This window comes from Bacteroides intestinalis DSM 17393, from assembly GCF_000172175.1.
Lineage (GTDB): Bacteria > Bacteroidota > Bacteroidia > Bacteroidales > Bacteroidaceae > Bacteroides > Bacteroides intestinalis.
Map to the genome: position 1 here is coordinate 922742 of NZ_ABJL02000007.1, position 115343 is coordinate 1038084.

At 42.2% G+C, this 115343-nt stretch carries 73 protein-coding genes and 3 tRNA genes (2 of these 76 running past the window's edge); 30 read left to right on the forward strand and 46 right to left on the reverse strand.

Translation table 11 applies throughout. The features are described 5' to 3' along the window. Positions 1–2145: the 5' portion of a DUF5107 domain-containing protein gene (locus BACINT_RS07260; RefSeq protein ID WP_007661860.1), read on the reverse strand. Its footprint begins 1179 nt before the window's first position; the window shows 2145 of its 3324 coding nt (coding positions 1–2145); its start codon is at positions 2143–2145; its stop codon lies beyond the left edge, outside the window. Positions 2146–2243: 98 nt separating this feature from the next. Continuing rightward, on the reverse strand, positions 2244–3629 hold the full coding sequence (locus tag BACINT_RS07265) for a sugar porter family MFS transporter (protein ID WP_007661862.1): 1386 nt from the start codon (positions 3627–3629) through the stop codon (positions 2244–2246). Between the two features lie 183 nt (positions 3630–3812). Here BACINT_RS07265 and BACINT_RS07270 point away from each other — a divergent pair, with 183 nt between their 5' ends. Beyond that, positions 3813–4691, forward strand: coding sequence for an AraC family transcriptional regulator (locus BACINT_RS07270; protein WP_007661863.1), 879 nt, complete (start codon positions 3813–3815; stop codon positions 4689–4691). Positions 4692–4993: 302 nt separating this feature from the next. On the opposite strand, the gene BACINT_RS07275 is transcribed toward BACINT_RS07270, so the two are convergent. Next, positions 4994–7507 (reverse strand): YfhO family protein, encoded by a 2514-nt coding sequence (locus BACINT_RS07275; protein WP_007661864.1) that lies wholly within the window; start codon positions 7505–7507, stop codon positions 4994–4996. 102 nt (positions 7508–7609) lie between these two features. Continuing rightward, positions 7610–9028, reverse strand: coding sequence for an adenosylhomocysteinase (gene ahcY, locus BACINT_RS07280; RefSeq protein WP_007661865.1), 1419 nt, complete (start codon positions 9026–9028; stop codon positions 7610–7612). Between the two features lie 171 nt (positions 9029–9199). Between ahcY and BACINT_RS07285 the strand changes: the two genes are divergently transcribed. Continuing rightward, a complete protein-coding gene (locus BACINT_RS07285; protein WP_007661867.1) occupies positions 9200–10372 on the forward strand; it encodes a PAS domain-containing sensor histidine kinase in 1173 nt (390 codons plus the stop codon). A gap of 75 nt (positions 10373–10447) precedes the next feature. On the opposite strand, the gene BACINT_RS07290 is transcribed toward BACINT_RS07285, so the two are convergent. The 15 genes from BACINT_RS07290 to rpsO form a co-directional block, all read right to left on the reverse strand. Then, a complete protein-coding gene (locus BACINT_RS07290) occupies positions 10448–12094 on the reverse strand; it encodes an AMP-binding protein (RefSeq protein ID WP_007661868.1) in 1647 nt (548 codons plus the stop codon). Between the two features lie 104 nt (positions 12095–12198). Then, complete coding sequence (locus tag BACINT_RS07295) at positions 12199–12774, reverse strand: helix-turn-helix domain-containing protein (protein ID WP_007661869.1); 576 nt, start codon at positions 12772–12774, stop codon at positions 12199–12201. Between the two features lie 411 nt (positions 12775–13185). Then, the gene (locus BACINT_RS07300) at positions 13186–14481 is read right to left on the reverse strand and encodes an acetylxylan esterase (RefSeq protein WP_007661870.1); all 1296 of its coding nucleotides are present in this window, start codon (positions 14479–14481) and stop codon (positions 13186–13188) included. A gap of 23 nt (positions 14482–14504) precedes the next feature. Further along, positions 14505–15413 (reverse strand): glycerophosphodiester phosphodiesterase family protein, encoded by a 909-nt coding sequence (locus BACINT_RS07305; RefSeq protein WP_007661871.1) that lies wholly within the window; start codon positions 15411–15413, stop codon positions 14505–14507. Between the two features lie 85 nt (positions 15414–15498). Next, the gene (locus BACINT_RS07310) at positions 15499–17979 is read right to left on the reverse strand and encodes a glycoside hydrolase family 95 protein (protein WP_007661872.1); all 2481 of its coding nucleotides are present in this window, start codon (positions 17977–17979) and stop codon (positions 15499–15501) included. Positions 17980–17993: 14 nt separating this feature from the next. Further along, positions 17994–20246, reverse strand: a complete 2253-nt coding sequence (locus BACINT_RS07315) for a glycoside hydrolase family 97 catalytic domain-containing protein (RefSeq protein ID WP_007661873.1) — start codon at positions 20244–20246, stop codon at positions 17994–17996. 19 nt (positions 20247–20265) lie between these two features. Further along, on the reverse strand, positions 20266–22437 hold the full coding sequence (locus BACINT_RS07320) for a glycoside hydrolase family 31 protein (protein WP_232288751.1): 2172 nt from the start codon (positions 22435–22437) through the stop codon (positions 20266–20268). A 52-nt stretch (positions 22438–22489) separates the two neighbouring features. Beyond that, a complete protein-coding gene (locus BACINT_RS07325; RefSeq protein ID WP_157448649.1) occupies positions 22490–23185 on the reverse strand; it encodes a DUF4998 domain-containing protein in 696 nt (231 codons plus the stop codon). Between the two features lie 5 nt (positions 23186–23190). Next, on the reverse strand, positions 23191–24411 hold the full coding sequence (locus tag BACINT_RS07330) for a DUF5000 domain-containing lipoprotein (RefSeq protein WP_007661883.1): 1221 nt from the start codon (positions 24409–24411) through the stop codon (positions 23191–23193). 24 nt (positions 24412–24435) lie between these two features. Beyond that, positions 24436–26331 carry a RagB/SusD family nutrient uptake outer membrane protein gene (locus BACINT_RS07335; protein WP_007661884.1) on the reverse strand — a complete coding sequence of 632 codons (1896 nt, stop codon included), beginning with the start codon at positions 26329–26331 and terminating at the stop codon, positions 24436–24438. 15 nt (positions 26332–26346) lie between these two features. Then, positions 26347–29802 (reverse strand): TonB-dependent receptor, encoded by a 3456-nt coding sequence (locus tag BACINT_RS07340; RefSeq protein WP_007661890.1) that lies wholly within the window; start codon positions 29800–29802, stop codon positions 26347–26349. Between the two features lie 184 nt (positions 29803–29986). Then, positions 29987–31201, reverse strand: coding sequence for a FecR family protein (locus tag BACINT_RS07345; RefSeq protein ID WP_007661892.1), 1215 nt, complete (start codon positions 31199–31201; stop codon positions 29987–29989). An 80-nt stretch (positions 31202–31281) separates the two neighbouring features. After that, on the reverse strand, positions 31282–31887 hold the full coding sequence (locus BACINT_RS07350; RefSeq protein ID WP_007661895.1) for an RNA polymerase sigma factor: 606 nt from the start codon (positions 31885–31887) through the stop codon (positions 31282–31284). 708 nt (positions 31888–32595) lie between these two features. Further along, positions 32596–33846, reverse strand: coding sequence for an ATP-binding protein (locus BACINT_RS07355; RefSeq protein ID WP_007661898.1), 1251 nt, complete (start codon positions 33844–33846; stop codon positions 32596–32598). A 215-nt stretch (positions 33847–34061) separates the two neighbouring features. Then, on the reverse strand, positions 34062–34331 hold the full coding sequence (gene rpsO / locus BACINT_RS07360; protein ID WP_007661900.1) for a 30S ribosomal protein S15: 270 nt from the start codon (positions 34329–34331) through the stop codon (positions 34062–34064). Between the two features lie 158 nt (positions 34332–34489). On the opposite strand from rpsO, the gene typA reads away from it, so the two are divergent. Beyond that, entirely contained in the window at positions 34490–36289 is a 1800-nt protein-coding gene (typA, locus tag BACINT_RS07365) for a translational GTPase TypA (RefSeq protein ID WP_007661902.1), read from the forward strand. 84 nt (positions 36290–36373) lie between these two features. On the opposite strand, the gene BACINT_RS07370 is transcribed toward typA, so the two are convergent. From BACINT_RS07370 to pckA, 3 genes are all read right to left on the reverse strand, one after another. Beyond that, complete coding sequence (locus BACINT_RS07370; RefSeq protein ID WP_007661903.1) at positions 36374–37021, reverse strand: nitroreductase family protein; 648 nt, start codon at positions 37019–37021, stop codon at positions 36374–36376. An 83-nt stretch (positions 37022–37104) separates the two neighbouring features. After that, the gene (locus BACINT_RS07375; protein ID WP_044154936.1) at positions 37105–38412 is read right to left on the reverse strand and encodes a MutS-related protein; all 1308 of its coding nucleotides are present in this window, start codon (positions 38410–38412) and stop codon (positions 37105–37107) included. A gap of 136 nt (positions 38413–38548) precedes the next feature. After that, a complete protein-coding gene (pckA, locus tag BACINT_RS07380; RefSeq protein WP_007661905.1) occupies positions 38549–40156 on the reverse strand; it encodes a phosphoenolpyruvate carboxykinase (ATP) in 1608 nt (535 codons plus the stop codon). A gap of 283 nt (positions 40157–40439) precedes the next feature. On the opposite strand from pckA, the gene upp reads away from it, so the two are divergent. Then, a complete protein-coding gene (gene upp / locus BACINT_RS07385; RefSeq protein WP_044154937.1) occupies positions 40440–41093 on the forward strand; it encodes a uracil phosphoribosyltransferase in 654 nt (217 codons plus the stop codon). A gap of 66 nt (positions 41094–41159) precedes the next feature. On the opposite strand, the gene BACINT_RS07390 is transcribed toward upp, so the two are convergent. Beyond that, on the reverse strand, positions 41160–42902 hold the full coding sequence (locus BACINT_RS07390; RefSeq protein WP_007661909.1) for a tetratricopeptide repeat protein: 1743 nt from the start codon (positions 42900–42902) through the stop codon (positions 41160–41162). A 144-nt stretch (positions 42903–43046) separates the two neighbouring features. On the opposite strand from BACINT_RS07390, the gene BACINT_RS07395 reads away from it, so the two are divergent. Continuing rightward, positions 43047–46535 carry a hypothetical protein gene (locus BACINT_RS07395; protein WP_007661911.1) on the forward strand — a complete coding sequence of 1163 codons (3489 nt, stop codon included), beginning with the start codon at positions 43047–43049 and terminating at the stop codon, positions 46533–46535. A 116-nt stretch (positions 46536–46651) separates the two neighbouring features. Here the strand turns inward: BACINT_RS07395 and BACINT_RS07400 are convergent, their stop codons facing one another. Beyond that, the gene (locus BACINT_RS07400; protein WP_007661912.1) at positions 46652–47260 is read right to left on the reverse strand and encodes a hypothetical protein; all 609 of its coding nucleotides are present in this window, start codon (positions 47258–47260) and stop codon (positions 46652–46654) included. A 134-nt stretch (positions 47261–47394) separates the two neighbouring features. Between BACINT_RS07400 and BACINT_RS07405 the strand changes: the two genes are divergently transcribed. Further along, positions 47395–48597, forward strand: coding sequence for a sensor histidine kinase (locus BACINT_RS07405; RefSeq protein ID WP_007661913.1), 1203 nt, complete (start codon positions 47395–47397; stop codon positions 48595–48597). A 56-nt stretch (positions 48598–48653) separates the two neighbouring features. On the opposite strand, the gene BACINT_RS07410 is transcribed toward BACINT_RS07405, so the two are convergent. The 4 genes from BACINT_RS07410 to BACINT_RS07425 form a co-directional block, all read right to left on the reverse strand. After that, a complete protein-coding gene (locus tag BACINT_RS07410; protein ID WP_007661914.1) occupies positions 48654–52088 on the reverse strand; it encodes a bifunctional proline dehydrogenase/L-glutamate gamma-semialdehyde dehydrogenase in 3435 nt (1144 codons plus the stop codon). 251 nt (positions 52089–52339) lie between these two features. Next, positions 52340–52771 carry a hypothetical protein gene (locus tag BACINT_RS07415; protein WP_007661915.1) on the reverse strand — a complete coding sequence of 144 codons (432 nt, stop codon included), beginning with the start codon at positions 52769–52771 and terminating at the stop codon, positions 52340–52342. 582 nt (positions 52772–53353) lie between these two features. Then, a complete protein-coding gene (locus BACINT_RS07420; protein WP_007661920.1) occupies positions 53354–54358 on the reverse strand; it encodes a 2-oxoacid:ferredoxin oxidoreductase subunit beta in 1005 nt (334 codons plus the stop codon). A gap of 24 nt (positions 54359–54382) precedes the next feature. Beyond that, positions 54383–56230, reverse strand: coding sequence for a 2-oxoacid:acceptor oxidoreductase subunit alpha (locus BACINT_RS07425; RefSeq protein ID WP_007661922.1), 1848 nt, complete (start codon positions 56228–56230; stop codon positions 54383–54385). Between the two features lie 449 nt (positions 56231–56679). Here BACINT_RS07425 and BACINT_RS07430 point away from each other — a divergent pair. Further along, positions 56680–56751, forward strand: a tRNA-Arg gene (locus BACINT_RS07430). 62 nt (positions 56752–56813) lie between these two features. On the opposite strand, the gene secDF is transcribed toward BACINT_RS07430, so the two are convergent. The 5 genes from secDF to BACINT_RS07455 all read right to left on the reverse strand — a co-directional run bounded on the left by secDF (position 56814) and on the right by BACINT_RS07455 (position 64751). Next, complete coding sequence (secDF, locus tag BACINT_RS07435) at positions 56814–59813, reverse strand: protein translocase subunit SecDF (RefSeq protein WP_007661924.1); 3000 nt, start codon at positions 59811–59813, stop codon at positions 56814–56816. Between the two features lie 149 nt (positions 59814–59962). After that, a complete protein-coding gene (locus BACINT_RS07440) occupies positions 59963–62047 on the reverse strand; it encodes a M3 family metallopeptidase (protein WP_007661926.1) in 2085 nt (694 codons plus the stop codon). Positions 62048–62080: 33 nt separating this feature from the next. Beyond that, complete coding sequence (locus tag BACINT_RS07445) at positions 62081–63181, reverse strand: endonuclease/exonuclease/phosphatase family protein (RefSeq protein ID WP_044154941.1); 1101 nt, start codon at positions 63179–63181, stop codon at positions 62081–62083. A 15-nt stretch (positions 63182–63196) separates the two neighbouring features. Then, the gene (locus BACINT_RS07450) at positions 63197–64087 is read right to left on the reverse strand and encodes a rhomboid family protein (protein WP_007661930.1); all 891 of its coding nucleotides are present in this window, start codon (positions 64085–64087) and stop codon (positions 63197–63199) included. Beyond that, positions 64068–64751: a rhomboid family intramembrane serine protease gene (locus BACINT_RS07455; protein ID WP_007661932.1), complete on the reverse strand. Its 684-nt coding sequence runs from the start codon at positions 64749–64751 to the stop codon at positions 64068–64070. The genes BACINT_RS07450 and BACINT_RS07455 overlap by 20 nt, the downstream gene beginning before the upstream one ends. A 215-nt stretch (positions 64752–64966) precedes the next feature. Here BACINT_RS07455 and BACINT_RS07460 point away from each other — a divergent pair, with 215 nt between their 5' ends. Together BACINT_RS07460 and argS are read left to right on the forward strand one after the other, a co-directional pair. Next, positions 64967–65239 (forward strand): HU family DNA-binding protein, encoded by a 273-nt coding sequence (locus BACINT_RS07460; RefSeq protein ID WP_007661934.1) that lies wholly within the window; start codon positions 64967–64969, stop codon positions 65237–65239. Between the two features lie 125 nt (positions 65240–65364). Beyond that, a complete protein-coding gene (argS, locus tag BACINT_RS07465; protein WP_007661936.1) occupies positions 65365–67182 on the forward strand; it encodes an arginine--tRNA ligase in 1818 nt (605 codons plus the stop codon). A gap of 76 nt (positions 67183–67258) precedes the next feature. Here the strand turns inward: argS and topA are convergent, their stop codons facing one another. The 4 genes from topA to BACINT_RS07485 all read right to left on the reverse strand — a co-directional run bounded on the left by topA (position 67259) and on the right by BACINT_RS07485 (position 75132). Further along, positions 67259–69616, reverse strand: coding sequence for a type I DNA topoisomerase (gene topA, locus BACINT_RS07470; protein ID WP_044154826.1), 2358 nt, complete (start codon positions 69614–69616; stop codon positions 67259–67261). A 134-nt stretch (positions 69617–69750) separates the two neighbouring features. Further along, a complete protein-coding gene (locus BACINT_RS07475; RefSeq protein WP_007661940.1) occupies positions 69751–71406 on the reverse strand; it encodes a TonB-dependent receptor in 1656 nt (551 codons plus the stop codon). Positions 71407–71479: 73 nt separating this feature from the next. Then, positions 71480–74512, reverse strand: coding sequence for a tetratricopeptide repeat protein (locus tag BACINT_RS07480; protein ID WP_007661941.1), 3033 nt, complete (start codon positions 74510–74512; stop codon positions 71480–71482). A 92-nt stretch (positions 74513–74604) separates the two neighbouring features. Beyond that, on the reverse strand, positions 74605–75132 hold the full coding sequence (locus BACINT_RS07485) for an NUDIX hydrolase (protein WP_007661942.1): 528 nt from the start codon (positions 75130–75132) through the stop codon (positions 74605–74607). Between the two features lie 252 nt (positions 75133–75384). Here BACINT_RS07485 and BACINT_RS07490 point away from each other — a divergent pair, with 252 nt between their 5' ends. The 5 genes from BACINT_RS07490 to BACINT_RS07510 all read left to right on the forward strand — a co-directional run bounded on the left by BACINT_RS07490 (position 75385) and on the right by BACINT_RS07510 (position 81342). Continuing rightward, the gene (locus BACINT_RS07490; RefSeq protein WP_021967577.1) at positions 75385–78021 is read left to right on the forward strand and encodes a hypothetical protein; all 2637 of its coding nucleotides are present in this window, start codon (positions 75385–75387) and stop codon (positions 78019–78021) included. An 823-nt stretch (positions 78022–78844) separates the two neighbouring features. Then, positions 78845–79291 carry a hypothetical protein gene (locus BACINT_RS07495; protein ID WP_081450312.1) on the forward strand — a complete coding sequence of 149 codons (447 nt, stop codon included), beginning with the start codon at positions 78845–78847 and terminating at the stop codon, positions 79289–79291. Positions 79292–79305: 14 nt separating this feature from the next. Continuing rightward, positions 79306–79800 carry a 3'-5' exonuclease gene (locus BACINT_RS07500; protein ID WP_007661946.1) on the forward strand — a complete coding sequence of 165 codons (495 nt, stop codon included), beginning with the start codon at positions 79306–79308 and terminating at the stop codon, positions 79798–79800. A 19-nt stretch (positions 79801–79819) separates the two neighbouring features. Beyond that, entirely contained in the window at positions 79820–80620 is an 801-nt protein-coding gene (locus tag BACINT_RS07505; RefSeq protein WP_007661949.1) for an inositol monophosphatase family protein, read from the forward strand. 17 nt (positions 80621–80637) lie between these two features. Beyond that, positions 80638–81342: a ComF family protein gene (locus BACINT_RS07510; protein ID WP_007661951.1), complete on the forward strand. Its 705-nt coding sequence runs from the start codon at positions 80638–80640 to the stop codon at positions 81340–81342. A 116-nt stretch (positions 81343–81458) separates the two neighbouring features. Here the strand turns inward: BACINT_RS07510 and BACINT_RS07515 are convergent. Together BACINT_RS07515 and BACINT_RS07520 are read right to left on the reverse strand one after the other, a co-directional pair. Further along, positions 81459–81532, reverse strand: a tRNA-Asn gene (locus tag BACINT_RS07515). 24 nt (positions 81533–81556) lie between these two features. Next, a tRNA-Asn gene (locus BACINT_RS07520) sits at positions 81557–81630 on the reverse strand. Positions 81631–81710: 80 nt separating this feature from the next. On the opposite strand from BACINT_RS07520, the gene BACINT_RS07525 reads away from it, so the two are divergent. The 13 genes from BACINT_RS07525 (at position 81711) to BACINT_RS07585 (ending at position 103464) form a co-directional block, all read left to right on the forward strand. Beyond that, positions 81711–82691 carry an adenosine kinase gene (locus BACINT_RS07525; protein ID WP_021967584.1) on the forward strand — a complete coding sequence of 327 codons (981 nt, stop codon included), beginning with the start codon at positions 81711–81713 and terminating at the stop codon, positions 82689–82691. A gap of 10 nt (positions 82692–82701) precedes the next feature. After that, entirely contained in the window at positions 82702–84459 is a 1758-nt protein-coding gene (locus tag BACINT_RS07530; RefSeq protein ID WP_021967585.1) for a S41 family peptidase, read from the forward strand. Between the two features lie 147 nt (positions 84460–84606). Next, positions 84607–87444: a triple tyrosine motif-containing protein gene (locus tag BACINT_RS07535; RefSeq protein ID WP_182424760.1), complete on the forward strand. Its 2838-nt coding sequence runs from the start codon at positions 84607–84609 to the stop codon at positions 87442–87444. Positions 87445–87614: 170 nt separating this feature from the next. Beyond that, positions 87615–89906 carry a beta-glucosidase BglX gene (bglX, locus tag BACINT_RS07540; RefSeq protein ID WP_044154827.1) on the forward strand — a complete coding sequence of 764 codons (2292 nt, stop codon included), beginning with the start codon at positions 87615–87617 and terminating at the stop codon, positions 89904–89906. Positions 89907–90108: 202 nt separating this feature from the next. Further along, positions 90109–93114: a SusC/RagA family TonB-linked outer membrane protein gene (locus BACINT_RS07545; RefSeq protein WP_007661974.1), complete on the forward strand. Its 3006-nt coding sequence runs from the start codon at positions 90109–90111 to the stop codon at positions 93112–93114. Between the two features lie 32 nt (positions 93115–93146). Then, a complete protein-coding gene (locus BACINT_RS07550; protein ID WP_044154828.1) occupies positions 93147–94664 on the forward strand; it encodes a RagB/SusD family nutrient uptake outer membrane protein in 1518 nt (505 codons plus the stop codon). Between the two features lie 17 nt (positions 94665–94681). Further along, positions 94682–95515, forward strand: a complete 834-nt coding sequence (locus BACINT_RS07555; protein ID WP_044154943.1) for a LamG domain-containing protein — start codon at positions 94682–94684, stop codon at positions 95513–95515. Next, positions 95512–97179: a glucoamylase family protein gene (locus BACINT_RS07560; RefSeq protein WP_007661977.1), complete on the forward strand. Its 1668-nt coding sequence runs from the start codon at positions 95512–95514 to the stop codon at positions 97177–97179. Before BACINT_RS07555 ends, BACINT_RS07560 begins: the two co-directional genes overlap by 4 nt. Positions 97180–97191: 12 nt before the next feature. Continuing rightward, positions 97192–98505 carry a glucoamylase family protein gene (locus BACINT_RS07565; RefSeq protein ID WP_007661978.1) on the forward strand — a complete coding sequence of 438 codons (1314 nt, stop codon included), beginning with the start codon at positions 97192–97194 and terminating at the stop codon, positions 98503–98505. 15 nt (positions 98506–98520) lie between these two features. Beyond that, entirely contained in the window at positions 98521–99375 is an 855-nt protein-coding gene (locus BACINT_RS07570; RefSeq protein WP_007661979.1) for an endonuclease/exonuclease/phosphatase family protein, read from the forward strand. A gap of 4 nt (positions 99376–99379) precedes the next feature. Beyond that, positions 99380–100948, forward strand: coding sequence for a sulfatase family protein (locus tag BACINT_RS07575; RefSeq protein ID WP_007661980.1), 1569 nt, complete (start codon positions 99380–99382; stop codon positions 100946–100948). A gap of 16 nt (positions 100949–100964) precedes the next feature. Next, on the forward strand, positions 100965–102689 hold the full coding sequence (locus BACINT_RS07580) for a family 43 glycosylhydrolase (protein WP_044154944.1): 1725 nt from the start codon (positions 100965–100967) through the stop codon (positions 102687–102689). Between the two features lie 7 nt (positions 102690–102696). Further along, entirely contained in the window at positions 102697–103464 is a 768-nt protein-coding gene (locus tag BACINT_RS07585) for a carboxylesterase family protein (protein WP_007661982.1), read from the forward strand. 56 nt (positions 103465–103520) lie between these two features. Here BACINT_RS07585 and BACINT_RS07590 read toward each other — a convergent pair whose 3' ends face one another. The 5 genes from BACINT_RS07590 to rpoN all read right to left on the reverse strand — a co-directional run bounded on the left by BACINT_RS07590 (position 103521) and on the right by rpoN (position 108646). Continuing rightward, positions 103521–105362, reverse strand: coding sequence for a 4-hydroxy-3-methylbut-2-en-1-yl diphosphate synthase (locus BACINT_RS07590; protein WP_044154829.1), 1842 nt, complete (start codon positions 105360–105362; stop codon positions 103521–103523). 1 nt (position 105363) lies between these two features. Beyond that, positions 105364–105873, reverse strand: coding sequence for a 5-(carboxyamino)imidazole ribonucleotide mutase (purE, locus tag BACINT_RS07595; RefSeq protein WP_044154830.1), 510 nt, complete (start codon positions 105871–105873; stop codon positions 105364–105366). An 81-nt stretch (positions 105874–105954) separates the two neighbouring features. Beyond that, on the reverse strand, positions 105955–106335 hold the full coding sequence (gene gcvH, locus BACINT_RS07600; protein ID WP_044154945.1) for a glycine cleavage system protein GcvH: 381 nt from the start codon (positions 106333–106335) through the stop codon (positions 105955–105957). Positions 106336–106427: 92 nt separating this feature from the next. After that, on the reverse strand, positions 106428–107096 hold the full coding sequence (locus tag BACINT_RS07605) for a membrane protein (RefSeq protein ID WP_007661986.1): 669 nt from the start codon (positions 107094–107096) through the stop codon (positions 106428–106430). A 59-nt stretch (positions 107097–107155) separates the two neighbouring features. Beyond that, positions 107156–108646: an RNA polymerase factor sigma-54 gene (gene rpoN / locus BACINT_RS07610; RefSeq protein WP_007661987.1), complete on the reverse strand. Its 1491-nt coding sequence runs from the start codon at positions 108644–108646 to the stop codon at positions 107156–107158. Between the two features lie 312 nt (positions 108647–108958). Here rpoN and BACINT_RS07615 point away from each other — a divergent pair, with 312 nt between their 5' ends. Together BACINT_RS07615 and BACINT_RS07620 are read left to right on the forward strand one after the other, a co-directional pair. After that, a complete protein-coding gene (locus BACINT_RS07615) occupies positions 108959–110332 on the forward strand; it encodes an aminopeptidase P family protein (protein ID WP_007661988.1) in 1374 nt (457 codons plus the stop codon). 22 nt (positions 110333–110354) lie between these two features. Continuing rightward, positions 110355–112433 carry a TlpA family protein disulfide reductase gene (locus BACINT_RS07620; RefSeq protein ID WP_232288752.1) on the forward strand — a complete coding sequence of 693 codons (2079 nt, stop codon included), beginning with the start codon at positions 110355–110357 and terminating at the stop codon, positions 112431–112433. 69 nt (positions 112434–112502) lie between these two features. Here BACINT_RS07620 and BACINT_RS07625 read toward each other — a convergent pair whose 3' ends face one another. Further along, positions 112503–113381, reverse strand: a complete 879-nt coding sequence (locus BACINT_RS07625; protein WP_007661990.1) for a PepSY-like domain-containing protein — start codon at positions 113379–113381, stop codon at positions 112503–112505. 163 nt (positions 113382–113544) lie between these two features. Between BACINT_RS07625 and BACINT_RS07630 the strand changes: the two genes are divergently transcribed. Beyond that, entirely contained in the window at positions 113545–114714 is a 1170-nt protein-coding gene (locus tag BACINT_RS07630) for a DUF418 domain-containing protein (RefSeq protein ID WP_007661991.1), read from the forward strand. 8 nt (positions 114715–114722) lie between these two features. Here the strand turns inward: BACINT_RS07630 and BACINT_RS07635 are convergent, their stop codons facing one another. Further along, positions 114723–115343, reverse strand: the final stretch of a protein-coding gene (locus BACINT_RS07635) for an HlyD family secretion protein (protein WP_007661992.1). 678 nt of this gene lie beyond the right edge of the window; the window shows 621 of its 1299 coding nt (coding positions 679–1299); its start codon lies off the right edge, out of view; the stop codon is at positions 114723–114725.

Consider the following 115343-nt stretch of genomic DNA (forward strand, 5'->3'; position numbering starts at 1 on the left):
TGGATAAATATTGGTTTGTTCGTCTATATAAGTATGCATAATCCGGGAAGCTTCTTCATACATTCCTGCAGATGAAAAATCAAATGCATATTCAATATAGTTGTGTACACTACCGTTGAGGATACTTAGCATTTCCTGCAATTCTACCGGATTGCTTTCAATGAAATATTTTTCAAATCGGCATCCCAAATTAAACTTATCGACAATCAATGATTCCTCAATAAATTTCAAGGCTTCTTCAGTCTTTCCTGAATGTCTCAGGATAGAAGCTTTTAACTGGCGTGCTTTATGATTATGCCAGTTGTGGATGAGAGCCAGATCTATATGTTCCAAAGCGGCAGTCCAATTCTCTCTGATACAATCTATCTGTGCCACACCAAAGTAGCCTGCATCTCTCCAAGCCGCATTCCATGTGGCTTTATAATAGGCACTATATGCATCATCATACTTACCCTGCATCTTCAGGCTCCACCCCAGATTATAATAGGGTTCTCCATCATAAGGATTAGGATTACGCTCTGTTAATGTTTTTATGGCTGTACGGAAATACTGTTCAGCTTCTTCAAATTTACCTCGGCGCATATTCAGCAACCCTACGGCATTATTGCAACGTATATCTCCCGGTTCTCTTTCCAATGCTTCCATGTAGTAAGCCATTGGGTCATAGGTCGCATGCCGATATTGCTCCAGATGTAACCCAGTCAGGAATAATTGCTCTATGGAAGCTATCTCCTTGGGTTGTTTGGCTGCCTTAGCAGCATCCGGAGTTGGTTTTATTTCAGGCTTATCAGCTTTATATTTCAAAAGTAGTTTGCCATTGTTATCATACAAGGATAAAATAAGGTTTTCGGGTAACTCTTTTGTTATATTTATCTGACTTTTAAAGATATTTTCTGGCGAAAGTGTGGTTATTTTGTCAAATAACACCTTTCCTGTTATATCTTTTAATTCTATTTTGATGTTTTCTTGCTTACCGGTTGCATATACAATGATGTATGCGGTGTTATCTGCAACATCCAGATTCAAAATGAAATCTTTGGTCGCATTCTTTACATATCCCACTTCACTATATGGCAGGAAATATTGCTTCCATGACTTTTCCTCATAAGGTTGTAACCATGTGAAGTCAGGCTGATTATCTGTATAAACACCTGTCATCAATTCGATGTAAGGACCATCTTCATCAGTAAGGTTTCTGTCCCATGCAATACCAAAATCACCATTTCCCCAAGTCCATTGTTTCTTTCCTGGTGAGAGGTGATGATCGGCTACATGTAATAATCCTGCCTGTATATGTTCTTCATATCCGCCTACAAAGTCATAGCGTGATTTAATGGCCATGTATGAAGTGGGAACAGGGATATTCTTATATTTGGAAATATCGACACCTTCCGAATAGTCCTGTTTGTAATATATGCCTGTAGCTATAGGAAAATTGGATACATCTCTTTTCCCATGATCGAAAACAGCATGTACATCGGGTGGAAAAACCGAGTGATAGTGGTCGTTCACAACAACGGCAGGGTTCGCCCACCAAAGGAAAGTTTGGGGGAACGGAGTTCGGTTATAAACCTTTACATTAATTTCCAGATAAGCTTTGTCCGGATGAAGTGTGAATCCCTGCATCCCTTTCGTATTGAACATACGCTCTACTTCATTGCACCAGACCGTTTTACTACCGTCTGCATTTTCTTCAATCATACAGTCGGTAGGTAAGTATGTACTTGGACGATGATGCTGAGGCCAGTTGAATTCAATTCCGCCTGATATCCAAGGACCGGTCAAACCTACTAAGGCTGGTTTAATGACTTGGTTGTAGTAGACAAAGTGACGTTTCTTCACTTTGTCATAAGCCATTTGTACTCGCCCTCCCAATTCCGGCAAGATCATAATTTTAAGGTATTCGTTTTCGAGGAAGTAGGCCTGATAGTCTTTTTCTTTTTTCTCGTCGCATATCTTTTCTACGACAGGATAAGGGTAAACTACTCCTGAACTTCCTTGATAAACACGCTTTTCCAGAAAGATGGGATTTTTTTCTTCCTCTCCGATTTCATAAGTCGGAAGTTTGATTGTTTCTTTCCAAACTTTCACAATTCCTTTTTCTGAGAGGGTCGGTTTAATTAAATATTCTGTAATTTTCTCCATAAGGTATTTATTGTTTTTTTAGACAATAAGGGTAAGTTAAGCGATGATTTCTTGTCATCGTTTAAGTAAGATGTAATTCAATAAATGATATGTTGTTTTTAACTAGTTAATTCTTTCTCAATGCTTTCCAGTGATTTCCCTTTTGTTTCGGGTAATTTGATTTTGATGAATACAAATCCGAGAATACAGATGATTCCGTACAACCAGAAAGTACCATAGGCACCTAATCCGGAATTTAATAAAGGGAATGTATATGTCAGTACAAAACAAGCTGCCCAAAGAGAGAAGGTGGATACTGCCATTGCCATACCACGGATACGGTTTGGGAAGATCTCAGATAATACGACCCATGTAACGGGAGCAAGTGTCATTGCATAGCATGCTATAGCTAATACAACCATAATTAGTACGGCCATTCCGGTTATATTGAGGTAGTAACATATGCCCATGATGATATAAATGATGGCAAGCCCTGAAGCTCCGAATAACATAAGGGAGCGTCTTCCCAACTTATCTACAGTGTACATACCTACAAAAGTGAATATTACGTTCGTCACTCCTGTTACTACAATATTGAATAGGATATCAGAAACACCGTAACCTGCAGCTGCAAAGATTTCCTGGGCATAATTAAACACTACGTTTAGTCCGCACCATTGCTGGAAGGCTGCAATAACGATGCCTATTAATAATATTCCCGGTATCTTGCCTTGAAAAAGCAGACGGATATTTAACTTCTCTTTGGTGACATTTATAACTGTTTTAATGCTTTCAATTTCTTTTTTGGCATATTCTTTTCCACCTATGTGGCTCAAGATATTTTCAGCTTTACCGTATTGTAATTTTGTAGCCAGCCAACGGGGACTTTCGGGAATGAAGAATATAAGGATAAAAAAGAGTCCCGAAGGTACTACTTCTGCCCAGAACATCCAACGCCATCCCATTTGCCCATTCCATGTTTCCAGAATGTTTTCGCCGGGAACTACCGGGTCAGCGATCAACCAGTTGACGAACTGGGCTGCCAGAATACCTAATACGATTGTCAATTGATTGATCGATACAAACTTCCCTCGTACATGGCTGGGTGATACCTCGGCTATATACATGGGAGATAAGTTGGAAGCAATGCCGATGCCAATACCACCGAATATGCGGTAAAAGATAAACCAATTGAGGTCATTGACAGCTCCTGTACCTATTGCAGAAACGGTAAAAGTGATAGCTGCTATTATCATCAAGGGTTTGCGCCCATATTTATCAGATAAGCTACCTGCAATTGTTACCCCTATTAAACAGCCGAGAATGGCACTGCCCATGACCCATCCCTGCATACCGGGAGAATTCTCAATTGCAAAGAAGATTTCATAGAATGGTTTGGCACCTCCAATGACTACCCAATCGTATCCGAAGAGTAGCCCTCCCATGGCAGATACCAGCGAAATAAGTAATAGGTAAAAATTGTTGCTAAATGGTTTTGTTTTCATGATATACGATTTATTGTATGGCAAATGTATGCCATTAAACTTAATAAAAAAATGCAGATTGTTATCAATTTAATGTATAATCTTATTATATTTATGGCTGTAAATGCTTGAATGCATTGCTTGAATAAGCATTCATGTAAAATACTATGATATATATGTAAAATACTACCAAAATCAGATACTATGGAAAAGGTTGCAGAAGGTTTTAAAGGAGAGAAGGCTATCGTTACACCATATAATATACGTAACCTTCAACGAGAGAATAATATTACAAAACAATTATTCGTCAGTCATATTGGATACTATCCTCATGCAGAAAATCATTTTAGGGAAAGGGAAAAAGGGACTAACGAGAATGTCTTTATATATTGTGAGAGTGGTTGCGGTTGGGTTAGTTATAAAGGTGAGAAGTATATCCTGACTAAAAATCAGGCTTTTATATTACCGGCTAATGAGCAACATGCATATGGAGCGGACGAAGTGAATCCCTGGAGTATCTATTGGCTACATTTCTGTGGCGAGGGCGTGGCTATGTTCTCCTCTATAATAGGTAAGGCTATATCTTTGGAGGAGTCGGATAAGAGCCGTTATGATGATCGCTTTCAACTATTTGAAGAAATGTATCAGAACTTGGAAATGGGATATAGTCCTGAGAACTTGGAATATGTTAGCTTTTGCCTGATGCATTTTCTGGCTTCTTTGAAGTATATTAATCAGTTCAGAGAAATAAAGAAGGTGAGAGAAACGGATTTTATACAGAAGAGCATTTCCTTTATGAAAGAGAATATGGAGAATAAGATTACGCTGGAGGATATAGCTCAGCATGTGGGCTATTCCGCATCTCATTTCAGTGCATTGTTTTCGGAGAGAACTTCTTATGCTCCAATGGAATATTATAACCAATTAAAAATTCAACGTGCTTGTTCGTTCTTGCAATTCTCCGATCTAAAAATCAAAGAGATTGCTTTCCGTCTAGGGTACTACGATCAATTCCATTTCTCGAAAGCTTTTAATAAAGAGATGGAAATTACTCCTAAAGAATATAGGAGGAGATATAAATAACCAGTTGGCGGGATTAGAGGCTGTCAGCATCCTGTCAGAGTCGTATCAGAGAGGAATCAAATCCCTATTTGCTCCGTACCATCTTCGGATAGAGGTACTTCTGACCGAATTTACTACGGAGTTGGTACGGATCGGATACTGCCCAAACCCGGTCCTGGTCTCTATTCGGGCACGGGGAGGAGGCCGTTAATTCCGCCAACGGGTATAAATAACTTCGGATATAATGTGAAATGCGCCCTAAAAGTTTGCTACAGACTTTTAAGGCGCATTTTGTAATAAAGAAAAATTAGTTTTGCTAGGCTTTAGCTTTTGGAAGAGCTTAACCTCTTTTTATATACAATCACCATTATCATAATACCTATCACCATTAGAGCCAGTGCTGCATAAGCAATACCTTCTGTTACATGCAAGCTCTTCGGATCAAAGCGCATTTCAATGGTGTGTTTTCCAGCAGGTACATACATGGAGCGCAGGATATAGTCTGCACGGGCAATGTCGGCAGGTTCTCCGTCGATGGTAGCTATCCAGCCATCCGGATAATAGATTTCGGAGAATACGACTACACCATCCTTTGAATTATTTGTTTCATAAACCAGACGGTTCGGTTCGTAATTCGTCAGGCGTACGCTGGAAAGGCTGTCTTTATGAACGGTGGTAACACCTTTCAGAATATCTTTGAAGCGTGTATCTACTACGGCAGTTTCCGTTGGAAGTATAGTATTCAATGCATCTATTTCCTGATTTGCATTATCCACATATTCCACTTTATTTACGAACCATGCATTACCGTAAGCATACGGGTTTTCGATAGGCACTGTCTGTCCTTGTCCGGCAGGAAAGATGAAATACTTCGTATTCAGCATGTTCAGGATGCGGAATTTGGAAGCATCTACGCTGTCCATTTCTCCGCCTGCGGTGGCAATAACCCGATAGGTGGCTTGCATTTCAGGAGAAATGTGCCGTTCGATCATCTCCTGATAACGACGCAACTTGGCAGCATGATATCCGCCCACACTCTTGTGCCAGTAGGAAGTATTATTCTCGTTGAATGCATCTCCGGAGAAATTCAGTACACGGTAGTTCGGATCAGTGTCCTGCAGGATGATTTCGTCAGCTTTCGTTTTTTTGAAAGTATCAACTTGGGTAGAACGTGGAACGAATTGATCATCGTGCAGATAGCGCTTGTTGACTCCCCACATATCGATCACGCAAAGAATGGCAATGCCTGCAATAATATAGGGTCTCTTTAATTTTCCACTATAGTAAAGCCACAACAGTGCACAACCAATTACGATAATAATAAAGCTACGCAGTGCATCGGCACTAACCATTGCAGCACGCATTTCCGCCATATTAGAGAGGATGCCGGACAACTCGTTTGCAGGAATCATTTGCTGATTGACCGCATTCTGTAGCATTTGTGCTTCCTTTGCAGGGATGAAAGTTGAGCTGAAAGCTCCGGGAATAATGGCTAATATCAAGGCTACGCCGGCAGTAAGTGCCAAGCTGACACCTATAAACTTCATCTTCTTCTTGAGTATCTCTGGTTCATCCAGAATCTTTTTCAGCGCAAAGATAGCTAGTAGTGGAATTGTAAATTCTGCAATAACGAGAATGGACGATACGGCACGGAACTTACTATACATAGGTATATAGTCGATGAAGAAATCAGTCAGTGGCATGAAGTTCTTGCCCCATGAAAGAACAATGGAGAAGAATGTAGCTCCGACTAATGCCCATTTCAATGGACCTTTGACTATAAAACAACCCAAGATAAAGAGGAAGAGTACAAAAGCACCTACATATACAGGACCTGAGGTCATCGGCTGGTCACCAAAGTATTGGGGTAATTGCTGGTATAGTCCGGAATAGGTTGGATTGGCTTTTTCCATGGCTGTCTCATTCAGGATGAGAGGTACGGAGGCACCACCTTTAAAGTTAGGCACTAACAAGGTCCAGGTTTCGCCGATACCATAGCTCCATTGAGTGATGTAGTCACGATCCAGTCCGCTACTGGTTTGTTTGGCTGCATCACCGGTTTCTACAAGCTCGCTTTTACCGCGCATGGTTTCTTTGCTGTACTGGTAAGTGTGATACAGGTTTGATAGATTGACGGATATGCCAATCAATGCAGCTACTACAAGCACACCGCTAGCTTTAAAGAATTGTGGCAAGGTCTTGTTGCGCCATGCATCTTCAAAATAGGCTCCTGCAATGAAGAGGATGACGAACAGGAAGTAATAACTCATCTGTACGTGGTTCGACAGAATTTGCAGGGCAATGAACAATGCTGTAACGATACCTCCTGCCAGATATTTACCCCGGTATGCCAGTACGATACCTGCTATCGTGGGCGGTATATATGCCAGTGTGATAAACTTCCAGATGTGTCCGGCAGATATCAGAATGAAGAAGTAGGACGAGAATGCCCACATTAATCCGCCTAACCCTGCCAGCCATGTAGGTATGCCGAATGCACGCAGCAGGATGAAGAAGCCCAGCATCAGAATAAACGTCAGGTTGACATATGTGGGTAAAAATAGTCGGTACACTTTCTGCACCCATGTCAGCGGTTGAGTTGAATCGTAGCTGGGGGCTATCTGGTAAGTTGGCATACCACCGAATAAGGAGTTAGTCCAGCGCGTATACTCACCGGTTTCCTGACGATACAAGCTTGCTTCTTGTCCGGCACCTGCACCGGCAGCCGTGTCATGTTGGAAAAGAATGCGGTCTTCTATATCCGCCGGAAAGAAGTAGGCGAACGAAAGTACTGCAAACGTAAGAATGACCAGGAGGTCAGGGAGGAGCTTTTTCATAAAAACGGGGTTTTTATGAAATTGACAATTGACAATTGACAATTAAGCTGCGCTGTCATTCTGCATAGCCATTGTCAATTGTCAATTGTCAATTTCGTTATTTTAATAGCGATAGTGTTCGGCTTTATACGGTCCGTCTACAGTTACACCGATATAGGCAGCTTGCTCGGGAGTCAGCTTCGTCAGCTTCACACCGATTTTCTCAAGGTGCAGACGTGCTACCTCTTCATCAAGATGCTTAGGCAAACGGTAAACACCGGTTTCATACTTCTTGTTGAACAACTCAATCTGAGCTAATGTCTGGTTGGTGAATGAGTTACTCATAACGAATGACGGGTGACCGGTAGCACAACCCAGGTTCACCAGACGACCATCGGCTAATAGAATAATGCTGTGTCCGTCGGGGAAATAATAGCGGTCTACCTGTGGCTTGATATTCACACATTTGATGCCGGGGTAATGCTTAAGAGCATCCACTTGGATTTCATTGTCGAAGTGGCCGATATTGCAGACAATTGCCTGGTCTTTCATCTTCTCCATGTGATCGATGCGGATGATGTCGATATTGCCTGTTGTAGTAACAAAGATATTACCTTGTGTACAAGCCTCTTCCATAGTTACTACCTCGAAGCCCTCCATTGCAGCTTGCAGGGCGCAGATCGGGTCTACTTCCGTAACCAGTACACGGGCACCGTATGAACGCATGGAATGTGAACATCCCTTACCTACATCGCCATAACCGCAAACCACTACTACTTTACCGGCAATCATTACATCTGTGGCACGTTTGATACCATCGGCCAAAGATTCACGGCAACCATAAAGATTATCGAATTTAGACTTCGTCACTGAGTCGTTCACATTGAATGCCGGGAACAGCAATTTCCCTTCTTCCTGCATTTGATACAAACGGTGTACACCTGTCGTAGTTTCTTCTGAAACGCCACGCATTTCGGCAGCTACGCGATGCCAACGGGTAGGATCTGCAGCCAATACACACTTCAGGATAGCATTCAGTTCTATTTCATCTTCCGCATGGACTTCTTTATCCAGAATAGAGGCAGTGCTTTCCGCTTCGTACCCTACGTGTATCATCATGGTAGCGTCACCGCCATCGTCAACGATTACCGTAGGACCTTTGCCGCCGGGGAAGTTCAACGCCTGAAGCGTACACCACCAGTAATCAGCCAGTGTTTCACCTTTCCAGGCAAATACGGGAACACCACTTGCAGCGATAGCAGCAGCAGCATGGTCTTGAGTCGAATATATGTTACATGAGCACCAGCGTACTTCGGCGCCCAGTGCCACGAGGGTTTCAATCAGTACCGCTGTCTGGATGGTCATATGCAGGGAACCCATTATACGAGCGCCTTTCAACGGTTTTGTTTCTCCATACTTTTCGCGAAGAGCCATAAGGCCGGGCATTTCTTGTTCTGCCAGATCGATTTCCTTGCGACCGAAGTCGGCAAGCGTAATGTCTGCCACCTTGTAGGGCAGAGTAGAGAATAATTCTTTAGACATATTAATCAATGATTTAAAATAAAAAGTGATGCAAAGATAGAACATTCTGATTAGTAGGGCAAAAGCTATTGGTTTTTTTTAAATAAAAGCTCGCAATATATGTTGATATAATTGAAAAGAATAGTATATTTGTTGCCCGAATGTAACACTCAACAACATATCGGCCTTGAAATGAAGGACTATAAAGATAAAACAAAAGAAGAACTACTGGAGATTATCCGGAAATTAGAGGAGCAATTGGAAAATCGTACTCTTCCGGATTCTTCATGCCAGGATGAAGACTTGGAGCGCTTCCGTAAGCAATACGGTAAAGAAATTCTGGACGCTATCCCGGATATGTTGACTGTTTTTGATTATAATCTGGATTATATAGAACTACTGTCCTCTCCTGATACCAATCATGTAGAGGGATTATCCGGTGAGGATAAGTCACATCCTAATCTGAAAGATATAGTACCGGAATCAGAATACCGCAAAATCCGGGCGAATATGGAGAAAGTGATGCGTACCGGTTGTACCAGCATAGGAGAACATTCATTGTGGTTTGAAGGAGAGATGCATCATTATGAAAATCTGGTATGTCCTTTGGGAGATAAATATTTATTATGTATGTGTCGGGATGTGACGAGCCGGGTGAATGCGCTACGTGAACTGGCTGCTGCCCGTGTAAAGGCAGAAGAGTCCGATCGATTAAAATCTGCGTTCCTTTCAAATATGAGTCATGAAATCCGTACTCCATTGAATGCGATTGTTGGATTCTCAAGGTTGGTTATCGATCCGGGGCACGAAGGAGACAAGGAGGATTATTGCAATATTATCGAGAAAAATTCGGAATTGTTGTTGTGTTTGTTTAATGATATTCTGGACTTGTCTGAAATGGAATCAGGGACTTTGGAATTTGTTCGTGAGAAGGTGAACCTTTATCATGCTTGCCTTGAAGAATATGACAGTCATCGGTTGAAAGTAAATAAAGGCGTGATTTTGATACTGGACGATGTGGATGAGGAGTTGTGTGTGATGGGAGATCGAATGCGCATTATGCAGGTATTGATGAATCTGTTGAGTAATGCTGCTAAATTTACTCCTACCGGAGAAATACATTTTGGTTATCAGTTACGCGGCAATATTGTACAGTTCTACGTAAAAGATACGGGTATTGGTATTCCTGCCAACCGGGTGGCGAAGATTTTCGAACGCTTCGGCAAGATTAATAACTTTGCACAAGGCACCGGGCTGGGGCTGACTGTTTCCCGTATGTTGGTGGAACGGATGGGTGGACGCATTTGGGTACGTTCCGGCGAAGGAATAGGAACGACATTCTTCTTTACGCTACCGCTGGGATAATTGAGGATTACGAAATTAAGCATAAAAAACAGGCTGCACTATTAAGTTGCAGCCTGTTTCTTTATGTTGAATTTTTTAGATTATCTCGATTCCTTGTTCCTTGCAAAGTTGTAATCCTACATCTTTCAATTTGAACTTCTGTATCTTACCACTTCCCGTCATCGGGAATTCGTCAATGAAGAATACATATTTCGGTATCTTGTAACGCGAGATCTTGCCTGTGCAGAAGTCGCGTACATCCGATTCGTGTATATCTGCCCCTTCCTTCAGTATGATGAAAGCACCTACTTCTTCACCATATTTTTTTGATGGAATTCCGGCAACTTGTACGTCCTTCACGCCTTCCAGTTTATAAAGGAATTCTTCTATTTCACGTGGGTAGATATTCTCGCCACCACGGATAATCATATCTTTGATGCGTCCCGTGATACGATAGTTACCATCTTCATCTTTTACTCCGAGGTCACCGGAATGGAGGAAGCCGTTCTTATCAATGACTTCGGCCGTGGCTTGCGGATTCTTGTAGTACCCTTTCATATTGTTATAGCCCCGGTTACACATTTCACCTTGTACACCTACCGGGCATTCTTCTCCGGTTTCAGGATCGATAACCATGACTTCGGTATGTTCAAAATCATGTCCTACAGTATTGCAACGCACATCGAATGGGTCGTCAATGCGTGAGGCTGTCATACCCGGCGATGTTTCTGTCAAACCATATACACTCGTAACTTTCATATACATCTTTTCTTCCACCTGTTTCATCAGTTCCACAGGGCAGAGCGAACCTGCCATGATGCCTGTGCGCAGGCTGGACATATCGAACATATCGAACATGGGATGATGCAACTCGGCAATAAACATGGTGGGCACACCGTATAGAGCTGTGCAGCGTTCTTTATGTATAGAGGCAAGAACTACTAGCGGGTTGAAGCGCTCTACCATGACTTCCGTGCAACCGTGAGTCAGACAGTTCATTGTGGCAAGCACTACACCGAAACAGTGGAACAGAGGTACACAGACACATAGTTTGTCATTGGCTGTGAACTTCATATGCTCTCCCGTCAGATAACCATTATTGGTAATGTTATAGTGGGTGAGCATAACTCCTTTCGGAAAACCGGTGGTACCTGATGTGTATTGCATATTTACCACATCATGGCAGGTTACCTGACTTTTCAGATTATTCAGACATTCGTCTTCCACATTGTTACCCAGTAGGAGAATTTCAGCCGTATTGTACATACCACGATGTTTCTCCTGGCCTACGTAAACAACGTTGCGCATGTGTGGGAAACGTTTGCTTTTCAGGTGTCCGCGTTCGCAGTTTTTCAATTCCGGCAGCATGGTATATGTCATTTGCACGAAGTCGCTGTCCTTTTCACCGTTCACGATGCAGAGGGTATGCATATCTGAATTTTCGCACAAGTATTCCAGTTCGGCTTGTTTGTAATTGGTGTTTACGGTTACATAGACGGCACCGATTTTGGCACAGGCATACAGTAGCGTAAGCCAGTCGGGGACGTTGGCAGCCCATATACCTACATGGGTTCCGCGTTCTACACCAATAGAGATTAGTCCTTTCGCCATGTCGTCTACCCGTCGGTTGAACTGGCTCCAGGTGAAGCGCAGGTTGCGGTCGGAATAAACAATGTATTCTTTATCGGGCGTAGTCTCTGCCCAGTGCTCCAGCCATTGGCCGAGTGTTCTTTCGTAAAGCATAAATGAAGTGATAATATTATAAAAGTGATAGGATGGTAAGATGGTATGGTGATAAGATTAGAATAGTAATCCTATCATTCTACCATCTTACCATCCTACCATCCTTAAATGGGTGTATAGATTACTGCAAGAATTTTTGCTGCTTTGCCTTCGTAAGCATGCACGTGGTGCGGAACGATGGAGTCATAATAGATGCTGTCTCCTTCTTCAAGCAAGTATGTATTTTTGCCATAACTGATTTCCATAATACCTTCCATAACCATAATAAACTCTTCACCTTCGTGTGAGGAGAGTACGAAATCGCTGTCTTCCGTAGCGGCTACGTCGATGATGAAAGGTTCCATGTGGCGGTCTGCTTTCGACTTGGACAGGGAATGATATTCCATGTGCTTGCGGCTCTGGATAGCATTGTTAGAGAAACTAATGGTGTCCTTGGATTCCGTTTTGCGGCAGATAGCAGGACCCGTTTCGTCCTGGTCGTCAAGGAAAGTTCCCAAGCGTACACCTAGTACGCGGGCTATCTTGATGAGTGGAGCCAGTGATGGCAAGTCAATGTTATTTTCAATGCGTTCAATCTGTTCTACGGCTAAACCGGAACGTTCGGCCAACTGCTCAATGCTGATTGACTGGCTTTCACGGAGCGACTTGATTTTTTCTCCGACAATCTTGCTTGTATCCATAATTGATAATGTTTTTCGCCTATTAGGTTATAAATTGTATTGTTAAGGCACAAAAATAAAACAAACTTTTACTTGGTGCAACAATCCGTGCGGAAAAGTTTTCATCTGTGAGAAGAAAGAGAAGGGATTTGTCATTATTGGCTTTTGTTCTTTTTCTCTTTTGATTTTTACCTTCTTCGCGTTTTCTTCGCTTCTATAGTGGAAAGAAAATAGCGAAGTTGGTACGAGGAAGGTACGAAGAGGGTATGACGCAAGTATAGTTTAAGTGTGATGTAGTTTCGATTGGTCTGTTTTTCAGATTGAAAAAATATATTTCCAGTTTAATACGATGTTAGGGCTGACTTATCCAGCCAGCCCTAAAAAGAAAACAGTCTCAAATCCTCGTAAAATTAATACCTATGCATAATTTCTTTATTGATTAACCTGAAGATGAGTATAGATCCAAGCTTTTGCTTTAGGCCATAATTCCGGATAACTAAAATGTCCGGCCTCCTCCATTATTTCTAATACTTTTGGGGCTGTAATCGTGTTATATGCTGAATACATAGAAGTGGGCGGGCATGTCATATCGTTATATCCCAGATAATAGAATCCTGGAACTTTTATTTTACGGGCAAAGTTTACGACATCATAGTAAGGTGTATTTTTGGTTTTTTGTTTCAAGATCTCCGGACTCTCTGTTGAATTCCGGAAGAGGTGAGGCCAACCCCCGGCCCGACCATGTACATAGCCGTTTAAATCACAGAGGGCCGGGTAGAAGGAAACCAAACCTTTTATGCGCGGATCTAAAGCAGCAGTAACAATAGCTAATGCACCGCCTTGACTGCCTCCATACACGATCAGATTTTCTCCATCGAATTCATCCATTGAAAAAATATAGTCTGCTGCACGGACACATCCTATATAAACCCGTTTAAAATAAATTTCATCCCTATTGTCCCAATTCATATATTGATATTGGTTCAATCCTCCATATAGTAAATTATTATAGATGACCGGATCCATCGTGACAGGGACTCCATGAATTCCTATTTCAAGTGTAATCAGGCCGTCTTCTGCTTCTACAATCATCCCATTGTAAGGACGTATCCCTGCGCCCGGTACGCGTAGTACTGCTGGATATTTACCTGGTGCCTTAGGAATGCACAGTATGCCATAAAGCCGGCTTCCTATACGGTAATTCTGTATATTAACTTCATACACATTAACCTTTCCTGTACATCTTTCCGGGAGTAAACGTAGCCGTGAATCGATGGGTATTTTGGAGTTTTCTGATTTCGCTTTCTCCCAAAAAGCTTCAAAGTCAGTAGGCAAAGTAGTGGTGGGCTTTATGTCCTCGGGTGCAAATGCGGCTGTTGCATATCCGCTGTATGTCTTATCTTCGTGTTTAGTCCATACCCGGCAACGCATAAATCCAGGGATATTCATGGTGCTTCCATTAATTGTTAGTTCTCCGTTTTTTAATTTCACACTTTCTTTTTTCAGTGGAGGCATCATGTCATACGAAAGTTCGTAATAGGCATCTGCATTTTGCAACGGAATATTGTTCTTTGTTATCCTGATATTGAACTTTACGGTTTCTCCCGGTTTATACAGCCAGTCTGTATGGTCGGGAGAAACAAATACTTTTATCATCTGCTCTTTTGGCTGAGACCATAAGGTGATTACGATAAAAAGTAAACTGATGGTGGATAGTAATTTTTTCATTTTTTTGATGGGATTATTATGTACTACATATTTTTGTTTTTCAGATATTTAATTAAAAATTCCGGTACATCCGTCTGGATGATACGTGCATTTAATGTATCGATCAGGTATCCGTATTCTTTGTCGGGATCTCTCAAACCCATATCGTCATCATGTCCACCGGACATTGTATCCCACAATGTGTTGTACCAGATAAGACAGTTCCCTTTTAACCGTTTGCCCATTTCTTTGGGTAATGTATTTGTATCGGATACATAGGAGAACTCAAAAGCAAGCGGAGGATATTTTTTCATGTAATCTTCAATCATTTGCTGTGCATTGGCTTTATCCAGATTAATCACAGGCATAAAAATAACTTTGTCCAGGTATTTACCAAATTCTTTTTTTACCTGTTCCACAGGCTGACTACCTTTCATGATGATCTGTTTGGTCGTTCCTGTTTTTTTCAATAACTCATATACTTCATCAAACAAGGGGTAGGCTTTGTCCAGGTTTATCATAATCTTATCTTTTGCCAGGAGTAATGCCTCTTCCAATGTTGGTACGGTATGCCTTGTATGTATGCCTAAACCATTTCTTAGTTTCAGCTTTTTGACATCATCCAAAGTCTGATCGCTTATTTTACCATGTCCCGTAGTTGTTCTGTCCAATGTGTTATCGTGCATAAGTATGAGATGCCCGTCTTTGGTTTTTTGGATGTCGATTTCTACCACATCACATCCCATTTTGATGACGTTCTCAATGGCAGCCAATGAATTCTCCGGTGCATACCGCCAATCTCCCCGATGGGCGACTACCAATACAGAATTATTATTGGGATTCAGTAATTCGTCCCGTATTTCGTCTACTTTGCTTTTGTTCTGAGCTGTAATCTCATATTGAAAGGACAAACAAAACAGACAGATAATAGCGATAATGTGTTTTCTTTTCATAGATTCTTTGTTTTATAATGAAACGATTTTAAATTAAAATAATTGTTCTACAGATTATAATATATTAATTGTAGATGTAGCTACTTTATTGGCAATAGAAAATATATTCTTCTCCAGGTTGAGTCAATAAATCATATTCGATCGTATCGGGTATCTTCGAAGAGGCTAATACGACTTCTGAGGATATGATTGGAGGAGGGGTTTCATATACCTTGTAGTAAGGGTTAGGATTGTCGCCTTGAGCCTTTACTAAATTTGCCTCACCGACAACTTGTAACGGAGTGGAGGTGCGTATCCTCAGGTTACCTCCTAAGTTAGACTTTATTTTTATAGTCTTTACCTGTCCGTTTTTCCATTCAATGTCTGTTAAGAAACCACCCCTTGCTTTTAATCCTTGGATTATACCATTTCTCCAAGCGCTAGGGAGTGCCGGAAGTATGTGGAGAGCTCCATCATGGCTTTGTAACAACATTTCGGCTATACCGGCCGTACACCCGAAATTACCATCAATCTGAAAAGGAGGATGCGCGTCCAGTAGATTAGGATAAGTTCCTCCACCGTCATATTCCGTATTTTTATCTCCGGTTAATCGCAGTTGTTCTGTTATGAGCTTATATGCTCTGTCACCATCCATGAAACGGGCCCATAGACAAACTTTCCATCCCATTGACCATCCTGTAGATGCGTCTCCTCTGTGATTTAAAGAGTTACGTGCAGCATTGAATAAATCAGGTGTCCTGTACGGTGAAATCTGGTTTCCGGGAAATAATCCATATAAGTGTGAGATATGGCGGTGCTTGTCATTAGGATCATCCAAATCATGCATCCATTCCTGTAGCTGACTGTAACGACCTATTTGCATTGGAGGTATCCGTGTACGGATTTGTCTTAAAGTATCAGCGAAATGCTGATCTCTTTCTAATATTTCAGTTGCGGATATGAGATTAGAAAATAGTTCGAACATTAGTTGATTATCCATTGTAACTCCGGCAGTATTTGTAAGTTTATTCTTTTTGTCGAAAGTATTTTCCGGAGAGCTGGATGGGGCAATAACCAGCCAATGGTGTTCCGGTTCTTCAACTGCAAAATCAAGTAAGAAAAGGGCGGCTCCCTTCATAATGGGATAGACCTCTTCCAAATATGTCTTGTCGCCGGAGTAGAGAAAATGTTCCCATAGATGTCTTGACAGCCAGGCGCCACAGGTAGGCCACATTCCTGGGCCGGATCTGTCTACAGCACCGGTAGTTCGCCATAGGTCGGTATTGTGATGTAACATCCAGCCCCGGGCTCCATACATGATTTTGGCAGTATGTCCACCTGTCACAGCCAGTTCTTTGATCATTTGTATTAAAGGTTCATGTAATTCGCTGAGATTGGTGATTTCTGTCGGCCAATAGTTCATTTCCAGATTGATATTGGTGGTGTATTTGCTATCCCAGGCAGGTTTCATCCTCTCATTCCATATTCCTTGTAAGTTTGCCGGTTGTGTTCCGGGTTGTGAACAAGAAATTAACAGATAACGTCCGAATTGGAAATAAAGTGCTGCCAAATTCGGGTCTTTGCCTTGAGCGAATTCGGCGATACGAACATCTGTTGTCTTTTGAATTGCTTCAGTGACATCTAGTTTGAATTTCACCCGATTGAAGTAATCTCTATAGTAGTCCATATGGTCTGTTTTCAGTTTTGCATAATCTTTTTGAGTTGCATGCTGAAGATATGATTTCACCTTTTGATCCGGATTACCACTCAGATTAGCATAATTTACAAAATTTGTTGCTATGGAGACGTAAATTGTTACGGCATCAGCATTGGATACGGTTATTCTGGAGGCTTCCGTTTTCATTTGCCCTTTCTCTGGTACGATTTTTACCAAAGTGCTAAATGATATTTTGCCCTCTAAACCTTCGTGCCCTTCCGTAGAACCTTGTAGCGAAAGGCCGTTTTCTAATGTTATTGTCTGGCTTTTTTGAGGGCTATTCAACTCTGCCGAAAAAACAATTTTACCTTTCCGGGATGCGGTCAGGTGTATTACGATAACTTGATCGGTGAATGACGTAAATATTTCCCGTTGATATTCGACATCATTGACTGTATAGCGTGTTTTGGCTATGGCGGATTCTATATCCAGTTCACGGTAGTAGTTTTTTGCCGTTTCATGTCCCGGGAAGGTGAGGTTGAGGTCTCCTACAGGTTGGTAGATCATTCCGTGGTTCGTTTTTGATATGACTTTCTCATCTACCAGTTTCTGTGCTTCTTTGTATTTACCCTGAAAAATAAGTTTCCTGATATCAGGAATTGCATTTAGAGCATCTGGGTTCGAGTTACTGTTTGGTTCTCCTGTCCAGACCGTTTCTTCATTCAATTGTATCTTTTCTTTCGTGATACCACCGAATACCATAGCACCGATGCGTCCGTTTCCTATAGGTAAGGCTTCTTCCCATTTTTCTGCCGGTTGATCATACCACAGTCGCCAGATTGTTGTATCCGGATTGTTCTGACAGGACAAAAGAGAGGTTATACAATAGGAGAGTAAAATGATGTTGGCTATTCTTTTGTAATTTTTCATTTGAAAATATATTGTTATTTTACGATAAGTAATTTTTCATCAACAAAGCTTTCTGCCCGTGCCTTGAGTATATATGTTCCTGCTTGCAAAGGCATTGCTATGGAAGTGGTTAATCCTGTTGCCTGGGTCTTTTTCAGACTGATTCCACAGAGGTCATAGACCTCTATGGTGGCTTTGTTTAATAACTCTTGTCCGATATCCAGTTTCACGGATATTGTTTCACCGGTATTCGATGGGTTGGGATAAGCATTCATTTTCATGGAACTCTTTTCCGATACTAATTGGTGGGTGTGGACACCTTCGGTGGTTATGACAAAACCTCCATAAGCTTTTACCGGTATAGATAGTTGATTTGTAATATCTTCATCTTTGACGATAAAACGTCCTTTTTCTTTTCCATCTGTTATGATCCTTATTCTTTTATCTTTAGGTAGAAAGGACAAATCCATCTGCATTTCCCGTTCTTTGTTCATACCGTTGATTCCTCCGATATACCAGTTATCAGCTTTTCTTCTGGCTATGATAACATAGTCTCCTGGATAACCATCAACCAATTTGGTTTCATCCCATGCTACCGGTATCTTCTCAAGAAACGTTCGGGCTTCTGCTTGTAATCCTGCATAGACGCTTCGGTTGTCGGCGAAGTTTTGTATGCCGGATTCAAAAATGACGGAGAGCGCCAGTTGATGTCCGTAGGTGGTAATGTTTTGAGATTCTACTCCGTTATATATCTTATTGGAAAAAGTGACAGGGGTATAATCCATTGAACCTACTACATTCCGGGTAAAAGGAATCGTTGCATTATGCTCCGGAGCTTTGTTGCAGGCATTCTGATTCGTGAAACTTTCAGCTCCTTTTACAGCTTCAGTGGTCATTAGGTTAGGATAAGTTCGTTCCAGCCCGCGGGGCAGAGTAGCCCCATGAAAATTTACCATAATTTTTCGTTGCGCTGTCTCTTCCAGGAAAGTTTTATACATCTGTATAATTCCTTGTTTGTCGGTATCGAAGAAGTCAATTTTGACACCTTTTACTCCCCAGGATTGTATTTTATCCAATTCAGCATTTCTGCTTTTCGGATCGGACATCAGATTCCATATGTCGATGGTCTCGGTTGGTTTGCCGGCACCGGAGTGATACCATAACCAGATTCCTATATTCTTATTTTGAGCATATTGCATGATATAGTTCAATTCGTTCTCTGCCATCCGATGCCATCCTGCATCCAGCAATATATATTCCCAGCCCATACTGGCAGCAAAATTGATATATTCTATTTGTTTCAGGTATTCGTAAGTGGAGGGAGCATCCGACCACCAACTCCATGCAGAGCGTCCGGGTTTAATCCAGTCTGTTTCTGTAATGACACATGGAGGATTCAGGTTTTGTATAATGTTTGTTTCTACTATATTCGATAGCTGATCACCTATGATGACTACTCTCCAGGGAGTGGACCATGGTAGTGTCGATATAGGTTCGGGATCATCTTCTATGATGGCTTCATCTTTCTCTGCAAATGCTACCGTATACAAGCCACTTTCGTCATTCTTTATATGTGTGGCGCAATAGGTACCGTCCAGGGTTGCTTCTGTTATCATTATCCAATGCCCGTTGGTGTTAAACAATAAGGGATATGCCCAGCCTTGTTTGTAAGGAGAATAACTTCCGATAGCTATACCACTTCTGCAATACTGCTCATAACTTGGCTTTAACCGAGAATTCCAATCGTACGGATGTATCCAGGCTTTTCCCTCAGTTGGCAGTTTGAAACCTGTACTTTCTTTAATTACTTTATGGGATTTGGAATTGTTTTCAGGGAAATGATAACGAAAAGCAATTCCATCGTTGTAAGCCCTCAGAATGAGTTCGACCACTTTGCCATTAGAATTCCTGAATTGATAGATTTGTTCGTTTGCCAGATTATGGCAGAGCGATCTTTTCCCGGATTTTAATTCATATTCTTCATCGATAAGGCTAACCTCATTTTGGGAACAGAATTGAAGACCCGAAGAAAACTTTTCATCTTCTCTGTCAATACCTAAAGGGGAGGGCAGCAATATTTGTTTGCCATTATTGACTACATAATATAAGAGTTTGCCGAATTCTTTATCTAAGGAAAGCACAAACTCTATTTGGCTGTCGGGAGATAATAGTTTCCATTCGGATGATTTTTCTAATATGGCTTCATGCACGGTATTCTTTGCTATGCCCTTATATTGGAAGATGGAGCATATTAGAATAGTGAAGATAAATATAAATTGCTTTTTCATAAGTTTCTATTTTTTGTAGTTACTTTGTTTCTTCGGAAGACATGAACCGAAACCTATAGTCGCTGAATGACCATACTTTTGAGTTTTCCGGGATGATGACAATACCTCTCTTTCCACCTTTTGTGTCAGTATCTACTTTTAATGATATCCAGGTACATTCTCCTTTTTCATAATTGTATGTTTCCCCATCATCATCGTACAGATTGTAGTTGGACGTTTTCTCTCCATAGTGCCGTATTTCCAATGGATATTGCCTGTTCTCCAATTCCGTAATAGCTGGCCATAAAGGAATGATACCACCATCTTTTACGTATACCGGTATCCTGTCTAACCCGGGGCTTACTGTGATAATTTCTCCTTCACCAGCCAACTTGCCGGTATAGAAATCATACCATTTGCCTTTTGGAAGTATGACACGGCGTTCGGTTTCTCCGGTAAAAAGGGGCGCTACCAATAAATATTCACCGACCATGAATTGGTCTTTGGCCTCTTTCTTCAATGCCATTGCATAGGGATTTGCAGTTGCATCAAGTTTACCTTCTTCCAGCTTACTTTCTTCCTGATAACCTTCTTCCAGGTTCATGGCGCGTACAGGCGGTATTCCCTTAAAAGCATAATTGGCAAAAGTTGTGTATAAATAAGGTATCAGTTGCATCCTTAGTTTGGCAATATCATTAACTTGTTGTGTCACTTCAGGAAAGCTCCAGGGCTTGGTACCATCTGCCCAGGCATCGAGCATGGCAATAGGTGAGAAACAGACGGTCTGCATCCTTCTTAACCATTCTTCTGCGGTTTGGGAGGCTCTGACTTCCGGTGTCCATAAAATACCTATGAAAGAGCTGTTTATTAGGGCAGTGATAAAATCTTTGTGATTGTAATAATCATTATAGATTACATATGGGAAGGAGGAGGTGCCTGCATTACCGGATCTCACCAGCCCATAAGTACGTTTATTTTGTTTATGATACATTCGGACGGTTATATTTTGTAAAAGTGATCCGTATATTTGCCGGATTTGTTCGGCTGCATTTCCGGATGGGAAAGTTGCCACATCAGGCCATAGCCAATAGTCGTAGCCATCATTTTCATCTAGTTTGTAACCACTGACACCTATATCCAGTTGATTTTTCTTGAAATGATTATCAGCGATTTGTTGTGCCTCAGGCAGGGTGTAATCAGGTACGATACCACACCAGACAGAATGAGAGGCTGTATAGGGTTCCATTTTCTCATAAAGTTCTGTTGCGGGCGATATATATGGATTAATCCATACATTGGTTTTAATATGCTTGTCATTTAGATTTTTAACGAAACCAGCCGGATCGGGAAAGCGTGTGGTGTCCCATTCGTAAGAGCAAGGGTAAGCGTGTGACATCCATCCGGGTTCTAAGCCGATAACAGTTAGTGGAAATTCTCTTTTTTTGAATTCTTCTACTTCCGACATTACCTGTTTATCAGAATATAGAGTGGGAGTACGGTGCCAAAAGCCTAATCCCCAACGGGGAGGGAGTGCTCCTCCTCCGTTGTAGAGATTAAACCGTTGTACAGCTTCCAACATAGTCGGTCCTGCAAACAATAAAATTTCGACTCCTTCTGCCGGTATCAGAAATTCCATATTGTCCGAATAAGGACGGCTGCTCCAGCGAGGGTCGGTATTTCTGTCACGGGCAATTGGCGGATTCTTACTGTCTTTACGTACACCTGTTCCAATCCATGCGTCAATGTAACGTGCAGAATTAATCAAGGCTCCGTATCCTTTGGACGATACAAAGAAGGGAACCGGAGCTTGTGTTCTTCCGTCGTCCCGTCCGCTATAGTGGTCGGTATGTAGCCTCATTACGCGTCCCCGTTGTTCAACGGTTTTGAAGTTCAACCCCAAACCGAAAATCTTTTCATCTTTTTCCAGTGGAAAGCGGATGTAGGTTTTCCCATCGATAATTTTGAATTCTATTGCTTCTGCTGCAACAGGAGAAGCAGCTTTTCCTATCTTTCGGATTGCCTCGTCCCGTGGAGTAATATCCAATTCACTCAATAGATTGACTATCTCCGGTTTTCCTGCTGATATTTTCCATATTCCTGCATTTATCTGTTCAATCTTGACTGTTGTATCCGAAGAATTACAGGCTGTGATCGTAAAGAACAGGTAGAATAAAAAACAAGAACTCATTATCATTTTTACTATTCGAGTCATAATATGAATTGAGGTTTGGGGTTGCATATTCAGTTATTCAGTTTCATGTAAATCAGGGGAACTCATATCCTTTAGGCAAGGCATCAATAATATCGAGTCCATTGGCTGGCAGATGAGATGAAACTACTTCCAGAATTTCACCGGAGCGGATACCGGATAATGTGGTTTCCATTTCGGTATTTTCTATTCGCAGCTTTTTCTCTGTCGGGTTGTCGGGATCAGAGAAATCCAGGTACTTTATGGTCGTATATTGGATAGTCTGGTCTTCTATAGGATACCAAGAAACTTTTGTACTGTTACCGGAAATATCGGATATGTCTTCAACACTTCTGTTACGAAGAGTCTGAATAAGTTTATCTCCATATATTTCGACGGATTGCTCTACGTATAGTGATTGGTGACCATCATCGTCTTTTGTTGCGAATTCAAAAATATATGTTCCCTCCGGCAAATTCACTATTGTTTCCATAGGAAGCTTTCCGGCAGTAGTACGGTTCACTTGTACGATGGTGGAATCATTTCTTTCATTCCAGTAAAGGACTACCTTGGTTACGCGTGGATCGGAATTGATCTCCCAAGTAAACCTTACGCGGTTATTTCCGGGATATGTTTTTAATGAATCGATAACCCCGGTATAAATAATTTCCCCTTTTTTAAGGTATTCTTCATGCAGACAATTCATGTCGTCACATGCTATAAGGGAAATAAATGAATAAATTAAGACGGTAATTTTGATTATTGCTTTCATATCTGTCATTCATTTATGTCGTTAATTCTGTCATCTCCATAGAATGTAATCTCGCTAATGTGCAGCGCATTGCTTCCTGACCAATTGCTTTTCATTGCAAAACGTACATACCGTACCCTCTGTTTTTCAATGGGTACCATAAATTCAAATCCTGCTTCGGCGTAGGCTATATCTTCGTTTGTGACAGACGGGTTATCCTCTCCCGAAGGCTTGAATGTTTCATAATCGCCTAAAAGTTCCCAGTCGTTTTTCCATTCTTCAGACCAGTAATTTTCCTGCATCCCTTTTTTATAGTTGCGGCTTCCCCATACTTCGAACGTCTTGATGTTATGATTCTTATAGACGTTGTTACCTAAACGGTGCCATAACTTAAATCGGCTTAGTGTAGCTTCTACTCCCAGGTCGATGGTAAAGTATAGCGGTATTTTCTGGTTAGGGTCGTTTTGCTTCGTATGCCAGCCATTGTTTCCGACAACGCCATCAAATAATTTTGAGAATAGCCAGCCGGAACTATAGTCTGTATTATTATCTACAGGCAATACTTCTCTCTTATGCTTAGATTTGTCTAATTCTTTCTCGAAAAGTGGAGTGAATGCCGCTTTCAGGGTATCGGATATATTTCCCCATTTGTCTGTGATGGTAAAAGCGAATATCCGTTCGGATGAGTCATAACCGCGGAAAGAGTAACTACCATCTTTCTGGTTAGTATAGAACGTTTCTCCTTCTTCAAAGATGCCTTTTTCGTTTGTGGCATAAATAGTGAAGCCTATTTCTACTTTATTCTCATTATTCCAGGTGATATTAATGCCGCCAAAATCGGCTTTGAGCCCCATTGAAGTAAAGATATTGTGGATAGGAGGGATACCCGGTGTGAAAGATGCTTTTACAGGGGTAGATGTGTTCTCACTATGGTCGACGGTATATAAGGTGATATCCACCGGATTGGTGTTGCCAAGTCCTTCTATTATCATGTAATTATTATATACAGAAGCACGGGTGATACGTCTTTCACCTTGAAATAAATATTCTCCTTTTACATAAGAGATATCCGTTTCTTGCGGTAGTTCGTAGCTGATTTTGGCTCCACCGGGAAGACTTTCAACTGACACATTGCTAATGGGTTGAGGCGGAATATTATCTGTTGGAGTCTGCCCGATCTTTTCTTCATCACAAGATGTAATGCTGACTATTAGAAGGGCCATTATTGTAAAAAATATCTTTTTCATACTATTATATTTTAGTTTTTATTGTTACCAGCCAGGGTTTTGTACTAAGTTTGAATTATTGATGAGAGTACTGACTTTTATAGGCCACAGATAATCTTTCATGGTGAAAATACGGGTATTCATATAAGTTGAAACTGTATAATACGTGTCAGTTGTTTCACCCTTATAATCCCATCCCTGTATGGGCTCATTCAGATATTTCAGGGCTTTCTTCCATCTTCTCAGGTCATAAAAACGTTGACCTTCAAAGGCTAATTCGATCAGTCTTTCCTGGTGAATGATCTCACGCATACCTTCTTGCGTAGAGGGCTTGTCGGGTTTTGCCGATTTTTTCCACGATTCTACCACTCCTTTCAGGCCTGCTCTTTCGCGCACTTTGTCAATCCATTTATAAACTTCTTCATCAGGAGTGGATTTTGCTTCATTCAAAGCCTCTGCATATAACAGGTATAAACCGGACATTCGTATGATGGGGAAAGAATAACGTTTGCCCGAATAAGTGGAGGTGGTAGCTGTTCCGGTTACGGTTTCCGCATTAATCAGTTTCTTTATAAAGTAGCCGGTAGGAATGTATTCGCCACTTCCCCTGAAGCCTGCTATCTCCGATTTGCGCACTTGCAGATACCAGAAGTTGAGTTCTTCTGTCTGGCCGGAACCTTCGAAGATGCCGCGGTCGAATCCTAGTGAGGCATAAAAACGGGGCTCCCTATTGAAATTCAGTTTAGCCGTGGTTTCACCTGTTTTTATGTAGAACATGTGGTCGACTCCTGCTTCTTGTGTTTTATATCTATTCTGATAATCCCATGCCGGATCTTCATCGATAGGAATGCCGTTTTGAGTATAGAATTGCTCCGCTATTTTTAGGGAGGCGCAGAGTTCATTTCCCTTATTACCTAAATTGCCCAGTACAAGATGTGGCATGGCAAGCAACTGTAGAGAGGAAACGTCTTGTGTGGAGGGCCATACAATCTCTTTATTGAATTTTTCGGTAACAGCACCTCGTAATTCAAAACTCAATTTAGTTTGATCTGACATAGTACGGGGGGGTATGTATTCGTAGAAGCCGTGTCCGGCAGCTTCGCACGTTTCAATGGCTTCTTTTATTGCTGTAGCGGCACGTTCCCATTTTGTATTGTCTTTCTCTGCCGGAACCAGCTGGACACCTCTTTTATCTTTGAAATTGAGGTAATCGGGATTGCCATTGAATAGAGGACTTGCAGCCCAAACCAGCACTTCTGCTTTTGTAGCCAGGGCAATTGGTCTTGTTATTCGTCCGGCGTCTGTAATCATGCTTTCTATTTTGTCAGGAAGACCTGCTGCGGCTTCATCTATCAATTCAACAATATAATTGACCACATCGTCAATCGGATCTCTATATACGCGTACTTCATCTACCGATGCTGATACGGGTAGATTTTCGCGGATAATGGGTATCGGCCCGTACAACCGCATAAGGAAGAAATGATAGTATGCTTTAAGGAACTTCACTTCGGAGGTCCACAGTTGTTTTTCATACTCTTCCATATCTCTGGGTTTATGAATATTCTCAATAAAAATGTTGCAGTCACGGATTCCTATAAACAGGTTGGTACCGTTGTATCTACCATCCCAGAAATTGAGATATGGGTCATTAGAGTTCTGGTAGCCAAGGGCTATTTTGGTAGCTGCTATGTCTGCAAACAAAGCTTGGTTGGTGTTCCACCAGATTTCATCTCCTCCTACCATGGCCGGGGAAACCCAGGGATGTCCGGGAATAGGAAGATAACTGTAACAGGTAAATAAATACTTTTCGGCTGAGGTTCTGTTCGTGAAAGCATTCTCCATGGTTGCCACATCGTTTGGAACGATGTCTAAATAATCGACACAACTTGTCACAAATGTTATGCAAACAAGTAAAAATATGGATTTAATGTATTTCATAATATGTTGTTATTTTTAGAATTCAATGTTTATACCGAAATTGAATACACGCTGCAAAGGATAGGAGAAACCATTCCCGGCCATTTCAGGATCCCACATCTTGAACTTAGAGAAAACAAGTAAGTTACTCCCGGTTGCGTAGAGTCTGACATTTTGCAGTGATATCGGGCGAATCCACTTTTGTGGCAATGAATAGCCTATTTCGACTGATTTGAGACGTAGGAATGAGCCGTCCCGCATAAACCATGTACTGGTCTGCTGGTTATTTTCATTTGCTACATTAGACAGGCGCGGCCAAAGGGCGAAGATGTCTCTGTTGTCTTCAGACCAATGACTGTCAGCCCAGTATTTTAGCAATGCCCTTTGGTTGTTTCCTCCTAATGAACTATCGCTAACGAACGGTGCTGTAGCTGTAGGATCTATCCAGAAAGAAGAGCGGGCTGAACCTTGGAAGAAGAATGAGAAATCGAAGTTTTTGTATCCGGTTGTTAATCCGAAGCCGTAAATGATTTCAGGGGTTGTAGGATAGCCGATAGGTACTTGGTCATTTTCGTCAATCTTCATATCTCCATTGATATCTTTATATTTGATATCTCCGGCTCCGTATTCTCCGAACATTTGCTTGGGAGAGTTCTTAACTTCTTCGTCATCGAGGAAAAGCCGTTCGGCAACATATCCCCAGCGTTGTGAGAGTTTTTGGTCTATACGTGATCTCCAAGGTGTCTGCACATAATCCGGTTCTTCATAAACCAGATATTTACTGGTTGCGTAAGTGAAGTTGCCGCTGAATATTGCCCAAAAGTTTTTGGTGAAACTTTTGTTATAATCGACGGACAGGTCTATTCCATGTCCTTTGGCTTCACCTATGTTGGCTTGCGGCTGAGCTTGCAGCCCCATAGTAGGCGGAATGTCCTGGCGGATTTGAAGGATGTTTGTTCTTTTCTCCGTGAAGTAATCGAACTGAACTTCCAGGCTGTTCCACAATCCTAATTCAAAACCTAAGTTCATTTTTCTGCTGACTTCCCATGTTATGTTGGAATCCGCATATCTTGAAATGGATATGCCATTCCGCGTATAGTTGAAGTCTTCTCCGAATGTAAATCCTTTACCGGAGTCGTTCATGTTTACTTGTGATAGATAAAAGAAACGGTCACTTTCCTCCCCGATATTATCATTTCCTACCAGACCATATGTTGCTTTCAGTTTGAGTTTACTGATAAACTTCTGATATGGCTCCATGAATTTTTCATTGCTGACTACCCACCCTAACCCGGCAGACGGGAAGAAGCCGAAACGTTCGTTCTTGGCAAACCGTTCAGAACCATTATATCCGAAATTCATTTCAAGAAAATAACGTTTGTCATATCCGTATGTGAAGCGTCCTGCCAATCCGATGTTTCTATACGGTAAAGATAACTGTAGATTATTGGCATTGCCATCCAGGTATTCACGCATTGTATAAACCATCAGTCCGGATACATTGTGTTTATCGGCAAACTCCCTGTTATACTGGATGGCACCTTCAAAGTACATGGTACTGTTTAATGTTTGAGGCTGTTTATTGTAGTCCAGATAATCTGTGCCACCGTCCGGATTAAGCGGAATCAACGTATAGTCATTGAGATTTGTTGTATTGGCTATCTGATAATAGAAAGGTTTGAAAGAGTGATTCACTTTTAATAAAGAATACCGGCTGACGTTAAACAAACCTCTGGCTGATAATCCTTTGGTGATAAAATCGAGATTTTGTTTTAGTTCAAACTGTGCGAACATATTTGAGCGGTCTCTCGTGGTGTATCCTTTTACCATTTCGGCATAGGGATTCAGGTAATCACCGGTATCGTAATTTCCAAAAAGGATGTGTTTGGTATATTCGTTAGCCTGGTCGGCCGGGTAGAAAGGCTGAAACAGCACCGGGTTGGCATGCATAGCTTTCTTGTATAATGCCGAACCGCCGTCTAGGGGGCCTGAGTAATCTTCAAAAGAACCATATAAGCGGACAATAGCTTCGGTCGTTTTAGTCAGGTTTACGTTTACATTGGCACGTAACAGATATTTGTCAATGCTGATATTGTTATTAAAATTGTTTCGTTTGTCCTCTTTAAGGATACCGTTATCTTTTGAGTAAGAGGCAGCGATATAATAGCGGGCTACTTTTCCGCCTCCGCTGATATTCAGGTTATATCTCTGATTGAAGGTATGGTTTTTAAATAACATATCTTGCCAGTCTATTGCCGGGTAACGCAAAGGGTCAAGTCCACGCTCGGTATTCATGATCTTTGCTGTCGAATAGGGCAGGGCAGCCATGGCGTCGCGTGTACGTACAGCTTCGTTGTGCAATCGCATGTAGGTGACGGGATCGGCTAATTTGATATGTTCGGTAGGTGTAGAATAAGAACCTTCCAAACGCAATTGTACGTGCACTTTGCCTTCTTTCCCTTCTTTGGTTGTAACCAGAATTACTCCGTTTGCTCCGCGGGCACCATATAGTGCTGTAGCATTTGCGTCTTTCATGATTGAAAAGCTGGCAATGTCATCAGTGGTCAGCCGGGAGAGTTCATCACTTGTCATTTCTACTCCATCGATTAATATGAGCGGGTTGGCTCTGCTTGACTTTCCGAATGTCGTTACGCCGCGGATGAAGAAGTCTGCATTGTCCTGTCCCGGTTCGCCGGTGCGTTGGTAAGAAATCAAACCGGCAATACGTCCGGCAAAGGAAGTGGTCAGGTTGCTGGAAGGTACTTTCAGGTCTGATGGCTTGATTGTGGAAACAGAGGCGATTACACTTTCTTTTCTCTGTTTCGCAAAGGCGACTACGGTGACTTCGTCCAGCAAGTCGGCTTTTTCTTTCAGTTTAATTGTGATATCATTTTGGTTTCCTACGGTGATGGTTTGCGATTCCATTCCTAAAAACTGAACGATGATTTTATCTGTAGGGGTTACTTCTATGGAAAAAGAGCCGTCTATGTCTGTTGTGACTCCGCGTGTACTGCCTTCGATGGTAATGGTTGCTCCGGGCAAGGGACTTTCAAGGTTATCCACTACCTTCCCTTTCAGCATTTTCTTTGCCGGAACGACAGTTTGCTCTTTATTCTGTTCTGCAACTACTTTTCTTTTTGAAATAACAATCTGCCGTTCATGGATTGAGTAAGTATTATCGGTATGCTCAAATAGCTTATCCAGAATGTTCTCGATTGTTTCATTCTTTACATTGATATTTATTTTCCTTTTCAGGTCGATATTCTTATCGTAATAAAAGAAAATGTATTTGCTTTTATTCTCTAATTCCTTGAGGACATCTTTCAATGTACAGTTAGTCATATTGATTGAAAGATTGGAGGATTGCAGATTGACCTTTTCTGTACCATATGTACCGATCGTTGTGCACAATAACAATGCGAATAGTTTTATAAACAGAGGAAGCCGGATGTTTCTAATCTCTTTTATAAATGTGCTTTCAATGAATGCCATGTATATATTGATTTTAAAGTTAAACTGTTGTTTCTTGTAAATACTTGATTGTATGAAAAGGCAAACACATAGTATAGGTATGCCTGGTTTTATAAGGTATATTTCATAGGCTATATGGATATAAGTGATTAATTAGGGATTACTTAAATCGCGATCTATATTTCTCAAGTAGTACTTCTTTGTATTATTCTTGCCTGTAAGAAACCGAATAGACATTTTTGTCCGTTGCATAGCGGATAGGGGCGGTATTTATCAATGCATCGAGAACTTTGTTCAGATCATCTTTTAAATCTAGCTTTCCGCTGCACCGTATCATTTCGATTTCTTTTTTATGGTATTTGATCTCTTTTCCATAATACCGACTCAATCTGTCTAAAATGGATGGAAGCTGTTCGCTTTCGAAGATGTACCATCCTTCTACCCAGGAAATGTACTGTGTAATGTCAGTCTGTTCGATATTTATTTGCCCATTCTTATATTGGAACAGGTCATTGGGAGTCAGAGCGGCCAATTTCTTTTTGTCCGAGATAATTTCAACACTTCCTTCGACTAAGGCTACGGCCTGCCGGTCGTCCTCTTCGTAGGCGGTTATATTGAAAGTAGTTCCCAATACTTTAATATCTATTTTGTTTGTTTTCACAATGAAAGGACGGCTTTTGTCCGGACTGACTTGCAGGTATGCTTCTCCGTCTATATATATTTCCCTCTGTTTGGCCTCGAATTGTTCCGGATATACTACACGACTGCCGGAATTTACCCAAAGCACAGTACCGTCGGAGAACGTCAGGGTAGAACGCCTTCCCTTGGGTACAATTAACTGGTTGATTTTATGGAGTAGCGCAACATCTTTCTCCTTTTGCGGGGTTGCACTGTTTTCCTGTTTGAGCTTTTTGTCGTTGATGTGGATATTTCCTTTTTGGTCATATTGTATATCTATCTTTTTATTGTTTATTGAGATGTACTCGTTGTTTGCTAATACTAACTGTACATCGCTGACTACTGAATCAGGCTTTATGGATTGGGCAATCATGAACAACTCGTTATTTTCTTTATTTCTTTCCCAGACATAAAAAATGCTACTGGCTATCAGTAATGCAAACGAGGCGGCAATGATTAACTTATATAATGGTTTTGCCTTATGGGAAATAGACATTCTGTTTGTATTTTCTATCCGTTCCCATACCTCTGAAAGTTCAGATGAGGACATTCTTCTTTTTCTCACTTGCATGCTCCGTAGAAAGTATATGGCTGTCATCATCTCTTCTTTGTCGATGATTCCGTCGGTTACTTGTATTTCCCAGAACAGTTCGGTTTCTTCCGTTGGGTGCAGTATGGAGTTGATAAAGAAATCATCTTCCAATAATTGTTCTGCTTTATAGTTTGTATAATTGGTTTTCATGTAAATATCCTTTATAGATGGTTTGCTGTATTAACGGGCTCGTTTGTAGTTTATACTCAATTTTGAGAGAAAATAATACTCTATAAGATAAGAAAGCTGATGAGAATGAGCTGGATAATAATTGATAAGTAGACTTTTGATTCAGCGAAGGTTTCTCGTAGCTTTTTTATCGATCGTTGAATGAGATTGAGTATAGACTGATAGTTCATTTGCATAATCTCACCAATTTCATCGTAAGTCAGATTTTTCATATATTTGTAGTATAGAACTTCCTTTTGGCGTGGAGTCAGTGATTCTAACATTTGACGGATTTTTCTTGATTGATAGTGCAGTTCTTCCTGGCGGATTATTTTATCTTCAATCGTATACTCCGGTGAGAAAACAGGCTCAATGGTATCGTTGTGGAACAGCTCTTTCTTTTTGTCGAAAACATCGAACAGATAGTTTTTCATGGCCTTGAGGAGATACAGCCTGATATTATCGACTTGTGAGAGTTTCTTCCGGTTACGGTGTATTTTTACAAATACATCGTGCAGGCAGTCTTTTACCAACTCACTGTTAGCAGTGAAGAGCATACCATACGAATACATATCTTGCGCATATAATTTATATATGTACAGATAGGCTTTCTCGTCACCTTCAAGGAACTGATTCCACAAAGCGAAATCTTCTTCTTGTTTCATCATAGAATTAATTAAGATTACCTTATAATGAATATAAGCATTGTATTTCTTTGCGTATATAACGGGACGTTTTTTGAAATATACTCATTTAGAGGAAGAAATGCAAAAAAAAGATCAGGAACTTATAATAAAAGGAGGGATGAACTTGCAGATATCCGATTTGATAATGAAAAGTTTCGCGTCCGGATAAAAAGAGACTGTATCTTCTTCATGTCTCTCTTGTTTCTATAAGAAGGAAGAAGAGAGCGAAGAAGGAGCGATTTATCATTTTGACAATTTGTATTTTCTGTTGGCTGAGAGTGTGTTATATCCGTCCAGCAACCTCTACGCACCAAAGCAAGCAAACGAAAAGCCGCAAATGACAGGCTGATAGTATAATATCGAAATGTTTACATTTTTTTTAGGTTGAAATATCTACGCCAAAGCACACTTATAAGTCTTCGTCATGAAGCAAACAAGTGTTTTGTCTGTAAGTAGTAAGTCTTTTACCCGTAAGTAGTAAGTGTTTTACTTATAAGTAGTAACCCTTTCACCCATAAGTAGTAACCCTTTTTTGCATAAATTGCCCGGAAATGCGGAAGAATATGCGAAAATAGGGTATTCTTATTCTTTATTTATTCGCCGAATACTCTGGAATGCAACTTTATTAAAAGACATGCGTTAGATTAATCGGGCATATAGCGTTAATTTGATACGGAAAGTTGTAAATTACTAATCTGCCAGCCACTTCCACACAGGAATCACTTTTATGCTTATTCCATCCTGCTCAATAGTTTCTTCCTGATCTTTGCTGATAATCAAAGCAGTACTTATGTTCATGAAGCGGGAAAGGCTGACAAGGGCATTGACTTCCCTGTTTCGCGTCTGCTCGTCGCGGAGAGAATAGGAAACTTGAATAGCCAGCCCGGCGTCGGGAACTACGAAATCTACTTCTACATTCTTATTGTAATAAAAGAGTGCTTCTCCATATTGTTTATAGAGATGGATAGCTACAATATTTTCAAGTAGTTTGGTTTCCGGCTGGAAGAGGAATAGGTTGAGGATGCCGTTGTCGTAGAAATAATGTTTCTTTGTTCCTTCTCTCTGTGGGATGGAATCATTGAAATTACAGAGAGAGAAGATGAGATAAGCGTCGTGCAGATAACCTAAATAGCTGGAGATTGTTTCGCGGGTCACTTTGCTTCCATCTCCTTGCAAGATGTTCTGTAGCCTTTTGATGGCTGTTGGTTGAAGCACACTGTCTGCCAGCTTACGTACTAACAGACGCAGGCTTTGTTCATTTCTTACATTGTTTCTTATGACAATGTCCGAATAGAGTATTTTTTGATATAGGGAGGTGAGCCAGGCACGCTTGTCTGTGTAACTGAAACTTTCGGGCAGGCCTCCATTGTAGAAATAACCTTCGAACAGACGCACTACGTCGGTTCTGATGGGAGCCAGATGCCAGTGGGTATCCAGTGTAATATGATTATATTCCAGATATTCCGTGAAACTGAAGGGGTATATTTCCTGCATCAGGTATCGTCCGCCCAGTGTAGAGGCTATTTCACGGCTGAGCATGTGGGCGTTGCTACCCGTGATGAAAACCCGTCTTTTCTCATCTGCCAGTCGGCGTGCGAAGTGTTCCCATCCTTCTACGTTCTGTATTTCGTCCAAAAAGATGATAGGCTCGAAGGCGAACATCTCTTTGTAACATTCTACAATCAGATGAAGTTCTTCCTTTTTAATATCCGTAATGCGTTCGTCCTCAAAGTTAATGAAGAGAATTTCTTGTTTACTATGTCCATCTTTTAGCAGTTGCAGTATATGCTGGTAGAGCATATAGGTTTTGCCGGCACGACGGATACCTACAAATACATAATTACCATTTTCCTCAATGGATATTTTGCGGGGCAATAGCTTCACTTGGCTGATGAACTCTTGCTGGTTCAGAATGATTTGTTTGATGATGTCTTTTTCCATACTTCAGCTTGCTTGATATGCAAAGATAGGAAATAATTCTATAAAATGCATATTTTGCTTGAAATATGTCTTCTATGGAAGTCATAATAGAAAGGAAATATGTCTTGTATAGTCTTTGTACTTATTGGTTGTATAAGGATCAGAGACATTTGAAAACAAAAAAGGGAAGCTTTTTAACGGCTTCCCTTCTTTAATGCTTTGCTGCAAGTAACGGATTACTTACGCAGACCGAGCTCTTTAACGATGGCACGATATCTTGCGATGTCGCGATCCTTCAGGTAGTTCAGCAACGCACGGCGTTTTCCTACCAACATTGTCAAGGCTCTTTCAGTACTATAATCTTTTCTGTTGAGCTTCAGGTGCTCAGTCAGGTGGGAAATACGGTATGAAAACAAAGCTATCTGGGCCTCAGCTGAGCCAGTATCAGTGTTAGACTTTCCGTACTTGCCAAAGATTTCTTGCTTTTTAGCAGCGTCTAAATACATAACTTTTAATTAAATTGATATATTAATATTCTCTTAAAGAGGCTGCAAAGATAGAGATAATCTTTTATACTGCAATGATATTCAGTGAAATTTTTCTCTTGCTGCAACTATATCTAATGCAAAATTCGTACCTTTGCACCCAAATATATAGGTATTGTATGCAAAATATTAGAAACATTGCAATCATTGCCCATGTTGACCATGGGAAAACGACGCTCGTCGATAAGATGCTCTTGGCAGGAAATCTTTTCCGCAGTAATCAGAGCACAGGTGAATTAATGCTGGATAACAACGACTTGGAACGTGAACGAGGGATAACGATCCTTTCTAAAAACGTTTCTATCAATTACAAAGGAACAAAAATCAATATCATTGATACTCCGGGACACAGCGACTTCGGAGGTGAGGTGGAACGTGTGTTGAATATGGCGGACGGATGTATCCTGTTGGTGGATGCTTTCGAAGGTCCGATGCCCCAGACACGTTTCGTGTTGCAGAAAGCTCTGCAGATTGGTCTGAAACCCATTGTTGTAGTGAACAAGGTAGACAAACCAAACTGTCGTCCGGAAGAGGTGTATGAAATGGTGTTCGACCTGATGTTCAGTCTGAATGCTACAGAGGATCAGCTGGATTTCCCCGTTATCTACGGTTCTGCAAAGAACAACTGGATGAGTACGGACTGGAAGACTCCTACTGATAATATCTTCGCATTGCTGGACTGTATTGTAGAGAATATACCAGCTCCCACGCAGTTGGAAGGTACTCCGCAGATGCTTGTAACTTCTCTGGATTATTCTTCTTATACCGGACGTATTGCCGTAGGCCGTGTACATCGTGGTACGCTCAGAGAGGGTATGAATGTATCTTTGGCCAAGCGTGATGGAAGTTTTGTGAAATCCAAAATCAAGGAACTGCATACATTTGAAGGTATGGGACGTGCGAAGGTATCGGAAGTTTCTTCCGGTGACATCTGTGCGTTGGTAGGTATCGAAGGCTTTGAAATCGGTGATACGATCTGCGACTTTGAAAACCCGGAAGCATTGCCACCTATCGCTATTGACGAACCGACTATGAGTATGTTGTTCGCCATTAATGATTCTCCTTTCTTCGGCCGTGATGGTAAGTTTGTGACTTCTCGTCACATTCACGACCGTCTGATGAAGGAACTGGATAAGAACCTTGCTCTGCGTGTGCGTAAGAGTGAGGAAGATGGTAAATGGGTGGTTTCCGGTCGTGGTGTACTCCATCTTTCCGTATTGATTGAGACTATGCGCCGCGAAGGTTATGAACTTCAGGTAGGTCAGCCACAGGTTATCTTCAAGGAGATTGACGGTGTGAAATGTGAGCCGATTGAAGAGCTGACTGTGAATGTGCCCGAAGAATATGCCAGCAAGATTATTGATATGGTAACCCGTCGTAAGGGTGAAATGGTGAAAATGGAGAATGCAGGCGAACGTGTGAACTTGGAATTCAATATGCCGTCACGTGGTATCATTGGTCTGCGTACGAATGTACTGACTGCTTCTGCCGGTGAAGCTATCATGGCACACCGTTTCAAAGAATACCAACCGCATAAGGGAGATATCGAACGTCGTACCAACGGCTCTATGATTGCCATGGAAACAGGAACGGCTTTTGCTTATGCTATTGATAAATTACAGGATCGTGGTAAATTCTTTATCTTCCCGCAAGAAGATGTGTATGCCGGACAGGTGGTAGGTGAACACTCTCACGATAATGACTTGGTAATTAACGTTACGAAATCCAAGAAGTTGACGAATATGCGTGCTTCCGGTTCGGATGATAAAGTTCGTCTGATTCCACCCGTACAGTTCTCACTGGAAGAGGCTTTGGAATATATCAAGGAAGATGAGTACGTAGAGGTTACGCCAAAGGCGATGCGTATGCGTAAAGTGATTCTGGACGAAATAGAACGTAAGCGTGCAAATAAGAACTAAAGTTGTTTGTAAATAGATAGAGAAGGAGTGCTTCACTGTAATGGTGGCACTCCTTTTCATTTATACGTTACTTACAGGAAATGATTAATCTATAAATCTGATCTTTTCTGCATTTCTAGGTTTAGCAGAGGGAGTTTCATCCGGATAACCGAATGCGATGCAATAGAGTAATTGATATCCTTCGGGAATATCCAGCTTCTTCAGATATTCGGCTGCTTCCGGTGTTGATGTCATGAATCGTGTCGGCCCGCCAAGGCAACAGGAGCCTATGCCCATAGACCAGGCTGAAAGAATCATATTTTCGCCCAACAGGCCACAGTCTATTTGCGACAGGTCATAAGACTTGTCATTGGCAATAAACACTACGGTAGAGGCATTGCGGAACATATTCTTGAAATTAGGATCTTCCGCTGCTTTAGGATTCTGCTTTTTGTAAACTTCAGTAATACCGTTGATGAATTCCGGATTATCCACTACCCGTATTTCCCAGGATTGTTTGTTTTGTCCGTTAGGAGCATTGATACCGCAGTTCAGTATAATCTGCATTGTATCGCGGTTTACCGCTTGCGGTTTGTACTTACGAATACTGCGGCGTGACATCATGTTTTCAATCACCGCATTCTCTTTACTTTCATTTGCACATGTGGCTTCATTCTCTTTTTGTACTTGCGTACCGCATCCGCAGAGCAACAACAGGCTGACACCTGCCAACATCAATTTGATACTTTTCATATTGCTTTGTTTAATATTGGTTTTCGCAAAGCTAACAAAAAAAGCGTAGTAATGAAGTAGTTACTTGGAAAAAAGAACCTTTTTTATATTAAGCCTTCCAGCTCTTTTTTCACCAACCAGTATCCGACTTGTGCTTCGGATATACCTTCAAGCAGTTGGTAAGGACATATGAATTGGTCATCCTCAATTCTTGAATCCATATAATAGAAACAGCATGTATTATCTTTTTCGAAATGTTTGGCATATTCTAGAATGTGAGTCGATATAAGGAAGGAACAATGTGGATATTTTCTGAGTAATTCATTTACAGCAATAGAGGCTTCAAAAGCATCCTGTGCATTTGTTCCTCGGAACATTTCATCCAGTATTATCAGGCATCGTTTGCCGGATTTCGCTTTTTGGAGTACTTCTTTTATCCGCAGAATCTCCGCCATAAAATGACTCCTGCCATCGCGCAGGGAGTCTGGAAGATTGATGGAGGTATAGATCCCATCGAATACAGGGCTGGTCATTGAACGGGCGGGAACTGGCAATCCGCAGTGTGCCAGCCATACAGAGATGGTAATAGCTTTGAGGGTAGTTGATTTACCTGCCATGTTAGAACCTGTGAGGATACATATATTATTACCGTTCGTCATCTTCCAATCATTCATCCGTCCTCCTTCGGTAAATGGATGTACAAAGCCCGTGATGGACAAATCCATTGCTTCAGTCATCTCCGGGCGGCAGCAGAAACCTTTGCTGATTGCTATGCGGTGTGCAGTACGGCATACATCCAGTATATAAATATGGGAAAGCAGCCCTCTTATCAATTCTAAGTGGATACAGCGGAACAGATAATCGTACTTATCGATGATATAGCTGGAAGGGGATTTTTCTTTTTTATAGAGTTCGACTACTTCTTTCAACTCGCTACTATATATCGTGTATTGAATGCTCTGTGCCAGTTCTTTTAGAAGTAAAGGGGCATTTTCCGGGAGATTTGTTCGTAATGATTCCAGTTGATTTAACAATCGGATAGTCAAAGTAACACCTCGTTTAATGACATAACGTTGAGCATCGTGTCTTAATAGACGGTCGAAGGCTGATGTTAGCGAAACTAAAATATTAGGTCTTCTGATCTGGTCGCGATATTCCAAATAATATTCGATGAAGTCAAGTTCTTCTTCATCCAGGGGGAGCTCGGGTAGTTCCTGCCAGGCGATTGCCTCTTGCCTTTTCCGTATAACGGATATGTCATTCAGGGGAGAGGTGATCCAATCGAGCATCAGGCGTTTCCCGTTTTTGGTCTCTGTTTTGGAGAATAAAGAGTAGAGGGGATATTCGTCATATATTCCTTCTGTAATGCTCAAGTCGGCTTGCGTTTGCTTGTCCGTATCTAGATAAGTCATATTCTTAGGTATTACGTATAGCGCAAAAGTAGGAAAATAATCATGAAGAACAAGTGAAACGGATAAAAACAAAAAAAGCAGCTCTTGATTACCAAGAGCTGCTTTCGCATATATATCTAAACCGGTTTTATTCAGATTAGAGCTTCGGACCAGCAGCAACCAGTGCTTTACCGGCTTCATTGCCAGTGAACTTAGCGAAGTTCTTGATGAAACGGCCAGCCAAGTCTTTTGCTTTTTCTTCCCACTTGCAAGCACATTCGTAAGTGTCGCGCGGGTCAAGGATCTTCGGATCTACGTTAGGCAATTCAGTCGGAACAACGAAGTCGAAGAAAGGAATAACCTTAGTCGGAGCCTTGTCGATAGAACCGTCAAGGATAGCGTCGATGATACCACGGGTATCTTTGATAGAGATACGCTTGCCGCTACCGTTCCAACCTGTGTTAACCAAGTATGCTTTAGCACCAACTTTATTCATCTTCTTAACCAATTCTTCTGCATATTTAGTCGGGTGCAATGACAAGAAAGCAGCACCGAAGCAAGCAGAGAATGTCGGAGTCGGTTCAGTGATACCACGTTCTGTACCAGCCAACTTAGCAGTGAAACCAGACAGGAAGTAGTACTGAGCTTGTTCCGGGTTCAGGATAGATACCGGAGGCAATACACCGAAAGCGTCAGCAGACAGGAAGATTACCTGATGAGCGTGAGGACCTTTAGAAACCGGCTTAACAATGTTGTTGATGTGATAGATAGGATAAGAAACACGAGTGTTTTCTGTTACGCTCTTGTCTGTAAAGTCGATCTTACCATCAGCGGCAACCGTTACGTTCTCTAATAGAGCGTCACGTTTGATAGCATTGTAAATATCGGGTTCGCTGTCTTTATCCAAGTTGATAACCTTAGCGTAGCAACCACCTTCGTAGTTGAATACACCTTCGTCATCCCATCCGTGTTCGTCATCACCGATCAACAGACGTTTCGGGTCGGTAGACAAAGTTGTCTTACCTGTACCAGACAGACCGAAGAAGATAGCAGAGTCAGTACCTTCCATATTAGTGTTGGCAGAACAGTGCATAGAAGCGATACCACGCAACGGGTTCAGATAGTTCATGATAGAGAACATACCTTTCTTCATTTCACCACCGTACCAAGTATTCAGAATAACTTGTTCGTTAGTCTTCAGGTTGAATACAGTAGCTGTTTCAGAGTTCAGACCCAGTTCCTTGTAGTTGTCAACCTTAGCTTTAGAAGCGTTGAAAGATACGAAGTCAGGTTCACCGTAGTTAGCAAGTTCTTCAGCTGTCGGGCGGATGAACATGTTAGTTACGAAGTGAGCTTGCCAAGCAACTTCCATGATGAAACGTACTTTCAAACGAGTAGCAGGGTTAGCACCGCAGAAAGTATCAACAACGAACAGACGTTTGCCGCTCAATTCTTTTACAGCCTTAGCTTTCAAGTCAGCCCAAGCTTCTTCAGAGCAAGGTTTGTTGTCGTTTTTGTATTCGTCAGAAGTCCACCATACAGTGTTTTCGCTGGCTTCATTCTTAACGAAGAATTTATCTTTAGGAGAACGACCGGTATAAATACCTGTCATAACATTTACAGCACCCAGTTCAGTTACCTGACCTTTTTCAAAACCTTCCAAACCTGGTTTGGTTTCTTCTGCGAACAGTACATCATAAGACGGATTGTGGATGATTTCCTTCACGTCTTTGATACCGTACTTGCTTAAATCTAAATTTGCCATTTCTTTTAATGATTTAAAATTTTGGTATTTGGTTTATTAATCTCTTGCTAATATCTTTTACCTTCTCTTTTCAAGGGGAAATTGGTATGAATTGGGTTATGTTCCAAACAGCCCCTTGTTTTTCGCGTACAAAAGTAGTATTTTCTTTCGAAACAAACACCTGATTAGAGAAATTTTTCTTTAATGAGAAGTCTTTTATAACTCCATAACAATATCTGCAAACTGAATGTTGCAAATTGCACAAGAAATCGTTTACTTTGCGCATATAAATTCAAATTACATCATGAAAATTATCAATTTTGCCGAGACAAACTCCATCCTGAACCAGTATGTTGCCGAGATCCGGGATGTACAAGTACAAAGCGACCGCCTTCGCTTCCGTCGAAACATTGAACGCATCGGGGAAATTATGGCGTATGAAATGAGTAAGGACTTTGCTTATTCTTTGAAGAATATCCAGACTCCGCTGGGGATAGCACCTGTGCAGACCCCGGATAATCAGCTGGTATTAAGTACCATTCTGCGTGCCGGATTACCTTTTCATCAAGGTTTTCTAAGCTACTTTGATGGTGCGGAAAATGCTTTTGTTTCTGCTTACCGAAAGTATAAGGATACGCTGAAGTTTGATATTCATATTGAGTACATCGCTTCACCACGCATCGATGGAAAGACACTGATTATTACCGACCCTATGCTGGCAACGGGTAGTAGTATGGAACTGAGCTATCAGGCTATGCTGACGAAAGGGCACCCGTCGGAGATACATGTCGCTTCCATTATTGCCAGCCGTCAGGCTGTGGAACACATTGCTGAAACATTTCCTGAAGACAAGACTACAATATGGTGTGCTGCCATCGATCCGGAGATAAACGAGCATTCATATATCGTTCCGGGGTTAGGGGATGCAGGAGATTTGGCATTCGGCGAAAAAGAATAGATATTATCAAGCTGCTTACTGCCAATCTTCAGAAATTGGTGGTAAGCAGAATGAATAAAATCTGAGTTAGATATCCCGCAAATAGTTTTCCAGTGTAACATCTTGCCCGAGTTGCATCTTCTTACGAATTCTGTATCGGCCTGTATTTATTGTTTCCGGTAAGACGGAAAGCATTTGTGCTATTTGTTTTGTTTCCATACCGGTGCGTACATATGCACATAAACGTAGTTCATTTTCCGATAAATTGGGATGAATGGAACATAATTTCTTAAAGAAATCGGGGTGTACTTCTTCAAAGTGATGTTTGAAAAACATCCATTCGTCTTCTGTATCCAAGTGTGATTTAATTTGTTGTTTTAGTGTTCTTCCTCCTGGCGTAGACAGTTCTTTACTACCTTCCAGTTCCTCTATTTGCTTTAGTAAACCTTTTAGCACCCGATTCTTTTCGATAGAGATCATGGAGTTTGAAGTCAATTCCCTGTTTTTTAGATCTAACTCCAGATGATATTTTTCATTTTGTAATTGTTGGCGTTGAAGGCGTTCGTTTAGTTCGCGGTTTTCTGCTTCTTTCAGTTGCTTGGCAATCTTTTCCTTCTTTCGTGACAACCAGAATATATAACCAATAATACAGCAAATCATTAAACCTATTAAGAAGCTGGCTATAGTTAATTTTTTATGGAGTTCGATACGCTCGGAAGCTTCATGCAATTCATTCTCATATTGTTCGATTGCCATTTTCATTTCATACTGATTGATTTCATTTGATTTGGCATATCCGGTTGTTTCTTCTTTATATTGCAAATATTGTTTTAGGTACTGATAAGCACTGTCAGGTAAGTTTTTCCTATCGTATATTTCCGCAAGACCATATAGAGTGTGAATGGCTGAAAAGGCATCCTTGTTGGCCTCGGCAGAATGGCGTGCTTTTTGAAAATAAAAAAGAGCAGAATCTTTCTCATTCTTATAAATGTATAATGCTCCCATATTAATGAGAGTATAAGTTTGTGATGTTTTACTTGTGATTTTTTGAGCGGTTTTATATGCTTCGCGCGCGTACTTTTCTTTATCAGGCAGAGTTTGCGAAACAAAATAGAGTGAGGTCAGTACATCGGTTCTGAAAGGAAGGTCTTCTTGCGCTATTCTCTCATCGAGTAAAGCAGTCAATATCTCTATGCCTTTTTGTGGGTGTCCAAGATGATATTGACTGATTCCTATATTGTGTCGATTCTTAATCTTATCATCAATGAATCCACCTTTCTTGAATATTTCGTCGGCTTGCAGATAATATTTATATCCTTCTTGGTATTCTCCGATTCTTCTCATAATCGAACCTATATTGACATATGTATAACCAAGACTATATAAATCATTTATGGATTTAAAGTAATTTTCTTGTCTCTTAAATGTGCGATAAGCTTGTGGGTATTTGTTATGTTTTGCCAAAAGCATTCCCTTAACGAAGAAAATACGGGCGTGATCATAAGTGTAATTAACGGAATCTACTTTTTCTAATGCTTCTTCTATAAGGGTTTCTGTTTCTTCTGTATTTGTTTCAAATTTCAGCCAGGCATCCCAATATAAGGCACGCGCTTGCAGGTCTCTATTGTTTTTTAGATTTGCTATCTGGTACATGCGTGTGACAAGTGGATAAAACTGCATTCGTTCATTATTCTTATAGTCCACCAGTTCGAGTTGCTTTCCTAAAGAGTCAAAAGAAGCATCGATAGGTTTCCATCGATATGAATTACTTCCTAAAACAGATTGTTGTAATAAGAATATACATAAATATATTAAAAATGCATTTTTCATGCTACAAAGATAACAAAAAAGGGTTTTGTACATCATTTGTCTATTCGGTTTTTTTCGATGAAATGGGGTCTTCCATTAATTTTGCCTATTATTGTTTAACGATCTCAAAGGAGTATTCTCTCTTTGGGAATAAAATGATTGCTTATGGGAAATATTACTTTTAAAATGTTTTTTCTGCTGACTGCATTGTTGGGTTACAACTTTGCTATGGCGCAGACGGGGGCTCCTCATACTCTAAGAGGAGAAAGTCAGGTTGCAAGTGTATCATTGAATTGGAAAAGTCCAGCCGAGGCTAAAACAATGCAATGGCATAATGATACACCTTATAACGGTGTGAGCGGAGTAAGCTTGAATGGGGAGATTCCTGTTCTTTATATTGCTAACCGTTTTGATAAGGATGATCTTAAAGAATATAAAGGTTCAGTAATTGATGCCATCTCATTTTGTAATTACAGTGCAGTGCTTGAGGTTAGCCTTTTACTGTATGAGAATGATAAAGTAGTACGTGAACAGAAGGTGAATCTTGAGAATCTGAAACTGAAAGAAATGCAGACTATCAAGTTGGACGAACCTTATACTGTGCGTGACGATGTAGAATTGACTGTAGCTGCTAAATTTGTTCATGGTACGAACCTTACTTTTGTTGGCATTATGGACCGCGTACCAGGTGTTACGGGCAAGGGTGACTTATATTCGTATGATGGAAAGAATTGGAAAAACGTGGTGAAAGGTAATTTCCTGGTATCTGCTCATATTGATATACCTGCTGCAGGAGAACCTGACGGATATAATGTATATCGTGGCGATACTAAAGTAAATACAGCTTTGCTGACGGAAAAAACTGCCTTGTTGAAAGACGAACCTAAGGGCACTTATGATTATTGTGTGTCGGCTGTTTATGGTGATAAGGAAGAAAAGTCATTCCCTTTGTCATTGACCAATATTCCTGTAGAGGATGCCCGCCCAATTGCAGTGGACGTAAGAGCTGCGGTTAATGGTTTGAATGCGACGTTGAGTTGGAAATCTCCGATTCTTGCTGATAAAACATTGACTTGGAGTAATGGGGAAAAAGGTAAGGCCATGGGAGGAACTTCCGGTACAGTGCGTAAAATATGGGCAGTAAATGCATTTTCCAGTGATGAATTGGCTTCTTATGCTGATCATAAAATTACAGCCATTAATGTTATGCTGAATTCCGCAGTAACGGAAATGCGTTTAGTGATTCTTGAGAATAGTAAAATTGTATATTCTCAGCAGGTATCAGCTGAAGAAATTGCTGCACTGGAAGTGCATAAATGGGCTAAAATGGCTTTAACAACTCCGTACGTTATTGATCCGAGTGCAGAATTGTCTTATGGTTATTATGTGGTTCATGCAGCAGATCTTTTCCCTGGGTTGTTGGATAGTGGACCGGCTATTTCCGGTGCATGCTTTATTTCAACTTCTACGGCAAAATCTGATTTTGATACTACAGTGCCCAGTTGGACTAATATTGAGGCAGCAGCTAATGCAAACTGGATGCTAAGTGCTGATGTGGAAGCTCAGAGTGAGATTAAGACTCCGGTAGTGAAAGACTATACCGTATATCGTGATGGCGTGGAAGTCAAATCCGGAATAACAGGTTTAACTTATACGGAGGAATTAGCTCCAGGTACATATACTTATACAGTTGTGGCAAATTATGCAGATGGTCTTTCTTCAAAGGCTTCCGCTTCTGCTACAGCTACAGTTGAATTGCCGGCTGAATATGTACGTCCTACCTTTACCGAAACTGATTTCGATAAAGGAAAGTTGTCTTTGAAATGGGATGTATATACGGATTTGCCTATGGAATTGAAACATTATGGTGAACCCAAGTATAAATGGGGTATGACCAATGATGGAAAAGATGTGGATCTTTATGTCGGAGCACAATTTACCAAAGAAGAGTTGGCTCTTTATGCAGATTATGAGATAACAGGTGTTAATCTGTACTTAACGGATGATGTTAAGGAGCTGAAAGTTGTGCTGTGCTCTGCCAATAAGAAAATCTTAGCTTCTAAGACTGCTACTTCTATCAAAACAGGTGAAATGTTTAGTGTTGCATTCGATGAGCCGGTAGCTGTACCTGTAGGAAGTTCTATTTATGTGGGATACTTTGTTCTGTTTGCTGATGGAAAAGAACCTATTGCTGCTGATGCCGGTCCACGTGTGACTGGAGGTGATATGCTTAGTTTGGATGGAACAACTTGGGTTGCTTACAGCCGGATCGATGCAGAATTTAATAGTAACTTTGTAGTAGGAGCACAGGTACGTTTGAAAGGTTCACAAAAGGCTGCTACGACTACACTTAGAAAGACAGCACCTGTTAATAATCAAATGGTTCCGCTTGAAAGAATGTCAGGCAGATCATTCTCTGACTTGAAATCGGCAACAGCCTTTGGGGTAAATGGTGTTGTTGCGACTCGTGCAACTGATAATAAGCCTACTATAAAGAACTTCCGTGTTTATTGTAACGGTTCATTGGCTACTGAAACAGAAGATCCGGAGTATACTGCAACGTTGAACTACGGTAAGTATGAATATGCTGTATCCGCTGTTTATACAAATGGATGGGAATCCGCTCTTTCTGATACTTATACTGTTGAATACAAGCAACCTAATCTTGCACCTGCTCCTTACGGTTTGAGCGGTACATTAGAGAATAAGAATCTGACTTTGACATGGCAATCGCCTGAAGCTGCTAATGAAATGAACTATCAAGATAAGACATCCGGTAGTAAAGCAATTGGATTGACTAGGAGTAGCGGGGTATATGGATACTTTGTAATTGCTTATGATGCTGATGATTTGGTTGATCAGGTAGGTAAATATATAACTCACATTAAATATAGTTTGAGTGATGTTTATTTGCAGACTTCTGCCATAGCTGTCTTTTATGATCGTAATTTAGTTTATGAACAAGAAGTTGATGTGAAGACTCTGGTAGCAGGAGAAAATGTTGTTCGTTTGGATAAACCGGTAGTAATTCCGGCTGGTCATGAAGTTTGTGTAGGATATTATGTTAGCCACATTAATGGAGTGAAACCCAATATGACAGATGAAGGACCGGCAGTGGATGGAAAAGGTAATCTGATTACTACCGATGGAACTACTTGGAGAACGTTGAAGTCTATGAATAAGGATTTGGATTACAACTGGCGAATTTCCGCAGTTCTGCAGGATGCCGATAAGCAAGCTGTTACTCGTGCAGAAGAACCTGCTACAACTTATAATCTTTACATTGACGGTACACTCTTGAAAGAAGGTATTCAAGCTACCAATTATACAGTTGAAAATGCAGCAGACGGCTCATATACAGTAACTGCGGTAGTTGGCGGTGTAGAAACGGCTGCATCTAATGCTGTTATTGTAGGTGTACCGACAAGTATTGATAAAGTAGAAGATGGCAGTGTGAAAGCATATTATGACAGCCAACTTCAGAAAGTAGTATTACCAGAGGTGGGAACTGCTTATATCTATTCTGTTAGTGGTACTCTGATAAAGCAAGTTATGAATGTTGAGTTTGTAGATATGTCGGACTTGCCGGCTGGAGTATATGTTGTACGAGGTGTACTTGCTAGTGGAGAACAAATGATTAAAGTTCTTAAATAAGAATGTTAATAGATTGACAATGGAGGTTGAATAAGCCTTCCTCTCTAATGATTAAAAGTTCTCTCTGCCCTTTGGGGTATGAGGGGACTTTTTCTGTTATACGTTGGGAGAGAACTTTAGTCATTTTTTCCGTAATTGCGTTTTATAATGGTGGCCTGAAAGGCTTTTTTGCTGGAGAGGAGCAGGTCTTCATCATCAAAGGCACGAAGGCTGTACCAAAAAAGAAAATCTCCCGTACCACCCAGAATGCCAAATAATCCCAAAAAGAATATGTTGGCTTCTCCTGTACAGAATCCATGGATTGCAGGCATCACTCCCAATAGGATGCCTGGTAATAATAAGGATACCCGATAGAACTTCAATGGAATAGGACGAGTCAGAGAAAATCCTACTCCAGTCCAGTCAAAATGCCAGTGTAGGAGCTTTTTATCTTTTCCGCTAAACCAGTAAAGAATCCCTGCCTGGATTAGTATATAAAACACGAGGAGTAAAAATATGTAAAGCATAACTAGGGGACTACTGATTCCTTTTACAGCGGTGCCCAATAAACGACCGGCACTATAGGATGAAGGCTCATCCCATACATAAACAAACAGATAGCTGCCTGTCAGGAACAGAATGAAGAAAAACAGAAATCCTTTTATGTTGATGGACTTTGCCGTGAGTTTCACTTCCACTCCATCCGGGCGGTTGAATGGTTCCTTATTTGCGTCTTTCTTTTCCATTAATTCCTTTTTACTGATTTCTACGCTGCAAAGATAACAAGAGTATGAAATTAATTTAGGTTATCAGAATGTTATCTTTATGTTAAGATGAAAAGAAAAGTTTATCTATATTTGCCTGAAATATAGAATGCTTGATGAAAAAGTCGTATTATATACTCCTTACAATAACTGCAACTGCCGCTGTTCTGTACTTACTTGGAAATTGGGTGGGACGAAGTTTTGGGCTGAACCGGCAGCAAGTGATACGTAATATTCACGAAGCTTACGGCCGTGCGACGGATGCATTTGAAGCCGGACAAACTAAGGATCTGACTGCCTTTTTTCGTCATGAACTGGATGAAGTGAATTTGAAGCAGATCAAGTTCCGTTTGGATACAGTATCTTTACACAGTGATTCCATCGTATTGAAACAGGATTTACGGTATTTTTCTGATTATCGGAAGCTATTGGAACAGCACTATACTTTCGTGTGCCCTGTGAATGATACTCAGGGAGTACATGCTTATATCCAGAATCTTCGTGCGGGGTTCATCGGCAAGCTGCTTTATATGTTCTTCGGAACGATAGTGGCTTTAGGACTTCTATTATTTGCCATACGTAAGCAGGTGGATATTATTCGTCGGCAAGACGAACTGGCACGAATGCGTGAAGATTTCTCTTATGCTATGGTTCACGACATGAAGAATCCGATCAGTTCCATCCTAATTGGCCTCAAAGTGCTTCGTAGTGGAAAAGTAGATGATAAACCTGAGAAGAAAGAAAAACATTTCGACATACTGGAGGCGGAGGCTCAGCATTTGCTTGCACTGGCCAATAAAGTACTGACTATCTCTAAGTTGGAACATGGACAATTATTGCTGGACAAGAACTGGATTCAACTTCATCCTATGGTGGATGAACTGGTACACACGTTCACTGCTAAGGCAGAAAAGCCTACTATATTTCAGGTGGATTTACAGGAAGAGGGAGTCTATGCCGATGAAGAATATCTGAAAGAGGCTTTAAGTAACCTGATAGACAATGCGGTGAAATACTCTAAGGATACGATAGATATACAGATTACTTCCTGCCTTTCCGGACAGTATGCTCAGATCAAGGTGCGGGATAATGGTATCGGTATTCCGCTTGCGGCTCAACGGATTGTATTTGATAAGTTTGAACGCGTAATTACCCGGAATGAGGATGCGAAGAAGAAAGTATCCGGCTTCGGCTTGGGGCTGAACTATGTGATGAATGTGGCTCGTGAACATGGAGGATACGTCAGTGTGGAGAGTGTGGAAGGAAAATATAGCGAATTTACGGTTTCTTTGCCATTGCCGGTGGAGAACGAGGAATGACGTGGCCTGACCTGTCCGCTTTTCGATAGGCAAGCCGGACCACGTTTTTTTAATTGTTATTCTACGGGAGGCACATCCAGAATGCTGCCATATCGATGGAATTCGAAGGAGATGCTTTGCTCTTTAATATAATGTATTAACTCTACACGTCCGTTTTTCACAGGTTTTGCCGTGGCAATGTATTTGTTTCTACGGGCTGCCTCTTCATACATTTCCATCGGAATATCAGCGCCACAAGTGCGGATACGTTCATAGCTCCTCATTGTTTTGAGGAATTCATCCAATGTTTCTTTCTTTAGTGTACAGCCGGTAGATGATAATGCAGTCGTGCGATCATCATTCGGGTCAAAGCTGATAGTCAGTGGTGTGTGGCAGAGCTTTGTGGCAAGTGCAATCATTTCCGCTTCTTCGTTACTATCTCCCGGGAAAAGGCGGAGTACCATATTCTTTAATGGCAGATAACGGAATGCATTCTGTTCGCCATATAACTTATTGATATCCCGTGCATGCGCAAATTCTTCTTCATAAGCATGAGGATAACTTTGCTTATAATCCGTATTACTTTCCGGTTTGTCGGTAATCTTCACAAGGCAGGCACAATAGTTCGGTCCGCCTGCTTTTACACCACCACCGAAAGCAGATAGTTTCATTCCACCGAAAGGTTGGCGGTTGACAATAGCACCTGTGATACCACGATTGATATAAAGATTACCTGCCAGAATGGAGTCCTTCCAGAGTTTTTGTTCGTTTTCATCCAGGCTTTGCAGACCGGAAGTCAAACCGTAGTCCAGGCTGTTCACCAACTCTATTCCCTGTTGAAGATTGTCAATACAAGCCACACTTAACATGGGACCGAACAATTCGGTGCGGAATGAATAACTGCCCGGTTTTACTCCCCACTTCACGGTAGGGGCGAGGATGTATTGCTTCTCGTCAATAAACTTAGGTGGAACCAACCAGGACTCGCCGGGTTCCAGTGTAAGGGCTTGCAATAACTTGTCGTTCCGGTTGGTAATCATGGGGCCTACTACGTTACCGGCTTCCCATACACTGCCTACTTTTATACTGGTGGCGGCATCCTTCAGCTTATCCTGGAAGTTCTTGTCTTCGTATACAGAGCGTTCTACAAGCAGTAGGGAACATGCTGAGCACTTTTGTCCGGCATTTCCGAAAGCAGAAGTAACGATATTCATGATGGCATGATCACGGTCGCCCGAGGCTGTGAGGATAATAGCATTTTTTCCACCGGTTTCGGCAGAAAGTGGGGTAGACGGGTTGATACGTGCAATGCTTTGGGCTGTATCCGTACCTCCTGTCAGGATGATATGCTTGATAGCCGGAGCTGTGGTCAATTCTTTCAGTGCTTCACGGTCGGTTATAATGACTTGCAATGCTTCTTTGGGCACTCCTGCATCCCAGAAAGCCTTGGCAAATAGCCATGCTACGGGAGCAGCTACTGTTGCGGGTTTCAGTATCACGGTATTGCCACCGGCCAATCCGGCTACAATGCCGCCGATAGGAATGGCACATGGGAAGTTCCACGGCGAAATGACGAGGATTGTTCCTTTGGAGGTGATGTCCACATCATGCAGTGCGGCGAATTTTTTCATTGTTGTGGTATAGAAGCGGGCGTAGTCGATACCTTCGGATACCTCTACATCTCCTTCTACCACTGTTTTACCTGTTACAGCACACATGCTGCCTATCAGGTCTCCGCGCATACCACCCAGACGATTGGCTGCTTCGAACATGATTCTATGACGTTCCTCTAAGGTAGTGTTCCGCCAGCCTGCGGGATCTTTCTCTGCAATGCCGATGATTTGCTTTATTTGTTCCGTATTGGCTTGCGACATTTCGCAAATACATACTTCATCATTCTGGCAGCGGTCCATGTACTTATGGCGTTTTTCACAGATGATGTCTTCGGTTCCTATTTGCAGAGGAATGATTTCCGGAGTATCGGCGGAAGACTTTTTCCATTTGGCAAAGATCTTTCGTACCCATTTCTGGTTTTGAGGCAGATCAAAATCCGTATCCGGTTCGTTTTTCATTACGTCGGATGGGGGGACGGGAGAATACGGTAAAAGCCTGTTCTGCGTGCGCGTAGGAATATGAGAAACGCTATCTTTCTTGTGATATGCTTCTTCAAACTGTTTTTGCAGGAAATTCCAGGTGTCAGTTCCCGGTTTCAGATTGAATGAATGAGTGAGGAAGTTATCCGGAGCTGTATTTTCGTCCATGCGGCGTACCAAATAAGAGATTGCATTCAGGAAGTGTTCATCTTTCACTACCGGTGCATATAGTATGATGTGATTACCCAGTTGCGACTGTGCACGCCATACATGGTCGGCCATACCTTCCAACATCTCAAATGTCATATACTCTGAACTGTTGTTTTTCTGGCTTAACAGGTAAGCGTAGGCTATTGTGAACAGGTTATGCGAAGCCACTCCGATGTGCAACGCTTTTGCATTTTCGGGCAGCAGGGCGCGTTCCAGAATATGCAGGTAGTTTGCATCTACTTCCGTTTTTGTGGAAAGTATGGGGTTGGGCCAGCCGCGCAAGGAAGAAATCACGGTTTCCATTTCCAGATTGCAACCTTTTACAAGGCGCATTTTGAGTGGTGCACCTCCCTCAGCCACGCGTGCCTTTGCAAATTCCAACAATTCCGTCTGGAAATCATAGGCATCGGGCAGATAAGCTTGTACAACGATACCGGCTGAATAGTCTCTGAATTCCGGTTTGCTTAGTACAGTTTTAAACAGGCGTAAAGTAAAGTGTGAATCTTTATATTCTTCCATATCCAGATTGACAAACTTCGCATGTTTCACTCCGTTTTCATCTGTATGGGGGAAGTCTATTGCTTTTTGGTAAAGAGCGGACATGCGTTTCACCAGTTCCGGGAAACTCTCTTCATAATTCAAAGCATGCGTCTGGGCATAGATGCCGGATATCTTTACGGAGATATAGTTAATATCCGGAGCTTCCAATGCTTCCAGGTAATGATAGTAACGGTGATCTGCTTCCCCATTGCCTAAAACGACTTCACCCAGTAGGTTCACATTTTGTCCAACCTTTTGCTGTGCACGTTCAGACAGGTGTCGGGTTAACTTGGGACGCGCTTCATCAAGGATAACTTTAGATGTATCCATGCGTAAGCGTTTCTTTATAATAGGTATGGCAATGAAGTCGAAATGATGTCCGAAGGCTTGGTACATTTTAAAGAGGAAAGTATCCCGCTTGTTCAGGAATTCAGGTACTCCATAGCGGTCTATCAGAGTCTTAATGCGGGCGGCAAGTTTTTTGCGATCACGTATCTGCGAAGATTCATCCAGCATTTTCACCAGGAACTTCTTGTCCTGCGGGCGTTGCACCATGACGGCATACTTGTGCTGTTCTTTGCGCTCTTCGTTTGTGATGGTTTGCTCACACGTGTTGTGTAGCTTCAGTACCCATTCTTGTACTTCGGCTATGGTAGGTTTATTATCCATAATCTATTCATGTTTAGTAAATGACTGAAAATAAATATCACTCGCGAACTAAAAACATGAATAAAGGGTGGGACTGAACATTACGGCACGATACCGGTGCAAGGTCTGGAGAGCTTGCTGGGAAAACCGGTCAAAGATTAATCTTCTACCCATAGTACAGTGATGTTAAAGGTTAATGTATGCCTGATGCAAATATACACTAATTCTTTTATTATCAAAGAGAAAGGGCAGAAAAAACTTTGAAGGCGCAGCTATTCTAATACTCCTTCTGGAATTGCCGGAATGGTATTGAATGCCCCGATAATGGGATAGTCGGTATCATCCACTGTCATTGTTAAAAGTGGTTTTATGATAATGTCATTTCTTGTAGAGGCGTCTTTGGGGACAAGTTCTTTCCAATCTACATCCAGGTAGCGTTGTATGAGGCCAAGTATAGCGTAACTCGTGATACCGTTTTCCATTTCAAACTTGAAATTATGCGGTGTGGGCGGAATTGTTGCATCTGTAAAGTTTCCTTTTGTATCGGCCGAATAGTTCAATGTGAGATAAGGTATGGCATCGGTAGAAGATGAAGCTTCCGTGACATGTTCTGTTTTTGACGAAAAGCTGTAGATACCTTTGGCAATGAGGTGATCCGAAACTTTGTGCTTTGAATCAGCGTAAGGGAAGAAATAGCACTCCAATCCGGAACGGTGTTGGAGTGTTGTTCTCTAATTTGTCGTCATCACAACTCGTGAAGCTGATTACGGATATTAACAGGAATATCCAGAATAAGTGTTTTGTTTTCATCTTGCTTTATTTCAGGGCAAATATAGGCTTTTAAAGTTTAAATCCCAAAATTGTATATGATATTTGGGATTATCTGTTGACGGAATTGATTCTTTGCGGAAAAGATGTGAATCAAAGGTTGCTGATGACTTTCTTGTTAGTTTGTTGATAATCAGCTAATAGTATTTACCGTGTGCTTATCATAAGATGTAAAAGCGTTTACCGCCGTATGTAACGGTCTTTACCCCTTATTGTAACGGCCTTTACCTCGGCGTGTAACGGTCTTTACCTCTGCATGTAAATGGAGTTACCGTGTGGAGTGAACAAAGTTACCATTTGGGGTATCCCGCTATCACTTTATCACACTACCACTTTATCACACTTTATTCATAACCCGTCTTCAACTATTGATTTGTATTATTTCTAAAAAGCCTCATTACCGTACTATATAATAGTAGCGGTAATGAGGCTTTTTAGAAAAGGAATAGTGTATTCGCTTACTTTACTTCCCAAATATCATTCGTCATCAACAGTTCCTTGAAGTTGTGATACTTCTTCTTTGCTGATACTTCTTCAATCTGTTCCATTACAGCATCGTCATAAGTCGGAGCTTCCACATCGCGGATTACACCGAGAGCAACCGGGAAGTCAGGACCTTCCATCAAAGCCAATTTCAGTTGCAATGTATTATCCATGCAGTGTGCATCATGAATGAGGATATCCTTTTCTGTGATACCGTTCTCGCCCAACTTTACAACTTTCAGTCCGAAACCTTCCTGCATCAATCCAAACTCTTTGTTCTCACCGAAAAGCATTGGCTTACCGTGTTCCAGGTAGATAGCATTCTTGGCACGTCCGTCTTTGTTGTATACAGAGTCGTAGGTTCCGTCATTGAAGATAACGCAGTGTTGCAAAATCTCACACACAGCGGCTCCTTTATGGTTAGCAGCAGCCTTCAGAACTTCTCCTGTGCCGGGACCATCTGTGGCTACACAGCGTGCAAAGAAACGTCCACGGGCACCGAAGCAGAGTTCAGCTGGGTGGAACGGATCTTCTACTGTACCATAAGGAGAGGATTTGCTGACGAAGCCACGGGGAGACGTCGGGGAATATTGTCCTTTTGTCAGACCGTAGATGCGGTTGTTCAGCAACAGAATGTTGATATCTATATTACGACGGATAGCATGGATAAAGTGGTTACCACCGATAGCCAGACCGTCACCATCACCTGAAACCTGCCAAACGCTCAGGTTAGGATTGGTTACTTTACATCCGGTAGAGATGGCGGCAGCACGTCCGTGGATAGTCTGCATCGCATACGTATTCATATAATAAGGCAGACGGCTGGAGCAACCGATACCCGAGATAACGGCAGTTTCCCAAGGCTTAACACCGATTTCTGCCAACGCTTTGTGCAGTGAATTCAAGAAGAAGTGGTCACCGCAACCCGGACACCAACGAGGCTGTCCTTTTTTGAAATCTTTAGCTGTATATTCGCTCATGTCTTTCGATACTTTACGGGGTTATTATTTATTTAAAATCTCGGTGAAGGCAGCCACTAATTCGCTTACTACGAACGGCTGTCCCTTGACTTCATTGAATTGATACGGAGTGAAATTATCCACCTTCATGCGGAGATAACCGGCAAATTGTCCCAGATTCTGTTCGGCAACTACCACTTTCTTGTATTTCTTCAATACTTCAGCCGTATTTTTAGGCAGAGGATTGATATAAGAGAAGTGAGCTAAGGCTACTTTTTGTCCGGCTTTGTTCATCTCTTCCATAGCAGAATACAAGTGTCCGTAAGTACCGCCAAAACCTACAATCAGCAGGTCTGCATCATCTGCACAGCCTTGTACTTCTACATCGGGTACAGCAATCTTTGCAACTTTTTCTGCACGCAGGTGGCACATTAGATTGTGGTTTTCAGGATCGGTAGAGATCGCACCAGTGTTGCTGTCTTTTTCCAGACCACCGAGGATATGAGTATAGCCTTCTTGTCCCGGAACGGCCCAGTAACGTACTTGGTTCTCAGGATTGCGTTTATAAGGAGTATAGTTATCCTTCATTTCAGGAGTAACATACTGAGGTTTGATTTCAGGATATGTATCCAGGTTCGGCAGCTTCCATGAACCGGAACCGTTGGCCACGAAACCGTCTGTTAACAGAACTACCGGAGTCATGTGTTCCAAAGCCATTTTACAAGCTGCATAGGCTGCATCGAAGCAGTTTGTCGGTGAGGTTGCAGCAATAACCGGCATTGGACTCTCACCGTTACGACCAAACAAAGCCTGTAACAAGTCCGTTTGTTCCGATTTAGTCGGCAAACCTGTGGAAGGACCACCGCGTTGTACGTCCAGAACAACCAAGGGAAGTTCTGTAATCACTGCAAGGTTCATAGCCTCTGATTTCAGGCAGACACCCGGACCGGAAGTGGTAGTTACAGCCAATGCACCAGCAAAAGAAGCACCGATAGCCGTAGCACAGCCGGAAATCTCATCTTCGCATTGAACGGTAATGACACCTAAGGATTTATGTTTGGAGAGTTCATGTAATACGTCCGTAGCCGGAGTGATGGGATAAGAACCCAGGAATAACTTCAGACCTGCTTTTTCAGCAGCAGCAATGAAACCGTAGGCTGTAGCTTTGTTGCCCATGATATCCATATATATTCCGGGCGTCTTTATCTTACTTTCTATCTTATAAGTATGTGCTACGGAAGCGTGTGTATTGTGACCATAGTCGTAACCGGCGTGAATTACCTTGATGTTGGCTTCTGCTATTTCCGGCTTTTTTGCAAACTTCTCTCTAAGGAAATCTTCCGCAATCTTCAGGTCGCGATTGAACAACCAGCATACCAGGCCGAGAGCGAACATGTTGCGGCATTTCAGCATTGCTTTGTTGTCCATACCTGTTTCTGCCAGACAGTCTTTCACCATTTGAGAAATAGGAGCGGCAATAACATCTTGCTTGATACCCATTTCTTCGATAGGATTGTCAGTCTTGAAAGCGGCTTTCTGTAAATCGGAAGCCTGGAAACAGTCTGTGTCGATAATGATGCAAGCAGTAGACTTAGCAAACTTATACTGTGTTTTCAATGCGGCAGCGTTCATAGCTACCAATACATCGCATTTATCACCCGGGGTGAATACTTTGCTGGCGCCGATGTGTACCTGGAAACCTGATACGCCGGTCAGAGAGCCTTGCGGGGCGCGGATATCTGCGGGATAGTCGGGGAAAGTACTGATGTCATTTCCCACCGTAGCCGATACTGTTGAAAAGATGTTGCCGGCGAGCTGCATACCATCGCCGGAGTCTCCGGAAAAGCGGACTACCACTTGATCCAGTTCTTTTACCATCATGTCGTTTGCCATAATTTCGTATTACTATGATTAATTTATAGGATCACTTAAAATCTGTTCTCATGTTGGTTGGGGTACTTACAAAAAGTACTACGCTTTTTATAGGCACGTTTGCAAATGTCGGAAAGTTATGCGACTTGGCAAAATCTTTTTGAGTTAATCTGTGATTGTGTTCTAAAAGAATTGAGAAATGAGTGTTTTTTGATATTTGGAGTGAGCAAAACTTTGACTATGTGTCTGACTTGAACGAATAAAAGTTGCATATTATCATTTGTTCTACTGATGCATGTGTTGACTAAATGTAAGTATAAGCGCTTAAATTAATGCTGTATGAAGCTGTTTTGACTTTACACTTTGATAAAATCTTGTGTTGCTTGTATTTTCTTGACTTCTCGATAAAATCTTCGTTCGGCCTTGTGAAATCGGGAGAATGCCTTATCTTTGCAACCGCAAATGTTGCTGGTCCTGTAGTTCAACGGATAGAATAGAAGTTTCCTAAACTTTAGATAGGGGTTCGATTCCCCTCGGGACTACAAAATAAAAAGGGAAGTCGATTCGTTCGGCTTCCCTTTTTTATCGTTAACTTGTATAGTCCTTATTTAGCTACTTCAGCAGCCGGCTCAGCTATTTTTTTGTTCTTCAACATCATGTATGCGATAGGAGATGCAATGAACAAAGAAGACAATGTACCAATTACAACACCGAGGATCATTGCGAATGCGAAGCTGCGGATAGAGTCACCACCAAGGATGAAGATACACAGCAATACGATTAATGTACTCAATGAAGTATTGATAGTACGTGCCAGAGTAGTGTTCAATGAGTCATTGAACAACTGTTTCTTGTCGCGTTTCGGATACAGGCCGAAGAACTCACGTACACGGTCGAAGATTACCACCTTGTCATTGATAGAGTAACCGATAGCTGTCAGAATAGCACCGATGAATGTCTGGTCAATTTCCAGTGAGAATGGCATCCAGCCCCAGCAGAGAGAATAAGCACCCAAGATCATCAATGTATCACTTGTCAGTGCAGCTACAGAACCCACACTATATGCAATGTTACGGAAACGAATCAAGATGTACAGGCCAATTGCAATCAAAGCAAGTACTACAGACCACATAGCGGAAGTCTTGATATCATCTGCAATGCTCGGACCTACTTTCTGTGAGCTGACGATACTACCACCAGTATGGTTTTCACGATCGATAAATGTTTCCAGAGTAATGTTTTGCGTCAATACGGGCTTCAATGTCTCATAAAGATATGCTTCTATTTCAGAGTCAACATTGTTGCCGTCTTCTTCAATACGATAGTTTGTACTGATACGTACAGTTTTCTTATCTGTACCGATAGCGATTACACTAACGTTAGCGTCACCAAATTTACTGGAGATTAACTCGCGTACTTGTTCTGGTTCTACCGCATTCTCAAATTGTACCTTGAAGTTACGTCCACCTGTGAAGTCGATACTTTGGCTTAGACCGCGTACAAAGAGTGAACCGATACAGATTACAAGAATAACACCTGTAATTGTCAACCACTTCTTGTTGCCACCCATGAAGTCAAAATGTACATTCGCCATCAAGTTCTTGGAGATCTTGGAAGAGAAGGTCAGGTTCAACCATTTATCTTTATTCATGAAGTACTCATAAACCAAACGTGTCATAAACACAGCGGTAAAGAATGAAATCAAGATACCGATAATTAAAGTCGTGGCGAAACCACGGATAGGACCTGTACCGAAGTTGAACAGGATTATACCTGTAATAATAGAAGTTAAGTTAGAGTCGAAGATAGCTGAGAATGCGTTGGAGTAACCATCTGCGAGTGCTTTCTTCACCCCCTTACCTGCACGCAATTCTTCTTTGGTACGTTCGTAAATCAATACATTAGCATCCACAGCCATACCCAATGCCAACACCATACCGGCAATACCGGACATTGTCAAGGCCGCCTGGAAAGACGAAAGGATCCCCAACGTAAAGAACATGTTCAGTACCAATGCACCATTGGCAACCATACCCGGAATGAAGCCATACATGGTACACATATAAACCATCAACAGTACCAATGCCACGATGAATGAGAATACACCGGCGTTGATGGAAGCCTGTCCCAAAGACGGACCTACGATATCCTCCTGAACGATACGTGCAGGAGCCGGCATCTTACCTGACTTCAATACGTTCGCTAAGTCTTTTGCTTGCTCAGGAGTGAAGTGTCCGGTAATTTGTGAGTTACCACCTGTAATTTCAGTATTTACATTCGGTGCGGAATATACATAACCATCCAATACGATAGCAATGCTCTTACCAATGTTTTGCTTAGTCAACTGAGCCCAGCGGCGTGAACCGTCTGTGTTCATAGACATACTTACAGCTGGTTTACCAAATTGGTCGTATTCGTCTTTAGCGCTAACAACAACGTCACCTTCCAATGGCGCACGTCCGTTACGTTCGGTTGAACGGATAGCATAAAGTTCGAAAGTCTGACCCTTCGGATCATATTCATAAGCAGAAACGCCCCATTTCAGACGGAGGTCTTTCGGGAGTTCAGCTTGAATTTCTCTCATAGAAAGATACTTGTTGATCTCAGCAGTATCCTTATAGTTAGCATAAGCTACAACCGGGCCTTGTCCGCTGGAGTTAACCTGCAGAACGGCCAGCAACGGATGTTCTTTCTTGATTTGTGCAAGATCGACAGTTTGTGCTTTGTTTTCACCTTTCAATGCTGCAGCAAGACTATCGGCAGTGCTGGTAGCTTGTGCCATAACTGGAGCAGCAGTGCTGTCAACAGCTGCACTGTCAGCCGGTGCTTCATTAGCTAAAATGCTGCGGAGTTTGTTATCAGCAGCTTGCAGATAAGGTGCAACATCCTTTGCGTTGTATGTTTCCCAAAACTCCAGATTAGCAGAACCTTGTAGTAATTTTCTTACACGCTCTGGCTCTTTGATACCCGGAAGTTCCACCATGATACGTCCCATCTTGTCTTCCAGACTCTGAATGTTGGGCTGAACCACACCAAAGCGGTCGATACGAGTACGGAGTACATTGTATGAGTTATCAACTGCGGCTTTTACTTCCGAACGTAGTACTTTTTCTACTTCAGCGTCAGAAGTCTTTTGGTTAACTTTGTCTTTTAATTGTTGAGTGGCGAAAAGTTCGGAAAGACGTGCATCCGGAGCAATTCTGTGATACTCTCTAACAAACAGGGTAATGACGTCATCCTGGCTGCTAATAGCCTGTTTGGCGGCAGTTGCCAATGCTTGGTTGAATGCTTCGTCGGTTTTGTTGTCCGCCAATGCTTTGATAACATCAGGAACAGAAACTTCAAGGATAACGTTCATACCACCCTTTAAGTCCAAACCTAAACTGATCTCCATCTCACGACACTGTTTCAGTGTCCAATTGCCGAACCACACTTTCTCGTTTGACAGAGAATCCAGGTAGTCCTGCTCTAACTTCAGATCGCCTTTTGCGTACTCTTTTGCCTTATTGTTATAATGGCGAGTCACAAAAGAGAAGGAAAGGTAGAACACACATACCAGTGTGAGCAAAATTGCAAAAACCTTTACAAATCCTTTGTTTTGCATGTTACTTTTAGTTTATTATGATTACTTTATTAATTGATTTCTATAGCGTACAAGGCTGCAAATATAGTTTTTTTTTCACATTCGGAAGTAAAAGGAACTCAAATATTTGCATCTGGCAATGATTTTGCTGCCTTTGTATAGTACTAATTTTACTTCATTCCACGATTTTTTAACATTGGTTCCAGTTGAGGCTCAGCACCACGGAAATTCTTGTAAAGTGTCATCGGGTCTTCGCTGTTACCTTTTTCAAGAACATTATACCGGAAAAGATCTGCTGTCTTTTTGTCGAAGATACCATGCTCTTTAAAAGCTTCAAAAGCATCGTTATCCAATACGTTTGCCCATAAATAGCTGTAGTAGCCTGCAGCATAACCACCGATGATATGATTGAAGTAGGTGGTACGATAACGCGGGGCTATTTCGGGGATAAGATTCAATTGATTCATGGCTTCTTTCTCGTATGCCAATACATCCAGATTCTTGGTGTCAGTCAGGTTGTGCAGATTCATATCCAGAATAGCTGCAGCCAGTAATTCTGTGGTCATGAAGCCTTGATTGAAGGTTTTCTGATTCAGAATCTTTTCGATAAGGCTGTCGGGAATGGTTTCTCCTGTCTGATAATGCTTGGCATACATTTTCAGTACTTCAGGTTCAGTAGCCCAATGTTCATTTATCTGGGAGGGCAATTCAACAAAGTCACGTACGACATTTGTTCCGGAAATGCCTTTATAGTTGCATTTAGTCAATAATCCGTGCAGAGCGTGCCCAAATTCATGGAACAGAGTTTCTACCTCGTCAATTGTCAGCAGTGACGGAGTGTCGCCTACAGGTTTAGTGAAGCTGCATACGTTGCATACCAGTGGACGAATATCGCCTTGTTGTTCACGATAGTTACTCATCCATGCACCACCGCTCTTGCCCGGGCGTGGGAAGTAGTCTACATAGAAGATACCCATATGAGAGCCATCTGCGTCTTTTACTTCGAATACTTCTACGTCAGGATGATATACGGGAATACCTTCCAGCTTCGTTAATGTAATGCCATAGAGCTTGTTGGCAACTGCGAAAGCTCCTTCACGTACGTTTTCCAGTTTAAAGTAAGGCTTGATTTCATCTTCTTCAAGATTATATTTCTCTTTGCGAAGCTTTTCAGTATAATACCACCAGTCCCATGCTTCCAGTTTTTCTCCTTTGCCTTCTTTATCCATGATCTTTTGCAAATCAGCAGCTTCGGCTTTTGCTTTCGGTAAGGAGTAGCTCCACAGGTTATTCAGGAAATTCATTACAGTAGTGGAGTTCTTAGCCATTGTGTTATCCAGAACGAAATTGGAATAACAGTCAAAGCCCAGTAATTGTGCTTTCTCAAGGCGAAGACTTACAATGTCCGTAATGATTTTCTTGTTATCGTTCTTATCATTGTTGTTACCGCGATTAATATAAGCCTTGTATATCTGTTCACGCAACGGGCGGTTTTCTGAGTATTGCAGGAATGGGAGTCGGCTGGCATTTCCTAAAGTGAACAGCCATTTTCCTTCCTGACCGTCTGCCTTTGCTTCTTCTGCTGCACTTTGGCGGAACCATTCGGGCAGTCCGGCAAGATCTTTTTCTTTGTCGATGTATAGTTTGAAAGCATTATTTTCATTCAGAATATTATCGCTGAATGTAAGACCTAATGTGGATAACTGTTTGTTGATCTCACGCAGACGTGCCTGCTTTTCGGAAGAAAGGTTTGCACCGGAGCGAACAAAGTCTTTATAAGTCTCTTCCAACAGACGCTCTTGTTCAGTGGTCAGTTTCAAAGATTCTTTTTGTTGGTATACGGCATTTACTTTTTTAAAGAGCTCTTGGTTCAATGAGATATTATCGCTGTGCTCTGATAATGTCGGAGCTATTTTTATGGACAGTTCATTCAGGCCGGGTGTTTTTTCGGCATCCGTCATATTATAGAAAATAGCACTAACCCTGTCCAGTATCGGGGCGCTATTGTCGAGAGCAACGATTACATTTTCAAAAGTAGGTGTTTCAGAATTATTCACTATTGCATCGATATTCGCGTTTTGTTCTTCGATCCCTTTCAAAAAGGCGGGTTCGTAATGTTCCAGTTTAATTTTATCGAAGGGCGGTACGCCATGTTCGGTTTGGAACTCAGACAAAAACGGATTCGTTTCCGTTTGTGTGGTACAGGAGTACATCATACAAGTTGTAGCTAAAATAAAAATACACTTCTTAAACATAGTTTTAAGTATTAGATATTAATCATTTTTTCTTTATTCTTTTTTCTTCAGATAACACCAGATTGGATAATGGTCAGACTCTTTTATAGATCGGTCTACCGTACAGTTATAAGATTTTAGATTTTTACTTGCTAGGATATTGTCAATCCTGAAGTAGAATTTGTTTTGATTGTAAGAGATACCCAGTCCGCGACCTGATTGTGTGAAAGTATCATTCAGTCCCTGGCCGATAACTCTGTGAGCGTAGGAGATGGGTGTATCGTTAAAGTCACCGCATACGATAATGTAAGGGTGCTGTGACGCTGCAATTTTTTGTGCGATGCTGTCGGCTTGCGAACCACGGATGGCAGAAGCTTCTGCCAGTTTGCGGATAAGCAGGCGGGCACCGCTTTTTACCTTTTTCGTTTCGGGAGATTTGAGCATACTTTCATAGACAACTTTATCTTCTTTCGTCAGTTTATTAGATTCCAGATGGTTGTTGATAAGCATTACAGTATCTTCTCCTATTTTTAGCTCATAAACCGCAGAGCCATTGTATTCGCTGACATAATCTAATCTGCGGGACGAAAGTATGGGGTATTTGGAATAACAGGCTATCCGGTTGGTATGGCCTTTTCCGCTTCCTACAGTTTGAATCTTATGATAAGGATAATCTTTCAGAGCTTTCTCGACATCTTTCTGGCTGAGATAATGAGAAGATTCAATGGTCTGGTACTCTTGTAGGCATAGGATGTCTGCTCCACTGTTTTTCAGATAATTTAGAATAGGGTTCTCTCCGTCTTTCTTAACGGCTCCATCGAATCCCATTATATTGTACGATAAAACTTTGAAGCTGTTTTCCGGTAACTTGTTCGTATGAAAATTAATAGGAAAATAAGTCCGTATCTGCGGATAGCATAGAAGAAGACTTATCAATGTGACTAATGAAAACTTATAGTTCTGGATAATAAGCCAAAAGACCAGAAAACAAATATTAATCACCAGAAAGATAGGAAATGCCAGTCCGAAACAAGATTCCACGGGATGTGCGGCCGGCTTAATATACGGGCTGTAAGCGGTAAGAAGCAACAAACCTATGAAGAAGATGTTGACCGCTAAAATCAGATAAGCGACGAATCTGCCAATATGCCTTATTCCCATATTTCTATATTATCGTTTGCTCGCGTCGAAAAGACTTTTCTTTTCTTCCGTAGTCAGGCTTTCGTATCCCGATTTTTTTAGTTTATCGAGGATGCGATCTATTTCTTCTGACTGAACTTTCTTGCGGGCGTTGTAATCGTAGTCTTTCTGACGACTGTTACCATAATGCACTTTCATTTTGGGTTTGCGAGGCTTGAAGCTGAATACTGAAACGATAGCATCCAGAATCTTATTGATCCAGGACGTAATGTCTCTTCCTTTACTCAGTCCTGCTGCAAACCAGACTCCTGCTAATGCGCCACCCAAATGGGCGATATGTCCACCTGCATTGCTGGATGTGATGAACAGTAAATCAGTACCGATAACAATCAGTGCCAGATATTTCAGTCGTATCGTGCCAAATAGGAATAATCGTATCGGGTAGTTCGGCTCACGATATGCGGTCGCAGCTACAATAGCAAGCACAGAAGCAGATGCTCCCAGCATAAATGAGTAGTCAACCATCGGACGGAAATACGGAAAAACGTTATATGCCACCATATACAGCAATCCGCCGCAAATACCTCCCAATATATAAACTCCCCGCAAATGCTTTGCAGAGAAGAACATCAGGAACAATGCGCCAAACCAATATAGCCATAGCATGTTGAACAGAATATGCAGAAAACCTGCATGCATAAACATGTATGTGAACAGTGACCAAGGCTGTATGATGAATTGGGTAAATGAAGCAGGAAGTTCCAACCATTCAAATACCCCTCCAAGACTACGGTTGAATAGCTGCAAAATAACTTCCGTCAGCGTAGTAACCACGAAGACGGCTACGTTGATATAAATCAGTTGGATATAAATATTCCCTCTCCGAAAAGCTTCTTTAAGATCAGTTGTAATAGTACCCATTTCCTCTGTCTTTTTTTCTCCAATACATGATCAGTATAAAACCGAATATCATACCACCCAAGTGTGCAAAGTGAGCTACATTGTCACCCGGATTGTTAGCAAATCCTGCATACAGTTCAATCAATGCGTATCCGATAACGAAATACTTAGCCTTGATCGGGAATGGCAGCGGGAAGATAAATAACGGCTGGTTGGGGAACAGCATTCCGAATCCCAGCAGGATGGCATATATAGCTCCCGACGCTCCTACAGTAGTCATCATGTTGAGATATTCTCCCATCGGAATGACAGAATAGCCCGTGTTGACGCTGGTGTATGCAGAAAGCACCATTTCGTAATGTACATATTGAACGATTTCCTGTATAAATCCTGCGCCGATGCCACATACCAGGTAGTAAAACAGAAAACGTTTCGGTCCCCACACTTGTTCGAGGATACGGCCAAACATCCACAATGCGAACATGTTAAAAAATAGATGCGTAAAGCCTCCATGCATGAACATGTATGTGATGAGCTGTGCTATATTAAAATTATCGGCAAGAAAAAAGTGAAGTCCCAGATAACGGGCTAAATCCAGGCCGTAACTTTGAGCAACAATGGTCGCAAGAAAGACCAGTACATTAATGATTAATAGGTTCTTAGTAACTGTTGGTATGGCATTCATAATCTGTTATTTCATTCATTGAGTTGCAAAAATACGAATAAATTCTGTTCTATAACAGAAAAACGGCTTTCTATTCCTTTTTTTTCGCCAAAATCCAATCTTTTTTTAATGTTTTTATTTGATATTCAGAAATATTGCTCTATTTTTGTAGAGCTTTGTGAAATTCTATTGCAGATATCTTTTGTGTAACATATTAATTATTAAATTTTAAATTTATGAACAAGTCAGAACTTATCAGCGCTATGGCAGCAGAGTCCGGTTTGACAAAAGCGGATTCTAAGAAAGCATTGGATGCTTTCATGGCATCAATCACAAAGGCTCTAAAGGCTGGTGATAAAGTATCATTGGTTGGCTTCGGTACGTTTGCTGTGTCAGAAAGAGCAGCACGTCTGGGCATTAATCCTTCTACCAAACAGAGCATTACGATTCCTGCAAAGAAAGTTGCTAAGTTTAAACCTGGTATGGAGTTGACTTTGGCCATCGGATAAAGACGGCTACGAATAAAGAATAGGAAAGGAGATGCAGCAGCACCTCCTTTTTTATTATCCCTACAAACGGAGTACTTAATTCGCCAAAATATAGTATCTTTGCACTCGGAAAATACTTTTAAATCATGAATATAGAAGATAAACTGGTAACGTCCGTAATCAATGGACTGAAAGCACTGTACGGACAGGATGTGCCTGCCGCACAGGTGCAACTGCAAAAAACCAAGAAAGAATTTGAGGGACACCTCACGCTGGTTGTTTTTCCTTTCCTGCGCATGTCAAAGAAAGGACCGGAGCAGACAGCACAAGAGATTGGTGAATACCTGAAAGCTAATGAACCTTCCGTTGCTGCGTTCAATGTCATCAAAGGTTTCCTGAACCTGACCATTGCTTCTTCTGCCTGGATTGAGTTACTGAACAACATTCATGCCGATAAACAGTACGGTATTACTGCTGCCACGGATCATTCTCCGCTGGTTATGATAGAATATTCTTCACCTAATACCAACAAACCACTTCACTTGGGTCATGTGCGCAATAACCTTTTGGGTAATGCCTTGGCCAACATAGTTATGGCGAACGGTAACAAAGTGGTAAAGACGAATATCGTGAACGACCGTGGTATTCATATCTGCAAATCCATGTTGGCATGGTCCAAATATGGAAATGGTGAAACTCCTGAATCATCCGGTAAAAAGGGCGATCATTTGGTAGGTGACTATTATGTAGCTTTCGATAAACACTATAAAGCCGAAGTTAAAGATTTGATGGCCAGATTCCAGGCTGAAGGTGTGACGGAGGAAGAAGCTAAAGCGAAAGCAGAAGCTGCCTCTCCTTTGATGAACGAAGCTCGTGAAATGCTGGTAAAATGGGAGGCCGGTGATCCGGAAGTACGTGCACTTTGGACAAAAATGAATAATTGGGTGTACGAAGGTTTTGATGAAACTTATCGTAAGATGGGTGTGGGCTTTGACAAAATATATTATGAGTCAAATACCTATCTTGAAGGTAAAGAGAAAGTTATGGAAGGTCTTGAAAAAGGTTTCTTCTATAAGAAAGAGGACGGCTCTGTATGGGCTGACCTTACTCCGGAAGGCTTGGATCACAAATTGTTGCTCCGTGCCGATGGAACTTCAGTTTATATGACCCAAGATATCGGTACAGCTAAATTACGTTTTGCAGATTATCCTATTGACAAAATGATTTATGTAGTAGGTAATGAACAGAACTACCATTTCCAGGTGCTTTCTATCTTGCTTGATAAACTCGGTTTCGAATGGGGAAAGGGGCTTGTGCATTTTTCTTATGGTATGGTCGAGTTGCCTGAGGGTAAGATGAAGAGTCGTGAAGGTACAGTAGTAGATGCCGATGACTTGATTGAGGAAATGGTGAACACTGCTAAGGAAACTTCAAATGAACTGGGAAAACTGGATGGTTTGACTCAGGAAGAGGCTGATAATATTGCCCGAATTGTAGGATTGGGTGCTTTGAAATACTTTATTCTCAAAGTGGATGCCCGCAAGAATATGACGTTCAATCCAAAAGAGTCAATTGACTTTAATGGGAATACAGGACCGTTCATTCAATATACGTATGCGCGTATTCAATCTGTATTGCGTAAGGCGGCTGAAGCCGGTATCGCAGTTCCGGCTGAAATCCCTGTAGGTATCGAGTTGAGTGAGAAAGAGGAAGGGCTTATCCAAATGGTGGCTGATTTCGCTGCTGTTGTGAAGCAGGCAGGCTCAGATTACAGTCCGTCTATCATTGCCAACTATACTTATGATCTGGTGAAAGAATACAATCAGTTCTACCACGATTTCAGTATTCTGCGCGAAGAGGATGAAGCAGTGAAAGTATTCCGCCTTGCTTTGTCGGAGAATGTAGCTAAAGTAGTTCGCCTAGGCATGGGATTGTTGGGTATCGAAGTACCGGACAGAATGTAATTACAGATAATATTATAAAACATCAGCCCCGGAATGATTCTCTCATTCCGGGGCTGATGTTTTATGATGAATCGCTTTATGCTTTCTTCTTGGCATATTTTCCACGTTTCGGTTTTGCTGGAGCTGATGCAGCTTTTTCACTTTGCAGTTTGACGATTTCCAAGCAGGCATCCAGACTTAAATCTTCCGGAACGATATCTTTGGGGATCTTATAATTGCTGCCTTTATAAGCGATATAAGGGCCATATCTTCCGTTCATAATTTCCAATTCCGGTTCTTCTTCGAATTTTTTAAGATGCTTCTTGGCTTCCGCTTCTGCTTTTTCCTTGATCAGTTCCAGAGCCTCTTCCAATTCTATTTCCATAGGATCTGCTCCTTTGGGAAGTGAGGTATAGGTTCCGTTATAATAAATATACGGACCGAAACGTCCGGCATTGACGCTGACAGTTTTACCCTCATGTTCTCCAAGGGTACGTGGCAATTTGAACAGTTCCATAGCCTCTTCCAGGGTAATAGTCTCGATAGACATACCTTTCTTCAGAGGAGAAAAACGAGGTTTCTCTTCATCTTCCGCACTTCCTATCTGTACTACCGGACCGAAACGTCCAATCTTGACTGAAACAGGTTTGCCACTGACAGGATCGTCTCCCAATAAGCGTTCTCCGGTCTTATGTGCATTCTTGGCAGCGAGGGTACTTTCTACAGATGGATGGAACGTTTTATAGAACGTCTTCATGATAGTCGTCCATTTTGTATCACCTTCTGCTATCTCGTCGAATTGTTTTTCTACGCTTGCCGTGAAGTTGTAGTCCATGATGCTGGGGAAGTATTGCATCAGAAAGTCGGTTACAACTGTACCGGTATCTGTAGGTAACAGTTTGGCTTTCTCAGCCCCGGTAATCTCAGTGCGTGTATCATCTGCAATCTTATCTTCTTTCAAGGTAATCACATTGTATAAACGCTCTTCGCCGGTCTTATCTCCCTTCTCTACATACTCACGCTGCTGTACAGTAGAAATAGTAGGTGCATAAGTTGAAGGACGACCGATACCCAACTCTTCCAGTTTGCGTACCAGGCTTGCTTCAGTATAACGGGGTGGATGTTGCGTGAAACGTTCCGTAGCAGTTATATTCTGGTACTGTAGTTTCTGTCCCTTCTTCAAAGGAGGTAACAGACGGCTTTCATCTTCCTGCTCCACATCATCATCATAAGATTCTCTGTATACACGCAGGAAACCGTCGAATTTTACCACTTCTCCGGTCGCATTGAATGTATCAGATGCATTGCTGATGCTGATGGTTGCTGTTGTCTTTTCCAGTTCGGCATCTGCCATCTGGGAAGCTATAGTGCGTTTCCAGATCAGGTCATATAATTTCTTCTCCTGTGCACTACCTTCTATTTGCGCCTGTTCCATATATGTAGGACGGATAGCCTCGTGTGCTTCCTGTGCCCCTTTAGTCTTGGTGCTGAAGTGACGTGGATGCACATATTTGTCCCCCATCATGTTGGCGATGGCTTCTTTACTGCCGTTGATTGCGTATTCCGATAAGTTTACCGAGTCGGTACGCATATAAGTGATACGTCCGGATTCATACAGTCTCTGAGCCACCATCATGGTTTGAGCAACCGTGAAGCCGAGTTTACGTGCAGCTTCCTGTTGCAGGGTAGAAGTGGTGAACGGTGCGGCCGGACTTTTCTTTACCGGGCGGGTTGTAATGTCTTCAATGGTAAACATTGCTGCCTGGCAATGCTCCAATAGTTTCTGAGCTTCTGCTTTAGTCTTGAGGCGGCGTGCAAGTTCTGCTTTCATCTCTACAAGTTTGCCGTCGGTGTCGGGAACCAGGAAAATGGCAGTGACCTTATAAGATGCTTCACTTTGGAAAGCATGTATTTCACGTTCGCGCTCTACGATGAGGCGTACGGCTACTGATTGTACACGTCCGGCAGAAAGTGCAGGTTTTACTTTCTTCCACAGTACGGGCGATAATTCAAAACCCACGATACGGTCGAGGATGCGGCGAGCCTGTTGTGCATTGACAAGATTGATGTCAATGTTTCGAGGCTGCTCAATAGCCTTTAATATAGCGGTTTTGGTAATTTCATGGAATACGATGCGTTTAGTATGTTCCGGATTGAGTTTCAATACCTCATACAAGTGCCACGCGATGGCTTCTCCCTCGCGGTCCTCATCGGAAGCCAACCATACGGTATCTGCTTCTTTCGCTTCAGATTTCAGTGTCTTTACCAGCGTTTTTTTATCTTCCGGGATTTCATAGTCCGGTTCAAAGTTCTTTTCAACGTCAATACTGAATTCTTTTTTCTTCAAATCGCGTATATGACCATAACTGGAAAGAACCTTATAATCTTTTCCCAGGAACTTCTCAATTGTTTTTGCTTTTGCCGGTGACTCGACAATGACAAGGTTTTTTGGCATAAATTTCTGTTTTATAGTGACTCCTGTCACTGAATTCGCCCGCAAAAGTAGAAAAAAACAATTGTTTCCACCTTATAATATGTGGAGAATATATTCTTTTTTAGTAAAAATGACTTTTTTTGCCTCGTTGCTTGTTAAAAACGGAAACTCACACCACCCACGAAATTGATACCTTCTGTAGGATATCCCCAATAATATTGATAGTCTTTGTTCAATAAATTGTTTACACGAGCGTAAATAGAGATACCTTTGAAAACTTCGTAGCTACCACCAAGGTAAAGATTACCAACGGGATCTACCCGCTCGTTTTCTATTGTCTCACGAGTGATGTGCTGGTATCCGAGGCTGATCAGGACTGAGGAGATCGGTCGGATATCTGCGTGAATGTTTGCTTCGAAAGAGGGCATATAGGCAAGTAGCCAATCTCCGTTATCCTCTTCTACCTTTGCAACTTTCCAGTCACGGTAAACACCTGAGGCGGAAAAAGAGAGAATGTCTTTATAGCTGTAGCTGACCTCGGCACCTGCATAGATGTTATGCATGTTTCTTTGGAACAGTTGGAGATACGATTGGTTGTTGGTATCTACGAAATAGCTTGAAACTCCGACAGAGGCAAGGTTATTCTTTAAATCCTGGTATCCACCATAGAGGTTGAACCATAAACCTGTTACAGGACTGGTCTTGAATCCGAGTGCGGCATTCAGTTGCTCGTAAGTGGCATCCAGTTGCATTTCACTCTGTCCGTAAGGCGAAACGGTTTCCAGTCTGCGGAAGTCATTGGTTCGGCGTCCGCCTGTGGCCTGGGCATAAAGAATGTAACTGTCAGAGAAGATATATTGGGCAGTGACGTCCGGTGATACCCGGAACTTCTTGCCAAATCCGAAAGCAAAATCCACATGGGCGCCAAGTCGGATTTTCCAGTCATCATTCTGATACAAGTAGTAAGGATTGAGTTCTACAGATGTATAATCATCAAAAAGATTGTTCTTATAAAATACATTGTCCATTGCCAGGTCTACTCCTACAGATTGCTCTTCGGAGATAGAACCCACTGCACCTGCTTTGGTCCGTACCATTGCTTCCTGTCCATCTTTCTGAGACAGGTCATACTGGCGTTCATAGAACATCAGGTTCGTTTCGGCATGAAACTGAAAAGGCAAGTCTTCACTTGTCGACTTGACTCCGAAATGTACATCGCCCGACAGGAATTTCTGTTTGTTGTTTATACTATAGGGCATAAAGTTGAAATTGCTCAGACCGAAGTTGCCGGCTACATTTAAGTCCACTTTCCGGAAAGCATGTACATAGTCCATGCCAACGCGTGTACGATAGTAACGTGCATCCCATTTCTCCGCAAAATCGGGTACTTTTAATTTGCCGTCCATGCCGTTCATGTGGAAGTTCAGATTTAGCTTATCGCTATTGGGAAGGATAAATAAGTAATTGGCGCGTGCGTCCAGATTCCCATAATTTCCATATCCCAGGCGCGCGTATCCGCGCTGTGCTTTGTCCTGGCTTTCTGCTCCGGTATAAACTTGCATGGTACTTGCGGGGATATTTCCTTCCGGTACTAACCTTGCATCATATTCCACTGCTTTTTTGCTGACAGTTGGCGGTGCCACTTGTGGCAATACATTTACCTTGGAAGCATCCATGATGTCCGGATTATATTCTTGTTCTACCACGACCGTGCGGCTCAGGGTAGTGTCTTTAGCTTGCGTTTGGGCCTGTGCCCAGTTCGGGAAGGCTATTAGTGCCAATGCTCCGAATATATATTGTACCTTTTTCATATTTATAGTTGACGAGGTTTTAGTTGACAAGTTGACAAGGCCTCGTATCTTGTCAACTTGTGTCCTTATTCCTTTATTTCAGTTTTTCCAGTCTTTCATTGATCATCTGTTCAATGTCATCGTCAGCATGGTAATTCTGCTGCAGGCTCAATAAGTATTGGCGTGCATCCAGTTTCTTATCCATGGCTACATATACATCAGACAGCAAAATAAAGCTGCGTGCCAGCCAGTAAGCGTGTGGTGTACTTTGTTCGATGAAGTTAAGTATTTCTTTCTCGGCGGCAGCATACTCATGGGCTTTATACAGTTGCAGGGCAACCAAGTATTTAGCTTCGGCTCCATAGAGAGTGCGTGTATCTTTAGCCAATGCCTGAAGATCGTTCATCGCTTTTTTGTCGGCCTGTTGGTTCAAGTATGCTTTAGCGCGGAAATACAGGGCTTCGTTGCGCAGTTCCGGTGTCAGCTTAGCCTCGGCAAGCATGTCTGTAGCAGCAGCGATTGTTTCTACATCATCCTGCATCATGGCTGCACTGCGTAGCATACCGGTTGCTGCAAGCTGGCGACGTTCGGTGGTGGTCGCTTTTGCCTTCAACTGCTTGTAGTCGGTAAGTGCCTGGTCGAAATGTTTACGGTTGAATAGTATTTCAGCCCGTGCGATAAGTGCTTCCTGTGAGTAGGGAGTGTCCGGATATTCCAACAGCTTACCGGCGTGTTCCAGTACTGCTTCTTCATCTTTCTGCTCTTTGCCGATGACACACAAATAATAGTGCGCATTCAGGCTGAATGCACCGTTGGGATAACTTAGCAGATAGCGTGTAAAGCTTGCCTTGGCTGGTGCAATGTCTCCTTTCATGTATACCTTTTCAGCAGCGATGTAAGTCAGTGAGTCCTGTTCGCTGGCGTCGAAACGAATTTCCCCCGGTACTTTAGCCGCCAGCTCGGCAAACTCATCTACGCGGTTGGCATCCACATAAATGGATTTCAAGTCTCGCATGGCAAGACGTGCTTCCTCGCTACCCGGATATTGTGTTACAACATGCTTGTATGCTTCTATCGCACGATCATAATCATCGTTCTGATAGTACAGCAAGCCAATTTCAGCGGCAGCTTTCCGGCTGACCGGGCTTTCCGGATATTTATCCAGTAACTCTTTGAAGGCTGCGATGGCCTGGCGGCTGTTGTTAGTCTGTACATACGAACGTCCTTTTTCATAAAGTGCATTTATGGCGTAAGGAGAATTCGGATATTTGCCGGACAGACGGTTGAGTAATGCCACTTTGCCGTCATAATCTTTTTGTAGGCCGGCTACTAAAGCCAACTGATAGAATGAGTAGTCTCCTGCGGGAGTTCCCATATTCTCAGCTTTATTATAGTATTGTTTGGCTTCATCAAAACGGCGAACATGTAGGTGGCAGTCGCCTATACGGTTATAGGCGTCGGCAAGTGCGGTGGCATTTTCTCCTTTTTCCAGTTGTGTAAACTTCAGGAAGCGGTTTTGTGCAAGCGTATAATCCTTTTCGTGGAAAGCAATATAAGCCAGATTATAATATGCCAATGCATAAGTCTCCGTATTCCTGTCCGGAGTCAGGTTCAGATATTCGTTAAAGTTACGGGCAGCTTCCTGCATCCGGTTCAGGCGATAATAAGATTCACCTCTCCAATAGATGGCATCCGCTTTGGTTTGCAAGTTGTATTGCCCCAAAGCGATAGACTGGTTGAAATAACCGATAGCTTCCTGGAATTGTGTATTTGCAAAAGACTGGGTGCCGAGGTGGAACAGGATTTTCTGTTTAGCCTCCAGAATGGCAGCACCCGGATGGGTGATACGTTCGATGGATTTCAGGGCAGCTTCATAACTGCGGGTATTCATATACACCTCTACCAGATAACTGCTGACTTTATCCACATACTGGGAATTGGGGAATTCATTGAGGAACTTTTCGAAAACGGTGACAGATTCACCGAAAGCGGAATAAGAAGTTTCGTGAATACAGAGGGCATAGTTGTATGCGGCCTGCTCCTTGATCTGCATGTTTGCATTAGAGGCGGAAGCCTGTTCAAATGCCATACGCGCTTTGTTCTTGTCTCCCATTTGCAGGTACGACAAGCCCATGTGCAGATAGGCATTCTGTGAAAGCGCATCATTCCCTGTAGCTACTTCCCCGAGGGTATTGGCTGCTTTGGTATACACACCGGAGTGATAATATGAAAGTCCCAGCATGTAGAGCGCATCCCGGCGGGGCGCTTCCTCTTTGTTGTTTGCCAGGTACTTTTCAAATGCTCCCATTGCTTCGTGGTATTTTCCGAAGTGATAGTCCGCATCACCCAGAACACGATACATTTCTGCGGTATATTCATTGTTGGGGTAGGCAGACAAGTAATTCTGTGCGACGATTTCCGCCTTATCATAATTCTTCTTTATCAGATAAATTTCTGCTATATAATAAGGCGCCAATGCTTTATACTTTTCATTATCCTGCAAGGACAGGAAGCCAGTCAGGGCGTCATCGTAGCGCTGTTGGGTATAACGGATGTATGAAAGGTAATAAGTGCAATCCGCAACATATTTCTTGCTGGTACTACGAAGCGTCTCGAACCAAATGGCGGCTTCTTTCACATTTCCTGTTTTCAGGTAGCAGGTGGCGAGGCGATAGGTCATGTCATCCCGTTCTTCATTTCCAAGCAAGTCGAGGCGGGAAGCATTGAACATAGCCATAGCCGCATCATAGTTTCCTTCGAAGAAGTATACGGAAGCCATGAGTGCATAAATGCGATTAGCGTATGGAGTATCGGGGTACTCATCCAGATAGGCACGCAATTTATCTATACTTTTCGTATCTTTCAGTTCATAAGCGGCGCATACCAGCATATATTCAGCCTCCATCCGTTCGCCTTCGGCAGGCAATGGTTTGCCTTCAGCGTCTACCTGGCGCACAAAGGCCTGGAGTGGCGGGATGGCGGCAGCGTAAGCTTTTTGTTGGAACAATGATTGTCCTTCCTGATAAAGTCGTTGGGGGGAAGTGATTTTCTCGCTGGTCTGTGCTGTAGCGAGCAGGGGTGCACAGCAGAGAGCCGTGCACAGTATTCGGGAGATTTTATTCTTCATAATACAACGCGTTTTTACAAAAGTACGGGTTTTAAGTCGAATTTGTTACACTTATTTGGCTTTTTTAGGATATACAGGTGTCGGTTGAATAATTATTCGCTCATTTCTTTCAGGAATATCCCTAATCCTTTCCGGATAGACCCCAGTCCGAAATCTTCTGTGCGTATCTCTTTCAATGGGATAAAAAACAGGTCTGCGGCGTCATCCATTGCTTTGTAATGCAGCGTATCAGCTACCGTGCAACGGAAAAACAGATCCAGCGTGTGGACAGGGAAACCGGAATACACATATATGTTAGGTAAGGAAAAAAGATATTCCGCCTTATTCACTTCCATGCCTGTTTCTTCTTTCACTTCACGGCGCACTCCTTCTTCTCCGGTTTCGGCCATGTCGATGAAACCACCGGGCAAATCGAGTGTCCCTTTAGCCGGGTCTTTGGCGCGGCGGCATACCAGCAATTCATTCTGTTCGTTCATAATCAAGGCTACGGTGGCGGCGGAGGGGTTGAAGTAATATACAAATCCGCAGTCGGCACAGCGTTTTGATTTTTCGTTGTTGATTTCAAAGTGTATGGAGCCACACTTGGGGCAGTATTTGAATTGGGAAAGAGGGTGTTCCATAAGATTGGTAATTAGTTTTTTAATCTTTTTATTTCAAATAGTTCTGTTTACGGAGTTCTCTTCTGCAAATGTACTGAATGTTGTTGGTATAACAATAGTTAGTGGGGGATAAGTTCGTGTTTTTGGCCCTAACTGTCCGTTATAGATATTTCTGGATTTTAATTAGCTAAAACCGAACATTATTGTATCCGTAAGTCCGTTAATTTGCATAATTAACTTTCAAGAGTGAGCTTATCATAAAAACAAATTACGATGAAACACACACCCTTTGTATATCTATTCTTGATATTCTGCATGCTAAGTACTAGTCTGCATTCTCAGAATCTGAAAGAAAAGATTAGTGATAATTTTACGTTGCTAAGCAAGTATCCTCAAGAGAAGCTTTATCTGCACCTGGATAAGCCCTATTATGCCGCCGGTGAAAGAATTTATTGGAAAGGCTATCTGATAAATGCCATATCGCATATTCCGTACACAGGCAGTAATTTCATATATATAGAACTGGTAAGCAGTGATGACAGGATACAGAATCGATACAAGATAAAGAGGAAAAACGGGAGTTTTTATGGCAGCATTACTTTGCCTCCTGATATACCTGCCGGAGAATATTACCTACGTGCCTATACCCAATGGATGATGAATGCAGGGGATGCCTATTTTTACTATCATAAATTACGGATAGGCAATTCGCTCGATCGTAGCATTCAGTCTTCCATTCACTATGAAGAAGGAGAGGGACAATGCACTGTTACGGTGCGTTTTACGGATGAGCAGAATAAACCGCTACCCGATGTCCGGGTGGAGAACCGGATCATATCAGCCCGGAAGACGGAAAAGCACTATTTGAGACGGACTAATGCAAATGGGGAAATAGGTTTTAATATACCATTAATAGGCGATATGGGCGATAGTCGGACGATAGAGGTTACTTTTGCAGATGGCCCTTATCAATACGACCGGACTTTTCATGTACCTCTATTGGGAAACAGAAAGCAGGAATTTGCATTAAGCTTTTTCCCGGAAGGGGGTGACTTATTGGACGGATGCAATCAGCGGGTAGCTTTTAAAGCGCAACAGCCAGATGGAAACTGTTGTGATTTGCAGGGTTATTTACTCAACGATTCCGGAGATACCATTTCCACTGTCCAGACTGAACACGACGGTATGGGAGTATTCTCTTTCACTCCTTCTGCCGGAGAAAAGTATCAGGTTACAGCCTCCCGGAATGGCTCTTTTTATCGCAGGTTTTCGTTGCCGGAGGTGAAATCCGGCGGAATTCAATTGAGCGTATATCACAGGAAAGGAACGGTTCGCTATAATTTATTAAAAGCCCGGCATACACAATGGCAGGATACGCTTTACCTTGTCGGACATACGCGGGGCATTCCTAATGTTTTTATTCCGCTTACTGCAAAGAAAACTTTCGGGCAATTCAACGATTCGGAATTACAGGAAGGAATTACGGAACTATTATTGGTGGATAACAGCGGTACAGTATTAAGCAGGCGATTAATATTTGAAGCTCCGGAAGAACTCGTGAATTTTGAGATGCCATCTTTGCCCCCTCTGGCACAACGGAGAAAATTGGTTGAATTGCCTTTATGTATCACCGATAAAAAAGGAAATCCTGTAGAAACTTCTCTGTCGGTTAGCCTGACTGACCGTAATGTCATTACTCCCGACTCGCTGACCGATCACATTCGTGCATCGTTTTTATTGATGTCCGATTTGAAAGGATATATAAATAATCCCGGTTATTACTTCTCTGAAAGGGCTTTGCGAACAGGCTATCATATGGAACTTTTGCTCCTGACTCATGGATGGTCCCGATTTTCGCATACTGACATAAGCCAATTGCCGACCGTACGGATTGATTATCTGATGGAGACGAAACAGGTAATTGGTGGAAAGGTTACGAAACTTTTCGGTGGAGTGGCGAAAGACTGCCCGGTAGTATTATTTGCTCCCAAGTTAAAATTAACTTCGGTTACTAATACAGATGAAAAAGGTTGTTTTGCCTTCGAAGATATCGATTATAGTGATATGGTTACTTTTGTGGCACAAGCTAAAAGTAAAGCCGGACGAGCAACCGTTACTCTGAAGATTGATTCTATAACTTATACTCAGCCCGCTCATCCGTTTCCGGTCACTTCTGAAAATGAGAAAAAGTTCGACGGATACGATCAGATAGTCCGTGATATTCATCAGAATGAAGAAGGTATGCAAGTGGTTCGTTTACGGGAAGTAACAGTCACGGCTTCGGAGCGGCAAAGTGCGTATAGAAGTTATGCTGAATTTTCTGATTCTCAATATTCGGGTAAGCTGTTGGAGCAGTTGAAACAGTCAGTAGGAAGTGGCAGTGCTTTTGATTTATTAGGTCGATTACCGCGGACGCAAATAGTAGGCTATGATTTAAACATATTCGGTTGTAAATCTTCACCTGTTTTTCTGATTGACGAAATGCAGTGTGTGTCTGAAGAAGGGGCGATGATATTAACTAATATCGACGCCAGTGCGGTTGAAAATATAGAACTTTTAAGGCCTGAATCAGCAACTCTCCATTTTGGAAGTGAAGCGATAGGAGGTGCTGTTGTGGTTGTGCTTAAACCGGGTACAAGGCTTGGAGGCTCTTCTCCCGGATTGTCTCTATTTACTAAACAGGGCTATTACGAATCTGCTGAATTTTATCATCCTGTGTACGAAACGTCCGAACCTAAAGAGAACGATAAACCCGACATACGCACCACTGTTTATTGGAATCCAAATCTGCAAACCGATGAAAACGGCAGAGCTGTCATCCGTTTCTATACACCGGATAACTTGATTGATCCGCATTTGATAATAGAGGGAGTGACAGCAAACGGTTACTTGCTCCGAGTGGAAGAGTAATAGATAGCTCACGCCCTTTAAGTATATATTCCATGAAACCGAATATATCTAGATGCATAAGAAAAAATATCTAATGGTTGAGTGTAAACTTGCTTGTACCTTATTGATTTTGCACTTTTGCCTGGTTGAAAACTTTGTCCCTCAATTGTGGGCCCGACGGTTTCGATATGGGGGCTGGACAGCCCGCAATTGGCCACCAGACAGCCCGCAATTGAGGGACGAAGTTTTCAATTAGGCAAAAGAACATTTTGTCCGGTTCAAAAGAGCAAAATCATTAGGCTAAATATGCATTTATCTACTTTGTTGCTGTTCTTGAATCCTTGGAAAGGATTGTGTTACCCCTCGTTTTCCGGTGTGTTTGGTGCCGTACTCCTTCATTATTTGCAAGAATTATGGTAATGTTGCGGGATTTTTGAAGAAAAAAGCACTGAATGAGCTTAATTTACTCGTAGAAAGGTGCTGTTTGAAGATAATTTGTTGAGTTCTGTGTGAAATGTATATAATGTTGAAAAATAGAATGTTATATTGAAGGTGAGTAAATATATTGAAAAAATGCGGTGTAGGAAGACGCTTTGCCTACACCCGCATGCTAATCTTTCATGTCACACAAGATGTTATTAATGAGTATATTAATGTCCCGGGTGTAGGATGTAGGCAAAATCGGTCTTTTTTTGTTTTTATAAAATTAGCTTGGGCTCAAGTTATAACTGCGACAGCTCAGCCAGTTGGAATTGTAGACCGGAAAATAAAAGAGTGAAGCAGATGGAGAAGTTTTCGGCTTTATTTGTACTTTTGGCGTACGAAATATTAATGAATGATTCTTATGAAAGCAGGATACATCTGTTTATTGCTCTTAATGGGTGCGAGTGTCGCACTCACAGCATGTGGTAATACCAAAAATAAAAAGGCTGAAAGTAACGCCGTAGGTAATGATAAAGACGAGCATGGCTGCATTGCTTCCGCCGGATATACGTGGAGTGAAGTGCAAAAAGACTGCATTCGCCTTTGGGAAAAAGGTGTCCGCATGGAAAGTGTGGCAGATAAGGAAAATACGGCGTATATTGTTTTTGCTTCCGACTCATTGCAAGTAGAATTATTCTTCTCTGGTGACCAACCCAATGAAATATTGGATCGCCGTTCGCTGCCGGGCGGAGACTATGCCTGGAATGTGGAAGACGATGATACAAAGAATGTCCGCCAGGAGAATGGAAAATGGACAATCAGCCAACGAGGAAATCTGATCTATCAGCAGGCGGACGAGGCTAGGTAATTGTTTGAACTGTTATGGAGAACTTTGCTGCCATAGATTTTGAAACTGCCAATGAACAACGCACCAGTGTGTGCAGTGTTGGAGTAGTGATTGTACGGGATGGGGAGATTGTAGATAATTACTATAGTCTTATTCGTCCTGAGCCGGAGTATTACTCCTATTGGAATACCCGGGTGCATGGGCTGACATTGGCAGATACAGCGGAAGCGCCGGTATTTCCGGTGGTATGGCAGGAGATTGCACCGCTTATAGAGGGGCTTCCGCTTGTGGCGCATAACAAAGGTTTTGATGAAAGCTGTTTGAAAGCGGTTTTCAAGACTTACTGTTTAGATTACCCCGATTATGAATTTCATTGTACCTTGAGTACGGCACGAAGGCGAATCAAAGGTTTGCCCAGTTATCAGTTGCATACGGTAGCGGCCTATGTTGGGTACGAGTTGGAACAGCATCACCATGCATTGGCTGATGCTGAGGCTTGTGCTTGGATTGCCCGGGAAATAATAGAATAACGAAGAAAAAAGTACGAATATGGATTTAGCATCACTTACTGCGGAAGTCTGCCGCATTGCTATGGATGCAGGAAGTTTTTTGAAAGAAGAAAGAAAAACATTCCGTAGCGAGAGCGTGGAAAAGAAACATGCGCATGACTACGTGTCCTACGTAGATAAAGAATCGGAGAAGCAGATTGTTGCCGAGCTCTCCGCATTGTTGCCGGAAGCCGGTTTTATTACGGAAGAAGGTTCGGCTGTGTATCAGGATGAACCCTATTGCTGGGTTGTGGACCCGCTGGACGGGACTACGAATTATATCCATGACAATGCACCTTACTGTGTATGTATAGCCCTTCGCTCTAGGGAGGAACTTTTGTTGGGTGTGGTGTACGATCCTTGCCGGGATGAGTGTTTCTATGGTTGGAAAGACGGTGGCGCTTACGTAGATGGTCAGCGGATACAGGTTTCCAATGTACAACAGATGGAAGATGCCTTTCTGGTAGTTGAACTGCCTTATAACTCGTGTCAATATGCCCGCACGGGAGAACACTTGATACATAACCTGTATGGTAAAGTAGGTGGCATTCGTATGACCGGTTCTGCTGCCTTAGCGATATGTTATGTAGCTGCCGGACGTTTTGATGCCTGGGCGGAAGCGTTTATTGGTAAATGGGATTATTCGGCGGCCGCATTGCTTGTATTGGAGGCAGGTGGTCGGGTGACCGACTTCTATGGAAATGAAAGTTTTATAGAAGGGCATCATATTATTGCTACGAACGGACATCTGCATTCTACGTTGCAACAACTGATACAAGAAGTCCCTCCATTGGGGATGTAACATAAATAAACTACTTAATGAAAAATACTGTGAAAATCTGGTTAGGCCCTCTGTTTCATCTCTTTTTCCCACGTTGTTGTGTGGTTTGTGGAGCTCCGCTTGTAGAAGGTGAAGAGGCTATTTGCACGCATTGCAACATTAACATGCCCCGTACCAATTACCATAAGGTAAAAGATAACCTTGTGGAGCGTATATTCTGGGGAAAGATTCCTTTGGAACGTGCCACTTCTTATTTCTTCTATCGCAAAGGGAGTGACTTTCGCAAGATACTGCATCAGTTCAAGTATGGAGGACGAAAAGAACTGGGTGCAATAATGGGGCGTTTTATGGCTGCAGAGTTGGCTACAACAGATTTCTTTGAAGGTATAGATGTCATTATTCCTGTACCTCTGCATCCCCGTAAGCGGAAGGCGCGCGGGTACAATCAAAGTGAATGGATTGCCCGTGGAGTGTCTCAGGTAGTAGGATTGCCTGTGGACGTATCTTCGGTGATACGTGAGAAGCATACGGATACGCAAACCCGTAAATCGACTTATGAACGTTGGGAGAATGTGGATGGCATCTTTCGGCTTCGCCATCCGGAGAATTTTGTGGGAAAGCATGTACTGATCATTGATGATGTGTTGACTACCGGCTCTACCACTACGGCTTGTGCCGATGTTTTTCATGAAGTAGAAGGAGTACGCATTAGTGTGCTGACATTGGCGGTAGCCGAAGGATAGTATAAATAATGTTAATATGGAAAATGAATTCGGCATTCAGCCGAATCTGTATCTTTGATAAAGCTATTCGTGGGACAGAAAACAAAAAAGGTTCGCCGTAATGACGAACCTTTTCGCTCTTCCTCTTGGACTTGAACCAAGGACCCTCTGATTAACAGTCAGATGCTCTAACCGACTGAGCTAAGGAAGAATATGCATTCAAGTTTCTCTTTCGCTCTTCCTCTTGGACTTGAACCAAGGACCCTCTGATTAACAGTCAGATGCTCTAACCGACTGAGCTAAGGAAGAATGTTGTTTTTTCTCAAATGCGGTGCAAAAGTAATAGGATATTTTGAAATATGCAATATCTTTGCAAAAAAAAAATCGAAATGGACAAAATAATTGGAATGGGCAACGCCCTTGTTGATGTTCTTGCTACTCTCAACGACGACCAAATTCTAAACGAAATGGAACTTCCCAAGGGGAGCATGACTCTGATTGATGAAACGAAACTGCTGATAATCAATGAGTGTTTCAGTGAAATGGAAACAGAACTGGCCACCGGGGGCTCTGCAGGAAATGCAATTCGTGGTATGGCATGCCTCGGAGCAGGAACAGGATTCATTGGTAAGGTTGGTAATGATGCTTATGGAAAGTTTTATCGGCAAAGTTTGTTGGAACGGGGAACGGAAGCAAATTTATTAGTTTCTTCTGAGTTACCTTCGGGGGTGGCTTCCACTTTTATATCACCTGACGGGGAACGTACTTTTGGTACTTATTTGGGGGCCGCCGCTACATTAAAGGCTGAAGACCTTTCACGGGAGATGTTTAAGGGCTATACTTATTTGTTCATTGAAGGTTATCTGGTGCAGGATCATGATATGATACTTCGTGCCATTGAACTGGCAAAAGAAGCCGGATTGCAAATCTGCCTGGATATGGCAAGCTATAATATTGTGGAGCAAGACCATGATTTCTTCTCTTTATTGATAAACAAGTATGTGGATATTGTGTTTGCCAATGAGGAGGAAGCAAAAGCATTTACGGGTAAAGAACCGGAAGAAGCATTGGATGTGATTGCTAAAATGTGCAGCATCGCCATTGTGAAGTTGGGTGCCAGAGGATCACTCATTCGTAAAGGGACAGAGGAAGTGCATGTGCATGCTGTCACTGTGGACAGGGTAATAGATACGACCGGTGCAGGTGATTATTTCGCTGCTGGTTTCTTATATGGACTGACTTGCGGATATTCTCTGGAGAAATGTGGTAAGATAGGTTCCATCCTTTCAGGAAGCATCATCCGGGTGATCGGTGCAGAAATGCCTGCCGAGTGGTGGGAAGATATCAAAACGAGAATCAGTGAACTATAATAAACAGGATATGAAGAAAATACTGAAAGTACGCTGGATAGCTACCTTACTGTTAGTAGTAGGTGCAGTTGTCTTTTTTAGTTTCAAGAGTGGCGATAGCCGCAGTTTCCAGATTGCAAAGAACCTGGATATATTCAACTCCATTGTGAAGGAACTGGATATGTTCTATGTAGATACGTTGGACCCGAATAAGACGATACGTGAGGGCATCGATGCGATGCTGTATTCGCTGGACCCCTATACGGAGTTTTATCCGGAGGAGGATCGTAGTGAACTGGAACAAATGCTTAAGGCTTCTTATGGAGGTATAGGTTCTATCATCCGATATGAGCCGAAACTGAAGCGTACGGTAATTGTAGAACCTTACGAAAATATGCCTGCTGCGGAAGTAGGATTGAAAGCTGGCGATATCTTGCTTGAAATAGATGGAAAGGATTTGACCGGAAATACGGATGTGAGCAAAATGCTTCGTGGGCAGGTGGGGACCAGTTTCCAACTGAAGGTTGAGCGTCCCGGTGAGGCAAAGCCATTAGATTTTACAATTGTCCGTAAGAACATCCAGTTGCCGCTTATTCCTTATTACAGCAAACTGGATAACAATATCGGTTATATCAACCTGAGTACTTTTTCCGGAAATCCGTCCAAAGAGTTTAAGAAGGCTTTCCTTGATTTAAAGAAACAAGGTATCACTTCATTGGTGATCGATTTACGTAATAATGGCGGTGGTTTGTTGGAAGAAGCTGTAGAGATAGCCAATTACTTTTTGCCCCGTGGCAAGACGATTGTAACCACGAAAGGTAAGATAAAACAAGCCAGCAATACGTATAAGACATTGCGCGAACCGTTGGATACGGATATTCCTATTGCTGTATTGGTAAATAGCGGTACGGCTTCTGCTTCGGAAATTCTGGCGGGTGCCTTGCAGGATTATGACCGTGCAGTGATTGTAGGCAATCGCACGTTTGGAAAAGGTTTGGTGCAGGTTCCGCGTACTTTGCCTTATGGTGGTACGATGAAGGTGACTACTTCCAAGTATTATATTCCCAGTGGTCGTTGTGTACAGGCGATAGATTACAAGCATCGTAATCCGGATGGTAGTGTAGGACGTATTCCTGATAGTTTGACTACTGTATTCCATACGGCTATCGGACGTGAAGTGCGTGATGGCGGTGGTGTGACACCGGACGTTGTAGTGGAACAGGAAAAGTTACCCAATATTTTGTTCTATCTGGTGAATGATAATCTGATCTTTAATTATGCTACGCAATACTGCTTGAAGCATCCCACAATCGCTTCTCCCGAGAATTTCGAAGTGACGGATGCTGATTATGCAGAGTTTAAGGAAATGGTGAAGAAGGCGGACTTTAAATATGACCAGCAGAGCGAGAAGATTCTGAAGAACTTGAAAGAGATGGCCGAATTTGAAGGCTATATGAAAGATGCTTCCGAAGAATTTAAGGCACTTGAACAAAAACTTAGTCATAATCTGGACCGTGACCTGGATTACTTTGCAAAAGATATCAAGAACATGATAGCACAAGATATCATCAAACGATATTATTTCCAGCGTGGTGGCATCATCCAGCAACTGAAGGATGATAATGACCTGAATGAAGCAGCGAAGGTACTGGGTAACTCGGAGGAGTATAAGAAAATGCTGAGCGTGCCGGAGACTACGGTCATAAAAGAGAAGGGCAAAGAAACAAGCTTGGTGAATTTTAATTCATACCGAAAAAACAGTCTGATGATTTTTGACTATGTAGTTTAGGTTATAGCTTGTAGCTTCTTAAAATAAGTAACCGGATAATTTTACGGCCTATCTTTACCTTCCCGGAAAAGATAATCCATAAAGTTATCCGGTTTTTTGGTGGAAAACAATTACCTTTGCTGACAGGTTGCTTGTAAATCAATATATATGAGAATATCTCTGTTGTTATTTTGCATATTTTCTCTTTTTAGTAGCTTATCACGTGGTTCCTCTATTCCTTTCTCTCCCATCGTGAGGAGCTATTCCGTATCAGATTATAATGCAGGTATTCAGAACTGGTCTATCACCCAGGATGATAGGGGAGTTATGTATATTGGCAATAACAAAGGTTTGCTGGAGTTTGATGGAAATAGCTGGGAGCTTCATGAATTACCTTCCAGGAATATAGTACGCTCTGTATATATCGGTAAAGACGGCAAGATATTTGTGGGTTCTTTTGAGGAGTTCGGATATTTCGAACGTAATTCATTGGATAGCCTTGTGTACCACTCTTTAAAAGATGAAGTGAAAGATTTCCAGTTTCATAATGATGAAATTTGGACGATTACGTCGGCACATGGGGAGATCGTATTTCAGTCTTTCGGTTCTCTGTTCTTTTATGACGGGCATACCGTGAAGGGGATTCGTACAAAAACTCTTCCTTTGAATTTATTTCAGGTAGGTGATACGGTTTATTCTCAACAGATAAACGGAGGGCTTTTTATTCTTGCAAAGAATGGGCTGGAAAATCTGATTGAACGAAAATCATTGGGCAACAGTGATGTGGTGGCAGGACTTCCGTATAATGATGGCGTTTTATTCCTGACACAAAAGAGTGGTGGTTTTGTTTATCAAAGTGGAAAGATACTGAAGTGGCATACAGAATGTGATGCCGAGCTTGAAAAGTACTCTGTGAACCGGGCTGTAATGACAAAAGACAGTTGCTATATTATCGGTACGCTTTCTAATGGGATTTATGCAATAGATAAAAAAGGACGTTTACTTTGGAAAGAGAATACGGACAGCCGCTTACAAAATAATACCATATTAGGGCTGTACTGTGATGCCGATAACAATGTTTGGGCAGCTTTGGATGAAGGTATAGCCTATATACAAAATAACTCCCTGGTATATTATTATGAGCCCCCTTACCGGAAAATAGGAATGGTCTATGATGTGCTGGTGAAAGAGGATGAGGCTTATATCGCTTCCAATCAAGGACTTTACAGGATTAGGAACAGAGTCCCCGAACTTGTGCCGGGACTGGAAGAGCAGGCATGGTTCGTTGGTGAATGGGGAAAACAGATTTTATGCGGACATAATAAAGGAACTTTTCAGATATCGGGTTCGCAGGCATCGCTGATTTCGGATGTGAGAGGAGCGATGTGCATGAAAGAAGTCAATCTGGAAGGACGTTCGTTCTTATTGCAAGGTACCTATACGTTTCTGAATTTATACAATGAGGAGCCTTCGGGTATCTGGAGGTTTCTGCGGTCGTTAGGCGGGTTTACCCACATGGTGCGGGAGATCGAGATGGATCCGCAGGGGAATATCTGGGTGAAGCATTTACGGAAAGGATTATTCCGTTTTCGGATTAATCCGGATCTGAAACGGGTAGAAGATGTCAGAACCTATATGGAACTGGGTGATGTGAAAGATGGGGACTTCTCTTTGTTTAAGATCAACGGACGGGTTGTTTTTTCAAATGGGGAAACGTTTTACACTTACGAAGATATGAATGATTCTATTATTCCTTATGAATCGATGAATGAACAATTGGCGGATTTGAAAGGAATACATAGTGTGAGTCATGCAAAAGGCAATCTATACTGGTTTGTCAGCAGTAAGATGGCATATTTAGTGAAATGTGAGATGAATGTTTTCCGGATTGAACATAGTATTCCGTTTTCTTTGTTTGATGGTTTGTCGATAGAGGAGAGAGCGGCGATGGTTTATGACAAGGAGAGTGGCAGTTCTTATCTCTGCTTGAATAATGCTGTTGCCCGGATTGATTCAGATAGTTCTCTTTTGTACAAGTCCTCTATTAGGCGCTCTTTGTGGATCTCAGCTATAACGACTGAGTCGGAGTGGACGGGAAAAGTAAAACGATTGTCGGTGCAAAAAGAGAACAAGATTGATGCAGATTTGAATACCGTATGCTTCTCTTTATGCTATCCGGTTTATAATGACTATACTTACAAGGTAAGGTATAAATTGGAAGGACTATCTGATCAGTGGGTGGAAGGTGACCGCAGCCTGCAGAAGAAATATACCCGTTTGCCATTTGGGGCGTATGCTTTCAAAGCTGAGATTTATAATGAGAATGAAGTATTGGCATCGGTAACGCTACCTTTTGAAGTTTTGAGGCCTTGGTATCTATCATATTGGGCTATCACCGGTTATGTTCTGATTGGGGTGTTGCTGTTATTGTTGTTGCAATACGTCGTTTATCAGTCTGTGAAGAAGAAGAAAGACAGGGTGATTGAACAGCAACGCATTGCCCATCAAGCTGAGATAGAAATACAGGAAAAGAAGATTATTGAATTGGAAAAAGAGCAACTGGAAGCTGATTTACGTTTTAAGAGTAAAGAGCTGTCCGGAGTTGTGATGACCAATATTGCCCATCAGGAGTTTTTGAATTCGTTGAAAGAAGAAATACAACAGCAGAAGTTATCAGGGCAGTATACGCGGAAGAATCTGGATAAGCTCTTAGTATTGATTAATCAAAGTATCGTTTCAGATGAGGAAAACTGGAATATGTTTCAGGCGAATTTTGACCGGATACATGAGAACTTCTTCCGAAACCTGAAACAACAATATCCGGATCTGACAGCAGGTGATTTACGTTTCTGTGCTTTACTCCGCCTGAATATGCCGACAAAGGAGATTGCCAAGCTGCTGAATATATCGGTGAGAGGCGTAGATGCAGCAAGGTATCGCTTGCGTAAGAAATTTAATCTATCTCAGGAAGATAGTCTGACGGATTTTATGATTAATTTTAAATAGTTGATTCTTAACGTAATAATGTGAAAGGAAGTACTAAAATAGTACCTCCTTTTTTTGTGTTTTGCACTAAAGGTACTTTTGTTGTAGCTCTGTATTGTGGCGGTTTAAGGTGCTTTCTCTTTATTTGCAGCGAAATCATTTTTCTCCAAAAATAATAAAGAATGAAAAGCATGAGACAATTAATCCTTAAGGTACAATCGTTTTTAATTTTATTGGTGCTGGTATCTGCCAATATGCAAGCACAAAAATCTCCTGTCGATATGGATCGCTTTATTGATGATCTGATGAAGAAGATGACTCTGGAAGAGAAAATCGGCCAGTTGAACTTGCCTGTTACGGGTGAAATAACCACCGGACAAGCCAAGAGTAGTAATGTGGCTAAGCGTATCCGTGCCGGTGAAGTGGGCGGACTCTTTAACTTGAAAGGCGTGGAGCGTATTCGTGACGTTCAGAAACAGGCAGTAGAAGAAAGTCGTCTGGGTATTCCTCTTTTATTTGGTATGGATGTAATTCATGGATACGAAACGGTATTTCCTATTCCTCTGGGATTATCCTGTACCTGGAACATGACAGCTATTGAAGAATCTGCACGTATTGCTGCTATCGAAGCCAGTGCTGATGGTATTTGCTGGACATTCAGTCCGATGGTGGATGTTTCCCGTGATCCCCGTTGGGGACGAGTTTCCGAAGGGAATGGTGAAGATCCCTTCTTGGGAGCGGAGATTGCGCGTGCTATGGTACGTGGTTATCAAGGGAAAGATATGAGTAGTAATGATGAAATTATGGCTTGCGTGAAGCACTTTGCGTTATATGGGGCATCAGAAGCCGGACGCGACTATAATACAGTGGATATGAGTCATCAACGTATGTTCAACGAATATATGTTACCTTATCAGGCTGCCGTGGAAGAAGGTGTGGGTAGTGTGATGGCTTCATTCAATGAAGTGGATGGTGTACCGGCTACCGGAAATAAGTGGCTGATGACCGATGTACTTCGTAAGCAGTGGAATTTTGATGGGTTCGTTGTGACGGACTATACCGGTATCACTGAAATGACCGATCATGGTATGGGTGATACACAAACAGTTGCAGCCCTGGCTCTGAATGCAGGTGTCGATATGGATATGGTGAGCGATGCTTTTACAAGCACACTTAAAAAATCTCTGGAAGAAGGAAAAGTTTCAGTAAAGGCTGTTGATGCTGCTTGTCGCCGTATTCTGGAAGCTAAGTATAAGCTGGGGCTTTTTGATAATCCCTATAAATATTGTGATATAACCCGTCCTAAAAAACAAATCTTTACAAAAGAACACCGCGCTATAGCCCGTAAGACAGCTTCGGAAAGCTTTGTTCTCTTGAAGAATGAGAATAGTGTACTCCCTCTGGCAAAGAAAGGTACCATTGCTGTAGTAGGTCCTTTGGCCGATAGCCGTAGCAATATGCCGGGCACGTGGAGTGTGGCCGCTGTGATGAACAAATATCCTTCTTTGATTGAAGGCTTGAAAGAAGTAGTGGGAGGCAAGGCTAAAATTCTTACGGCTAAAGGAAGTAATCTGATGAGTGATGCCGAATACGAAGAACGTGCTACTATGTTTGGCCGTACTCTGCATCGTGACAATCGTACAGATAAGGAACTGCTGGATGAGGCGCTTGCTGTAGCTGCCAAGTCTGACGTGATTGTTGCTGCTTTGGGTGAGTCTTCCGAGATGAGCGGTGAAAGTAGTTGCCGTACAGACCTCGAAATGCCGGATACGCAACGTGTACTTTTGCAGGAATTGTTGAAAACCGGCAAACCGGTGGTATTGGTGTTGTTTACCGGTCGTCCGTTAGTATTGAATTGGGAGCAGGAAAATGTACCTGCTATTCTGAATGTGTGGTTTGGTGGTAGTGAAGCTGCTCTTGCCATTGGTGATGTACTGTTTGGAAATGTAAATCCGAGTGGCAAACTTACTACTACTTTTCCGAAGAGTGTAGGACAGATTCCTTTGTTCTATAACCATAAGAATACTGGTCGTCCTTTGCCTCAAGGGGCCTGGTTCCAGAAGTTCCGTAGCAATTATCTGGATGTAGATAACGAACCGCTTTATCCGTTTGGATATGGCTTGAGCTATACTACTTTCTCTTATAGTGATATTACATTGGATAAATCGTCCATGAATATCAATGGAGAGATTATGGCAACTGTAACGGTAACCAATACAGGTAAGTATGACGGTTCGGAAGTAGTGCAGCTATATATCCGCGATCTTATAGGCAGTGTAACACGTCCGGTGAAAGAACTGAAAGGCTTTGAAAAAATCTTCTTGAAAGCCGGTGAATCCAAACAAGTGTCTTTCAAGTTAACAGCTGATATGTTGAAGTTCTACAATTACAATCTGGATTTTGTGTGCGAACCGGGTGACTTTGAAGTAATGATAGGTGGTGATAGCCGTGATGTGAATAAGGCCTTATTTTCGCTTCAATAAGCATCTGCCTGGTAGTAGATAGATAAAGAGGGAATACAGAATCTTTATTAAAAATAAATATCTGATAACTAATTAGTTCTGCGAGCATGTAGTAGTTATAAAGTAGTACCATGTTTAGGCGTGGTACTCTTGTGGTAGCCTGTTTTTTGACTTAAATCAATTATTGCTATACGTTTGCAGAGCAATTTTAAATCAATACAAAATGAAAAGAAATCTATTAATTACATGTGTGATGTTGCTGTTTGCTGTCGTTTCGATGGCGCAGAACAAGATTACAGTTTCGGGTGTCGTTACAGATAAGACAGGCGAAACTGTTATAGGTGCTTCTGTTCGGGTAAAAGGACAGGAGAATATGGGAACTATTACGGATATCGACGGAAAATACCAGATTCCTGGCGTACCGGCGAATGCCACTTTGATATTCAGCTATATTGGTATGAAGGAACAGGAAGTGGCGCTTAATGGGCGTTCTACAGTGAATCTTATGATGGAAGAGGATAGCCAGCTCATTGAAGAAGTTGTAGTAGTAGGTTATGGTAGCGCCAAGAAGCGTGATTTGACCGGTTCTATTGTAACAGTGAAAGCTGCCGAGATTGCTTCAAAACCATCTACCAATCCTTTGGCTTCTATTCAAGGTAAGGTCGCTGGTGTGCAGGTTATCAATACAGGACGTGCCGGGCAGGATCCGGAAATTCGTGTTCGCGGTACAAACTCTATCAATGGTTATACTCCTTTGTATGTAGTGGACGGACTGTTTACGGATAACATCAACTATCTGAATACAGCGGATATTGAATCTATGGAAATCCTGAAAGACCCTTCTTCCTTGGCTATTTTTGGTGTACGTGGTGCTAATGGTGTTATTATCATTACTACTAAGAAAGCGAAAGAAGGTAAGACTCAGGTCAGCATTAATGGTTCGGTGGGTTGGAAAAAGGTTACAGACCGCGTTAGCCTGACTAATGCAGAGCAGTTCAAAATGCTTTATAATGAACAACGCATGAATCAGGGTGGCGATCCGTACGATTATACTGTATGGAATGCAGATACTGACTGGCAGGATGAGATGTTCCAAACAGGTTTCCTTACTAACAATACGGTTAGCATTACAGCCTCGGGAGATAGAAGTAAGTTTTATCTGGGCTTGGGATATGTAATGGAAGAAGGTTCCATCAAGAGTGAAAAGCTGAATAAGTTTACTGTGAATTTGCATAGTGAACATAAAGTAACCGACTTCTTACGTTTTGGTTTCCAGGTGAACGGTGTACGTGCATTATATCCTGATGCAAAAGGTGTAGGTTCTGCTTTGAAAGCAGCTCCGATTGCTCCTGTTTATGATGCAGAAAGCGGACTTTTACATACTCTTCCTGATTTTCAGCGTGCTCAGGTCTGGAATCCTATGATTGAACCTGTGTTGAGAGGTGCTCATAATAAATCTGCAAATTATCGTATGGCAGGAAATATCTACGGAGAACTTGATTTGATGAAGAATTTAACCTTTAAGGCTACTTTCTCCTTGGATTATGCTTCCAGCCAGTCACGTTCTTATTCTCCGCTTATTTATGTGTATAACCCGGATGTAGAAGGTGGTAAAGAAAGATTGACGGATAAAGAAAGTATCAGTCAGTCGAAGTCTACATCAATGGCTGCACAGTCCGATTATGTATTGACTTATATTAATCAGTTTGGTGATCATGGTCTAACTCTGACTGCCGGTCTTACTACGAATTATAATGAATATTCTGATTTATCGGGTGGTCGCAGCCAATTGCCGGGTTATGGTGTTCCCATTGGCGAAGATATAGATAAGTGGTGGATTACTATGATTGATGATGCTACATCAGCTACTAATGGTGGATCCCAATACAAACGGTTTACAATGTCCTATCTGTTCCGTGCATTGTATAACTATAAAAATCGTTATTTGCTGAATGCTTCTTATCGTCGTGACGGTTCTTCCGTATTTAAGAGAACAGGAAATACATGGGATAATTTTTATTCATTCGGTGCCGGTTGGGTTATGAGTGAAGAGGCATTCATGAAGAAACAGAATGTAATCGATTATCTGAAGCTGAAAGGCTCATGGGGTGTTTTGGGAAGCCAGAATACAGGAGGTTCCCGCTATCCGGCCTATCCTAATATTACAAGTTCAGGTTCTGCTGTCTTTGGTGATAATGTTATTGCAGGTAAGGGACCGGATAAACTGATTTCACAGACATTGGGTTGGGAGCGTAACTATTCATGGGAAGTTGGTTTTGATATGCATCTGTTGGATGGTCGCATGCAGATTTCTCCTGTTTATTACAATAAGACAACCAAAGACTTGCTGACAAGTGTTCCCGGTCTTTCAGGTACGGTTCCTGCATTGCAGAATACAGGAGAGATTCGTAACCGTGGTTTTGAGTTGGCAGCATCCTGGAGCGATAAAATCGGTGAAAACTGGCGTTATGGTGTTTCAGCCAATCTGACGACTATTGATAATGAAGTTGTATCATTGATAAGCAAGGATTATTCAATAATTAATGGCGTTTCCCGTGTATCTGAAGGATATCCTATCGGCTACTTCTATGGATACAAAGTGGCAGGTGTTTATCAGAATGAAACTGATATCGAAACTTCAGCACCTAACCAAGTAGCTTCTGTGAAGCCGGGCGATTTGAAGTTTGCCGATGTAAATGGTGACGGTATTATCTCAGAGAAAGACCGTACTATGATTGGTAATCCTACTCCGGATTTTACTTATGGTTTTAGCGTAAATCTGGGTTACAAGAATTTTGATTTGAGTGTAGATATGATGGGAGTTTATGGAAATGAGGTTTATCGTAACTGGGATAGTAGTGCTTACGCACAATTCAACTATCGCACAGGACATTTGAATCGTTGGCATGGTGAAGGAACATCCAACTGGGATCCGATTCTTGATCCATCCCGTTCTGTAAACCTGGAAGCTTCTTCTTATTATGTAGAAGACGGTAGTTTCTTCCGTATCCGTAACATAGAGCTGGGATATACTTTTGATCCCCGTTTGTTGAACCGCATCAAACTGCAATCTTTACGTATCTATGGTAATGTGCAGAATCCTAAAACATGGAGCCGCAATACCGGATATACTCCTGAAGTTGGTGGTAGTGCAACAGCGTTTGGTGTAGATGGTGGAGGTTATCCGATGCCTGTAGTTTATACATTAGGCTTTAACTTATCATTCTAAACATGAAATCTAATAAAAGAAAAACGATCAGTATGAAAAAGATATTTTATTATGTGATGGCTTTGGCATTGGGATGTTCCCAGATGTCATGCAGTGACCTGTTAGATCAAAAACCGCAAGGAGTATTGACTGAAGATGATCTGACTGGGGGTACTTATGAAACACAGATTTTTAACATGTATGCCTTGCTTCGCGGTTATCATATTGTTTCCGGAAATACGGCATTGGCTATTCATGGTATGCGTTCGGAAGATGCGGAAAAGGGTAGTACACTGTCTGACGGATCTGCAACAGGAAAAATGTTTGATGATTTTGAATATGCTGCAAGTAACGGCATGGTAAAAAGTTACTGGAATGCCAATTATACCTTGATTCATAAAGCAAATGATGTATTGGAGGAGATGAAGTCGAATCCTTCATTGACAGGCGGTGACTTAGTTAATAAGGGAGAGGCTTTATTGATGCGTGCTTTCTGTTATTTCAATTTGGTACGTGCTTTTGGCGAAGTGCCCTTGATTGATTTTAAAGTAGGGAGTGTAGCAGATGCCAATATTCCCAAATCTTCTGTAGCTCAGATATATACTTTGATTGATGAAGATCTGACGAATGCAGAATCTTACCTGCCGAGGACTTGGGAAGCACAATATGTCGGTCGTCTTAGCTGGGGAGCGGCTCGTGCCTTACATGCCCGTACTTATATGATGCGTAATGATTGGAACAATATGCGTGCGGCAGCAGAGGACGTTATTTCTTCCGGTTTATATAATCTGAATACACCTTATGAAGATATTTTCCGTGAGAAAGGTGAAAACTGCGGTGAGTCTGTTCTGGAACTTCAATGTACTGCTACTGCTGCTCTTCCGGGGTCCAACGAAATTGGTAGCCAGTATGCTCAGGTACAGGGCTGTCGTGGGGCCGGTGAATGGAATTTAGGTTGGGGCCAACATACTCCTACTCAATTATTGGCTGATGCATTCGAAGAAGGTGACCCGAGAAAGGATGAGACTTTATTGTATTTTATTAGAACAGGAGAAGATCCTTCAACCATTCCTGCAAATAAGCCTTATGGAGAAAAACCGGTTGCCAATGCCGATGTGATAGCAAAGTATTTTAATAAGAAAGTGTATACAGATCCGGCTTTGCGTGAAAAGTATACGAAGAGTGGGTATTGGGTGAATATTCGTCTGATCCGTTATTCGGATGTCGTACTGATGGCTGCGGAAGCTGCTTGCGAACTGGGTGATAATACAAGTGCAAGAAGATATCTTGAGATGGTACGTGCCCGTGCCCGTGGTACGAATGCTAATATCTTGCCGGAGGTTACCACTGATAATCAGAGTGAATTGCGGGAAGCTATTCGTCATGAACGTCGTGTTGAGTTGGGTATGGAATTCGATCGCTTCTATGATCTTGTACGTTGGGGAATAGCGAAGGAAGTGCTGCATGCAGCCGGAAAGACTGGTTACCAGGATAAGCATGCATTGTTGCCTTTGCCTCAGGACGAAATTGACAAATCAAATGGCGTGTTAGTTCAAAACCCTAATTATTAATTCATATAGTAATGACCATGAAAAGATATATTAATTTATTGTTGGCATTTTGTGTGTCAGCACTCACTTTGCAATCTTGTTTTCAGGATATGGATCATCCGGCTTTTGATTATCTGGATAGTTCTGCTCCCAAAGTGTTCTCACCAATGAAATTGTTCTTGCCTTTTGAGAATGATATGCGTGATAAGGGTAATTACACCTTCCTCATGAGTGCCGGAGGGGATATTACTTATACTGATGGAATCAACGGACAAGCTTATCAAGGTACAAAAGATACGTATCTGTTAGCCCGTGTTCCTTCTTATCTGACCGATTCTATACCCGATTTAGGAAGTTGTACAGTGGCTTTCTGGATGAAAACAACGAGAAATACTTCTGCATATGGTGTCTTCAGTATTCCTAATACCAAGACTTTCTGGGGTAATTTTGATATCTATCTGGAAAATACAAGTAGTGAGACCCAGGCTTTCTTCAAGATGCATCTGTATAACTGTACATCCGTGAAGGATAATGATGAGAGATGGGTAGAAGCTAAGATAGACAATGTTTTTGGTACCGAATGGGTTCATATGGCATTTGTTTATGATGGTAGTAATTCGACAGTAACAGTTTACCGGAATGGTGAAAGTGCATTTACAAAAGAGCTACCCGGTTATGGAAAGCTTAAATTTAAAGATTTGGGTACATTTGCTATCGGAGCATTTCAGTTTAGCACAAAACCCAGTTTGACAGAAGGTGCAGGAGCACAGAGTTGGGCATCCAATTTTCCGGGACAGTTAGACCAGTTCCGCTTCTATGACAGAGCTATATCTGCTTCTGATATCAAGCAACTTTATTCAGGTAAAGAATGATGACCGTTAGAAATAGAGTGAATATGAGAGCTGTTTATTTCATACTGTCCTTATTACTGATTGCTTGCAGTAAAGATGATGCTTCGGAAGCACCCGGAAAATTTGAACTGCAAAATATATCCATTGGTGAAAAACAGGATCAGAGTTCCTTTGAAAATGTAGCTCCCAATGCCAGTATTGTGCTTACATTCACAGATGCAGTGGATGAAGCTACGATTCAGAGTAATATCATATTGAAACTGAATGATCAGGCGGTGGCATATGATTCAAAACTACAGGGAAAGGATAAACTCTCATTGACTCCAACAGGTGGCTTTAAAAGTTTTTCCTCATATAAACTGGTGATCAATCCGGGGGTGAAATCCACCTCCGGAGTATCTCTTACCAATGGCAAAGTCTATGAAATCCGTACAGGGATGGATGATTCGGATAAGTTTGATCGCATTCCTGACGAGGATTTATTAACTTTGGTGCAGAAACAAACTTTTAAGTATTTCTGGAACTTCGGTCATGCACATTCCGGTATGGCACGCGAAAGAACAACTTCCGGTGATGTTGTTACTACCGGAGGAACAGGATTTGGAGTGATGGCGATGCTGGTAGCGGCTGAAAGAGGATTTGTAACCCGACAGGAAGCTCTTGAAAGAGTGCAGAAGATTGTAACTTTCCTGGATAAAGAGTGTACGAGTTATCATGGAGCCTATGCACACTGGATTAACGGTGCAACCGGTGAGACAAAGCCATTTGGTGATAAAGATGATGGTGCGGATCTGGTAGAAACCTCTTTACTTTTCCAGGGACTGCTTGCAGCACGTGCATACTTCAAGGAGGGTTCGGAAGCTGAGAGTAAATTGCGTTCTGATATAACCCGCCTGTGGGAAGCTATTGAATGGACTTGGTTTCAGAAAAGTGGAGAGTCTGTTCTGTATTGGCATTGGAGTCCGAACTATGGATTTGAGAAGAATCTTCCGATCAGAGGTTGGAATGAGTGCCTGATAACTTATGTGCTTGCAGCTTCTTCTCCTACTCATCCTATCGATAAGGCGGTTTATGAAGCTGGATGGGCAAGGAATGGCGGTTTGAAGAATGGTAATACCTACTATGGATACAAGCTTCCGCTGGGAGCTGATAAGGGTGGGCCGTTATTCTTATCTCAATATTCCTTCTTGGGCATTAATCCGAAAGGACTGAAAGATAAATATGCTGATTATTGGGAACAGAATCAAAACCATACTCTGATCAATTATAATTATTGTAAGGAGAATCCTAAGGGATATGCTGGTTATGGAGCCTCTTGTTGGGGGTTGACAGCTAGTGATGGTGATAATGGTTATTCGGCACATTCACCTACAAATGATAAAGGAGTGATTGCTCCTACGGCTGCATTGTCTGCATTTCCTTATACTCCGGAAGAGTCGATGTCTGCATTGCACTTCTATTATTATAAGATGGGTGATAAACTCTGGAGAGATTATGGTTTTGTAGATGCTTTCAACCTGACAGCTAATTGGTATGATAACCAGTGTATAGCTATCGACCAAGGACCGATCATTTGTATGATAGAAAATTATAGGACAGGAATGCTTTGGAATTTATTTATGGCTATTCCGGAAATTCAGCAGGGAATGAAAAAGTTAGGTTTTGAAAGCCCTGCACTAAACTGATAAATAGAATATATGATGAGACTTATAATATATGTGATGCTTCTGCTTTACCCGTTTAGCCTGCTGCCGGCAGCTTCTGGTGGTAAGAAGGAGAAGAACTTGTCTGATGAAGAACTGATGACCCTCGTGCAGAAACAGACTTTCCGTTATTTCTGGGATTATGGACATCCGGTTTCGGGCTTGGCACGCGAACGTAGTAACGGTAATGACGATATTGTTACCATTGGTGGTTCCGGCTTTGGGGTAATGGCTATTATTGTCGGTGCAGAACGTGGATTTGTAACGCGTGAACAAGCGGCAGAGCGTATGCTGAAAATAGTCAGCTTTCTGAATGATAAGAATACGGACAGTTACCATGGCATTTGGGCGCATTGGATAAATGGGCAGAACGGAGAAACCATTTCTTTCAGCAGGAAAGATGATGGTGCCGATCTGGTAGAGTCTGCTTTCATGTTCGAAGGGTTGTTGGCTGCACATCAGTATTTCAACAAAGATAATCAGGTGGAAAGACGTATCCGCGGTCTTATTAATGACCTGTGGCGTCAGGCTGAATGGAATTGGTTTACTAAAGGTGGTGAAGATGTACTCTATTGGCATTGGTCACCCAATAACGGTTGGTCGATGAACCATCAGATAAAAGGGCATAATGAGTGCCATATTACATATATACTTGCTGCTTCTTCACCCACTTATCCCATTGCAGAGTCGGTATATCATAAAGGGTGGGCCAATTCTATCGTTTTCAAGAATGGTAAGAAGTATTACGACATAACCTTGCCATTGGGAAGTGATTATGGCGGACCTTTGTTCTTTACCCATTATTCTTATATGGGACTTGATCCGCGTGGCTTGAAAGATTATTATGCTGATTATGAAGAACAGATGAAAGCACATACTCTGATTAATCGTGCTTATTGCATAGATAATCCGAAGGGGTATAAAGGGTATGGAGAACAGTGCTGGGGACTGACAGCCAGTGATGGTGATAAAGGGTACTCTGCGCATTGTCCTGGTAATGACCGCGGTGTTATTACTCCAACAGCCGCCTTGTCGTCTATTCCTTATGCACCGGAATATTCATTGCAGGCCATGCGCTATTTCTATGAAGAGCTTGGCGATAAGCTTTGGGGAGAATATGGTTTCAAGGATGCATTTAACCTGACTGCTGACTGGTTTGCGCCATCTTATCTGGCTATAGACCAGGGACCTATTATTGTTATGATAGAAAATTATCGTACAGGTTTAATATGGAAATTGTTTATGAGTCATCCGGATGTACAAAAAGGATTGAAGAAGTTAGGATTTAAAACACCATACTTAAATTAAAAAGGTTTCATAATTATGAAAAACATGTTTTTTAATAGTGTATTAGTTGCTTTCGTTCTGCTTGTTGCTTCGTGCAGCAAGCAGCCGGAAGCTAAAGTTGATGTGATGTCATTCAATATTCGTCTGGATCATGTAGCGGATAGTTTGAACAACTGGAAGTATCGTAAAGATGCTGCGGCACAAATGATTATTTATTATGCTCCGGATGTAGTAGGTATGCAGGAAGTATTAAAGAACCAGTTGGACGATCTGAAGAACCGCCTTCCGCAATATACGGTTTTAGGTGTGGGGCGTGCCGATGGAAAAGAAAAAGGGGAATATTGTTCTCTGTTCTATAAGACCGATCGTTTCGATCTTATGAAGAGTGGCAATTTCGGTTTAAGTGAAACACCCGATTCTATTGGAATAAAAGGCTGGGATGCTGCTTGCGAACGCATTGTGACGTGGGCTGTTCTTAAAGATAAAGTCAGTGGTAAAGAATTGGCTGCTTTTAATACACATTTCGACCATATTGGTAAGGTTGCCCGTCGTGAAAGTGCAGTTTTGTTGCTTGCAAAGATACGTGAGATAGCCTCGGACTTACCGGTGGTTATTACGGGAGATTTTAATGGTACTGTTGATTCAGATCCGATTTCTGTTCTTACGGAAGGGGGAATGCAGAATACTTATTCCGCATCTGACATAGTTTATGGTCCTACGTGGAGCTTTCATGATTTTGGGCGCATCCCGGTTGAAGAACGCCAGTTGATCGATTTTATTTTTGTCAATGGACAAGTGGTGGCCAATAAATTCAGAGTGATAGCAGACAAGCCGGACAATGGCTATTTATCCGACCATGCGCCTATTCAGGCCAATCTGACAATTCGATAGTACCATGATTTCTAAATTATCCTTGGGGCTTGTCGTTTTACCTTTTGTACCTTCCTCCATTGTGCAAGGTCAAGAGCAGGAAGTCCGTAACGAACGCCCCAATATCATTTTTATTATGAGTGATGACCACGCCCGTCAGGCTATGAGTATTTATGGTCATCCTATAGGGAAAGTGGCGCCGACTCCGAATATTGACCGTATCGGGCATGAAGGAGCGGTTTTCCAGAATAACTATTGTTGCAATTCTATTTCCGGGCCGAGTCGTGCTGCCATACTTACCGGTAAACATAGCCATAAGAATGGTTTCATGAAGAACTGGGCGAAAGGTTTTGACGGTACGCAACAGACCCTTCCAAAGATATTGCAGGCAAATGGTTACGAGACAGCTGTTATTGGTAAGTGGCATCTTATTTCTAAGCCTACAGGTTTCGATCATTGGATGATTCTGGATGATCAGGGAGAATATTGTAATCCGCATTTTATTACTGAAAATGATACCACACGTCATTTGGGGTATGTGACGGATTTGATTACTAAATATACGGAAGAATGGCTCGACGGACGGAAAGACAAGAACAAGCCTTTCTTTCTGATGATGCATCACAAAGCTGTTCATAGAAACTGGGTACCTGCAGAAAGACATTACCATCTGTATGAGCATACTACTTTTCCACTTCCTGATAATTATTTTGATGTTTATGAGGGTCGTTATGCGGCACAGATGCAAAAGATGAATATCTATTGTGACATGTACGAAGGACACGATCTGAAGATGGTTACTGGTATGGATAGTGACAGTTTACTGTTCGACCCTTGGCCGCATGCTTTTCTGGGGACAATGGAACCGGATGAATGCCGTCGTTTTCTTGATGCATATCGTGATAGAAATAATGAATTCCACTCCAGAAAACGTTCATTCAAAGAAGTCGCGGAATGGAAATACCAGCGTTACTTGCAAGATTATATGGGAGTTGTAGCGAGTGTAGACGAAAGTGTGGGAGAGATTCTTGATTATCTGAAATGTACCGGACTGGATAAAAATACGATTGTAGTCTATACTACCGATCAGGGCTTCTATTTGGGAGAACATGGTTGGTTTGATAAGCGTTTCATGTACGAAGAATCTTTCGGCATGCCGATGGTTATGCGCTGGCCCGGACATATCAAGCCGGAAACTCAGGTAACAGGACTGACGCAGAACATAGACTTTGCTCCTACTTTTCTGGATATGTGTGGTATCGAAGTGCCACGGGATATGCAGGGCGTATCGTTCCGGGAGTTGGTAGAGACGGGAAAGAAACCGCGTGATTGGCGTAAATCGCTCTATTATCATTATTATGAATTTCCTGGATTTCATAGTGTCCGTGCCCATTATGGTGTAAAGATGGAACGCTACAAATTGATGCACTTTTATGTGGAAGACAAATGGGAACTGTATGATCTGAAAACTGATCCGACAGAAATGCACAATCTGTACGGAAAGCAAGGAATGGAGAAAGTAACTGCTGAACTAATGGCAGAACTTGCACGTTTACAGAAACAATATGAAGTTCCTCAGAATTTGTGCAAGTAATATAAAGAACGAAAGAATGAAACATCTGTTATTGACTATAGTCTGCCTGATTGCGTGGACTACTCTTCCGGCGCAGGATATGCGTCAGGATACATATTGTAATCCCTTGAATATAGATTATACCTATATGATTTATAATTCCGACCGGGATATTTCTTACCGTTCGGGGGCCGATCCGGCAGTAGTGGATTTTCGCGGAGAATATTATATGTTCGTAACGCGTTCGCATGGCTATTGGCGTTCCAAGGATTTATTGAACTGGGAATTTGTACGTCCCGGTAAGAATTGGTATCCTCAGGGATGCAATGCTCCGGCTGCACACAATTATAAGGATTCTGTGCTTTATGTTGCAGGCGATCCTTCAGGTTCTATGAGCATCCTTTATACCGATGATCCTGCTTCCGGTGATTGGGAAGCTACGCCTGCCATTCTGCATAATCTGCAAGATCCTGATTTGTTTATTGATGACGATGGGAAAGCTTATATGTTCTGGGGATCTTCCAATGTTTACCCTATCCGGGGTATGGAATTGGATAAAAATCACCGTTTCACAAAGAAAGGGGAGACGAAAGAACTATTCAATCTGGATATGCCTAAACATGGTTGGGAGCGTTTTGGTGAGAATCATACGGATACAGTATTGGGCGGTTACATTGAAGGCCCTTGGTTGACAAAACATAATGGTAAATACTATATGCAATATGGTGCGCCGGGTACGGAATTCAATGTTTATGCGGACGGAGTATACGTAGCAGATCATCCGATGGGACCTTATACCTACCAGAAACATAATCCGGTATCTTATAAACCGGGTGGTTATATGAATGGTGCCGGGCATGGAAGCACTGTGCTTGGTCCCGGCGGGCAGTATTGGCATTTTGCTTCGATGTCTCTTTCCATTAATGTGAACTGGGAACGTCGTCTCTGCATGTTTCCCGCCGGATTCGATAGAGATGGTATTATGTATGTGGATACCCGTTTTGGAGATTATCCCCGTTATGCTCCTGCCGTGCCGGGTAAGGCAGGGCAGTTCCGAGGGTGGATGTTGCTCTCTTACGGCAAGCCGGTTACCGCTTCTACTGTGAAAGGAGAGTTTCAACCTTCTGCATTGACTGATGAACTGACTAAGACATTCTGGTTGGCTGAGGCTAACGATGAACGCCAATGGGTAATGATCGATCTGGAAAAACCGGCTACTGTATCTGCTATTCAGATCAACTATCATGATTACCAAAGTGATATGTATGGTCGTTATGAAGGGCTTCGTCACCGCTATGTGATTGAGGGGTCACTGGATGGACAGAGTTGGGATATATTGGTTGACCGTAAAGAAAGTTATAAAGATACCCCGAATGATTATGTTGAACTCGGACAATCCCAATCTGCGCGTTATATCCGCTATAAGAACATAGATGTACCGACCCCGAACTTGGCAATTTCTGAACTTCGGGTATTCGGATTGGGTATGGGGAAAACACCGCAACAACCGAAGAAATTAGCCCTTGATCGCCGTGCGGACCGTCGTGATATTACTATCAGTTGGGAACCGGTCAAAGGTGCACAAGGATATAATGTGTTATGGGGTATTGCTCCCGATAAACTTTATAGCTCCTGGATGGTATATGGCAATAATGAATTATTTATGAAATCTCTTACTACCGATCAGGATTATTACTTCTGTGTGGAAGCATTTAATGAGAATGGCGTATCTTTACGTTCAGAAGTGAAACATGTAAAATAACAATGCTATGAAACGATTAATCAGTGCTATTTGTCTTCTTTTCTTCCTGTTACCTTTGCCTGCTCAGGAAACGTACCAGAAAGAAATCTTTATCTCTTCCCGGGGAGATACCTTGCAGTATCGCTTGCTGCAACCGGAAAATATGAAAAAGAGTGAGAAGTATCCTTTGGTGCTTTTTCTGCATGGTGCAGGGGAGCGCGGTAATGATAATGAGAGGCAATTGACCCATGGTGGACAAATGTTTTTGAATCCGGTGAACCGGGAGAAATACCCGGCATTCGTGCTTGCACCACAGTGTCCCGAAACGGGCTATTGGGCATACTCGGCACGTCCTGAATCATTTCTGCCGAATGAGATGCCGTTGAATGAACCGATAACTCCGATTTTTCAGACAGTGAAGGATTTGCTGGATACTTATCTGGCAATGCCTCAGGTTGATAAATCACGTATCTATATCGTTGGACTTTCCATGGGAGGAATGGGAACCTTTGACATGGCTGTCCGTTTCCCGGAGATATTTGCTGCTGCTGTGCCTATTTGCGGTACAGTAAATGTGGCGCGCCTGAAAGCTGCTAAGTCTGTAAAGTTTCGTATTTTCCATGGTGATGCTGACAATGTGGTTACACCTGAAGGTTCGCGTGCGGCATACAGGACTTTGAAGAAGGCAGGTGCTGATGTGGAATACATCGAGTTCCCGGGATGTAATCATGGTAGCTGGAATCCGGCTTTCAATTATCCCGACTTTATGAGTTGGCTGTTCAGTCAGAAGAAATAGTTTAAAGAAAAATGAGGTTTTGCCAGCATTTTGACACAACCTCATTTTTCTTTAAACTATTTTTCTTCATAATCCCCGTTAGCTTTAATCAGCTCAATCAGCTTTTCTACAGCTTCTTCTTCGGGAATATTCTTTTCAATGCATTCTTTCTTCTTATACAGACTGATTTTCCCACGTCCGGCACCTACGTAGCCATAGTCAGCATCAGCCATTTCTCCGGGACCATTGACGATGCAGCCCATAATACCTATTTTCAATCCTTTCAGGTGTGAAGTAGCGGCTTTTACACGTGCTATGGTACTTTGAAGATTGAACAGGGTGCGTCCGCATCCGGGACAGGAGATATATTCCGTTTTGCTGGTGCGTATACGTCCTGCTTGCAGAATACCAAAGGCTGTGGCATCTACTACAGCATGACTGAGATCTCCCTGGTTGAACAGGAAAATACCATCGCAAAGGCCGTCGAAGATAAGTGCTCCCATGTCAGCAGCAGATTTTATCTGCAAGTCCTCCGCTTCATTTTCAGCATAGTGCTGGAAGAATACAACCGGATTTTTCAGTCCTTCCTGCATCAATTGGTGAACTAAGGCACGATGTTCTCCAAGTCGGTTAGGATGGTTACTCTGTGATATAATGACTACTTCCGGATGATGTTTCAGACAAGCAATCACTTCTTCTGTTTGTGCCATGTAAGGCATAAACATGAATTTCAAATCGGCTTGGCAATTGCCCATAAGTGGCATCTGCTGGTAATTGAAAGCCGGATAGGTTCCGGGCTCTTCTTCCCATACATCCGCATCCAGAATGTATTCCACTCCTTCTTCACGAATTTCTGGTAAGGCACGTCCGGCATAGATGTAATCCGGAATGAATTGAGGGTTCGTATCGAATTTTCCGTCCATGCGTTCGGCAATGACTACAGGCAGGTGATTCCCGCCTATGTTGCGTACGGCAGTTGTTTCACGTCGTACCGGAGAAAGATAATTGAAACCTTCTGCTTCCACTCCGGGTATGTAAGGATGATCCTGGTGCTGCATGATATAATCCACCAACTTTCGTGCTACAGGTATTTCTGCTTCCGGAGCTTCGCTCAGAGAAACACGAATGGTATCACCCAGACCGTCGGCTAGTAATGCGCCGATGCCCAGGGCAGACTTGATACGTCCGTCCTCACCATCACCGGCTTCTGTAACACCAAGATGCAATGGGAATTGCATTCCTTCCTTTTCCATTACGGCAGCCAGCAGGCGAACCGTTTTCACCATTACTACTGTATTGGAGGCTTTGATAGAGATGACAACATCTGTGAAATTTTCTTTTATACAGATGCGCAGGAATTCCATGCATGATTCCACCATACCTTCCGGTGTATCGCCGTAGCGAGACATAATGCGGTCGGACAGTGAACCATGATTTACTCCGATACGGATGGCTGTATGATTCTCCTTGCAGATATTCAGGAAAGGAACGAACCGGTCATGTATCTTCTGCAATTCTTGTGCATATTCTTCGTCTGTATATTCCAGATGCTTGAAGGTGCGTGCGGCATCTACATAGTTTCCCGGATTGATACGTACTTTCTCAACATACTGTGCTGCTACATCTGCTACCTTTGGGTTGAAGTGGATGTCGGCAACCAGTGGAACCATATATCCATCCCGGCGTAAACCGGCATTGATGTTCATCAGGTTTTCCGCTTCTTTAATGCCTTGTGCTGTCAGACGTACATATTCACCTCCGGCATTTACAATTAGTTTGGCCTGTGCTACGCTGGCTTCTGTATCCTGCGTAGCGGTGTTTGTCATACTCTGTATGCGTATAGGATTGGAGCCGCCCATAGGGGTGGCTCCAATATTTACTTCTGATGTTTCCCGACGGGAATAGTTGAATAAATCCACATTAATTAACTTTGTATTCGTACTTTACTTCTTTCAGTTCTTCGTTCGCCTTTACGATTTTCTTTTTCAGCCCTTCTTTGTAGGCTGCAAAAGTTTCAGCGAGATCGGTATCGCTCAAAGCCAGCATTTGTACAGCAAGAATGGCAGCATTCATGGCACCATTGATGGCAACTGTGGCTACAGGGATTCCGGGAGGCATCTGGATGATAGAGTACAGGGCATCTACGCCATCCAGCACAGAACCTTTAACGGGAACTCCGATAACAGGCAGTGTTGTGTTGGCAGCGATGACTCCGGGCAGAGCAGCAGCCATGCCGGCAGCTGCGATTATCACTTTAACGCCGCGTCCGCGGGCGTTCTTTGCAAAATTCTCTACTGCTTCCGGAGTGCGGTGTGCAGAAAGAGCGTTCATTTCGAACGGTACATGTAAATCATTCAGCAGTTGAGCGGCCTTTTCCATAACAGGAAGGTCGGAGGTGCTGCCCATGATGATGCTTACTAATGGAGACATAATTATTTAGTTATTAGTGTTTAGTGATTAGTGATTAGCAAGCTTCTCAATATCAATTTGCTAATCACTAATCACTAATAGTTAATCGTTAATCAACGCTTTGTAGGCAGCAGCATCCAGCAATGAATCGAAGTCTGCATCAGCATCCGGTTTCATTTTGATGAGCCAGCCTTCGCCGTACGGATCTTTGTTTACCAGTTCCGGTTGGTCGGCAAGAGCCTCGTTTTGTTCCAGGATTTCTCCGCCTACGGGCAAGAAAAGATCCGAAATGGTTTTTACTACTTCAATGGTTCCGAATACTTCGTCGGCTGCCAATGTTTCACCCTCTGCCTGGATATCTACGAATACGATATCGCCCAATTGTTCCTGAGCGTAATCGGTGATACCTACATAAGCTACATCGCCTTCAAGGCGTATCCACTCGTGTTCTTTGGTGTACTTTACATTTTCTGGGAAATTCATGATCATTATTTTTAAAGGTTAATACTTATATTAATTACAAATTACTAATTATAAATTACGATTCTTTGTTCACTCTTAATTCTTTACTTATCTTAGAATAAGAAAATGCGGAACAGGATATTACTCAGTGGATGAAGCACCAATAAGGAGCAAATCAATCCTACGGCAAAACCTACCAGTACCTCTCCCAATGTATGATGCTGTAAAATAATACGTGCTGTGCCCAAGACACCTGCAATCAGGATGAACAAACATAGCCACCATACCGGATTGTATCCGAACAGGGCACTGAAAGATACCAATCCTCCTACAATAGCCCCTACACCTGCCATATGCTCGCTTAACTTCCATTTCAGATTGACAACAATACAGATAACCATCATGATCAATGCAGCAAGAATAATACCTGTCATGTACCAGGGAATATTCAGGCGATGCATCATCACCAGACAGAATACGTATGAAGTAATAGTAAGTAGGAATGGCATAAAACGCCGTTTACGTTCTCCTAAGTCTTCGGGACTGAAACCGTTGATCTTACGGAACAGGAAGATGGTGAGCGTAGGCATAAGAATGGTGAAGCAGTACACTACTCCCAGCACAATCAGCTTATACTGTATAGGCATGATGCGCAGATATGAGAAAAGGAACAGAATCAGAAACGCCAGGAACGGGATAGAAAACGGCGTGAATATAGCCGATATCACCCGGGCTGTCCGGATTAAGCTCCTGTCTGCCACAATATGTTGTTCTTCAACCATTTTAATTTATAATTTTACAATTGGATTCATTAATCATTTACCACCTTATCATTTTATAATTACTTTCTCAGCCTTGCCACCGGTATGTTCAACTGTTGCCTGTACTTGGCTACCGTGCGGCGTGCTATCGGATATCCTTTTTCTTTCAGTATATCCGTCAGTTCATCATCCGTATAAGGTTTCTTTTTATCTTCATTGTCAATGCATTCCTTCAATATCTTACGAATCTCGCGTACAGACATTTCTTCACCGTCCTCGGTGACATATCCGTCATTGAAGAAAAATTTCAGTGAATAGATGCCGTAGTTGGTTTGCACATATTTGCTGTTGCTGACGCGGGAAATGGTTGAAATGTCCAGTCCGGTACGTTCGGCAACATCTTTCAATATCATAGGACGCAGCAATGATTCGTCTCCTTCGAGGAAGAACGGACGTTGCAGGTCGATAATGGCTTGCATAGTAGTCATTAATGTATTCTGACGTTGCTTCACGGCATCGATAAAGCCTTGTGCTGCATCCATTTTCTGCTTCAGGAACATCATGGCTTCTTTCGACTCTTTCGACTGGTTAGCCCTGTTTTTGGTATGTTCTTCCACCATCTCGGTGAAGTCGCGGCTCATACGCAGTTCCGGAACGTTCCGGTTGTTCAGAGCCAGATTGATGGTACCATCGTCGTATGTATCTACAATGAAGTCGGGGATGATCTGTTGCATGTTCCGGCCGATGGCTTCACCCAGGGAGGCACCCGGACGCGGATTGAGTTTGCAGATCTCTTTGATAGCCTGTTCAAAAGCGTCTTCTTCCAGTCCGAGCTTCTGCTGTATCTTGTCCCAATGCTTACGGGTGAATTCTTCGTAACATTCGGAGATGATCGCTTCTTCTATATAAAGTAGAGGGTTCGGGGTGAAGTGCTGTTGTTCTATCTTGCGATGAATCTGAATGAGCAGGCATTCTTGCAGGTTGCGTGCGCCAAGTCCGGCGGGGTCAAAGTCCTGGATAATCTTCAGTGCTTCTTCCAATTCCTCCTGGGTGCATTCGATGCCGGCGTAGATGGCAAGTTCATCACAGATGCTATCCAGAGACTTACGTAGCAGGCCGTCGTCATCCAATGATCCGATCAGATATTCCGCCAGTTCACGCTGATGCTCGGTCAGGTCACGTTCGCTTAGTTGCTCCTTCAGAGTTTCGTAAAAAGAAGTAGCATCGGAGAAAGGTATTTCTTCAGCCTGTTCACCTTTGCTACGGTTGTTTTCCTGCAATTTGTAGTCGGGGATATCGTCTTCGCTCAGATAGTCGCTTAATGAATCATATTCATTGGCTCCGTTGTCTTCTGCGGAACCTCCCGTATCGGAATTTTCAGAAAAGTCGTCACTTGCCGTATCTTCCTTTCCTTCTTCCAGAGCCGGATTTTCCAGAAGTTCCGCATGTATACGGTCTTCCAGTTCTACAGCGGGCAATTCCAGTAGCTTCACTACCAGAATCTGCTGGGGCGACAGTGTCTGTACCTGTTGCTGCGCTTGAGTTTGTACTTGTCTGGAACCTTGTGCCATACTTATTCTTTTCTTTTACTCGCCACAAAGATAATGCAAACCGAGACAGAATAAAATGAACGAGTTCATTTTTTATGCCGAGGCGCAGCTTATCTTCGCACTTTTTGCAAAAATAGTGAATAGTTCGGGAACGCGAAATGTTCTCGGTATAAGTTTTTCATGCAAGCATGAAAGTTTGGCGCCTAATTTACATTATCTTCGTTAAAAGCGAAGATAAGCTGCACATCAGCATTAAAAAATAAGCAAGCTTATTTTGTGCTGCTTTTGGTTTGCATTATCTTTGTGCGTATCAACTTAAAAAATTGCAACGTTATGTTTGATAAAGAAACTTATGTGCAGCGCAGAGCCCTGCTGAAAAAAAATGTTGGCTCCGGAGTGTTACTATTCTTGGGAAATGACGAACAAGGACTGAATTATGAAGATAATGCTTTCCGTTATCGTCAGGATTCTACCTTTCTCTACTATTTCGGCTTGTCGTTTGCCGGACTTTCCGCTATCATTGACATCGATGAGAACAAAGAAATCATTTTCGGGGACGAACTGACTATCGACCATATTGTGTGGATGGGCACACAGCCAACTCTGAAAGAGAAGAGCGAACGGGTAGGTATTCGGGAGACACTTCCTTCTGCCGGAATTATCAGCTATCTGCACAAAGCCGTACAAAAGGGGCAGACGGTACATTATCTTCCGCCTTACCGTCCCGAACATAAGTTGAAACTCATGGATTGGCTGGGTGTTCCGCCTGCACGCCAGGAAGGTTCCGTACCGTTTATCCGTGCGGTGGTGGCACAGCGTAATTATAAATCTGCTGAAGAGATTGCAGAAATAGAAAAAGCATGTGATGTGACTGCCGACATGCATATCAAGGCGATGGAAGTGATTCGGCCGGGTATGTACGAATATGAAGTTGTGGCAGAGATGAACCGTGTAGCCGAAATGAATAATTGCGAACTTTCTTTCCCTACGATTGCCACAATCAACGGACAGACTTTGCATAATCATTATCATGGTAATAAAATTAAATCGGGTGACTTGTTCCTGATCGACGCCGGTGCGGAACTTCCGTCGGGTTATTGCGGTGACATGTCGTCTACTGTACCTGCCGATAAAACGTTTACTTCAAAACAACGTGCCGTTTACGAAATTCAGAATGCTATGCATCTGGAATCTGTAAAGGCTCTCCGTCCGGGTATCCCTTATATGGAAGTGTACGACTTATCTGCCCGCGTAATGGTAGAAGGTTTGAAAGGACTGGGCCTGATGAAAGGAAATGCAGATGATGCAGTGCGCGAAGGTGCTCATGCATTGTTCTATCCTCACGGTCTGGGACACATGATGGGACTGGACGTGCATGATATGGAAAACTTGGGAGAAGTGTGGGTAGGGTATGACGGTCAACCCAAGAGCACACAGTTCGGACGTAAGTCTCAACGCCTTGCTATTCCTTTGGAACCGGGCTTTGTACATACTGTTGAGCCGGGTATCTACTTTATTCCTGAATTGATTGACATGTGGAAAGAAGGAAAGAAATTCACAGACTTTATCAATTATGACAAAGTGGAAGAATATCGTGACTTCGGCGGTATCCGCAATGAAGAAGATTATCTTATTACAGAAACCGGTGCCCGCCGCTTAGGCAAGAAGATACCGTTGACTCCGGAAGAGGTGGAAGCGTTGCGATAGTATCAATTTAAGAATGAGTCTAATGAAAAAACTACTATTCTTATTTTGTCTTTTGTCCTGGAGTGTATTGCATGCACAAAAGACGATTAATCGGCCTCCGTTTATAGCAAAGGCAACGGAAACCATTGAGATAGCTGCTATTCATTTGTCGGATACAGCTACCGTGGTTGATGTGGATGCAAAATTTATTCCAAAGAACTGGATACGTATTGCTCCTGCTACTTGTCTGGTTGCAGATAATGGTGAACGTTACCAGGTGCGGCAGGGAGTAGGCATAGAGTTGGGCCAGGAATTTTGGATGCCTGAGTCGGGTGAGGCTACTTTTTCTTTGATATTTCCACCTCTGCCGGCATCTGTAAAGTCGTTTGATTTTGTGGAAGGTGAAGGTGAAAGAGACTTTAATCTTTTTGGTATCAGCCTGATCGGGAAGTTGCCCAAACTCCAATTGCCTAAAGACTTAGGGAAAGCCGGCAAAGCGACTGCTGTTGCTTTGCCGACGCCTGAAATCAAAGAGGGAACCGCTATCATCAGTGGGCGTATTCTGGATTATAAGCCTTCATTTCGCATGAAAGTCGAACTACATTCAGCTGATTTTTTATCTGCTTATGGACAAAAGAATACAGAGTTAAAGTTGGATGAAGCAGGAAATTTTCATACGGAAATGCCTGTTTCACATCCTTCTGTGGCCTATTTAAGTGTGGGTGGCTCTGTTATTTCTTTTTTATTGTCTCCAGGTGGCGAAACCAAGATTACTGTAAATCTTCGTGAGATGACGCGTGCTTCCAGTCGTTTGCGGAAAGATGCGAAACCTGAAGGGAAGAAGGTTTATTTTGAAGGACTGAATGCCGGATTGAATACGGAGATGAATTCCGGATTAGAGATTCCTCTTTGTTCTGTTGAGCTGAAAGACTTGTATGACATGAATCCGGACCAGTACAAGGCATATTGTATGCAGAAGTATGAGGAAGCAGACAAGGCGATCCACGCTAATAAGAAGATAAGTAAGGCTTATGCGGAACTGTTGACGGTGCTGAATAAAGATGCATTGTATGGGTTGTTATGTGGATATGATTATCAGCTATTGCAGGCTTATGCTCAGCAAAAGGGGCTGTCTGTGCGTGATGCAAGTAAAGAGTATCGTTCTCCTGAACCATCAAATGACTATTTCGATTTTCTAAGTGAATTTGGTTATATCAATTCACCCAAGTCTGTGTATTGTTTTAATTATCCTTCCAGGGTAGTTAATACCGGGTATATAAGCTTGCCGTCTGTAAAGCGAGGTGACATCTTTGATTATTTACTCAATTCCCCTAAAGTGGCCCCTAAAGATAAGGAGACGATGAAGAAATATCGCGATAATCCGTCATCGTATGATTCTTCGGTAATGAAAGAACTGAGGAATAAATATGATGCTCTTTTTCAGGAATTTGGTAGACAAGGAATGGAAGCTAACCGAAAAGCGGTTGAAGAACTGATTGGTAGCCAAGGTATCTATTATGATGTACAGAAAGCCATGCAATGTGTTTCGAAACTGGAAGATTTTACACCTTTATCTGAAGATGATTTTGCTGCGTTGCATGCAATTGAAAATTCCTATTTTCTGAACCGATTGACCGCAATGAATACGGAACTGCTTCGGAGGATAGAAGAGAATAAGAGTAAACGTGGTTTCACGGTTCGTACTTTGGCTGCAGACGTTAAAGATGATGAACTGTTTGAAGCTATGGTCGCTCCGTTCAAAGGTAAAGTGGTGCTTGTTGATTTCTGGGCTACCTGGTGTGGTCCTTGTAAGATGGCAATGAAGATGATGAAGCCCATGAAGGAAGAACTGATAGATAAGGATATCGTGTATGTCTTTATTGCCGGTGAAAATTCTCCGGAGACAACATGGAATAATATGATACCCGATATTCATGGTGAACATTATCGACTTACCAATGCACAATGGGCGGCTATCTGCAATAAATTTGAGGTTCGTGGTGTACCTACCTATCTGGTACTCGACCGTGAAGGAAAACAAACTTATCGGTCGGTCGGTTTTCCGGGAACGGATGCGGTGAAGGGTGAATTACTGAAAGCATTAAATTCTTCCGCTGACTGATCATATACTCTAATAAACGAAAGGGGCAGCTATGGCTGCCCCTTTTCGTTTATTATCTAATCGGTGTTATCAGATAAACTGTCCGTCTTCGTTGATCTTAACTTTCACTTCCTTTTCGCCTTGCTCCAGCTCTATCCAGTAGTAGTTCCCGGCAGGAGTTTCAAAATATTCGGCATCATCTACTACATAGCCGCTATATTGTGACGCTTTAATGGCATCTGTTACTTTTACTGGAAGTACATATACATCCCATGAGGTGGAAATCCATTCATAGTTTGTACTAAGCAATACTTCTTTACTTTGATTTTCGTGTATGATGTCCACTTCAATCATTCCTTTCTCCTGCTCAATCTCAATAATACGGGCGTTAGGATAATTCTTCTGTATAAGTTCTGTTACGGCAGTAACCATATTGGATGGAGCATCCGGCAGCAATGATTCATTATTGCCGTTACCGTCATCATTTACGGCTTTAATAAGAATTCCGTCTGCTGAATAATGTAAGTCCATATCTATATCCTGTGCAGATTCCACTTCTATGATGTAGATAACCTCTTTTTCGGTTCCTGCACGTTCAATGCGTTCCACTTCATTATCTTTTTGCCAAGTGGCGTATTCACTGCTCTCAAAGGAGGTCCTTACTGCTTGTGGAATGGCACTATATGGCATTTCTGTCTCCGTCATATGCCACGAACCATCTGCCTTGTACCAAGCTTCTGTTTTATATCCGTTGTCACTCTTGTTATTGAATTCAGCTTTGTAATATTGCTCTTGCGAGACAGTTTTTGTTTCCCAACTCAGGTTAGCGGTGTTAGAAAAACTACTATCGAATGCCGTGCGTACAGCTTCGGGAACTTTAGAACTTGGGAGATCGTCATCGTCATCACTGCAGCTTTGTAGGCTTAACATCCCCATAACTAATAGGGCTAAATACATTTTCAATTTCATAGTTACTTATTTTTTAGAGTTTCTGATTATTGTTGATTTTATTGCAAAGATGACGGGCAATTCTGGAAGAAATTGGGAATTTGCCTCCAAAAGTGGATAATAAATTCTATATTTGCGATTTTAACATTAAAAAGAGCAGATTGCTAATGAATTTATACTGATTATGGTACAGAAATTGGAAACACACACCCGTATTGACGTAGCTGACGTGCTGCGTGGACTCGCCGTTATGGGCATCATTGTATTACACTCCATCGAACACTTTAATTTCTATTCATTTCCTGATACAAGTACTCAAAGTGCATGGCTTAACTTTTCTGATAAAGCCATTTGGGACGGACTCTTTTTCATGTTCGGAGGAAAGGCTTACGCTGTGTTTGCTTTACTTTTTGGTTTTAGTTTCTTCATCCAGGATAATAACCAGCGTATGCGTGGCAATGATTTTCGTTTGCGTTTTTGCTGGCGATTGATCTTATTGTTCATTCTTGGTAATATAAATGCAGCTTTTTTCACGGCCGAAGTATTGGTGCTCTATTCGTTAGTCGGATTCATCTTACCACTTACCTGCAGGCTGAAAGATAAATGGTTGTTTATTCTGGCATGTGTACTTTTGATACAACCATTACCACTTTATTATGTGATATGTGCCTGCATAGATCCTTCTTTTGTGACTCCCTCTATTCCGACAGGTAGTTACTGGGGAGCTGCTTTTCAAGTGCAGAGTCACGGCACTTTCCTTGAAACTCTGCGTGTGAATTTATGGGAAGGGCAGATTGCCAGTCTTGCATGGGCTTGGGATCACGGACGTGTATTCCAGACTGCCGCTCTTTTCCTGTTCGGCTTGCTGATAGGACGTCGGGGACTTTTCCTGAAGGAAAATCTGAAATTCTGGAATAAGGTACTTTGTGGCGCTCTTATCGCTTTCTTCCCCCTATATGGATTGGGTAATATGTTGCCGGGTTTCATCGTTAGTAAGTCTATTCTTACTCCTTTGTTACTAATCATAACTTCCTTGTCCAAATTTGCATTTATGCTGATATTGGTGTCGGGTGTTATCTTTGCTTTCTATCGGACAAACCTGCATGACTGGTTGATGAAGATTACTCCTTACGGTAAGATGAGTCTTACAAATTATATTACTCAGAGTATTATCGGTTCGTTGTTGTTCTATAATTGGGGTCTTGCACTTCACTCTCAGTTGGGTATAACAGCCAGCTTCCTGGTAGGAGTAGTGCTCTTCATCGTGCAGCTTGCTTTCTGCCGTTGGTGGATGAGCCGTCATGCACACGGTCCGCTGGAATACTTGTGGAAACGAGCGACTTGGTTGAAATAAAAGATTTTTTATAGATATTTTTCCCACAGATAGCGGAGCGGACTGAGTAGACGTGCAGTTACGCTCCGTTCGTCTGTCATGACCTCTGCTGTGCCGGAAAGTTCTCCTTTAAAGTCCAACTGCTTGCCATATGAGGTGCATAAATTTTGTGGCAGACTTACCGTGACAGTGTACATATTGTCCTCGCTTGCTAATAGTGAAACAGACAGCACTTCTCCGGTGAGGAAGCCGAATTCCATGTATGGATACCCTGTCACACTGATATTCACTCTTTGTCCGGGGCATACTTTGCCTGATCCGCTGACGGGTAATTTTATTTTTCCTATAATGTCACCGGGAGTAGAGGCTACAATAGAGAACACTTTATCTCCCGCATTGACATTCTGGTTCTTCTGCCAGATATTATTGTAAGATAATATACCACTGGCAGGGCTGGTAAAGAGATATCCCAACTCCCAATCGCTGATGCTTACCTGTAAATCATTGAGGGCTGATTTTAACGAAGTGCTTATTGTATTGGCTTCCCGATTACGTTCCATACGGATTTCTACAATATTCTGTTGTAATTGCGCCTCTTGTATTCTGGCAGATGAAAGTGAAGTCATTAGTTGCTCTCTCCCTTGCCTGCG

Excerpts from the sequence above, each read along its gene's own strand:
- BACINT_RS07440 (WP_007661926.1), bottom strand. The coding sequence starts at position 62,047 with ATGTTTAAGAAGTGTATTTTTATTTTAGCTACAACTTGTATGATGTAC.
- BACINT_RS07265 (WP_007661862.1), bottom strand. The coding sequence starts at position 3,629 with ATGAAAACAAAACCATTTAGCAACAATTTTTACCTATTACTTATTTCG.
- BACINT_RS07295 (WP_007661869.1), bottom strand. The coding sequence starts at position 12,774 with ATGGATACAAGCAAGATTGTCGGAGAAAAAATCAAGTCGCTCCGTGAA.
- BACINT_RS07370 (WP_007661903.1), bottom strand. The coding sequence starts at position 37,021 with ATGAAAAGTATCAAATTGATGTTGGCAGGTGTCAGCCTGTTGTTGCTC.
- bglX (WP_044154827.1), top strand. The coding sequence starts at position 87,615 with ATGAGACAATTAATCCTTAAGGTACAATCGTTTTTAATTTTATTGGTG.
- BACINT_RS07300 (WP_007661870.1), bottom strand. The coding sequence starts at position 14,481 with ATGAAAAAATTACTATCCACCATCAGTTTACTTTTTATCGTAATCACC.
- BACINT_RS07500 (WP_007661946.1), top strand. The coding sequence starts at position 79,306 with ATGGAGAACTTTGCTGCCATAGATTTTGAAACTGCCAATGAACAACGC.
- BACINT_RS07560 (WP_007661977.1), top strand. The coding sequence starts at position 95,512 with ATGATGACCGTTAGAAATAGAGTGAATATGAGAGCTGTTTATTTCATA.
- BACINT_RS07555 (WP_044154943.1), top strand. The coding sequence starts at position 94,682 with ATGAAAAGATATATTAATTTATTGTTGGCATTTTGTGTGTCAGCACTC.
- BACINT_RS07530 (WP_021967585.1), top strand. The coding sequence starts at position 82,702 with ATGAAGAAAATACTGAAAGTACGCTGGATAGCTACCTTACTGTTAGTA.
- BACINT_RS07270 (WP_007661863.1), top strand. The coding sequence starts at position 3,813 with ATGGAAAAGGTTGCAGAAGGTTTTAAAGGAGAGAAGGCTATCGTTACA.
- rpoN (WP_007661987.1), bottom strand. The coding sequence starts at position 108,646 with ATGGCACAAGGTTCCAGACAAGTACAAACTCAAGCGCAGCAACAGGTA.
- BACINT_RS07405 (WP_007661913.1), top strand. The coding sequence starts at position 47,395 with ATGAAAAAGTCGTATTATATACTCCTTACAATAACTGCAACTGCCGCT.
- BACINT_RS07345 (WP_007661892.1), bottom strand. The coding sequence starts at position 31,201 with ATGAAAACCAATTATACAAACTATAAAGCAGAACAATTATTGGAAGAT.
- BACINT_RS07310 (WP_007661872.1), bottom strand. The coding sequence starts at position 17,979 with ATGAAAAATTACAAAAGAATAGCCAACATCATTTTACTCTCCTATTGT.
- BACINT_RS07460 (WP_007661934.1), top strand. The coding sequence starts at position 64,967 with ATGAACAAGTCAGAACTTATCAGCGCTATGGCAGCAGAGTCCGGTTTG.
- BACINT_RS07615 (WP_007661988.1), top strand. The coding sequence starts at position 108,959 with ATGTTTGATAAAGAAACTTATGTGCAGCGCAGAGCCCTGCTGAAAAAA.
- BACINT_RS07355 (WP_007661898.1), bottom strand. The coding sequence starts at position 33,846 with ATGGAAAAAGACATCATCAAACAAATCATTCTGAACCAGCAAGAGTTC.
- BACINT_RS07285 (WP_007661867.1), top strand. The coding sequence starts at position 9,200 with ATGAAGGACTATAAAGATAAAACAAAAGAAGAACTACTGGAGATTATC.
- rpsO (WP_007661900.1), bottom strand. The coding sequence starts at position 34,331 with ATGTATTTAGACGCTGCTAAAAAGCAAGAAATCTTTGGCAAGTACGGA.
- topA (WP_044154826.1), bottom strand. The coding sequence starts at position 69,616 with ATGCCAAAAAACCTTGTCATTGTCGAGTCACCGGCAAAAGCAAAAACA.
- BACINT_RS07340 (WP_007661890.1), bottom strand. The coding sequence starts at position 29,802 with ATGGCATTCATTGAAAGCACATTTATAAAAGAGATTAGAAACATCCGG.
- BACINT_RS07550 (WP_044154828.1), top strand. The coding sequence starts at position 93,147 with ATGAAAAAGATATTTTATTATGTGATGGCTTTGGCATTGGGATGTTCC.
- BACINT_RS07315 (WP_007661873.1), bottom strand. The coding sequence starts at position 20,246 with ATGAAAAAGCAATTTATATTTATCTTCACTATTCTAATATGCTCCATC.
- gcvH (WP_044154945.1), bottom strand. The coding sequence starts at position 106,335 with ATGAATTTCCCAGAAAATGTAAAGTACACCAAAGAACACGAGTGGATA.
- BACINT_RS07485 (WP_007661942.1), bottom strand. The coding sequence starts at position 75,132 with ATGGAACACCCTCTTTCCCAATTCAAATACTGCCCCAAGTGTGGCTCC.
- BACINT_RS07350 (WP_007661895.1), bottom strand. The coding sequence starts at position 31,887 with ATGATGAAACAAGAAGAAGATTTCGCTTTGTGGAATCAGTTCCTTGAA.
- BACINT_RS07490 (WP_021967577.1), top strand. The coding sequence starts at position 75,385 with ATGAAACACACACCCTTTGTATATCTATTCTTGATATTCTGCATGCTA.
- BACINT_RS07400 (WP_007661912.1), bottom strand. The coding sequence starts at position 47,260 with ATGGAAAAGAAAGACGCAAATAAGGAACCATTCAACCGCCCGGATGGA.
- BACINT_RS07330 (WP_007661883.1), bottom strand. The coding sequence starts at position 24,411 with ATGAAAAAGATATTTTTTACAATAATGGCCCTTCTAATAGTCAGCATT.
- ahcY (WP_007661865.1), bottom strand. The coding sequence starts at position 9,028 with ATGTCTAAAGAATTATTCTCTACTCTGCCCTACAAGGTGGCAGACATT.
- BACINT_RS07320 (WP_232288751.1), bottom strand. The coding sequence starts at position 22,437 with ATGACTCGAATAGTAAAAATGATAATGAGTTCTTGTTTTTTATTCTAC.
- BACINT_RS07375 (WP_044154936.1), bottom strand. The coding sequence starts at position 38,412 with ATGACTTATCTAGATACGGACAAGCAAACGCAAGCCGACTTGAGCATT.
- BACINT_RS07325 (WP_157448649.1), bottom strand. The coding sequence starts at position 23,185 with ATGAAAGCAATAATCAAAATTACCGTCTTAATTTATTCATTTATTTCC.
- BACINT_RS07545 (WP_007661974.1), top strand. The coding sequence starts at position 90,109 with ATGAAAAGAAATCTATTAATTACATGTGTGATGTTGCTGTTTGCTGTC.
- BACINT_RS07290 (WP_007661868.1), bottom strand. The coding sequence starts at position 12,094 with ATGCTTTACGAAAGAACACTCGGCCAATGGCTGGAGCACTGGGCAGAG.
- BACINT_RS07620 (WP_232288752.1), top strand. The coding sequence starts at position 110,355 with ATGAAAAAACTACTATTCTTATTTTGTCTTTTGTCCTGGAGTGTATTG.
- BACINT_RS07495 (WP_081450312.1), top strand. The coding sequence starts at position 78,845 with ATGAAAGCAGGATACATCTGTTTATTGCTCTTAATGGGTGCGAGTGTC.
- BACINT_RS07275 (WP_007661864.1), bottom strand. The coding sequence starts at position 7,507 with ATGAAAAAGCTCCTCCCTGACCTCCTGGTCATTCTTACGTTTGCAGTA.
- BACINT_RS07420 (WP_007661920.1), bottom strand. The coding sequence starts at position 54,358 with ATGAGCGAATATACAGCTAAAGATTTCAAAAAAGGACAGCCTCGTTGG.
- purE (WP_044154830.1), bottom strand. The coding sequence starts at position 105,873 with ATGTCTCCATTAGTAAGCATCATCATGGGCAGCACCTCCGACCTTCCT.
- BACINT_RS07410 (WP_007661914.1), bottom strand. The coding sequence starts at position 52,088 with ATGGATAATAAACCTACCATAGCCGAAGTACAAGAATGGGTACTGAAG.
- BACINT_RS07335 (WP_007661884.1), bottom strand. The coding sequence starts at position 26,331 with ATGAAATACATTAAATCCATATTTTTACTTGTTTGCATAACATTTGTG.
- argS (WP_007661936.1), top strand. The coding sequence starts at position 65,365 with ATGAATATAGAAGATAAACTGGTAACGTCCGTAATCAATGGACTGAAA.
- BACINT_RS07480 (WP_007661941.1), bottom strand. The coding sequence starts at position 74,512 with ATGAAGAATAAAATCTCCCGAATACTGTGCACGGCTCTCTGCTGTGCA.
- BACINT_RS07605 (WP_007661986.1), bottom strand. The coding sequence starts at position 107,096 with ATGGTTGAAGAACAACATATTGTGGCAGACAGGAGCTTAATCCGGACA.
- typA (WP_007661902.1), top strand. The coding sequence starts at position 34,490 with ATGCAAAATATTAGAAACATTGCAATCATTGCCCATGTTGACCATGGG.
- BACINT_RS07475 (WP_007661940.1), bottom strand. The coding sequence starts at position 71,406 with ATGAAAAAGGTACAATATATATTCGGAGCATTGGCACTAATAGCCTTC.
- BACINT_RS07570 (WP_007661979.1), top strand. The coding sequence starts at position 98,521 with ATGAAAAACATGTTTTTTAATAGTGTATTAGTTGCTTTCGTTCTGCTT.
- BACINT_RS07575 (WP_007661980.1), top strand. The coding sequence starts at position 99,380 with ATGATTTCTAAATTATCCTTGGGGCTTGTCGTTTTACCTTTTGTACCT.
- BACINT_RS07525 (WP_021967584.1), top strand. The coding sequence starts at position 81,711 with ATGGACAAAATAATTGGAATGGGCAACGCCCTTGTTGATGTTCTTGCT.
- secDF (WP_007661924.1), bottom strand. The coding sequence starts at position 59,813 with ATGCAAAACAAAGGATTTGTAAAGGTTTTTGCAATTTTGCTCACACTG.
- BACINT_RS07505 (WP_007661949.1), top strand. The coding sequence starts at position 79,820 with ATGGATTTAGCATCACTTACTGCGGAAGTCTGCCGCATTGCTATGGAT.
- BACINT_RS07450 (WP_007661930.1), bottom strand. The coding sequence starts at position 64,087 with ATGGGTACTATTACAACTGATCTTAAAGAAGCTTTTCGGAGAGGGAAT.
- BACINT_RS07625 (WP_007661990.1), bottom strand. The coding sequence starts at position 113,381 with ATGAAATTGAAAATGTATTTAGCCCTATTAGTTATGGGGATGTTAAGC.
- upp (WP_044154937.1), top strand. The coding sequence starts at position 40,440 with ATGAAAATTATCAATTTTGCCGAGACAAACTCCATCCTGAACCAGTAT.
- BACINT_RS07565 (WP_007661978.1), top strand. The coding sequence starts at position 97,192 with ATGATGAGACTTATAATATATGTGATGCTTCTGCTTTACCCGTTTAGC.
- BACINT_RS07630 (WP_007661991.1), top strand. The coding sequence starts at position 113,545 with ATGGTACAGAAATTGGAAACACACACCCGTATTGACGTAGCTGACGTG.
- BACINT_RS07580 (WP_044154944.1), top strand. The coding sequence starts at position 100,965 with ATGAAACATCTGTTATTGACTATAGTCTGCCTGATTGCGTGGACTACT.
- BACINT_RS07510 (WP_007661951.1), top strand. The coding sequence starts at position 80,638 with ATGAAAAATACTGTGAAAATCTGGTTAGGCCCTCTGTTTCATCTCTTT.
- pckA (WP_007661905.1), bottom strand. The coding sequence starts at position 40,156 with ATGGCAAATTTAGATTTAAGCAAGTACGGTATCAAAGACGTGAAGGAA.
- BACINT_RS07390 (WP_007661909.1), bottom strand. The coding sequence starts at position 42,902 with ATGAAAAATGCATTTTTAATATATTTATGTATATTCTTATTACAACAA.
- BACINT_RS07425 (WP_007661922.1), bottom strand. The coding sequence starts at position 56,230 with ATGGCAAACGACATGATGGTAAAAGAACTGGATCAAGTGGTAGTCCGC.
- BACINT_RS07395 (WP_007661911.1), top strand. The coding sequence starts at position 43,047 with ATGGGAAATATTACTTTTAAAATGTTTTTTCTGCTGACTGCATTGTTG.
- BACINT_RS07455 (WP_007661932.1), bottom strand. The coding sequence starts at position 64,751 with ATGAATGCCATACCAACAGTTACTAAGAACCTATTAATCATTAATGTA.
- BACINT_RS07305 (WP_007661871.1), bottom strand. The coding sequence starts at position 15,413 with ATGAAAAGAAAACACATTATCGCTATTATCTGTCTGTTTTGTTTGTCC.
- BACINT_RS07585 (WP_007661982.1), top strand. The coding sequence starts at position 102,697 with ATGAAACGATTAATCAGTGCTATTTGTCTTCTTTTCTTCCTGTTACCT.
- BACINT_RS07535 (WP_182424760.1), top strand. The coding sequence starts at position 84,607 with ATGAGAATATCTCTGTTGTTATTTTGCATATTTTCTCTTTTTAGTAGC.